We start from the raw sequence: 112980 nt of genomic DNA on the forward strand, positions 1-112980 counted from the left end.
GTGCTGGTGTTCCGCTCGCTGCTGGTGCCGCTGGTCGGGGTGCTGGGCTTCCTGCTCACCGTGGGCGCGTCGCTGGGCGCGACCGTCGCGGTGTTCCAGTGGGGCTGGCTCGCCGACGCGGTCAACCTGGACACGCCGGGGCCGCTGATCAGCCTGACGCCGATCCTGGTGATCGGCATCCTGTTCGGGCTGGCGATGGACTACCAGATCTTCCTGGTGTCGCGGATGCACGAGGCGCACCACCGCGGTGCCGCGCCGCGGGACTCGATCACCACCGGGTTCCGGCAGGCCGCCCCGGTGGTCGTCGCGGCGGCGCTGATCATGTTCTTCGTGTTCGCCGGCTTTGTGCCCGCTGGTGAACCGGCGATCAAGTCGATCGCGTTCGCGCTGGCCATCGGCATCCTGGCGGACGCCTTCGTGGTGCGGATGGTCCTGGTGCCCGCCGCGCTGGCGCTGCTCGGGGAACGCGCGTGGTGGCTGCCTTCGTGGCTGCGGTGGCTGCCGGAGCTCGACGTCGAAGGCACCGAGCTGACCGGCGAACACCCGAAGCGCACCGTCGAAACCCGCGAACCGGCGGACGCGACCCGCTGACGGAGCCTGCTCAGTGACACGAATGTGGCTTTGACACGAATGTGGCTTTGGGGGCCGAATACGCCCCCAAAGCCACATTCGTGTCCAGGGGTCTCGGCACCCCGGTGATGGGCTCGGCGACGACCTTGACAACACGGCGAAAAGCGGCTGAAAATACCCGACAATCGACAAGAGTCCACAAGAGGAAACAGAGGTAGGCCGTGCGGAAGAGCGTCCTTTTCCTGGTCGGCCTGCTGCTCCTCGCCGGTGCGGTACCCGCGGGTGCGACTTCGGCGCCCACGTACTTCAACAGCGCCACCACCCCCGGCGCCGATCCGTTCGTCCACTTCGACCGCGCGAGCGGCTACTACTACGCCTATTCGACCGAGGGCGCGGATCCCGGCTACCACTTCGGCATCTACCGCTCGCCGGACCTGGCCACCTGGGAACACCTGCCCGGCGGCGCGCTCGAAGCGGGTGAGGCTGGGACCTGGGCGCACGACTGGTTCTGGGCGCCGGAGCTGTACCACAACGAACGGACCGGGCTGTACTACCTGTTCTACTCGGGACGGATGAACCGGAACGTCGCCGAACACTTCAAGTACGCGGACTTCGAAGAGCCGTCGAAGGTCGGTGTCGCGGTGGCAGGCTCGCCCGCGGGCCCGTTCCGCGACGTGGGCCCGGGGCCGCTGGACTACCACCCGTTCGACCCGGACTACCACGACGTCAACCTGATCATGGACGCCGCGCAGAAGAAGCCGCCCGCCACGCTGGCCGAGGGCCAGACCGCGCCGCTGGGCACCTACATCCCGTTCATCGACCCCAACGTCTTCTTCGACGCGGACGGCCGGATCTACCTCTACTTCTCGCGCAACGCCTACCGGAACTGGGTGTGGGACACCGATTTCGGCAAGTACGTCGAGGAGTCCAACATCTACGCGGTCGAACTCACCAGCGACTGGTGGCACGACCCGTCCGGCACCACGAAACCGGCGATCGCCCCGTCCTACCGCGACACGAACCTCGATCCGGCGGACCCGCCGGGCACCCGCAAGGACGGCTGGACGCCGATCCTGAACTACGGCTCGGACAAGCAGTCGTGGGAGAACGCGCACGTCGACGACTACGCCAAGACCGGCGGGGAGAAGAAGGACCGGCGGTGGGCCGAAGGTTCGACCACCGTCCGAGCCATCGACGAGCGCGGCAAACCGGTCTACCGCCTGACCTATTCGGCGAACAACTACGAGAACGAGCACTACGGCGTCGGCTACGCGACGGCGGACAGTCCACTCGGGCCGTTCCGCAAGAGCCCGGCGAACCCGGTGCTGTCGCAGGATCCGGCCCAGGGCGTGTACTCGACCGGGCACGGCAGCATCGTCGGCTCGCCGGACGGTTCGGAGGACTTCTACGTCCACCACGGTCGTCCGTCCACTGCGGACACAAGGCGCATCTACAGCTCACGGATGCGGGTGGACGGTGCGCCGGCGATCGACCTGACCACGGCGGATCAGCCGCTGCCCTCGGGTGTCGGCCCGCTGAACCTCCGGCCGGGCGAGCGCTTGCTGCGCCTGCGGCCGGGGGTGCCCGGTGGCACCGACGTCACCGTCCGCAGTGCGCCGGGCGCCGCCTTCGATCTGGCCAACCCGCTGAACCGCTTGCACGCCAAGCTCATCCCGGCGAACGCGGGCGAGGTGACGATCACCGGCGGCCGGGTCGAGGTGACCATGCACCGGCGCGGGGCCGCAGTGCTGGAGATCGGCTACCAGCGCCTGCGCGCCGACCACACCTACGCCGACGTCCCTCGCACGCGGACCACCGTGCCGGTGCTCAGCCGCTGACGAAGTCCCATGAAAGCTCCGGGATCTCGCTAAACTGCCGCCATGGACTTCGAGGAGATCGTGGTCGAAACCGAGCGGCTGGACTTCCCGGCGCTGGCCGCGGGGGACGGGCCGGTGGTGGTGTGCTGGCACGGTTTCCCCGATCACCCGGCCACCTTCGAGCCGCTGGCCGAGCGGCTCGTCGCGGCGGGCAGGCGTGTGGTGCTGCCGTACCTGCGCGGGTTCCACCCCGACACCGCGGACGCGCTGGAGTACGGCGGCAGCCTCACCTTCGCCGCCGACGCGGCGGCCGTGGCCCGCGCGCTCGACCCGGACGGCGTCGACATGATCGGGCACGACGTCGGCGCGGGCATGGTGGGGCGGGTGGCCGCGGTCTGGCCGGAAACCCTGCGCCGGGGCGTGACGATGGCCGTGCCGCCGCCCGCGGCGCTGGAGACCGCGCTGGCCGATCCCGCGCAGCAGCAACGACTGTTCTACCTGTGGTTGTTCACCATCGAAGGCGTCGCCGAGATGGTCCTCCAGCTCGACCGCCGCCTGATCGACTACCTGTGGTCCACGTGGTCACCGGGGTTGACCCCGTCGCCGGAGCACCGGGAGCGCATCCACCGGATGTACGGCGACGAGCGCTACATCGCCAACTCGCTCAAGATCTACCGCGCCAACTTCGACCCCAGCAGGCACGACCCGGCGCTGGCCGAGTTCGGCGGCCGCAGTGAAGCCGCGGCGGGCAAGCCGTTGCTGGTGCTCGCCGGCGCGGACGACGGCTGCATCTCCGCCGAGCACTTCGAACAGGCATACCGCGGACTGGCGCCCGGATCCGACGTGGCGGTGCTCCGGAACGCGGGCCACTTCCTGCACCTGGAACAACCCGATGAGGTGGCGCGGCGGGTGCTGCGCTGGTTCGACTCGATCAGGTGACATCCGGCTGATCCGGCTTCCCCCTGGCGGCACGCGGGTACCTGCCGGTGGTGGAAAGGGGTGCGACATGGCCGACAACGACTATCTCGCCTTCCTGCTGATCGGTGCGCTGATGGTGCTCATCGACGGGCAGATCCTGTACCGCAACGGGCGTCGCTACGCGGCGAACTCCGATGGCGGCTCACCGGCGGACGCCACCATGGCGAGAATGACGGTGATGGTGTTCCACCTGGTGGGGCTGGGGGTGCTGGCCCTGCTGTCGATCGTGGACATCGGCGGACCCGGCGACACCACGGTGTTCATCGGCAAGCTCGGCTTCTTCTTGCTCCTGCTGGCGGCCGCGCACGCGATCACCATCGGCACGCTGTCGCGGCAGCGGCGGGAACGCGAGTTCCAGCAACGCCAGGACCTGCCGCGGCAGGACGTGGTGCGGCAGGAGGTGCTGCGCACCGACGGCGGCGTGGTGGTGCGCCCGGCGGAGGACCACATGCAGCGCCCGGACACCACCGTCACGCCGGTGCCGGGGCAGCCAGGAGCCGATCCGCAGGTGAGCCCGACGCTGGAGCAGCGCGGACCGTATTCGGCCTGACCGGCCGCGCGCTCAGGCCGGGGGCAGGTTGTGGTGCTCCGGCACCGGGGACACCCTCTTGGGCAGGACGCGGTCGAATCGGCGCCGGCCTGCTTCGACGTCGGCCAGTGCGTCGATGAGGGTGGGGTGGGTCGGCAGCACGGTGCTCACCCCGGTCGCCTCCACCACGCGGTTCACCACCGGGCCCCAGGTCACCATCGCCCATGAGACGTTCTCCTCGGCCGCCGCACCCGCTGCCTCCAACAGGGTGGCCAGGCCCGCCGCGCCCAGGAAACCCAGGCCGCGCAGGTCCAGGACGAAGTCTTCCCGTGCCGCGACGCGGTTGCTCAGGAACCGGGCGAGCACCGGCGCGCCGAGACGGTCCACTTCACCGGTCACGCAGCCGATGACCACTCCGCTGCGATGGACGCGGAGATCTACGGAAACACCGCCGGCCGCTGGCAAGGTCTACTCCTCGCGTCTGCCTGTGGGGGAAAATTCCCCGCGCCCGCTCATTATGCTCCAGGCCCCAGAACGTGGCAGGACGAGGGAAGGCTTAGCTTTCTAGTGCATGATCGGGGCCTCGGCCGAGCACGATCGGCAGTGACAACACGAAGGTGCTGCCATCGGGGCTGCTCTCGGCCAGTACCAGATCTCCCCGGTGCGCCCTGGCGATCTCCTTCGAGATGTACAGCCCCAGCCCGGTGCCGCGGTGCGTGCTGCCGAGCCGCTCGAACTTGCCGAAGAGCCGGTCGCGGTGTTCCGGCGCGATGCCGGGTCCTTCGTCGGTCACCGCGATCTCCGCGCGTTCCCCCGCGGTGCGCAGGCTCAGCCGGATCGGGGTGCCCGGCCGGCTGAACTTCGCCGCGTTCGCGAGCAGGTTCGCCAGCAGCCGGGTCGAGCCGCCCTTCTCCACGTACGCCGTGGCACCGAGGCGCAGCGCCTGCTCGGCGACCTGGTCACGGCCGTACCCGGAAACCACGATGACCTTGGTGCCGGGCGAAGCCGCCAGGATCAGCGGCAGGGCCTCGAGTCCGTCCATCCCGGGCATCGCCAGGTCGAGCAGCATCGCGTCCGGCCGCCGGTCACCGGCGATCCGCACCGCCTCGACGCCGTCGGCCACCTCACCGACGACGGTGATGCCCGGCAACGATTCCAGCAGCGCACGCAGGGCGAACCGGACTTCGCGACTGTCGTCGGCGATCACCGCGGTCACCGGCCCCGGTTCCGCCGGTGGCTCGGGCGCGGGCGGTGGTTCGGGCGTCCCGAGCGCGGCGGGTTGCTGCCGCACGAGGTCTCCCGGCGCGATGTCGAGGGTCTCGTGCAGGAGGTCCCGCATGATCTGGCGCGCGGTGTCGAGCGTGCGCTGCAGGATGCGGACGGCACGGGCGGACTCGCCGGAATCCAGTGCGTAGAGGGCGGCCGACAGCCCCTGCACGACGTTGTCGTTGATCTCCAAGGCTTGTTGCCGCCGCTGGTGCTCCTCCCGCAGCTGCCGGGTCGCTTCCTCCGCCTTCTTGCGCTGGGTGATGTCGCGGACCACGGCGACCGCGACCGTGCCGCCGAAGGCACCTTCTGCCGTGGACAGCGGTCGCACCGACACCTCCGCCGGGAACTTTCCACCGTCCTGGCGGTGTCCGGTCAGTTCGATGCCCTGGCACGCCTTGCCGGTGTCGAGATCCGGCAGCAGCAGGCCGATCCGCTCGCCGGTGAGCCTGCCGAACAGCTCGGCCGCGCGTTCGTTGACCAGGGTGACCGTGCCCGCGGCGTCGAAGCCGACGATGGCGTCGGTGACCGAATCGAGCAGGATCCGGGTTTCCGCCGCCGCCGTCCTGGCCGCGGTGATGTCCTGCGCGGTGCCGACCATCTTCCGCGCGGTGCCGGAGTCGTCGACCATCACACGGGCGCGGCGATTGAGCCAGCGCACCGTCCCGTCCGGCCACACCACGCGGTGCGCCAGTTCGGTGTCGAGGTGGTCCCGCAGGGCCTGCTCGTTCACCGCGGCGACCTCCGCGCGGTCGTCGGGGTGCACGTGCTCGAGGAAGGTGCCGTAGTCGAGCGCGCGTGAGCGCGGGGCCATGCCGTAGAGCCGGTACATCTGATCGCTCCAGACGACCTCGCCGGTGGCCAGATCGCGTTCCCAGCTGCCGACCTGGCCGACCCGTTCGGCTTCGGTGAACATCGCCGTGCGTTCGGTGACCTCGACTTCCAGTTCGGCGCCTACGAGCCGGCTGACCGCGGTCGCCGCGCGTTGTTCGGCCGCGGCCGCGGCGAGCAGGAGCCCGGTCAGCACGAGCGCGCCGTTGAACGACTGCAGCAGCACCATCCGGTTGAGCAGCGCCTGCCCGGCGAACGGTCCCGCGCCGAGCGTGGCGGCGACGGTGGTGCCGGTGGTGGCGATGACCAGGCAGGGGGAGACCACGGCGAGGCCGAGGCGCCAGGCGCTCCAGATCACCACCGGGAAGATGATGAACAGCCACGGCACCTGACCACTCGCGACCGCGATCGCCAGCGCCAGCGTGCCCCCGGTCAGCACGGCGGCCTTGAACCAGTGCGCGGTGGTGATCTCGCGCCAGCGAACGCGGTGCACGCGCAGGAGCAGCAGCAGCGCGGGCGCGAAGACCAGCACGCCGGTCGCGTCGCCCGCCCACCACACGGACCAGGCGGCGAGGAGTTGTTCGGGCTGGAGGGCGTCCGCGAGCACGAGAACCCCGGCGCCCACAGTCGCGCTGATCGCCATGCCGCCGAGCGCGCCGAACACGAGCGCGGTGACGTCGCGCAGGCGGGCCAGATCCGTCTGGAACCCGGCGCGGCGCAGGAGCACCACGGCCACCACCGGCGCCGCCGTGGCCCCGGCGCCGATGACGATCACCGCGAGCGGGGACGGCCCGAGCGGCAGGTTGGCAGCGACCGAGCCGAGGAGCACGCCGGGCCACAGCCGCAACCCGAAGCGCAGCAACGCGGCCAGCGCCAGCCCGGTCGACGGCCACAGCGGGGCCACCTGGCCGCGCACCAGCGCGAACTCCAGGCCGAGGCGGGCCCCGAGGTAGTAAGCCCCGGCCAGCGCGAACACGGCGGCGGCCCACCGGACAGATCGTTGCTGCATCACCAGCGACGCTAACCGCGCCACCGACCGCGAACCAGAGGCCAAAGACCCACCCCGTCCGTGGAGCCCCGTGGCGTCGGTGGCCTTCGTGGGCCCGGGGAAGTGCCGTGAATGTGGCTTTCACGGCGGATTCGGCCGTGAAAGCCACATTCACGGCACCAGCCATCCCTCCACGGTCCCGAGCCCTGACCACACCGGCCCCCCAACGAAGCCAGACCGCACCGCGAGGTCGCGCCGGTCAACGGGCAGGGGCACGCCGGGCCGCCCAACGGCCCGGCGTGCCCCTGCCCGTTGACCGGATCCCAGCGACCTCGCCCGCCGCGCCGAAGGCACGGCCAACACCATGGTCTAGACCACTCGAATGCCGGTACGCCCGGTGCCGGGCTGGTGGTTATCGTGGGCGGACGGCCGTGTTCTCGCTGTGGCAACGACGCTTAGAGGGAGCTGCGTATGTTCGGTCGTAGATCACGTGTGTTCGCGGTCGCCTTGGCGGCACTGCTGACCGCGCCGCTGGCGGTGCTGGGTCCCGCGGCGGGCGCCGCCGTGCAGGCGGAGGTCTGTGCGGTGAAGTCCAAGCCGGCGGGCAAGGTGCTGCAGGGGTACTGGGAGAACTGGGACGGGGCCTCGAACGGCGTGCACCCGCCGCTCGGCTGGATCCCGATCACCGACTCCCGCATCCGCGCGCACGGCTACAACGTGCTCAACGCGGCGTTCCCGGTCATCCTCTCCGACGGCACCGTGCTGTGGCAGGACGGGATGGATTCGACGGTGAAGGTGGCCACGCCCGCGGAGATGTGCGCGGCCAAGGAAGCCGGGGCCACCATCCTGATGTCGATCGGCGGCGCGACCGCGGGCATCGACCTGAACTCCAGCGCGGTGGCGGACCGGTTCGTCGCCACGATCGTGCCGATCCTGAAGAAGTACAACTTCGACGGCATCGACATCGACATCGAGACCGGGCTGGTGGGCAGCGGGAAGATCGGCACACCGTCGGCGTCGCAGGCGAACCTGATCCGGATCATCGACGGCGTGCTGGCGCAGATGCCCTCGAACTTCGGGCTCACCATGGCCCCGGAAACCGCCTACGTCACCGGCGGCAGCGTGGTCTACGGCTCGATCTGGGGCGCGTACCTGCCGATCGTGAAGAAGTACGCGGACAACGGCAGGCTGTGGTGGCTGAACATGCAGTACTACAACGGCAGCATGTACGGCTGCGCCGGTGACTCCTACCAGGCCGGGACCGTGCAGGGGTTCACCGCGCAGACGAACTGCCTGAACCAGGGACTGGTGGTGCAGGGCACCACGATCCGTGTGCCCTTCGACAAGCAAGTACCGGGGTTGCCCGCGCAGCCGGGCGCCGGGGGTGGGTACATGTCCACCGGACTGGTCGCGCAGGCGTGGAACGCTTACTCCGGCGGCCTGAAGGGGCTGATGACCTGGTCGGTCAACTGGGACGGTTCGAAGAACTGGACCTTCGGGAACAACGTCAAGGCGCTGCAGGGCCGCTGAGTCCACTGTGTCCACTCTGGAAGGGCCTCCGTCGCGCTCACGCTTGTGACCGCGACGGAGGCACCTCGCTACGGCGTGCGGGTGAACGCCGCGCCCCGGACGAGGTTTCGCCTACGGGGACGGTGGATCCGGCGCCGCACGTCCCTCACATAGCTGAATTCGCATACCACTCTGTGAGCGGTGTGCCGCACACCGTCACCTTCCTACCCTGGAAACCGCTCCGGGATCCGGACTAGGGAAGGTGGTTCGCCATGGGTGGATGCAACTGCTGCAGCTCCTGCACCGGCGCCAGCTGCGGCTGCTGCGGAAGCTGCGGCTGATCGGCCGGTCACCGCTATGAGTGGGGCCACGCCCCACTCGTAGCGTTCGTTCAGAGGCGTTCCTGGAGAGCTTCGGCGGCGGCCAGTAGATCCGCTGCCCACCGCGCCCCCGGTTTGCGCCCTATGCGCTCGATCGGCCCGGAGACCGACACCGCGGCGACCACCGTGCCCGCGGAATCCCGTACCGGCGCCGAGACGCTCGCCACACCCGGCTCCCGTTCGGCCACGCTTTGCGCCCAGCCGCGCCGCCGGACCTCCAGCAGCGTCCGTTCCCCGTAGACCGCGTCGGTCAGGATCGCGCGCTGGGTGTGCGGATCCGACCACGCCGCGAGGACTTTCGCGCCGGAGCCGGCCGTCATCGGCAACCGTGAGCCGATCGGCACGGTGTCGCGAAGGCCACTCGGCGGCTCCGCGGTCGACACGCAGATCCGCTGCACCCCGTCCCGGCGGTAGAGCTGCACGCTCTCGCCGGTGATGTCCCGCAGCTTCGGCAACACCGAGCTGGCCGCGTCGAGCAGTGGATCCGTTGTGCCACCGGCGAGTTCGGCCAGCGCCGTGCCCGGGCGCCAGCGCCCGTCCGGCCCGCGCCGGAGCAACCGGTGCACTTCCAGCCCGACCGCCAGCCGGTGCGCCGTCGCGCGCGGAAGGCCCGTCCGGCTGCAGAGTTCGGCGAGCCCGCAGGGATCTTCGGCGACCGCCTGCAGCACGGCCACCGCCTTGTCCAGGACTCCGATACCGCTATGCTGTCCCACAGCGCGATACTATCTTCCCGCAGTTTGGGAAGTCCAGATCCTGGGAAAATCCCGGTAACGTCTCATGGGAGGTGCCCTGATGGTGCAAACACGGGGCCGCACGCTGGCGGAAAAGGTGTGGGACGCACATGTGGTGCGCCGCGGCGAAGGAGCCGAGCCGGACCTGCTCTACATCGATCTCCACCTGGTGCACGAAGTCACCAGCCCGCAGGCCTTCGACGGCCTCCGGCTGGCGGGCCGCCCGGTGCGCAGGCCCGACCTGACCATCGCCACCGAGGACCACAACGTGCCAACGGTCGACATCGACCTGCCGATCGCCGATCCGGTGTCCCGGACCCAGGTCGACACGCTTCGCCGCAACTGCAAGGAGTTCGGCGTCCGGCTGCACCCGATGGGCGACGCGGAACAGGGCATCGTGCACGTCATCGGCCCGCAGCTCGGGCTGACCCAGCCGGGCATGACGGTGGTCTGCGGCGACAGCCACACCTCCACCCACGGCGCGTTCGGCGCGATGGCCTTCGGCATCGGCACCTCGGAGGTCGAGCACGTGCTGGCCACCCAGACGCTGCCGCTGCGTCCATTCAAGACGATGGCGATCAACGTCGACGGCGAACTGCGCCCCGGTGTGACCGCGAAGGACGTCATCCTCGCGGTGATCGCCAAGATCGGCACCGGCGGCGGGCAGGGCTACGTGCTCGAGTACCGCGGCAGCGCGATCGAGGCGCTGTCCATGGAAGCCCGGATGACGGTCTGCAACATGTCCATCGAAGCCGGGGCGCGGGCCGGGATGATCGCACCGGACGAGGTGACCTTCGCCTACCTCAAGGGCCGCCCGCACGCGCCGCAGGGTGCCGACTGGGACGCCGCGGTGGCCGAATGGCGCGAGCTGAAGACCGACGAGGGCGCCGAGTTCGACGCCGAGGTCCACCTCGACGCCGCCACGCTGACCCCGTTCGTGACCTGGGGAACCAACCCGGGACAGGGCCTGCCGCTGAGTGACGCGGTGCCCGACCCCGAGCTGATCGCCGACGAGAACGAGCGCTTCGCCGCCGAGAAGGCCCTGTCCTATATGGACCTCAAGCCGGGCACCCCGCTGCGGGAGATCCCGGTGGACACCGTCTTCCTCGGCTCGTGCACGAACGGCCGGATCGAGGACCTGCGGGCCGCCGCCGAGGTGCTGCGAGGGCACAAGGTGGCCGACGGCGTGCGGATGCTGGTGGTGCCCGGCTCGATGCGGGTGCGCCAGGCCGCCGAAGCCGAAGGGCTGAACGAGATCTTCACCGACGCCGGTGCCGAGTGGCGCCAGGCGGGCTGCTCGATGTGCCTGGGCATGAACCCGGACCAGCTCAAGCCGGGGGAGCGCAGCGCGTCGACCTCCAACCGGAACTTCGAGGGCAGGCAGGGCAAGGGCGGCCGGACGCACCTGGTCTCGCCGCTGGTGGCCGCCGCGACCGCCGTGCGGGGCACGCTCTCCTCTCCGGAGGACCTGGCTCCCGCCACCGCCGGTACCGCCCGGTAACCCTCCCCGACACCCCCGGATCAGGAGTCATCCCATCATGGACCCCTTCACCACCCACACCGGCGTCGGCGTGCCGCTGCGCCGGTCCAACGTGGACACTGACCAGATCATCCCGGCCGTCTACCTCAAGCGCGTGACCCGCACCGGCTTCGAGGACGGCCTGTTCGCCGCCTGGCGCTCGGACAGCGAGTTCGTGCTCAACCAGGAGCCCTTCCGGGCGGGCAGCGTGCTGGTCGCCGGGCCGGACTTCGGCACCGGCTCCTCCCGTGAGCACGCGGTCTGGGCGCTGATGAACTACGGCTTCCGCGTGGTCATCTCCGCCCGGTTCGCCGACATCTTCCGCGGCAACTCCGGCAAGCAGGGCCTGCTGGCCGCCCAGTGCGAGCAGGCGGACGTCGAACTGCTCTGGAAGCTGCTCGAGAACGACCCCGGCACGGAGGTCACCGTGGACCTCCAGGAGAAGACCGTGCGGGCCAAGGACTTCACCGCGCCCTTCACGATCGACGACTACACCCGCTGGCGGCTGCTCGAGGGGCTCGATGACATCGCTCTCACCCTGCGACACGCCGATGAGATCGATTCGTTCGAATCCGTCCGGCCCCCCTGGAAGCCGGTGACCACCCCGGTACCCGGCTGAGCTGCGGGAATTCCCTGCTCAACAAGGGAATCCAGGCCCTGCCGGACCCCCTTCCACCCGTGCCGAACGGCCCCGGACAGCCCCGATGAGGGTCCCTCCACCGGCGGAACCGCCGCCGATACAAGGGAAAAATTCCGCGTGCCGTTTGGAATTTGTGCTGCATTGGTAATACCGTGTGCGCAAGTCGGCCGAAGGAGGCCGTGTACGGATAGTTCTTCTTGGAGGACCGGAATGGCCAACAAGGCCCAGCTGATCGAGGCGCTGTCGGAGCGCCTGGGCGACAAAAAGGTTGCATCGGAAGCGGTCGACGGTCTCGTCGACATCATCATCCGGACGGTCAACAAGGGCGAGAAGGTGAACATCACCGGCTTCGGGGTGTTCGAGAAGCGCGCCCGCGCCGCCCGCACCGCGCGGAACCCGCGTACCGGTGAGACGGTCCGCGTCAAGAAGACCAACGTGCCCGCCTTCCGCGCCGGCACGACCTTCAAGGACGTGGTGAGCGGCGCGAAGAAGCTGCCGAAGGTCACCGCCGCCGCCAAGCGCGCCACCACGGGCACCCGGGCCGCCGCGGGCACCACCACCCGCGCGACCACGACCCGGGCGACGGCCAGCCGTCCCAGCACCACCCGCAGCACCACGACTCGCACGCGCGCCACCACCACGCGCAGCACCGCCGCGAGCCGTACCGCTGCCAAGGCGGCGCCGAAGACGGCTGCCAAGGCCACCACGGCCAAGGCGACCACGGCGAAGAAGACCACCGCCAAGGCCGCCGCGCCGAAGGCCGCCGCGAAGGCGACGACCGCCAAGGCCACCACCGCCGCCAAGGCAGCGCCGAAGGCCGCCGCCGCGAAGAAGACCACCGCGGCCAAGCGCACCACCGCCGCGAAGAAGAAGTAGTTCGCGACGAGGGTTCGTCCCAGCGGTACCCACGGCAGGGCCCCGTGCTCGACGGCACGGGGCCCTGCCGTGTCCGCGTCCGCGACGGTGGTGCGCCACCTCACCCCCGCTCGCTAGAGTCGGGAGTCGCGGTGCGCGACCGCGGACCCGGAGGAGGTAGCCGTCATCGAAATCGGGCTGCTGGGCTCGTTCGAAGCCACGATCGGCGGTGCGCCGGTCTCCCTCACCAGTGCCCGTCAGCGGGCACTGCTCGCCGGGCTCGCGCTGTCCGCGGGCCGCCCGGTCTCGATCGACTCGCTGGCCCGGTTCGTCTGGGGCGAAAGCCTGCCCGCGCGGGTGCGCGGCAGCCTGCACACCTACGTGATGCGCCTGCGCCGCCTGATCGGCGAAGACACCGTCGCCACCGCACCGGACGGCTACCGGCTCGTCATCGAACCCGACCGGGTGGACGCACTGCGGTTCCTCCGGTTGCTCGACACCGCGGTGGAACAACCCGATCCGGCCGCCGAACGGCACTCGCTCGGCGAAGCTCTGGCACTGTGGCGCGGCACCCCGTTGGAAGGTGTCGGCTCGCCCGCGCTCGCCGAGGATTGGGCGCCACTGCTCACCGAACGGTATCTGCTCGCGGTGGAACGGCGGATCGATCTCGACGCCGCCGCCGGTGACGATCCCGATCTCGCCGCGGAACTGACCGAATTGATCGCCCGTTATCCGTTGCGCGAGTCGTTGTGGGAACGGCTCGTGGTGGAACTGGCGCGCACCGGCCGCCGCGCCGAAGCGCTGGCCAGATACGCGAAACTGCGGGAACTGCTCGCCGAGGAGCTGGGGGTGGAGCCGGGAGCGCGGTTGCGCCGCCTGCACCTGGAACTGCTCTCCGCGGGCACCGAAGCACCGGCGGCACCGGCCGTGCGCGACGAAGTGCCGCGGCAGTTGCCGTTCGACGTCACCCGCTTCACCGGCCGCGATGCCGAACTGGCCGAACTGGACGAGTTCCTCGCCGGGCAGCACGAACGGTCCACCGCCATCGCGGTGATCGAAGGCGCGGCGGGCGTCGGCAAGACCTCGCTCGCCGTGCACTGGTCCCACCGCGTGCGCGAACGCTTCCCCGACGGGCAGCTGTTCCTCGACCTGCGCGGGCATTCGGCGGACACCCCGGCCACCCCGGACGCGGCACTCGGCCGGTTCCTGCGGGCGGTCGGCGTGGCGGCCGAGGCGATCCCTTCCACAGTGGAGGAACGCTCGGCGATGCTGCGCAGCAGGCTGGCGGGCGCCCGGATGCTGATGCTGCTGGACAACGCGCACGACGCGGACCAGGTCCGCCCGCTGCTGCCGGGGTCGGGGAACCTCGTGGTGGTCACCAGCCGCAGCCAGTTGCGGGGCCTGGTGGCTCGTGAGGGCGCGCACCGGCTCGCGCTGGGGTCACTGGACCGGCGGGGCGCCACGGCGCTGCTGGCGGGCAGTGTGGGGCACGCGCGGCTGGCCGCCGAACCCGACGCGGTGGCCGAACTGGCGGACCTGTGCGGCAGGCTGCCGCTCGCACTGGCGCTGGCGGGCGAACGGGTGTCGCGTTTCGGCGGCATGTCCATCGCCGGCGTCGTGGAGGAACTCCGTGACCAGCGGTCGCGTCTGGACACCCTGCGGGACCCGCACGACGCCGGCACCGATCTGCGTGCCGCGTTCTCGTGGTCCTACAAGGCGCTGCGCCCGGACGCGGCGCGGCTCTTCCGCTTGCTCAGCCTGCACCCGGGTGTGGACATCAGCCTGCCCGCCGCCGCGGTGCTCGGCGGCCGTCCGGTCCGCGAAACCCGGGATCTGCTCGACCAGCTCGCGTCGGCGCACCTGCTCAACCAGCCGCGCGCCGATCGCTACCAGTTCCACGACCTGCTGCGGGTCTACGCCACCGAACGGCTGGAGGAGACCGAAAGCCCCGCGGAACAGGCGGAGTGCTTCAGCAGGCTGCTCGACTGGTACCTCTGCACGGCCGCCGAAGCCAACAGCCAGGTGCGGCCGGACCTGCTCACCGAGGACGTGGTGCTGCCGGAACTCGTCGGCCCCGAGGTGCACTTCGCCGACCGCGCCGCCGCGACCGCCTGGTACATCGGCGAACGGTCCACGCTGACCGCACTGGTGATCGCGGCGACCCGGCGCGGGTGGTCGACGCGCACCTGGCAGCTCAGCTGGCTGCTGCGCGGGTTCAACGCGGAGCGGCATGACATCGATGACTGGATCGTGACCGCACGCCACGCGGTGGAGGTCGCCGAGGCCGCGCACGACCGGATCGGACTGCAGTACGCCGCGAACAACCTGGGTACGGCGCTGCTGCGGGCCTCCCGCACCGACGAGGCACTGGCCGCGCTGGAACAAGGGCTCGCGGCGGCACCGGAAGGCGGGAACGCGCTCAGCGTCGCCATCCTGAGCAACCTCGCCGGGGCCTACTACCTGCGTGAGGAGTACGAGGAGTCCTACCGCTACAGCTCCGAAGGCGTCGAGGCCGCGCGCCGGTCCGGGCAGCAGACCTACCTGGCGCACGCGGAACTGAACCTGAGCGCCAGTTGCATCGGGCTGGGCAAGTTCGACGACGCCGCCCAGCACGCGCTGAACGCGGAGCACGCCTTCCTCGCCATCGGCGACGAGTACCACTCCGCGCTGGCGAAGGGGAACTTCGCCGAGGCGCTGGGGCGGGTCGGCCGGTTCGACGAGGCGATGGAGCACGCCCTGCGCGCACTGGGCGCGCTGCGGGAGATGGACGCCGACTACGGCACCATCGACGTCCTCATCACCCTCGGGCAGATCCAGCGGGCGATGGGGGAGGACGACGGCGCTCGCGGCTACTGGTCGGCGGCGGTGGAAACCTGCCGCCGGTTGAACGACCCGCGCACCGCCGACGTGCAGGAACTGCTCGACGAACTCGGCGGCTGACCGGGACGGGATGCGCCGCACCCCTAGACCGTCGCATCCCGCCCGGCAACGGGCGCGGAAACGAGTAGACCAGGGTGGGCTTTCAGGTCGCTGTCACTCGCCTTTCGCGCTGTTCAACGGCGACGGTGAGGGCAACTGGCTGGCGAAGTAGGTCGCCGCGGCCAGGCGCGGGCCCTCGTTCCCGGACGGCGGCCGGAAGCTGAGCAGCCACAGTGAACCCTTCTTCGCCGGCGCGGGCCGCCGCCGCTGCTCCGATTCGGTGACGTGGCTGCGCAGTTCCAGTGCGACCCCGTCGCGTTCGGCCAGTTGGGTCACCAGATCCGGGATCACCCCGCCCTGGCTGCAGAGCAGCGGCGTGCCGCCGTCCCCGACGACGGCGAGGAACCGTGCCAGCCCGAGCACCGGATCGGCCCAGTAGCCCTCTTCGGAGAGCAGGTGCTCCTGCGACACCTCGATCCCGAGGTCCTCGGCCACCTTCGCGACCGTCTGCACGCACCGCAGGCGCGGCGCGGAAAGCACGCGCGTCGGGCCGAACAGGGTGGTCACCGCGCGGATGCCGTCGGACTGGCGCAGTCCCGCGTTGGACAGCGGGCGCAGGTCGTCGTCGCCGGTCCACTCGTCACGCTTGCCCGCCTTGGCGTGGCGGACCAGGAGCACGGTGGTCAGGTCGGCGGGCAGCGCGCAGAACTCGCGCAGCGTCTCCACATCGCCGCGGCGGTGGAAGATCGCCTCCGCTTCGGGCGGGCTCAGCCAGCGCAGTTCGTCCACCTCGTCGTTCGGGGTGAACTCCCCGCTCGCCACGCGCGCGCTGAAGTAGTCGACGGTCTTGCCGACCGTGCCGCCGTCCGGTCCGGGCACCCCGTAGGCCACCTGCTTGAGGAAGCGGCCGAGGACCACCCGGAAACCGGTCTCCTCGTGGACTTCGCGCACCGCCGCGGCCACCGTGGTCTCGCCGGGGTCGAGTTTGCCCTTGGGCAGCGACCAGTCGTCGTAGCGCGGCCGGTGCACCACCGCGATCTCCGGTGCGCCGTCCGGACCCGGCCGCCACAGCACCGCGCCCGCGGCGCGGACCTTCGTCTCTTCGTCGTTCAACCGTTCGCCTTGTGCTTGGAGATCAGCTCCACCTGGTGGTCCCGGACCTCGGAGTCGTCGGACGGGGACGGGGCCCACTCACCGGTCGCGGTGAGCACCCAGCAGCGCGTGCTGGGATCGAGGGCGGAGTTGAAGATCTCGTCGAGTTGCCGGGCCAGCTTGGGTTCCTTGACCCGCACCAGCGCTTCGATCCGGCGGTCGAGGTTGCGGTGCATCATGTCGGCGCTGCCGATCCAGTAGCTGTCGCCACCGCGGAAGTGCAGCATCCGCGAGTGCTCCAGGAACCGGCCGAGGATCGAGCGGACCCGGATGTTCTCGCTCAGCCCCTTCACCCCCGGCTTGAGCGAGCAGATCCCGCGCACCACCACGTCGACCTCGACCCCGGCCCGCGACGCCTGGTACAGCGCGTCGATGACCTGTTCGTCGACGAGCGAGTTGCACTTGATCCGCACCCCGGCAGGCCGTCCGGCGCGCGCGTGCTCGATCTCCGCGGTGATGTCGCGCAGGATGCCCCGCCGTATCCCGTTCGGCGCGGTGAGGATGTTGCGGAAGGTGTCCTGCCGCGAATACCCGGTGAGCACGTTGAACAGGTCGGTCAGGTCCGCGCCGATGCTCGGGTCGGCGGTGAGCAGCCCGAGGTCCTCGTACAGCCGCGCGGTCTTCGGGTTGTAGTTGCCGGTGCCGATGTGGCAGTAGCGGCGGATGGTCGAGCCCTCCTGCCGCACCACCAGCGCGGTCTTGCAGTGCGTCTTGAGGCCCATCAGCCCGTAGACCACGTGCACGCCGGCGCGTTCCAGCGTGCGGGCCCAGGTGATGTTGGCCTGCTCGTCGAAGCGCGCCTTGATCTCCACCAGCGCCACCACCTGCTTGCCGGCTTCGGCGGCGTCGACGAGCGCGTCCACGATCGGCGAGTCACCGGAGGTGCGGTACAGCGTCTGCTTGATCGCCAGCACCTTGGGATCGGCGGCGGCCTGCTCGACGAAGCGCTGCACGCTGGTGGAGAACGAGTCGTACGGGTGGTGCACCAGCACGTCGCCCTCGCGCAGGGTGGCGAACACGCTCTTCGGCGTCTCGCGCTCGCCGAAGGCCGGGTGCGTCGCGGGGACGAAGGTCGGGTACTTCAGCTCCTTGCGGTCCACGGTGGACAACTGGTGCAGGCAGGTCAGGTCGAGCAGACCCGGCACCTCGACCACGTCACGCGGGTCCACCTCCAGTTCGCGGAGCAGGAGTTCGAGCATGTGCTCGCTCATGTCCTGCGCCACCTCGAGGCGGACCGGCGGGCCGAACCGGCGCTGGGCCAGTTCGCGTTCGAGCGCTTGCAGGAGGTCCTCGTCGCGGTCCTCCTCGACCTCGAAGTCGGCGTTGCGGGTGATCCGGAACACGTGGTGCTCGGTGACCTCCATGCCGGTGAACAACTCGCCGAGGTGCGCCGAGATCAGTTCCTCCAGCGGCAGGAAGGTCGCCTCGCGGCGCTCCCGCTGGGGTTCCACCCGGATCAGCCGGGGCACGTTGCTCGGCACCTTGACCCGCGCGAAGCGCTCGGTGCCGCCCTCCGGATCGCGCACGGTCACCGCGAGGTTGAGCGAGAGGCCGGAGATGTAGGGGAACGGGTGCGCCGGGTCGACCGCCAGCGGGGTCAGCACCGGGAAGATCTGGTCGGTGAAGTAGTTGGACAGCCGCAGCTGGTCCGGTCCGTCCAAATCGGACCAGCTGACGATCCGGATGCCCGCGGCGGCCAGCTCCGGGCGCAGCTCGTCCTCGAAGGCGCCGGTGTGCCGTTCCACCAGGTCCTGGTTGCGCTTGGCGATGTAGGCCAGCTGCTCGCGCGGGGTGAGCCCGTCCGCGCTGCGCACCGAGAGGCCGGTCTCGTCGCGGCGCTTCAGCCCGGCCACCCGGACCATGTAGAACTCGTCCAGATTGGACGCGAAGATGGCGAGGAACTTGGTCCGCTCGAGCAGCGGCTGCGAGTCGTCCTCGGCCAGCGCCAGCACGCGGGCGTTGAAGTCCTGCCACGACAGCTCGCGGTTGAAGTAGCGGTCGTCGGGGAGCGCGTCGGCGGCCAGCCGCGCCACCGCGGTGACCGCGGGCGGCGCCGAGGGCACCCCGTGTTTCTCCTGCGCCGTCAGTGCGGCGTCGGGACGGGCCCGGCGCAGGTCCGGAGGGGCGGGCGGGGGGTTCAGCGGCTCACTCACACCCTGCATTCTTCCGTACTCGGCGGCGTCCTGCGCGTACCGCGATCTACGCCACGGTGAATTCCTTCAGCTCAGGCAGCACGCTTCGCCCAGCAGGGTCGAGGTGCGCCAGCCGAGCCCGAGCCTCCGGACGTGGGCGAGGTCGGCGGCGGTGTCCACGTCGCTGCGCAGCGAGGGCGCCGCGACGTCCAGCGGTACCGCCCCGGAGGCGGTGTGCGCCAGCGCCGAGCCGGTGCCGAAGTGCGGGTCCAGCGGTTCGCCGGGGGCCGCGACCAGCAGCGTTGTCCCGGTGCCCTGTCGATCGGCGACGAAGGCGCGCCGGTCGGCGGCGGCGCCGAGCGCCATGGCCAGCTCGTCCGGGCGCAACGCGGGGAGGTCGGCCTGCAACGCGGCCACCACCCCGCCCGGCTCGGCCCCGCGCAGGATCGCTTCACCCCGGCGCAGCGCGGTGTTGAGCCCGCGCACCCCGGCGTCGCCGACCACCTCGACGCCGAGCCGGTGCAGGCTGGTCAGCGCGAGCGGGTCGGCCGCGACCACCAGCACCCGGCGGACGCCGTTCGCCGCGGTCGCCGCGGCCAGGGTGTCGGCGGCCAGCGCGAGCACCAGCTCGGCGTGCGTGTCGTCGTCGTGGATGTCGTCCAGCGCGCCGCGGAGCCGGGACTTGCCCAGGCTGGGCTGTTTCAACGGGACGATCAGGTCCACCTCGCGTGCCACGCCCTCCTTTGTACTCCGGCTGCTCCCCACCCGCCCTAGGTCTGTGACATCGCGGGGGGCAGGATCAGCGTGGGCAACCGAGCGAGGAGGAGTTTTGGCCGATCGGGAAAAGGGCGGTTTCTGGGTGGGGACCGCCGCGGCGCTGTTCTACCCGATGACCCTGCTCGGCAGGCGGGACTACCGGCACGCGGAGCGCATCCCCCGCCGCGGGGGCGCCCTGCTGGTGCTCAACCACATCTCACACCTCGACCCGGTGGTCGACGCGGTGCTGGTGCACCGCAACAAGCGGGTGCCGCGGTTCATGGCGAAGGAGAGCCTGACCCGCACCCCGCTGCTCGGCAAGATCCTGGTCGAATCGGGCGGCATCCCGGTCTACCGCGGCTCGTCCAGCGCCGGTGACAGCCTGCGGGCCGCGCACCAGGCGCTGCGCGAGGGCAAGGTGGTGGTGATCTACCCCGAGGGCACGATCACCAGGGACCCGGCCGCCTGGCCGAAGCGCTCCTACACCGGCGCGGCCCGGTTGGCGCTGGAGAACGACGTGCCGGTGATCCCGATCGCGCGGTGGGGCACCCACGAGATCCTCAACGGCTACGACAAGAAGTTCCGGCCGTTCCCGCGCAAGCACGTGATCCACTCGGTCGGCGAGCCGATCGACCTGTCCGCCTACCGCGGCCGCCCGCTCGGCGCGAAGGTGCTGCGTGACGTGACCGACGTGATGATGGCCGAGGTCGTGGACCTGCTGTGCGAAGTACGAGGCGAGCGGCCGCCGGTGCGCCCGGCGACCGAGGACGGGGACTGAGATGGACCTGCAGCGGGTCACCGTGCTCGGCGCGGGTTCCTGGGGCACCACCTTCGCCAAGGTGCTCGGCGACGCCGGGCGTGACGTGACGATCTGGGCGCGGCGGCCCGAGGTCGCCGCGGAGATCTCCGACGCCGGGACGAACGGCGGGTACCTGCCGGGTGTGGCACTGCCGTCGCGTGTCACCGCCACCGCCGACCCGGCCGCGGCGCTGGACGGCGCCGAAGTCGTGGTCCTGGCCGTGCCCAGCCAGAGCCTGCGGGCGAACCTGACCGCGTGGCGCGGCCTGCTGCCGCCCGAGGCGATCCTGGTCAGCCTGGCCAAGGGCGTGGAACTGGGCACGCTGAAGCGGATGAGCGAGGTGATCACCGAGATCGCCGGGGTGCCGGACGGTCAGGTGGTGGTGGTCTCCGGGCCGAACCTGGCGAAGGAGATCGCGCAGGAGCAGCCGTCGGCGGCGGTGGTCGCCTGCGCCGACCACGAGCGCGCGGTGGCCGTGCAGCGGGCGTGCTTCACCGGCTACTTCCGGCCCTACACCAACACCGATGTGGTGGGCTGCGAGCTGGGCGGGGCGTGCAAGAACGTGATCGCGCTGAGCTGCGGCATGGCCGCGGGCCTCGGTTTCGGCACCAACACCATGGCGACGCTGATCACCCGCGGGCTGGCCGAAACCGCGCGGCTGGGCGTGAAACTGGGTGCCGATCCGCTGACCTTCGCCGGCCTGGCCGGGGTGGGCGACCTGGTCGCGACCTGCTCCTCACCGCTTTCGCGGAACCGGACCTTCGGGGAACGGCTGGGGCGGGGCGAGTCGGTCGCGCAGGCACAGGAGTCGGTCGGCGGACAGGTGGCCGAGGGCGTGAAGTCCTGCACCTCCATCCGGGACCTGGCGTCCGGCCTCGGCGTCGACATGCCGATCACCGACGCCATGCACCGCGTCTGCCACGAAGGCGGCGACCCCCGCCGCCTGGGTGCCGAACTGCTGGGCCGGGACCGCAAACACGAATGGTCGTGAACCGGTGCCCATGGGGTGAGACCGGTTGACCGCGGGGGCGGCGGCCTGCTTCGCTGCTGGGTGTGTTGATGCGTGAGACGAACGTGCGAGCCAGCCGCCAAGGCCAGCCCCGTGTCTTCTCGCTGTGTCCGTGTTGTTGCCGCTGAAGCCGAACCCAGCCGCCACAACACTCATAAAGGACAAAACACCATGTTCGCCGTTCCGGACAACACCGTCGCCCTGGTCGAGAACGTTGTTCAGCAGCGTCACCCCGTGCGGGTCGCGCTCGAGTACGCCCACGACCGCGACCGCTGGCGCCACCTCCTGCGCTACGACCCCGACCAGCGGTTCTCCGCCCTCATCGCCAGTGACGGCGAGCAGGAGATCTGGCTGATGAGCTGGCTCCCCGGCCAGGAGACCGACCTGCACGACCACGTCGAGTCGACCGGTGCCTTCACCGTCGTCTCCGGCTCGCTGACCGAGACCGTCAGCCGGACGGCCGCCGACGGGCGCGTGGTCACCGAGGTGCACCCGCTGGTCGCCGGCCAGTCGCGGGTGTTCGCCCCCGGCTACGTGCACCACGTCCACAACCCCGGCGGCGACCCCGCGATCAGCGTGCACGTCTACCGCTCCGGCGGCCGGGCCATGCGCAGCTACCGCCCCGGCTTCGTCGACGGGCCCACCCGCTCCGCCACGTGAGCGGGCACCGGGACCGAGCAGCGCGCGTCGGTCTCCGGAGCCCCGAACGACGTCCGGACCGGCAGCAGCCCGGCCCACGCGGCATCCGCCGCCACGTCGGCGGGCTGGTCGAGGGCGCCGACGTCGCGCACCTTCACCGACGCCTCCGCCAGATCGAGCGCGAGCACCGTGACGGCGGCCAGTTCCTTCGCGTTCACCTCGCGCGCGTGCTCCCACGAGCCGGGCGCGAGGTGATCGGTGAGCATGTGGAGGCCGTGCAGCTTTTCGTCCCCGTCCAGCAGCCGCGTCCGGCCGTGGACCACGGCGCTGCGGTAGTTCATCGAGTGGTCGTTGATCGAGCGCGCGTAGACGACGGAGTCCAGCAGGGTCACTGTCACGCAGACGTCCAGCCCGGCCGCGGCCGCGCGCATGCTCGGCGCACCGGTCGACCCGTGCAGGTAGAGCGTGTCCCCGTCGCGCCCGTAGCCGGTCGGCAGCACCACCGGCGAACCGTCGAGCACCAGGCCGAGGTGGCAGATCAGGCCCTCGTCCAGCACGGCGTGCAGTTCGGCGCGCTCGGTCCGGCCGCGGTCCTTCTTGCGGGTCAGCGTGCTGCGGGGAGTGGGTGACAATGGGGTCATACGAGTAGCCTGCCGTGGTCAAGTGGCATCATGAACGGCCAATCGCCAGCCAGTTCGAAGAGGCCACTTTGCCGCATTCCGACACCGCGCTCCCGGTGCGCCTGGACCGCCACAGCGGGACCCCGCTCGCCGTGCAACTCGCCGACGCCCTGCGTGAGTCGGCCGCCACCGGCCACCTGCGCGGCGGCGACCGGTTGCCCTCGACCCGCGCGCTGGCCCAGCGCCTCGGCGTCAGCCGGACAGTGACCTCCGCAGCATACGAGCAGCTCCACGCCGAGGGCTGGATCGCCGGGCGCCACGGCTCCGGCACCTACGTCACCACCTCGCCGCCGCGCGACCGCCCGGCGCGCGGGCTGGTGATCGGCGAGACCCCGGCCCGGCCGGACCTGCTCGACCTCAGCCCCGGCGTGCCGTGGGCCGATGGTCTGGACCGCGCCGCCTGGCGCCGGGCGTGGCGGGCCGCGGCCGACGCGCCGCCCTTGTCCAGGGCCCACCGCGCCGGTCTGTTCGACTACCGGGCCGTGATCGCCGAGCACCTGCTGCGCCACCGCGGCCTTTCCGCGGGCACGGATTCCGTGCTCGCCACCGCGGGCACCACGGCCGCGGTGATCGAGATCGCCGGCGCGATCTTCGAACCCGGTGACGTGGTCGGCGTCGAGGAGCCCGGTTACCAGCGTGCCGTGCAGGCTTTGACCAGCGCGGGGCTGCGGACCGTCCCGGTGCCGGTGGACGGTGAGGGCCTGCGCCCGGACGCCGTGCCCCGCGGAGTCCGGGCCGTCTACTGCTCGCCGGCGCACCAGTACCCGATGGGCAGCCGGATGAGCGCCGCCCGCCGCGTGCAGCTGGTCGAGCGGGCGCGCGCCGAGGACTTCCTGCTCATCGAGGACGACTACGACGGTGAACTGCGCTTCGACGTGGCACCGTTGCCGCTGCTCGCCGCGCTCGCCCCGGACGTGGTCGCGCACCTGGGCACCACCAGCAAGATCCTCACGCCCACGCTCGGCGCGGGCTGGATGGTCGCCCCGCCGAAGGTGGCCGCGGCCGTGCTGGAGTACCGCGACCGCACCGGCACCCGGCCGTCCCCGGCGGGGCAGCGGGTGCTGATCGAACTGGCCCGCCACGGCGATCTGGGGCGTCACCTGCGGAAGCTGCGGCGTGAGCTGTCCGAGCGGCGGACCATGTTGACCAGCGCGCTGCACGCGGGCGGCATCCCGGTGCTCGGCGACGACGCGGGCGCCCATTTGATGGTGCCGCTGAATTCGGCGGCGGAGGAACGCGGCAAGGTGCTCGCCGCCGAAGCCGCGGGAATCCGGCTCGACCACCTCGGCCGCCACTTCGCCGGCACCCCGACCGAGTACGGCATTCCGCTCGCCTATTCGGGTTGTTCCCGCGAGGCACTGGCCGACGCGCTGGACACGCTGGTCGACTTACTGCGCCCCGGAGTGATCCACAAGAGCCCGGTAGGGTGACGTCCCATGAGCCCAGCCAAGACGCGGGTCGCCGTGGTGTTCGGCGGCCGGAGCACCGAGCACACCATTTCCTGCGTATCGGCGGGCAGTGTGCTGGCGAACCTGGATCCCGAGCGGTTCGAAATCGTGCCCATCGGCATCACCCGCGAAGGCGGCTGGGTGCTCGGCCCCAGCGACCCGGACCGCCTGCGGATCGACGGCGACCAGCTCCCCGTCGTCCACGAAGGACGGAGCCTGGTGCTCACCGGTGACCGGGTCAACCGCGAACTGGTCTCGCTCGACGCCGGGGTGGACGCGATCGGTGCGGTGGACGTCATCTTCCCGGTGCTGCACGGCGCTTTCGGTGAGGACGGCACCATCCAGGGCCTGCTGGAACTGGCGGACGTGCCCTACGTCGGCGCCGGGGTGCTCGCCAGCGCCACCGCGATGGACAAGGAGTTCGCGAAGAAGCTGCTCGCCGCCGAGGGCCTGCCCAGCGGTGAGTACGCGGTGCTCCGGCGTGGACAGTCCACTTTGCCCGACGCCGAGCGCGAACGCCTCGGCCTGCCGGTGTTCGTCAAACCGGCCAGGGCCGGGTCCTCGATCGGGATCAGCAAGGTGACCGACTGGTCCCAGCTGGACGCCGCGATCGCGTTGGCCCGTGAGACCGACCCCAAGGTGCTCATCGAAGCCGCGGTGGTCGGCCGCGAACTCGAATGCGGCGTGCTGGAATTCCCCGACGGCCGCGTCGAAGCCTCGCTGCCCGCCGAGATCCGCGTGCTGGCCACCGACGAAAGCGCCTGGTACGACTTCGAAACCAAGTACCTCGGCGAGGCCGCGGAACTGGACATCCCGGCGAAGCTGGACGACCAGGTGACCGAACGGCTGCGCGAGATGGCCGTCGCCGCCTTCCACGCGCTGGACTGCCAGGGCCTGGCCAGGGTCGACTTCTTCGTCGGTGCGGACGGCGAGCTGACCATCAACGAGGTGAACACCATGCCCGGCTTCACCACCACGTCGGCCTACCCGAAGATGTGGGCGGTGACCGGCGTGGACTACCCGACGCTGTTGTCCACGTTGGTGGAGACGGCTATTGCTCGGGGTACTGGGTTGCGGTGAGTTGCTTTGGGGGGTTCCGCCCCGGTTTTTGATTGTGACTACGGCGAAGGCCCCGATGTCAAGGCGGGAAAGATGCCTTGACATCGGGGCCTTCGCCGTGTTTTTGGCTGTGGACCGGGGCGGGGTGGAGGGTTTGGGCGGGTCCCTGGTGGGGTGCCCGGGTGGCGGTTGGGGCGGCGGCTGAGTGCTATGAGTGGGGCATTACTTGCGTTCATTGCAAGTAATGCCCCACTCATAGCGTCAGCAGCCGTCGGTGGGTGGGGTGTTGCTGAAGCCTTTGCCCGCGTTGGTGACGGTGTTGCTCGCGCAGATCCGGTTGCCCAGGTCCTTCTTGTGCACGTAGAAGCCGTAGGCGCCGGGTGACTGCACATCGGCGGTGTTGTGCGAGAAGGTGTTGTCCTCGCCCCAGCCTTCCAGCTGGACGTGCACCTCGAAGCCGCCGTAGCTCTTGGTGGTGACGAAGACCTTGCTGCCCTTGTTGTTCGTCACGAGGTAGCCGTTGCCCTTCACGTCCACCCAGCTGTCACCGGAGTTCGCGCCGGTCTGGCCGGTGCCGTCGAAGGTGTTGCCGGACAGTTCGCCGTCGCTGGTGCCTTCCTTGACGTCGATCGCCTCGGCGGCCACGTTCGGGCCGATCTTGTTGTTCAGCGCCTTGTTGCGGTCACTGCGATCCGGCGTGCCACCCGGCCAGTTGCTCTTCGCCGAGCCGAAGTAGATGCCCTCGCCGTAGTCGGGTGTCTGCCTGCCGGTGTCGCTGATCTCCGAGTTCCGCACCACGTTGTCGCTGCTGCCGTGCTGGAAGTGGATGGCTTCGTGACCGACGCCGTGCACCCGCAGGCCGTCCACCACGGTTTCGCGCACACCCAGCGCCATCAGGCCCTTCTGACCGCCGGTGATGGTGAAGCCTTCGAGGTTCCAGTAGCTGCCGGTGAGTTCGAAACCCCGGCCGCCGGACGCCTTGAGCACCGCGTCACGCGGGCCCTTCAGGGTGATCCGGGCACTCGCCGTGCCGCTGACCGGGGCCTTGAAGTTGCCGGTGAACGTCTTCCCCGCGGCGAGCTGGATGGTGTCGCCCGGCTTCACCGCGGACAGTGCGCCGCTCAGCTCGGCGCCGGTCTGCACGGTGATCACCGCGGCCGAAGCGGTATCCGGCAGTGTCAGTGCCGCGAGCACGACAGTGGTGGCAAGAACGCCTGCACGCATCGAGTCCTCCGAGTCTCCTGCGTGGCGGCGGAGACACTCACGCTAATGAGCGTCCCCATTCCGGTCAACCGTCGGAGAAGCGCAGCGGCACCGAGGGCAGCGCACCCGCGATCGCGTCGGAGATCTCCTGCAGCGGGCCGGTTCCCGCGCTGTCCGGCACGGTCAGCGCCAGGTAGACGGCCCGGTCGGCGAGGAACCAGGTGGTGGTGCCTTCGACCGCGATCGGCAGCCACTGCACGGAGTTGATCACGCGCAGCTGGGCCGTCCTGGTCATTTCCTGTGGTTGGTCCAGACCGCAGCGCAACACGATCGGGTCACCGGTGCCCCACGCGGCCGTCGCCGGGGGAGCGGGCTCGGCCAGTTCGCGTTTGGCCAGCTTCTCGCCGTTGGAGGTCAGCTCACCGGGCAGCGCGCCCAGGAGGGTGGCGCATTCGGGCGCGCCGGCCTGCGGGGCGGGCACCGGCACGAGCGGCAGCGGCCCCTTGCCCGCTTCGCCGGGGTTTTCCCCGGAACCGGTGAGGAGGCCGAAAACCGCCACCCCGGCGGCGAGCGCGACCGCCAGGGTCGCGGCGATCACGATCAGCAGCCGGGGCGGGGCGCCGGTCTCGGTGTCGAAGTGGGGCACGACAGGAACTACAGCACGGGTCAGAGGTGCACCACGGGGCAGGTCAGCGTGCGCGTGATGCCCTCCACGTTCTGCACCTTGGCGACCACGAGCTGGCCGAGCTGGTCGACGTTGTCCGCGGCCGCCCGGACGATCACGTCGTACGGCCCGGTCACGTCCTCGGAGGTGGTGACCCCGGGGATGCCCGAGATCTCCGCCGCGACGGACGCGGCCTTGCCGACCTCGGTCTGGATGAGGATGTATGCGTGGACCACGGCGTGCCCCTTCGTCTGGATCTGGCTGCGCAAGGTAGGAACGTCTGAGGAACGTACCCCAGTAAGGGAACGATAGGGGATCCGACTATTTGAGGTCAGGAGGTAACGGCGTGCCGCGGGACACATCCGAGACGACGACCGTGGCGCAGACGGGTGAGTTCGGCCTGATCCGGGCGCTCACCCAGGACCGGGTGCAGCCGCCGTTCACGCTGCTCGGGCCGGGTGACGACGGTGCGGTGGTGGCCGCGCCCGACGGCCGGGTGGTGGTCAGCACCGACGTGCTGGTGCAGGGCGTGCACTTCCGGCTCGACTGGTCCGGGCCCGAGCACGTGGGCCGCAAGGCGGTGGCGGTGAACCTGGCCGACATCGCCGCGATGGGCGCGCTGCCCACCTCGGTGCTGGTGGGCTTCGCCTGCCCGGGAGACCTGCCGGCGTCGGTGCTGACCCGGCTCACCGACGGCATGTGGACCGAGGCCGAGCGCGCCGGGATCGGCGTGGTCGGCGGGGACGTGGTCCGCTCCGACACCCTGGTGGTGAGCATCACCGCGCTCGGCGACCTCAACGGCCTGCCGCCGGTGACCAGGTCGGGCGCCCGGCCCGGCGACGTGGTCGCGGTGTGCGGGCGGCTGGGCTGGGCGGCGGCGGGGCTGATGGTGCTCGGCCGCGGCTTCCGGTCACCGGTCGGCGTGGTCAACGCCCAGCGCTACCCCGAGCCGCCCTACGCGGCCGGACCGGCGGCGGCCGCGGCGGGCGCCACCGCGATGATCGACGTCTCCGACGGCCTGCTGGCCGATCTGGGGCACATCGCGGCGGCTTCCGAGGTCGGCATCGACGTGCGCACCGAAGCGCTCCAGCCGGACCAGCGGCTGCAGGAGGTGGCCGCCGCGCTCGGCGCCGACGCCCAGCGGTGGGTGCTCACCGGAGGCGAGGACCACGCGCTGGTCGCCGCCTTCCCGCCGGAGGTGGAACTGCCTGCCGGGTGGCGCCGCGTCGGCGTGGTCACCAGGCCGGAGTTCGGGGTGACGGTGGACGGGCAGCCGCACCGCGGTGGCGAGGCCGGTTGGGAGCACTGGAAGACCAGTTAAGGTGCCGGTCGTGGAAATTCGTGTGGCCGCCTACGACGATCCGGACGCGCAGAAGCTGATCACCGAGGTCCAGCAGGAGTACGTGGTGCGCTACGGCACCCCGGACGACACCCCGGTGCGGCCGGAGGAGTTCGCCCCGCCGAACGGGCTGTTCCTGGTCGGCTACCTCGACGGGGTCCCGGTGGCGACCGGGGCCTGGCGCGTGCGCGAGGAAGACGGCGGCGCCCTGCGCGACGGTGACGCGGAGATCAAGCGCATGTTCGTGGTCACAGCCGCGCGGGGCCGGGGGCTGGCGCGTGCGATGCTCGCCGAGATCGAGCGCACCGCGCTGGCCGCCGGGCGACGGCGGATGGTGCTGGAGACCGGGACCAAGCAGCCGGAGGCGATCGAGCTGTACCGCTCGAGCGGATACCGGGAGATGGCCGGCTTCGGCTACTACGCCGGTGAAGCGGAGAGCCGGTACTACGGCAAGTCGCTCACCGGCTGAAGGAGGACGACCGTGGCGATCTACGCACTCGGCGACCTGGTGCCCGACATCCACCCCGACGCCTACGTGCACCCGGACGCGACGCTGATCGGCGACGTCCGGATCCGCGCGTTCGCCTCGGTGTGGCCGCAGGCGGTGCTGCGCGGGGACAACGGCTACATCGAGATCGGTGAACGCTCCAACGTCCAGGACGGCTGTGTTCTCCACTGCACCGAGCAGCACCCGACCGTCCTCGGGCCGTCTTCGGCGATGGGCCACTCGGTGCACGTCGAGGGCGCGATCATCGGCACCGGCTGCCTGATCGCCTCCGGTTCGGTGGTGCTGAACGGAAGCGAGATCGAGGACGGCGGCATGGTCGGTGCCGGGGCCGTGCTGTCGTACGGCTCGAAGGTGGGGTCGGGCGAGATCGCGCTGGGCGTACCGGCGAAGACGCGGGAGAACAAGTCGTTCGGCCCGGAGATGATCGAAGCCGTGGTGGCCAGCTACGTCGGCCGTGCCGCCCGCTTCCGCACCGAACTCCGCCTGCTGTCCTAGGCGGGTCGCCGACTCGATGGTGTGACGCAGCCGATAGAGTCGCCCGCCGTGACCGCACGACCGCTGCACGAGATCGTCGAAGCCGGCTGGGCGAAAGCCCTCGCCCCGGTGGAATCCAACATCGCCGCGATGGGTGAGTTCCTCCGCGGGGAGATCGCCGCCGGGCGCACCTACCTCCCGGCGGGGGAGAACGTCCTGCGGGCGTTCAAGCAACCGTTCGACGAGGTGCGTGTGCTCGTCGTCGGCCAGGACCCGTACCCGACCCCCGGCCACGCGATCGGCTTGTCCTTCGCCGTCGCGCCGGAGGTCCGGCCGCTGCCGAAGAGCCTGGTGAACATCTACAAGGAGTACGCGGAGGACCTCGGCCACCCGCTGCCGTCCAACGGTGATCTGACGCCGTGGACCGAGCAGGGTGTGCTGCTGCTCAACCGGGCGCTGACGGTGATGCCCGGCAAGCCGAACTCGCACCAGGGCAAGGGCTGGGAAGTGGTCACCGAGCAGGCGATCAAGGCGCTGGCCGAACGCGGGGGCCCGCTGGTGGCGATCCTGTGGGGCAGCAACGCCCGCAAGCTCAAGCCGCTGCTGGGTGGCGTGCCGAGCGTGGAATCCGTGCACCCGAGCCCGCTTTCGGCGCACAACGGCTTCTTCGGCTCACGCCCGTTCAGCCGGGTGAACGAACTCCTGGTCCAGCAAGGCGCGCAACCAGTCGACTGGAAGCTCCCGTAAACGCGAAAACGGCGAGTGTCCCGCAAGGGGCACTCGCCGTTTCACTTTCCTACGCTCAACCCCGGACGACTTTGCCCGCCTTGATGCACGAGGTGCACACGTTCAGGCGCTTGCGCTGGGACAGACCGATCTTGGCGTGCACGGTCTGGATGTTCGGGTTCCACCGGCGACTGGTCCGCCGGTGGGAGTGTGAGACCGACTTACCGAAGCCGGGTCCCTTGCCACAGACGTCGCACACGGCAGCCACGTCGAACTCCTTTGGATCATTCGAAGACGAATCACGCCCGGCACGGCGGCCGGGCAACTCGACCATAGTAACCAGTATGTTCCGAGGCGGACCGGACGGGGTCGCTACCCTCGCCTGAACCAGGTCAGGAGGTTGCAGGGGTGCGCGAGTTGGACGCCGCCGCGGTCGGGCGCTGGGCCTCGGCCTGCGTGCACAGCCTGGACGCGCTGAGACCGGAGATCAACGGCATCAACGTGTACCCGGTGGCGGACTCCGACACCGGGTCGAACATGCACCACACCGTCTCCGGGGCCTGGCACGCGCTGAACGACGCGCCGCCGCCCGAAAGCGCGGGAGAGGCGCTGGCCGTGCTGGCCAAGGGCGCGGTCGTGGCGGCGAAGGGCAACTCCGGGGTGATCCTGTCGCAGGTGCTGCGCGGGCTCGCGGAGGCGCTGGCGGGCCGCACGGTCGACGGCCCCGCGCTGGCCGCCGCGCTCGGGCACGCCGACGAGGTGGCCACCGGCGCGGTCGCCCGCCCGGTCGCGGGCACCATGTTGAGCGTGCTGCACGCGGTGAACGCGGCCGTTTCCGGCACCACCGCTGATCTGGGCGAGGTCACGCGCACCGCCGCCGAAGCCGCCGCCGAGGCGCTCGAACACACCCCGCAGCAGCTGCCCGTGCTCGCGCGCGCTGGCGTGGTCGACGCGGGCGGGCGCGGGGTGGTGGCCGTGCTGGACGCGCTGCTCGAGGTGGTCACCGGCACCGAGCACGCCCACGACCACCCGCTCACCGCGCACAGCCACGGGCACGGTGAACCCGCGCTGTACGCGTGGGAGGTGATGTTCCTGCTCGAAGACGCGGACGAAGCGGCGCTGCCGGTGTTGCGCAAGGCGCTGAGCGGGCTCGGCGACAGCGTCACCGTGGCCGCCGACGGCGCCGGGTCCCACGCGGTCCACGTGCACTGCGCGGACATCGGCGCCGCCATCGAAGCCGCGCTGGACGCGGGCCGCCCGCGCCGGATCCGGGTGGAGCCGCTCCTCACCCCGGCGCCGCTGCAACCGGGCGGCGGGCTCGACCGCACGGTGGTCGTGGTGGTGCGCGGCGAGGGGCTCGCGGAAGTGATCAGGGCGGAGAACGTCGCGGTTTTGTCGGTGCCCGCTGGTTCAGTACCGAGCGTGGAGGAAATGCTCGGCCTGATCACCGAGACCACCGGCAACCACGTCACCGTGCTGGCCGGTGGTCCCGACCTGACCACGGTCGCCGACAACGCCGCCGGGCACGCGATGGCGGGCGACCGGGACGTGGTGGTCATCCCGTGTGCCTCGCCGGTGCAGGTGCTCGCCGCGCTGGCCGTGCACGACCCGGCCCGGCGCACCAACGACGACGTGGTGGCGATGGCGGAGGCCGCCGCCGCGACCCGCCGCGGTGAGGTGCTCTTCGCCAGTGGTGAGGCGCTTTCGGTGGTCGGGCGCGCGCAGGCGGGTGACGTGCTGGGCCTGGTCGACGGCGAGGTGGTGCGGATCGAACCGGCCGCCGAGGCGAACCTGCTGGAGGCGGCGATCACCGTGCTGGCCCGGCTGCTCGGGCCGGGCGGGGAGCTGGTCACCGTGGTCACCGGGGTGGACGCGCCGCCGGACGTCGAAGAGGTGCTGACGGGCTGGCTGCGGGGCGAGCACCCGGAGGTCGAACTGGTGTGCTATTCCGGACGGCAGACCGACGCCGTGCTGTTGATCGGGGTGGAGTAGGGAAGATGACCGTCCTTGACGACAAGCTGACGCCGTTGCTGGGCGCCAAGACGGCCAAGGCGCTGTCCGGCTCGCTGGGCATCGAGACCGTCGCCGACCTGCTGCGGCACTACCCGCGCCGGTACGACGAGCGGGGTTCGCTCACCGACATCGGCGGGCTGGAGCTCGGTGAGCACGTCACCGTGATGGCCAGGATCGAGAAGGTGATGCGGCGGACCATGCGGGCCCGCGCCGGCACCATCCTCGAGGTCACCATCACCGACGGCCGCCGCAAACTGCAGCTGGCCTTCTTCAACCAGGCGTTCCGCGAGCGGGAACTCAAGATCGACAAGACCGGCCTGTTCGCCGGCAAGGTGACCGCCTTCCGGAACAACCTGCAGCTGGCCAACCCCGAGTACGAACTGCTCGAAGGCGACGACCTGCACGAGTCGGTGATGGACGAGTTCCTCGGCATCATGCCGGTCTACCCGGCGGCGCAGGGCATCCAGTCGTGGGCGATCGCGCGGGCGGTCCGCCAGGTGCTGGACACCCTCGACGACGTCGACGAGGACCCGATGCCCGCCGAACTGCTCGCCGCCAAGAAGCTGGAGTCGCTGCACGACGCGCTGCGGCAGATCCACCGCCCGGAGAGCTGGCCGCGGCTGGAGTCGGCGAAGCGGCGGTTGAAGTGGGACGAGGCCATGTCCGTCCAGCTGATCTTCGCGCAGCGGCGGCATTCCGCGGTGACGCGGCCGGCGCCGATCTGCGCGCCGAAAGCCGGTGGTCTCCTGGAAGCCTTCGACCAGCGGCTGCCGTTCGAGCTGACGCCGGGGCAGCACGACGTCGGCGCGAAGATCGCCGAGTCGCTCTCGGTCGAGCACCCGATGAACCTGCTGCTGCAGGGCGAGGTCGGCAGCGGCAAGACGATCGTGGCGCTGCGGGCGATGCTGCAGGCGGTCGACTCCGGGCGTCAGGCCGCGATGCTCGCGCCCACCGAGGTGCTGGCCGCGCAGCACGCGCGCTCGTTGCGCGAAATGCTCGGTGACCTGGGGCAGGCCGGGGAACTGGGCGCGGCGGAGAACGCCACCAAGGTCACCCTGCTCACCGGTTCGCTGCCGGCCAAGGAACGCAAGCAGGCGTTGCTGGACGCCGCGAGTGGCGCGGCGGGCATCGTGGTCGGCACGCACGCGCTCATCCAGGACACGGTTTCCTTCGCGGACCTCGGTTTCGTGGTGGTCGACGAGCAGCACCGCTTCGGCGTGGAGCAACGGGACGCGCTGCGCTCACGCGGGGCCGACGGCACCAGCCCGCACGTGCTGGTGATGACCGCGACGCCGATCCCGCGCACGGTGGCGATGACCGTCTACGGCGACCTGGAAACGGCTTCCCTGCGCGACATGCCCGCCGGGCGGTCGCCGATCTCGACCACCGTGGTGCCGGTGGCGGAGAAGCCGAAGTGGCTGGACCGGGTGTGGGACAGGGTCGCGGAGGACGCGCGCAAGGGCAACCAGGCCTACGTGGTCTGCCCGCGCATCGGCGACGAACCCGCGTCGGACAAGAGCGACAAGCGGCCGCCGCTGGCCGTGCTCGACGTGGCCGGGGAACTGGCGGCCGGGCCGTTGCAGGGGCTGACCGTCGGCGTGCTGCACGGGCGGATGCCGCCGGACGAGAAGGACGCGGTGATGCGTGCCTTCGCCGCGGGGAAGGTCGACGTGCTGGTGGCGACCACGGTGATCGAGGTCGGCGTGAACGTGCCGAACTCGACGGTGATGGTGATCATGGACGCCGACCGCTTCGGCGTCAGCCAGCTGCACCAGCTGCGCGGCCGCGTCGGCCGCGGGTCGAAGCCGGGGCTGTGCCTGCTGGTCACCGAAGCGCTGGAGGGCACCAGCACGCGTGAGCGGCTCGATGCCGTCGAGTCCACAACGGACGGTTTCGAACTCTCCCAGCTGGACCTGGAGATCCGGCGGGAGGGCGACATCCTCGGCTCGGCGCAGTCGGGCAAGCGGTCCGGGCTGAAGCTGCTGTCCCTGCTGCGGGACGAGGAGATCATCGCCGAGGCGCGCACCTACGCGCAGGAGATCGTGACCGAGGACCCGGCGCTGGAAAAGCACAGCGGGCTGGCGCGCATGGTCGCCACGGTGGTCGATGCCGAAAGGGCGGAGTACTTGGAGAAGTCCTAGACGGCGAAAGCACCGGCCTTCGCGGCGATCACGGCCGCGCGGGCCGCCCGGTCGGCGATGGTGAAGTCGACCGGCTCCCGGCTGACGAACAACCGGTAGAAGACCGGCGCGGCGGCCTGCCGCATCACTTCGACCGGATCGGTGTCCGCCGGGACCTCGCCGCGGGCGATGGCGCGCACGGTCATCGCCGCACCCCGCTCGTGGCGGTCGGCGTAGTACTCGCGCAGCGAGTCGGCGGCCTTGGCCGACTGGAAGGACGACGCGACCGACGCCAGCGGCAGCGCCGACTTCGCCGGATCGGTGAAGTACGTGGTCAGCTCGCGGTTCATCGCGCTGAGGTCGCCTTCGAGCGAGCCCGTGTCCGGCACCTCCCAGCGGTGCTCGATGCCGAACAGCAGGGCCGCGGCGACCAGCCCCTCGGCCGAGCCCCAGCGGCGGTAGAGCGTGGTCTTGTGCACCCCGGAGCGTTCGGCCACGGCGTCCACGGTGAGCCCGGGATACCCCTTCTCGGCCAGTTCGTCGAGGGTGGCGGTCAGCACGGCGACCCGGTTGCGCTCGGTGCGCCCACCGGGCCGGCTGCCGGTCAATTCGGTCGACAAGTGCTACTCCTGTTGCGTTAGTGTGCCCAGTGTGCCACGACTCAGCCCTTTCGACCGCCTTCCCGAGCTGATCGGCGACGCCCGCATCGTCGCCGTCGGCGAGAACAACCACCACATCCAGGAGTTCAGCGCCTATCGCGACCGGGTGCTGCGGCTGCTCGTCACCGAACTCGGCTTCAGCGTGCTCGGCTTCGAATCCGGCTTCGCGGAGGGCAGGCTGACCGACGCCTGGCTGCACGGCGCGCCCGGGGACGTGGCCGACATCGGCCGCGACGGCTTCACCTTCTCACTCGGCGACTCCGCCGAGATGCACACCATGCTCACCTGGTTGCGGGAGCACAATACTTCTGCAGGAGGGGCAGCCGGGGGAGACGTGCGGTACTTCGGCCTCGACGTGCCCAGCAGCGCGGGTTCGCCGGAGCCCGCCCTGCGCGCGGTACGCGAGTACCTGCTCGCCGCCGACCCGGCCGCACTGTCCCTTGTGGACAATGCGCTGACCGCGACCCGGCCGTACTCCGCGGTCAGCAGCGCCATCGCGCCGGGGTTGTACCAGAAGTGCGAAAACCGGGACGCGGCCACCGCCGCGCTGACCGTGCTGGTCGCCCATCTGGAGTCCACCGGGCCGGTGCTGCGCCGGGGCGGGGACTCGCGGGCGCACGCCATCGCGCTGCACCAAGCCCGTGGCGCGCTGCGCGTGGACACGTATCTGCGTGAAGTGTTCGACGCGATGAACGGCTCGGCCACGCCCGTCCAGGCCGCGTCGCGCGACCGCTATATGGCGGAATCCGTGCGCTTGGCGCGCGAAATCTGGCCGGAGCGGAAAATGTTGCTGATGCTGCACAACGGACACCTGCAGCGCACCCCGAGCAGTCTGATCCCCGGCGTGACCAACGCGCCCGCGGGGGCTCACCTGGCCGACGAGTTCGGCGACGAATATTTCGCACTGGCGCTGACCGCGGGCACCGGCCACACCACCGGCCTGCGCCCCGATCCCGAAGGCCGCCTGGGTTTCCGCCTGTACGAGGAGGAACTCGGGGCTCCGGAAGCCGGGAGCATCGAAGAACACCTGACCGGCGCGGAGGCGGGCCTGCTCGACCTCCGGCCGTTGCGCGCCGCGGCCGACCGCCCGCACGGTATCCGGCACGCGCACCTGACCGTGCACGCCGATGTGCCCTTCGCTTTCGACGCGCTGGCCTATTTCCCCCACATGCACGTCTGCCGGTTCTGAATATTCCCAGTACACCCCGGATGCCGGAGAATTGGTGCCACCGAGCGGTTACCGTCCGCGACGGCACGCTATAACGTTGGGTAGATAAATATTCGGCCACTGTCCGGTGTTCGGCCTGGGTTGTGCAACGTTCAATGGGAATAACCCGACTGAGTGATCGGAGTGCGTGTGAAACGGAATTAGTGGAGGCGAAGGATGGAGCGATCGCCGGGGGAAGCGGCCACTGGGGGCCCCAGCCCGGACGCTCGGCCGGCCGGCGTGGTCACGCGGGAGTTCTTGCACGACCTCGGGCACAGCCTGGCGACCCTGTCGTTCCTGGTGGAGGCGGTGCGGGGGGAGGCGACGCTGCCGCCGGGGACGCGGCAGCGGGTGGACGCCATCGAGCAGGAGACGCACCGGCTGCTCGGCATGGTCCGCCACGCGATGGCCGCCGGGGACCGGCCGCGGGCGTCCTTGGTCGACGTCCCCGAAGTGCTGCAGCAGATCGTTTCGCTGGTTTCGCTGGCCGGTGAGACCTCGGTGGTGGTGCGGCCGGGGGCGGCGGTTTCGCTGCTGGTGGACGAATCGCTGCTGTGGCGGATGATCACGAACCTGGTCGACAACGCCGTGCGGGCGGCGGGGCCGGGTGGCCGGGTGGAGGTGTCCGCCCGGGAGGACGGCGGGCTGATCACCATCGAGGTCGCCGACGACGGGCCGGGGTTCGGCGCCGGTCCGTCCGGGTGGGCCTCGCTGGGGCTCGGCATCGTCGAGCGGCTCGCCGAGGCCTGCCGCTGCGGTTTCCAGGTGGTGTCCTCCGGTTCGGAGGGCACCCGTGTCCGGCTGCTGTTCGGGGCCGAGGGGGGAACGGAATGAACATCAGCTTGCTGCTCTGCGACGACCACGCGTTGTTTTCCGACGCGCTGGCGTCCGTGTTGAGCCACGAGTTCCAGGTGCTGGGGGTGATCGGCACCATGGCGGACATCCCGGCCGCGATCCGGCGGCACCAGCCGGACGTCTGCCTGCTGGACCGCCGCTTCGTCGACGGCGACGCCCTGGACCGCCTCACCGACATCCGCGCGGCGCGCCCGGCGACCAAGGTCGTCGTGCTCACCGCCGACCAGGACGACGACGGCCTGCACCGCGCCCTGGCCGGCGGCGCGGCGGGGTACGTGCAGAAGACGTGCGGGGTCGCGACGCTGACCGCCGCCCTGCGCAGCGTGGTCGCCGGGGAGGTGGTCGTGCACGTCGCTTCGGAGCGCTCGGCCCTGCGCTCACGGGGTTCCGCGGAAGCCATGCGCTTGGCCGCGCACCTGACCACCCGCGAACGCGAATGCCTGGCGATGCTCGTCGAAGGGTTGAGCACCAGCGAAATGGTGAGCCGCCTCGGCGTGGCGACGACGACGGTACGCACGCACATCCAGGCCCTGCTGAGCAAACTGGGTGTGCACTCGCGCCTGGAAGCCGCTTCGCTGGCCGTGCGGTACTCCCTGCTGGACGAGCACCACGCCCGACGCCGCCGCCGAGGCGCCGCCACCGGCTGACCCCTTCGACCTCCCCGGGACACGGGGTCGTCGTAGTACTCGCTGGAAGGGGACGCGAGAGCACCTGTGGCCCCGGCAACGGCTGCCGGGGCCACCGGGCGCTACAGGTACAAGGCTCGGCTCAGGCGGACGCCGTAGTCCGCGTCCGGGTTGGTGGTGCCGTCCCCGACCCTCTCCTGGATCGCGGCGACCGCCAGGTCGCGCCGTTTCGGCAGGCGCTCGGCCTCCGCCGCCGCCAGCGCGGCCGGCATCTCCTCACGCGTGAGGTCCGTGCAGTAGCACGGCGCACCGGGTTGCTGCCGCCAGGAATCCGCCAGCGTCCCGGCGTCGAAGGCGTCGAAGCCGGTGTCTTCCACGAGCGCCATGGCTACGCCGCGGTCCCGATCGCTGTCGGCGGCGACGGGGATGGCGACGCGGTCCGGGCTGCCGGCGGGCTTGTTCCTGGTCGCGAGCGAGTGCGAGCCGATCGCGTTCCACGCCTTGGCGACCGGCCGGCCCAGTTGCTCGGTGACCCACACGCTCTCGACCTGGCCGTCGTCGATGGCCTTGATCCGGTTGTCGCGTGCCGGGTAGTAGTTCGAGGTGTCGATGATGACCGTGTCGGCAGGCACGTCGGCGATCAGTGGCGCGACCTGCGGAAGGCGGTTCAACGGAATCGAGAGGATCACGGCGTCCACGTCCTCCACGGCTTCCGCCGCTGTGACCGCGCGTCCGCCAGAGGACAGTACGTCGGCATCGATCGTCTCCGGGCCGCGTGAGTTGGCCACCTTCACGGAGTGTCCTGCCGCGCTCAGCCGTTGGGCCACGGTCTTGCCGATGTGCCCGACGCCGAGAATGCCGATCTTCATGTGGTTCTCCTTGTGTCGATCGCTGTGATGAGGCGAAGCCGGCCGGTGGTACGGCGAAGCGGCTGCTTCCTGCATGCGTGAGCGCGCTGAGCAGGCCCCCGTCGAAGGGGCCGGTGCCGTAAAGGGCGACGCCAGCGTCCGCCCCGGCCTACGTTTCCGGGTTTCCGTCCGCCGGTCTCTCCCAGCCGGACCGCATGAGGGTGCTGAGCGCCTCGGGGGAGGACTCGTCGGCCAGGGCGGCGCTGCGTGCCCAGGCCGCCGCCAGCGTGCTGAGGAACAGGTCGCGTGCCCGCACCCACGGCTTGGCGACGCCGTCGCGCTGCGCCGCGCCGAGGAACTCCTCGGTCGTCGTGATGAAGCCCTGGCAGGTGATCGTCAGCGGGGATGTGCCTTCGGTCAGCGCGGCTCGCAAGGGTTCGGGCAGGCCGTCGAAAGCGGTCACCCACTCGCCCAGCGCGTCCAGCCACTGGGCGAGCGCTTCGCCGGAGTCGCGCTCCTCGCGCCGGATGGCGTCGCGACGGGCCTCCAGCTCCTCGTTGCGGGCCTGGAGCAGAGCGACGAGCAGCGCCTCCCGGTTGGGGAAGTGCCGGTAGAGGGTGCCGGGGCCGATGCCGGCCCGCTTGGCGATGGCGTCCATGGAGCCGGAGACGCCCTGCTCGGCGAAGAACTGCTCCGCGACCTCGAGGATGTGCACGCGGTTGCGTTGCTTGTCCGTCCGCACCCGGCGCTCGTCGGTACCGGTCTCGCCCATGCGTCCACACCTCCCACCAGCAAAACGGAGACCATCTCCGAATGGTTCGCCCGGCAAAACGGAGACTATCTCCTTATTTGCCGAAGATGCTGCTGGGAGTGGCGAGAGTTACTCGGTGGGGGTGCGGCTCGAGTAGGCCTTGACCAGTTGGTGTTCGGCGTCGTTCAGGTAGCGGGCCAGTGCTGCCTCCGCGCGGCGGTTCTCGCCCTCGCGCAGGAGTTGCAGGATTTCCTCGTTGCGCAGCAGGTATGGCTGGTGGAACTCCCGCGGGTCGGTCATCACGTGGAACACCAGCCGCAGCTCGGCGAAGATCCCTTGCATCAGTTCGTCGATGCGCGGGCTGGCGGAGAGCGCCGCGAGCGCCTGGTGGAAGTGGATGTTGGCGGTGCCGAGGTCGCGCCAGCCCTCCCGCCGTTCGGCGAGCAGGCCGTCGCCGACCGCGTTTTCCAGGCGTGACAGGTCCGGGTCCACCGCGTTCCGCACGGCGGCGCATTCGATCACCTTGCGCACGCGGTACAGGTCCACCACGTCGTCCACGCTCAGCATCCGGACGAAAACGCCCCGGTTCAGCTCGTGCGACAGCAGCCGTTCGTGCGTGAGCAGGCGAAAAGCCTCCCGCAGCGTGTTCCGCGAGACCCCCAGTGCGGCCCCGATGTCGTGTTCCGAGAGCCGGGCGCCTGGCAGGAAGTAGCCCTCCGAGATCCGGGTGCGCAGCACATCGGCCACGCGCTCGGCCGTGCTCGTCCGGCCGAGGAGGCCCCGGTCTGCGGCCAGCCCCGTGGAGCTGCCGCTGTTGTCTGCGATGACCACGAGGATCAGCCTACCGCAGGCCCAGTGAACGATACGCTCAAACTACCAGAGGATTATCCTCCGAACCTCTTGTGGGATTGTTCAACAATAGCCTACCTTGTGTCCCAGCTCACTGTGTTTCCCTGGACCGACCCCCGATCCGAGCGAGGTGCGTGATGGATGCGACCGCTCCAACCGCCGAGGACACCCGACCGTTCGCCTGGTACCGCACACTCGGCCCCCGCGGCAGGCGCGCCTTCGTCGGCGCGTTCGGCGGCTACGGGCTCGACTCGTACGACTACTGGGTCCTGCCGCTCAGCCTGAGCGCGATCATCGCCTACTTCGGCCTGACCCCCGGCACAGCCGGCCTGCTCAGCACCACCACGCTGGTGGTCTCGGCGATCGGCGGCGCCGGCGCGGGCATCCTGGCCGACCGCATCGGCCGGGTCCGCACGCTCCAGTTGACCGTGGCCACCTACACCGTGTTCACCGTCCTCTGCGGCTTCGCGCCGAACTTCGAGACGCTGCTGGTGTTCCGCGCCCTCCAGGGCCTCGGCTTCGGCGGTGAATGGGCCGCGGGCGCCATCCTCGTCGCCGAGTACGCGCGCTCGCGCTACCGCGGCCGCACGGTCGCGTTCGTGCAGAGCGCGTGGGCGGTGGGCTGGGGTCTTTCGGTGCTCGTCTACACCGTGGTCTTCACCTTCACCAGCGACGACATGGCCTGGCGCATCATGTTCTGGACCGGCGTCATCCCGGCGATCCTGATCATCTGGGTGCGCAAGAACGTCACCGACGCCGACGAAGCCACGCAGCGCCGGGAAAGCACCGAAAAACGCGGCTCGTTCGCCCAGATCTTCCGCGGCGACCTCCTGCGCACCACGCTGATCGCGTCGTTGTTCGCCACCGGCGTGCAGGGCGGCTACTACACGCTGGCCACCTGGCTGCCGTCGTACCTGCGCACCACCCGCGGGCTGACCGTGATCAACACCGGCGGCTACTACGTCTTCCTGATCTCCGGCGCGTTCATCGGGTACGTCTGCGGCGGTTACCTGACCGACCTGCTGGGGCGCAAGCGGACCTTCGTGCTCTTCGCCGGGTTGTCGGCGGTGCTGATCGTGGCCTACACGCAGATCCCGCACGGCGCCAACACCCTGGTGATGCTGCTCGGTTTCCCGCTCGGCTTCTCCATGTCGGCCATCTTCAGCGGGTTCGGCGCCTTCCTCGCCGAGCTGTACCCGACCGCGCAACGCGGCACCGGGCAGGGCTTCACCTACAACTTCGGCCGCGCGGTCGGCGCCGTTTTCCCCGGGGTGGTCGGCTTCCTCGGCGCCGGCGGGGCGATGGTGTTCGGCGCGGTCGGTTACGGCGTCGCGGTACTGGCCCTGCTGGGCCTGCCGGAAACCCGAGGGAGGGAGCTGGTATGACCATTGTGGACGAACCAGGGATGCTCGATCCGGCACGGGCGCGGGCGAGTTTCCGCGCCGGTGTGCAGGCGCCGACCACCGGCTGGGCCGCGGGTTACACGCAGGCGAACCTGATCGCGGTGCGCAAGAACTGGGCCTACGACGTGCTGTTGTTCTGCCAGCGCAACGAACAGCCGTGCCCGGTGCTCGACGTCAGCGATCCCGGCGACCCGTCGACCGTGCTGGCGCCCGGTGCGGACCTGCGCCGCGACCTGCCGCGGTACCGGATCTGGGAGAACGGCAGGCTGCGCGCGGAGGTCACCGACGCCACGCGGTACTGGCGCAGCGATCTCGTCGCCTTCTCGATCGGCTGCAGCTTCTCCTTCGAGACCGCGCTCGCCGCGGAGGGCATTCCGCTGCGGCACGTGGAACAGGGCCGCAACGTGGCGATGTACGTGACCAACCGGCAGTGCCGCCCGGCGGGCCGGTTGCACGGGCCGATGGTGGTCTCCATGCGCCAGATCCCGGAGCACCAGGTCGACGACGCCATCCGCATCACCGCGGAGATGCCCGCGGTGCACGGAGCGCCGGTGCACGTCGGCGACCCCGGCGCGCTCGGCATCGCCGACCTCGGCAAGCCCGACTTCGGCGACCCGGTCCGGGCCGAAGCCGGTGACGTGCCGGTGTTCTGGGCCTGCGGGGTCACCCCGCAGGCGGCGCTGATGGCGTCGAAGCCGCCGTTCGCCATCACGCACGCGCCGGGGCACATGCTGATCACCGATCGCCGCGACGACGAGTACCGGGTCGGCCGCCGGTGATCCGGGTCCACCGGTACGGCACCCGCGCGGCGCTGGTCGACCTCCCCGGCGCCGCCGAGGTGCTCGGGCTCAACGCGGCGCTGGCCGCCGATCCGCCCGAGGGGGTGGAGGAGGTGGTGCCGGCCGCGCGGACCGTGCTCGTGCGGTTCGATCCCGGCCGCACCACCTTCGAGCGGCTGGTCGAGCAGCTCAGCGGCCGTCCGCTGGAGCCGCCGCCGAGTCAGCACGGCGAAGAACTGGTGGTGCCGGTGCGCTACGACGGTGAGGACCTCGCCGAAGTGGCCTCGGCGACCGGGCTGACCGAAGCCGAGGTGGTCGAGCGGCACACCGGCGCCGAATACCGGGTCGCCTTCTGCGGTTTCGCGCCGGGTTTCGGCTACCTGACCGGGCTGGACCCGCTGCTGCACCTGCCGAGGCGCAGCAGTCCGCGGGTGCGCGTGCCGGCCGGCGCGGTCGCGGTGGCCGGTGAATACGCGGCGGTCTACCCGCACCCGTCACCCGGCGGGTGGCACCTGCTCGGGCGCACCCCGCTGGCCGTGTGGGACACCGATCGCGAACCGCCGAACCTGCTCGCGCCGGGCACCACCGTGCGCTTCACCGCGACATGACCGCGAAGCTCGAAGTGCTGACGCCGGGCCTGTTCGCCACCGTGCAGGACCTCGGCAGGCCGGGGTACACCGCGCTCGGCGTCGGCCGGTCCGGCGCGGCCGATCGCGACGCGCTGCGCCTGGCGAACCGGCTCGTCGGCAATCCCGAGGGAAACGCCGCGGTGGAAGCGACCTTCGGCGGGCTGGCCGTCCGATTCGACGGCCCGGCGCTGATCGCGCTCACCGGAGCGGTCGGCCCGGCCCGGCTCGGCGGACGCGCGATCGGCATGAACGCGCCGGTTTTCGTCGGTGCGGGGGAAGAACTGCGGCTCGGTGCGCCGGATCGCGGCCTGCGGACGTATCTGGCCGTGCGCGGGGGGATCGACGTGCCGCCGGTGCTCGGTGGTCGTGGGACGGACACGTTGTCGGGACTCGGACCGGCGCAGCTCGCGACGGGCACCACGCTACCGGTCGGCCATCGGGTGCTCGCCTGGCCCGTCGTGGACCAGGCGCCGTGCGCGGCCGTCCCGGACGAACCGGTGTTGCGGCTGATTCCGGGGCCACGATTGGACTTCTTCACCGAAGACGCGCTCGGCACGCTGCTGTCCGGGCGGTACGCGGTGTCGGCCCAGAGCAATCGGGTCGGGCTGCGGCTCGACGGACCGGCGTTGCGCCGGGCCAAGGCGGGGGAGGTGCCGTCGGAACCGGCGGCCCCCGGGGCGGTGCAGGTCCCGCCATCGGGCCAGCCGATCCTGTTCCTCGCCGACCACCCGGTGACCGGGGGCTACCCGGTGGTGGCGGTGGTCGCGGAAGAGGACCTCGGCGGCGCCGCGCAGGCGCGGCCGGGCACCCGGCTCAGGTTCGTCAGAAGTCGCCTTCCAGGGTGATCAGCTCGCGCAGCTTCTGCAGCGCGCGGTGCTGGGTCGTGCGCACGTTGCCTGCCTTGAGGCCGACCGCCTCCGCGGTCTCGGCGGCGGTCAGGCCGACGGCCACGCGCAGGATGACGATCTCCTGCTGCACCCGGGGCAGTGTGCGGATCAGGCGGTTGAGCCGTTCGCCGAGGTCGACGTCGAGCGCGTGCTTCTCCGGCTCGTTGTCGGTGTTGGAGCGCTCCGGCAGGTCGGACACCGGCTCGCAGCGGTCACGGGAGACCGCGCGGAAGGCGTCGGCGACCTTGTTCGCCGCGATCGCGTGCACCAGGTAGAGGAAGGAACCGCCGCGGTCCTGGTACTGCGGCAGCGCCTTGAGCACCGCGAGACACACCTCCTGGGAGATGTCGTCGGCGGAGAAGTACGACAGGTCCCGGCCGCCGAGCCGCGCCCGGCAGTAGCGCGTGACCACCGGTTTCAGCGCGGCGAGCAGGCCGTCCATCGCGTCGTGGTCGCCCTTGGCGGCCAGGCGGACCAAGGGGTCCAGGTCCTCCTTGGTCAGCCGCGGATAGTGGCTCGCGTTCTGCTGGACCGTCTTCGGCGCCGCGGGTCCCTCGGTGCCCCGCGTCGTCGAGTCCAAGCTCGTGGTCATTCGCCCGCCCATTTCTTCGACCGATCTGCTGTTGTCTAGCTCAGCCGATGGACCCGACAAACTCGATTAATCGCCGAGTCAACCGCCCCTGCTGAGAGTCATTGTCAGGCCGCTAACAAGGCGACTGTCCGTAGCGGAGTTACCCGAATGGCGCTCGCTCGTTCAGCAATCTGACGACTGTGCGTAATGCTAGACCGCAATAGGCGTGGGCTCCAGGGATCTCGCAGAGATGCCCCATTAGCACGAATCTAGGTCTCAATCGTCTTTCGGTCACCATGCACAAAAGTCGCTTACGCCCCGATTGCTCCGTACGGCGGTAGGGCCTTAGGGCCCTGTAAATCGCGTTTGCCAGTTAAGCGAGAAAGACGAGCGTGGCCGCCGCCATGATCGTCACCAGGGCCGCCGCCAGGCCGATGACCTGGGCATGTGCGGCATCTGGGGGAGTCCGCTGCGTCCGGAGGAGGTGTCGTTCCCGGTGCCGGGTGACCAGGGTGAGCGAAATCGTGACCACCACCCCGGTGAGTCCTGGGATAACGGTGAGGTCACCGCCGGAGTGTGCCGCTGAGTGGAAGAGAAGGACGGTGACGGCCGCCGCGGCGGCCGTGGTGCGGCGCCAGGCGAGCCAGGTGCGCTCCGGCTGGAGCCCGGGGTCGCGGTTCACCCGGTCACCACGAGGACCACCGCGAGGGCGGTGATCACCGCCAGTCCGACGGTCAGCACCAGCATCATCCGGTTGGGTGGCAGCGGTTCACCGCGGCGCATCGCGCGCTGGACCCGCCGCCAGCGCGGGTAGCTCGCCGCCGTCAGCAGCACGGCGAGCGCGGCGCACAGCAGGGCGAGGATGGTGCGGGCCCCCGGTACGCCGAACTCCGGCACCAGCTGCCGCACCGCGACCGCGCCGGCGAGCAGGCCGAGGGCGGTGCGCATCCACGCCAGGAAGGTGCGTTCGTTGGCCAGGCTGAAGCGGTAGTCGGGCTCCTGCTCCGTGTGCTCCTCGGGGGACTCGGTCATGCGGACAGCCTGTCCCCAGTGGATCAGCCGCGCGACCCCGGGTGCCGGTGCGCGAAGACCCACCAGCGGAGCAGGGCGAACCGGCAGACGCCGCCGAGCAGGCCGGCCGTGGCGAGCACGACGGTTTCGGTGACCGCCGAGGGCTCGGGGACCAGCGCGTGCAGTACGAGCAGCACGACCGAGCCGTACCCGGCGTAGAAGGCGATGGTCGCGACGATCTGGATGTGCCGCCGGCGCGGCGGGCTGTCGTGGCCTGCGAAGGTGATCCGCCGGTGGAACTCGGTGTTCCCGATCGTGGTGACGATGATCGCCACCAGGTTCGCGCCGTGCGCGCCGAGTGGGGCGCGGAGCAGGAAGTAGACGACGAACTGGGCGGCCGTGGTGACCACGCCCGCCGCCAGGTACCAGCCCGCGTGCACGGCGAGGCCGTCGTGCCGGGGCGGCGCTTCCGGCGCCGGGATGACCATGCCCGCGACGCTACATAGTCTTCACAACTCGGTGAAGGCAGACCCCTGTGATGTGCGTGACGACCGGGCGGTTTCGGTGGTGGCCCGCGCGGGTAGGCGAAGGCGGACAAGCAAGATCAGAGGAGGAATCCGATGTCCGCACCCCAGGAGCCGGTGGAAACCGATCCGGCCGCGCTGAACAGCGCCGAGGACCTCGACGAGGACCGTCTCAGGGTGGACCCGCTCGAGGAGGGCATCGAGCCGCCGGAGCGCTGGAGCGAGGCCAACCGCTTCGGGATGACGCCGGCCGAGCAGCGCGAGGGCGAGCCCATGGAGGCGCGGTTGCGGGAAGAGCAGCCGGACATCTCCGTCGACGACGTGCCGGAGCGCCCGGTCGCCGCGACGCCCGCCGACGAGCTGGACGAGTCGATCGACGACCTGCCCGCCGACATCGAAGAGGTGGCGCCGGAAGAAGCCGGTGGCGGGCGTCACACGGTCAGCGACAACCTGCCGCAGAACGCCGACCAGGCCGGTGGTTCGGTCGCGGACACCATCCGCACGCCCGAGTGAGGTGAGCGCGTGCCTGGCCCCGCCCCTACGGTGGGAGGGGCCAGAGCCATGCAATCGACGAAAGGGAGCCTGCCATGCTCGCCATGACAGACGCCGCGGCCGAGGCCATCACCGCGCTGACCGGGCAGGAGGGTCAAGCCGACGCCGGCCTGCGGTTCGCGGTGCAGGAGGTGGAGGAGGCCGGTGCCCAGCTCGGGTTGTCGGTGGCGCCCTCGCCCGAGGACGGTGACCAGGTGCTCGCCACCGAAGGCGGGGCCAAAATCTTCCTGGAACCGAAGGCCGCCGAGTTCCTCGACGACAAGGTGCTCGACATCCAGCAGGACGACGAAGGCCAGATGAGCTTCGCCGTACTGCAGCAGCCGGACGACACCCCCGACATCTGACCCCCACCACCCCTTCGGGCCCTGCTTGCCCCACGCAAGCAGGGCCCGCCCCACACCCAGACCCCCCGCCCCCACACTCGCGCCCCCGAATCCCACGTTCAGGAAGCCGAGTCCTGCGTTCGCGCCCCCGAACTCCACGTTGGGGCACCCGAACCTCACGTTCAGAGCCGAGTTCTACGCTCGCGCACCCGAACTCCACATTCGCGTACCCGAACCTCACGTTCAGGAAGCCTGAGTTCTACGCTCGCGTACCCGAACTCCACATTCGCGTACCGAACTCCACGTTGGGGCACCCGAGTTCCACGCTGACGCGCCCGAACCCCACGTTGAGGTTAGCCGAGTTCTACGCTCGCGCGCCCGAACCCACGTTGAGGCATCCGAGTTCTACGTTCGCGGGCCCGAACTCCACGTTCATCCACCCGAGTTCTACGTTCGTGTAGCCGAAATCCGCGCTGAGGTAGCCGAGTTCCACGTTGAGGCGGGCGAAAGCCGCGCCGTGAGCGCGGGTTCGACGTGGGGATGGCCGAAGTCAGAGCACCTGCGCCTTCGGTCCTCGCGCCATAGCTCCCATCCCACCGCTCACATCGAGGGCACGCGACTGTGGATTTCAGCTGCCTGAACGTGGGACTCGGCTGCCTGAGTGGGGGACTCGGCTTCCTGGACGTGGGACTCGTGGTTCTGAGCGTGGGACTTGGGGGCGTGGGCGGGGAGGGGTGTCACGAATGTGGCTTTCGGGACGGTGGACGTCTCGAAAGCCACATTCGTGACATCGGGGTTAGGCCGAGTAGGGGTCTCGGTGTTCCAGGGTGGGGCTGACCCGCGGGTCGGCGCCCTGCTGGCCCGGTACGGGCGCCACGGTGGGCTCGGACGTGCGCTGCTGCGGCGGGTGCTGCGGGTTCAGGGCCCGCTCCGCCACCTGGTTGTCCCGGATCCTGGCCAGCACGGTCAGCGTCACCCCGTGCGCGATGGCCAGCACGATCAGGGTGATCCCGAGCTTCCACACCACGGCCTCGGTGGCGTTGTCCCCGCCCGAGTCGATGGTCGACAGCAACAGGAGCACACCCAGCACCGCCAGGTGGAACAGCACGGTGACCAGGCGGGTCATCGACGCGCCGGCGGCCGGGTCACCGTAGGAGTTCTCCAGGTAGCGCCGCCCACTGCGGTAGATGATCTGGCCGTCGACCACGACCAGCAGCGTCGCCAGCACCAGGAACGTTATGTAGGCATTGGTTTCCACAGGTGGCTCCTCTCGGTGACACGGCTCCACCGCAGGGTTACCCGGGGCCTGGGACCACAAACGCTACGGAGCCCAGGCGCCTGCCAAGTCAGCCGTTTGCGCCCGAAGCAACTCGTAAGCGTGCTCCTGCGCGTACGCCAGGGACGGAGCGTGGTCGATCAGCGCGCGGTAGTCGGCCACACCCAGTTGGGCCAATTGCGCGGCGTCGAGGGCGACGCGACCGGCGACCGCCAGGACCGGCAGGTCGCGAGCCCGTGCGCGAGCGGCGATCCCGGCCGGGGCCTTGCCGTCGAGGCTTTGCGGGTCCAGCGAACCTTCGCCGGTGATCACCAGGTCCGCCCGGTCCAGCGCGGCCGGTACGCCGGTGAGTTCGCAGACCAGGTCGAAGCCCGATTCGAACACCGCGTCCAGCGCCGCCATCGCACCGCCCGCCACGCCGCCGCCCGCTCCGGCGCCCGGCGCGTCCGACACGTCACGACCGCCTGCCGCGTGCAGAGCCCGAGCCCAGCGGCCCAGAGCGACCTCGAGATCGGCGATCTCCGCGGCGCCCGCGCCCTTCTGCGGGCCGAAGACCGCCGCCGCGCCCTTCTCGCCGAGCAGTGGGTTGCTCACGTCGGTGGCGACCCGCACGTCGATCCCGGCGAACTTCGAGCGCACCAAGGAAAGGTCCACCGCCTCGACTGTCCTCAGAGGACCGCCGCCCAGCGCCAGCAAAGTCGAGGGCGTGACCGTGGCGCCGAGCGCCCGCAGCATCCCGGAGCCGCCGTCGGTGCTCGCCGTGCCGCCGACGGTGAGCACCACCTGCCGGACCCCGCGCTCCAAAGCGTGCGCGATCAGCGAGCCGACGCCCCACGTGTGCGCGGCCAGCGCGACCTCCGGCGACGGCTCCACGAACTCGATGCCGCACGCCCGCGCCGATTCGATGTACGCGGTCTCGCCCAGCACCGCGTACCGCGCCCGCACCGGGAAGTCCAGCGGCCCCCGGACCTCGACGTCCACCCGTTCCGCGCCCGCCGCGTACAGCACGTCGAGCGTGCCTTCGCCGCCGTCGGCGATCGGGCACAGCATCGTGTCGGCGTCCGGAAAAGCGTCGAGCACGCCGTCCCGGATCGCCTCGGCGGCCTCCATCGCGGTCAGGCTGCCCTTGAACTTGTCCGGCGCGATCAGCACCCTCACGCGGTCACCACCGTGATCGGCGGCTCACCGGCCAGCACTGCGGCCACGTTGCGCGCCGCCAGCAGCGCCATCTCGGTGCGGGTCTCCACCGTCGCCGAGCCCAGGTGCGGGGTGACCACGACGTTGTCCAGTTCGAGCAGGCGCGGTTCCACGTCCGGCTCCTTCTCGAACACGTCCAGCGCGGCCCCGGCGAGCACGCCGTTCGCGAGCGCCTCGGCCAGCGCGGGCTCGTCCACCACCGGCCCCCGCGTGGTGTTGACCAGGTACGCGCCCGGCTTCATCGTGCGCAGCGTGTCCGCGTTGATCAGGTGCCGCGTCTGCGGCGTGAGCGGGCAGTGCAGCGAGACGAAATCGGCCGTCCGCAGCAGCTCGTCGAGCGGCAGGTGCCGCGCGTCCAGTTCGGCTTCGACCTCGGCGGGTGCCCGATTGCGTCCACTGTAGACAATCGAGAGGCCGAACGCCCGGGCCCGGCGCGCCATCGCGCGGCCGATCTGCCCGAGTCCGACGATACCCAGCGTGCGGCCCTGCAGCCCGGTGCCGAGCATGAAGCCGAGGGAAAAGTTCCACGGCGTGCGCGAGCGCAGCAGCCGCTCACCCTCGCCGAGCCGCCGGGTGATCATCAGCAGCAGGCCGAAGGCCAGGTCCGCGGTCGCCTCGGTGAGCACGCCCGGGGTGTTGGTCACCGTCACGCCACGCGCGGAGAGCGCTTTCACGTCCAGGTTGTCGTAACCGACGGCGACGTTGGCGACCACCTCCAGGCCGGGGCCGGCGGCTTCGGCGACCGAGTCGTCCACCCGATCGCCGACCATGGTGACCAGCGCGGCCGCCCCGGCGACCCGTTCGCGCAGCTCATCGGGTCGCAGCGCTCGCTCGGCCACCCACACCTCGCCCGCCTCGCCGAGCACTTTCAACGCCGGTTCCGGTAGTTGCCCGGTGACCACGATCTTCGGCACGATCGGCTGCCCTCCTGCCCTCGGCGACCCGCCCAACATAGCCCGGCGGAAGGCCGTCGTGAACCGGCTGCCGCCACGCCACGTGTCTGTTGGTGACAGCACAGAAGTTTCGCGACGGGAGGGGTTGTTGATGACGATCTCGACAGCGGGGGTTGGCGTGGACGCACACCGGCACACCGGTCACCTGATCCGCCGGGCGCAGCAGATCCACACCTACCTGTGGTCGGCCGAAGTGTCCAGGGAGGTCACCTCGACCCAGTACGCGGTGCTGAGCGCGGTGGCGCTCAACCCGGAGACCGACCAGAACGCGCTTTCGCGCGAGGTCTCGCTGGACACCTCGACGGTGGGCGCGGTGGTGAACCGGCTGATCGACCGCGGGTTCGTGCGCCGAGACCGCGACCCAGGGGACCGGCGGCGGAACCTGCTGAGCCTGACCGACGCCGGACACGCCCAGTTCGGCGAGTTGTCGGTGCGCGCGGCGAGGATGACCGAGGGCATGGTCGCCTGCCTGCCGCCGGAGGACCGCGAGGAGCTGGTCCGCATCCTGACCAGGCTGGTCGACGCCGGCGAGGCCAAGCGGGAGGGGAGCGACCCGACCCGGTGACGCGAGTTCCGTGAGCGGTCCATCCGTGCTAAGTTCATATGTAGAACTTGTGTGCGGAATGCGAACATCACGGGAGGAGTGGCGATGGCGGAGATCGTCTCGCTCGCGGACGGCGTGGCCCGCCTGGTCCACGACGGCGACACGGTGGCGCTGGAGGGGTTCACGCACCTGATCCCGGTGGCCGCAGGCCAGGAGATCATCCGCCAGGGCCGCCGCGGGCTGACCCTGGTGCGGATGACCCCGGACATCGTCTACGACCAGCTGATCGGGGCCGGCTGCGCGAGCAAGCTGATCTTCTCCTGGGGCGGCAACCCCGGCGTCGGCTCGCTGCACCGGTTCCGCGACGCGGTCCAGCACGGCTGGCCGGTGCCGCTGGAGATCGAGGAGCACAGCCACGCCGGGATGGCCAACCGCTACGTGGCGGGCGCCTCCGGGCTGCCGTTCGCCGTGCTGCGCGGGTACTCCGGTACGGACCTGGCCAAGCACACCGCCACGATCAAGCCGATCACCTGCCCGTTCACCGGGGAGCAGCTGGCCGCGGTGCCCGCGCTCAACCCGGACGTGACCATCGTCCACGCGCAGCGCGCCGACCGCGACGGCAACGTGCAGCTGTGGGGGATCGCGGGCGTGCAGAAGGAGGCGGTGCTGGCGGCGAAGCGCTCGCTGGTCACCGTCGAAGAGGTCGTCGACGAGCTGGAGCCTCGGCCGGGCGCGCTGGTGCTGCCGTCCTGGGCGGTGACCGCGGTCGCCGAGGTGCCCTCGGGTGCGAAGCCCTCTTACGCCGCCGGGTACTACGACCGCGACAACGCGGCCTACCAGGCGTGGGACGCGGTGAGCCGCGATCGGGAAGAGTTCGGCAAGTGGCTGGCGGAGGTGGCGGCGTGAGCAACACCGAGTACACCACTGAGGAGTACACCGCTGAGGAGTACACCACTGACGAGATGATGAGCATCGCCGCGGCACGCGCGCTGGACGACGGCATGTCCTGCTTCGTCGGCATCGGCCTGCCCAGCACCGCGGCCAACCTCGCCCGCCGCTCGCACGCGCCGAACCTGAAGCTGATCTACGAATCGGGCTGCCTCGGCGCGAAGCCGAGCAGGCTGCCGCTGTCCATCGGCGACGGTGAGCTGGCCGAGACCGCGGACGCCGTGGTCAGCGTGCCCGAGGTGTTCAACTACTGGCTGCAGCCCGGCCGGATCGACGTCGGCTTCCTCGGCGCGGCCCAGCTGGACAAGTTCGGCAACATCAACACCACGGTGATCGGCAGCGACTACGCCGATCCGAAGGTGCGGCTGCCGGGCGCCGGTGGCGCGCCGGAGATCGCCGCCTCCTGCCGTGAGGTCTTCGTGGTGCTGCGGCAGAGCAAGCGCGCGTTCGTGGAGAAGGTCGACTTCGTCACCTCGTTCGGGCACGGTTCGGGCCGCGGTGACCGCGAACGCCTCGGCCTGCCCGGTGCCGGGCCGACGCTGGTGGTCACCGATCTGGGCCTGATGCGGCCGGATCCGGAGACCGCCGAGCTGACGCTGACCCACCTGCACCCCGGGGTCGAGGTCGAGCAGGTGCGCGAGGCCACCGGCTGGGCGCTGAAGGTCGCCGAGGACCTGCGGCGCACGCCGGAGCCGACCGAGGCGGAGTTGTCCGGGTTGCGAGAGCTGAAGAAGGCGGGCGAATGACCGAGGTTTACGTGCTGGACGCCGTGCGGACCCCGTTCGGCCGGTACGGCGGCGCGCTGGCGGGCACGCGGCCCGACGACCTCGCCGCGCACGTGCTGCGGGCGCTGGGCGAGCGGACCGGGCTCGATCCGTCCACTGTGGACGAGGTGGTGCTCGGCAACGCCAACGGCGCCGGTGAGGACAACCGGAACGTGGCCAGGATGGCCACCCTGCTGGCGGGCTGGCCGACCTCGATCCCCGGCGGCACGGTCAACCGCCTGTGCGGCTCGGGGCTCGATGCCGTCTCCCAGGCCAGCCGGATGATCGCCACCGGGGACGCGTCGCTGGTGGTGGCCGGTGGGGTCGAGTCGATGAGCCGGTCGCCGTGGGTGGTGCAGAAGCCGGACAAGGCCTTCCCGAACGGCAACCAGACCATGTACTCCACCGCGCTGGGCTGGCGCATGGTCAACCCCGCGATGCCCGAGCAGTGGACGGTCTCGCTGGGGGAGTCCACGGAACTGCTGGCCGAGCGGTACGGCATCGGGCGTGACGAGCAGGACGAGTTCGCCGCCCGCAGCCACGTCAACGCCGCGAAGGCGTGGGACGAAGGCTTCTACGACAACCAGGTGGCCGCGGTCCCCGGCGTGGACCTGACCAGGGACGAGGGCATCCGGCCGGACTCCTCGCCGGAGAAACTGGCCAAGCTCAAGCCGGTGTTCCGGGCGCAGGGCACGGTGACCGCGGGCAACGCCTCGCCGCTGAACGACGGCGCCTCCGCGGTGCTGCTCGGCGACCAGGCCGCCGCCGACCGGATCGGTGCCGCGCCGCTGGCGCGCATCGCCGGTCGTGGCGCGGCCGGGGTGGACCCCGACGTGTTCGGCATCGGGCCGGTGCGGGCCGCCGAAATCGCGCTGGAACGCGCGGGCATCGGCTGGGACGACCTCGCCGTGGTCGAACTGAACGAGGCCTTCGCCGCGCAGTCACTGGCCTGCCTGCGCGACTGGCCGAAACTGGATCCGGCCAAGGTGAACCCGCACGGCGGCGCGATCGCCATCGGGCACCCGCTGGGCGCCTCGGGCGGCCGGATCCTCGGCACGCTCGCGCACGACCTCCGCCGCCGCGGTGGCGGCTGGGGACTCGCCGCCATCTGCATCGGCGTCGGCCAGGGCCTGGCCGTGGTGCTGGAAGCGTGAGAAGGGAGCACTCGACGATGAGCCTGCCCGCGTATCGACCGGACCCCGAGGGCACCCACCCGCCGCTCGGTTCCCCCGGCTACCGCTCCACCGCGTTGCGGCACCCGAAGCAGCCTCTGGTGCTGCTGCCGCAGATGCTCACCGAGGTCACCGGCCCGCTGCTCGGGCCGGGCAGGCTCGGCGAGCACGACAACGACCTGACCCGCCAGCACGCCGGTGAACCGCAGGGCCAGCGGATCGTGGTGCACGGGCGGCTGCTCGACGGCGACGGCCGCCCGGTGCGCAACTCGCTCGTCGAGGTCTGGCAGGCCAACGCCGGCGGGCGCTACCGCCACATCGGCGACCGGTGGCCGTCCCCGCTGGACCCGAACTTCGACGGCGTCGGGCGCACGCTCACCGACGACGACGGGCACTACGAGTTCACCACCATCAAGCCCGGCGCCTACCCGTGGAAGAACCACGACAACGCCTGGCGGCCGGCGCACATCCACTTCTCGGTGTTCGGCACCTCGTTCACCCAGCGCCTGGTCACCCAGATGTACTTCCCGGAGGACCCGCTCTTCGCGCAGGACCCGATCTTCAACTCCATCCCGGACGAGAAGGCGCGCCGGCGCATGGTCTCCCGCTTCGACCTGGAGCGCACGCAGCCGGAATGGGCGCTGGCCTACGAGTTCGACATCGTGCTGCGCGGCCGTGACGCCTCGGTGTTCGAGGACGAGGAGGACGACGAATGAGCACGCCGTCGCAGACCGTCGGGCCGTACCTGTCGATCGGGCTGCCCTGGGACGACGGGCCCGAGGTGGTGCCCGAGGGCACGCCGGGCGCGATCGTGCTGCGGGGGGTGATCTACGACGGCAACGGCGCCCCCGTGCCGGACGCGATGGTCGAGACCTGGCAGGCCGACGCCGACGGCCGGTTCGACCACCCCGACGACCCGCGCGGGCGGGTGGCCGGGTTCCGCGGGTTCGGCCGCTGCCCGACCGACGAGCAGGGCCGCTGGTCCATCCGCACGGTCGTCCCCGGCGCGGTGCCGGGTACCGCTGGCAGGACGCAGGCACCGCACATCGACGTCTCCGTGCTCGGCCGCGGCCTGCTGCACCGGGTGGTGACGCGGATCTACTTCCCCGAGCACGCCGAAGCCAACGCTGCCGACGAGGTGCTCGCCTCGGTCCCGGAAGACCGCCGCGACACGCTGATCGCGGTGCGCGAAGCGGACGGCTACCGGTTCGACGTGCGGCTCCAGGGCGACGGTGAGACCGTGTTCTTCGAGGTTTAGGGGGTCGGTGTGGCAGTGCAGGTCCACCACGTGATCGACGGGCCCGCGGCCGGGGTACCGGTGGTGCTCAGCGGTTCGCTCGGCAGCACGCTGGCGATGTGGGAACCGCAGGTCGCCCCGCTCACCGAAGCGGGTTACCGGGTGATCCGGTACGACCACCGCGGCCACGGCCGTTCGCCCGTGCCCGAAGGCCCGTACGAGCTGGCGGATCTCGGCGGTGACGTGCTGGCGCTGCTGGACGAGCTGGGCGTGGAGAAAGCGCACTTCGCCGGGCTGTCGCTGGGCGGCATGACCGGGATGTGGCTGGGCGCGCACGCGCCGGAACGGCTCAGCTCGCTGGTGCTGTGCTGCACCTCGGCGAAGCTGGGTCCGCCTCAGATGTGGGCCGACCGGATCCGCGCGGTCCGCGAGAGCGGCACCGGGTCGCTGGCTCCGGCCGTGGTCGGCCGGTGGGTCACCCCGGCGTTCGACCCCGAGCGGCGGGCGGAACTGGAGCGGATGGTCGCGTCCACTTCGGACGAAGGATATGCGGGCTGCTGCGCGGCGATCGAGGTGATGGACCTGACCGGGGAACTGGCCGGGATCACCGTGCCCACACTGGTGATCAGCGCGACCGAGGACCCGTCCACCCCGTCGCCGCACGGCAAGGCGATCGCCGAAGCCATCCCGGGCGCGCGGTACGCCGAGGTCCAGGGCGCCGCGCACCTGGGCAACGTGGAACGACCGGACGAATTCAGCGAACTGATACTGGCGAGGCTGGCGGCCCGATGACCGACGACGAGCTGTACCGCGACGGTATCCAGGTGCGCCGCGAGGTGCTCGGGGACGCGCACGTGGACCGCGCGGTGGCGAACACCACCGAGTTCTCCCAGCCGTTCCAGGACTGGATCACGCGCTCGGCGTGGGGTTCGGTGTGGACCAGGCCGGGGCTGGACCGCCGCACGCGCAGTTGCGTCACACTCGCCGCGCTGACCGCGCTGCACTGCCACGAGGAACTCGCCATGCACGTCCGCGTCGCCGTCCACAATGGACTCACCGCGGCGGAGATCTCCGAGGTGCTGCTGCACACCGCGGTCTACGCCGGTGCGCCGGCCGGTAACGCCGCGTTCGCCGTGGCGCAGCGCGTACTCGCCGAGCTGGGTGAGGAGTCCGCTGTTCCCGATCCCCCGGGTTAAGGTTTCGGCATGGAAGAGACTCGGGGCGCGCACCACGTGCAGTCGCTGGACCGCGGCCTGGCGGTGATCCGGGCCTTCGGCGCGGACGCCCCCGAGCTGACCCTCAGCGACGTCGCCAGGGTCACCGGGCTGACCAGGGCGGCCGCGCGGCGGTTCCTGCTCACCCTGGCCGATTTGGGGTACGTGCGCACCGACGGCAAGTACTTCTCGCTGACCGCGCGCGTGCTGGAACTGGGGTACGCCTACCTGTCGAGCATGTCGCTGCCCGAGGTGGCCACCCCGCACCTGGAACGGCTTTCCGCCGAGGTGCACGAGTCCAGTTCGGTGTCGGTGCTCGAAGGCGGGGACATCGTCTACGTGGCGCGGATCGCGGTCTCGCGGATCATGACGGTCTCGATCAACGTGGGCACGCGCTTCCCGGCGTACGCGACCTCGATGGGGCACGTGCTGCTCGCCGATCTGCCCGAAGCCGAGCTCGACGCCTACCTGGAACAGGCCCGGCTGGATCGGCTGACCTCGCACACGCTGACCTCGGAAGCCGCGTTGCGCACGGAACTGGCCGAGGTGCGCTCGCGCGGCTGGGCACTGGTCGACCAGGAACTCGAGGAGGGGCTGCGCTCGGTTGCGGCGCCGATCCGGTCGCGTGAGGGGAAGGTCGTCGCCGCGGTGAACGTGTCGACGCACGCTTCGCGGACCACGCTGGAAGCCGTGCGGGACGAGATGGTGCCGCGCCTGATCGAAGCCGCCGAACGCATCGAAGCCGATCTCGCGGTCGCGCCTTCGTCACGGGCGACCCGTGGCTGACTGCGCCGGGCTGCTGCTCGCCGCGGGTGCCGGTCGTCGCTTCGGCGGTCCCAAGGCGCTGGTGGAGTTGGGCGGAGAACCGTTGGTGCGCCGGGCTTTGCGGGCGCTGGAGCCGTGTTCGCCGGTGTACGTGGTGACCGGGGCCGCCGCCGGTGAGGTCACCGCTTTGCTGCCCGCCACGGTTTTCCCGGTGCACGCGCCGGAGTGGGCGGCGGGGATGGGGGAGTCCCTGCGTGCCGGGCTTTCCGCTTTGTCCTCTGTGGAGGCTGACGCGGTGGTGGTGCACCTGGTGGACCTGCCGGATGTCACCGACGCCGTGGTGCGGCGGTTGACCGCGCCGGCCGCGCCGGACGTGGTGGCGCGCGCCGCCTACGCCGGGGTGCCGGGGCACCCGGTGCTGCTGGGCCGGGATCACTGGGCGGAGATCGCGGGTGCCGTCTCCGGGGACGCCGGTGCCCGCCACTGGCTGTCCACCCGGGACGACCTGCGCCTCGTCGAATGCGGCGATCTCGGTACCGGCCACGACGTCGACCGCCCAGCCGACCTCCCACCCCCTGAGCCCCCGCCAATGCTATGAGTGGGGGGTGGTCTCAATCGATGGTTGCAACTTAGGTTGGTTGGGATAGTAGTTCACGTAGGCATCGGGCTGGTGTGTGCCAGCCCAGTGTCTGGCGTGGGCGGTTGTTGAGTTCGGCGGCGACGTGGGCGAGGTCGTCGGCGGTGTGGGTCGTCAGGTTGGTGTGTTTGGGGAAGTACTGGCGCAGCAGGCCGTTGGTGTTCTCGTTGGAGCCGCGTTGCCAGGGGCTGGAGGGGTCGGCGAAGTAGATGGGCATCCGGGTGGCCAGGGTGATGTCGGGGTGGCGGGCCATTTCGTTGCCGCGGTCCCAGGTCAGCGAGCGGCGTAGATGCTGGGGCAGGGCGGTGATGGCGGGGATCATCGCGTCACGGACCTGTTCGGCGCTGTGACCATCCGGTAGGTGCAGCAGGATGACGAAACGGGTGGAGCGCTCGACCAGGGTCCCGATCGCTGAGGCGTTGTTTGTGCCGAGGATGAGGTCGCCTTCCCAGTGTCCGGGTACTGCGCGGTCAGCGGCTTCGGCGGGGCGCTGGGAGATCGGGATCGGGTGGCCCAGTTTCGAGGTTTGCGCGCGGGCGCGGGCCCGGTTACGCGGGACCCGCAGTGCCCGCCCGGTGCGCAAACAGGCGGCCAGTTCCCGCCGCAGCGCACCCCGGGCCTGGACGAACAGTGATTGGTAGATCGCTTCCGGGCTGATGCGCATGCCGGGGTCGTCGGGGAACTGCTCGGGCAGGGTGGCGCTGATCTGCGCGGGGGACCATTTCTGGTTCAGCCCGGCCTGGACCTGCTCACGCAGTTGCCGGTGCACGGCCAGTTTCGCCGGTTTCGGCCGTTTGCCGCGTTCGCGGGCCAGTTCGTGCGCGACCGAGGCCCGGTAGTGTTCTCGCACATCGGTGCCGGCGTGTTCGGTGCCCAGCACCCGGCCCACGGTGCGGTCGATCTCCCGGCCGATGGTGGACTTGTCCCGCCCCAGCCGGGCGGCGATCTGCGTGTTGGACTCACCCCGGGCGATCCCCACCGCGATCTCCTCCCGCTCGGCCAGGCTCAAAAACCGGCCCGACCCCGGCCGGGGAATCCTCGCGTTCGCGCTCACCCCACCAGCCTGAGCGAACCACCGCCGCCCTGTCTCGTGCGACACGCCCACCACCCGCGACGCCGCCCGCACCGACAACCCCGCACGCACCCCCTCCCAAAACCCCGCCACCACACCCACCGGCAACAACCGACGACCCATCACAACCCCTCCTCACTCAGGAGTTGCAACCACCGCTAGACACCGCGGGGCATTACTTGCATTGAATGCAAGTAATGCCCCACTCATAGCATTCGAAGGGGGTCCGGGTCAGACGCGTAGGACGCGGGGGCCGGTGGCGGCGATCTCCTCGGCGACCGCGCTGTCGATGCCGTCGTCGGTGATGAAGGTGTCGATGTCGCTCAGCTCGGCGAACCGGGAGAAGTGGTCGTTGCCCACCTTGGTGTGATCGGCGAGCAGGACGGTGCGCCGCGCGCAGTTCACCGCCGCGCGCTTGACCATCGACTCCGCCGGGTCCGGTGTGGTCAATCCGCGTTCCACGGAAAGCCCGTTGGTGGCCATGAAAGCCACTTCGACGAAGGTCTCGTCCAGCGCCCGCAGCGCCCACGCGTCCACCGAGGCCAGCGTCCGGCTGCGCAGCCGCCCGCCGACCAGCATCACCGTCAGGTTCGGCCGCGTCGCCAGTGCCAGCGCGATGTTCACCGAATGCGTGACCACGGTCAGTTCGCGATCCAGCGGCAACTGCTCGGCCACCCGCGCGGTGGTCGTGCCCGCGTCGAGCAGGATCGTGCCCTCCTCGGGCAGTTCGGCCAGCGCCGCCTTGGCGATCCGCTCCTTCTCACCGGTCATCACGATCTCGCGCGTGGCCACCGCGGGCTCGAAACCCAGTCGTTCCACCGGGATCGCCCCGCCGTGCACCCGCCGCAGCACGCCGTGCCGTTCCAGCACGGTCAGATCGCGACGGACCGTCTCCGTGGTGACGGTGAACTCCTCGGCGAGCGTCGCGACGTCGACCCGGCCGAGGCCGCGCGCCCGCTCCAGGATGATCTGCTGCCGCTCCTCCGCGTACATCCCCCACCGTCCAGTCTGTAGTGATTTTCCCGTCCAGGTAACCACATGATGTGAGTTCGTGTGGGGACTTGCGTGCTTGTTTGGTTACAACCCAATCAAGGGGTTGCAAACCCACGCGAACCCATGCAAAATCACTCAAAACCAAGTCAGGATCCAGAGGTGGTGTACGGGTGTTCCTCACCGTCACGGCGAACCCGAGCGTGGACCGCACCGTCGAGGTGCCGCGTCTGGCGCGTGGGGAACTGCACCGGGCGTCCGCGGTGCACGTCCACCCCGGCGGCAAGGGCATCAACGTGGCTCGTGCGCTGGTGCGCAACGGAATCGACGCGCGCGCGGTGCTGCCGGCAGGCGGTCCGGAGGGCGACCACCTCATTTCCCTGCTGAACAGCTACGAGATCGACGTGGTGCGCGTGCCCGCGTCCGGTCCGGTGCGGACGAACATCAGCGTGATCGAGCCGGACGCCACGGTGACCAAGCTGAACGAGGCGGGCGCACGGTTGTCCGCGGCGGAGATCGCGGCGTTGTCCGACGCGGTGCTCGGCAATCTCTCCGACGTCTCCTGGGTGGTACTGGCGGGAAGCCTGCCACCCGGGGTCGACGCGGGGTTCTACGCCGAACTGATCCGCTCGGTCGACGGCCACGCCGAAGTCGTGGTGGACACCAGCGGCCCGGCGCTGCTCGCCGCGGTGAAAGCGGGACCGGCACTGGTCAAGCCGAACCTCGAAGAGTTGGAAGAGGCCGTCGGCCGCTCGCTGTCGAACGTGCGCGAAGTGGTCGAGGCGGCGCGCGAACTACGCGGCCTCGGTGCCCGCGCGGTACTGGCGAGCCTCGGCAGCGAGGGCGCGGTGCTGGTCGACGCCGACGGCGCGTGGCACGCCGAAGCCGATGCCGTGGCACGGAGTTCCGTCGGCGCGGGAGACGCGCTGCTGGCCGGGTTCCTGGCCGGTGGCGGGTACGGGCCGAAGGCGCTGGAAAGCGGGGTCGCCTGGGGGGCGGCAGCGGTGTCGCTGCCGGGCAGCACGATGCCGGGCCCGATCGAGGTGGGCGCGGCGGAGGTGCGGCTGCACGCCGAGTTGGAGCTGGAACGCGGGGTCGGCGCGGGGGCGTGAAACCGGGTCGAACCGGGGGGCGGTAACCGAGAACTGTCCGAGCAGCAGGAAGAGTCAACGATGACGAAGACGGAAGAAGCGCCCTCCCGGGGACACCGGGTCCGGGCCACGGTGCAGCGGTTCGGCGGCTACCTGGCGGGCATGGTGATGCCCAACATCGGCGCCTTCATCGCCTGGGGTCTGATCACCGCGTTGTTCATCCCGTCCGGCTGGACGCCGAACGCGAAGATCGAGACGCTCGTCGACCCGATGATCAATTTCCTGCTGCCGGTGCTGATCGGCTACACCGGCGGGCGGCTGGTGCACGGCCAGCGCGGCGCGGTGGTCGGCGCGGTGGCCACGGTCGGCCTCGCGGTCGGTGCCGAGATCCCGATGTTCCTCGGCGCGATGGCGATCGGTCCGCTGGCCGGTTACCTGATGAAGCTGTTCGACGAGCACGTCGGCAGCCGCACCGCCCCCGGTTTCAAGATGCTGGTGGACAACTTCAGCGCCGGCATCATCGGCGGCATCATGGCTGTGCTGGGCATGCTCGCCATCGGCCCGGTGGTGCAGGGCGCGACCAAGGCGCTCGGCAGCGGGGTGCAGGCGCTGTTCGACACCGGGCTGCTGCCACTGGTCTCGATCATCGTGGAACCGGCCAAGGTGCTGTTCCTGAACAACGCGATCAACCACGGTGTGCTCTCGCCACTGGGGATCGCGGACGCGGCGGAAACCGGGAAGGCGATCGAGTTCCTGATCGAGCCGAACCCCGGCCCCGGCCTCGGCGTCCTGCTGGCGCTGACCTTCTTCGGCGCGAAGAGCGCGCGGGCCACCGCGCCCGGCGCCATCGTCATCCAGTTCCTCGGCGGCATCCACGAGATCTACTTCCCGTACATCCTGGCCGCCCCGCGGCTGATCCTGGCCGCGATCGCCGGTGGTGCGGCGGGCATCTTCGTCTTCAGCATCTTCGACGCCGGACTGACCGCCACGCCCGCGCCCGGCAGCATCATCGCCGTGCTCGCGGTGACCCCGAAGGGTGGTTACCTGGGGGTGATCGCCGGTGTGCTGATCGCCGCGGTGGTCAGCTTCCTCATCGCCGCGGTACTGCTGAAGTTCGGCCGGGACGCCCGGCGGGAAGAACGCGAGCAGCAGCTCGCCAACGGCGGCGCGGTCTAAGGCAATCCGGAAAGGGGAACCCGCGTGAGCAGCATCGAGGGCAAGGAGATCACCAAGGTGATCATCGCTTGCGACGCAGGCATGGGCAGCAGCGTGATGGTGGCCGCCCAGCTGGGCAAGCGCCTCAAGCCCTACAAGGTCAAGGTCGAGCACATCCCGGTCAACGAGATCCCGGGGGACGCCCAGCTGGTGCTCTGCCAGGAAACCCTGGTGGCACGGGCGAAGAAGAACTCGGACGCGGTGATCATCGGCTTCCAGAACTTCCTCGGCGACCCGGTGTTCGACCGGGTCGAGCAGGCGATCCGGGACGGGGGCACGCTGGATGGCTGAGCTGCTGGACGCCTCCGGGATCCGGCTGGGCGCGAGCGCGCGCAACCGGGACGACGCGATCCGCCAGGTCGGCGCGCTGCTGGTCGAGATCGGGGCGGTGGACCCCGCCTACGTCGACGGCATGCTCGAGCGGGAGGAGTCGGTCTCCACCTTCGTCGGTGAGGCCGTGGCCATTCCGCACGGCACCAACGCCGCCCGCGACCACGTCAAGCGGACCTCGCTGGCCGTGGTCCAGTTCCCCGGCGGCGTGGACTGGGACGGGCAGCGGGTCCAGCTGTGCGTCGGCATCGCGGCCCAGGGCAGCGAGCAGGTGCAGATCCTGTCCAAGCTGGCCCACACCCTGCTCGACGCCGACCAGGCGGCCGAGCTGCGGGAAGCGTCCGATCCGGACACGATCCTGCGCATCCTGACCGCGACCGAAGAGGAGGCAGTCCAGTGAAGGTGGCCCGTTTCTACGCGCCGGGCGACATCCGGATCGAGGAGGCGCCGGAGCCGTCGCCCGGTCCGGACGAGGTGAAGATCCGCGTGCACGCGTGCTCCACCTGCGGCACGGACCTGAAGATCTTCCGGCACGGCCACCACCACATCGACCCGCCGCGGGTGATCGGGCACGAGATCGCCGGTGAGGTCGTGGAGACCGGGGCCGAGATCTCCGGCTGGGAGGCCGGTGACCGCGTGCAGGTGATCGCCGCGATCCCGTGCGGGGAGTGCGCCGACTGCCGGCGCGGCTGGCGCACGATCTGCCCGAACCAGCTGTCGATGGGCTACCACTTCGACGGCGGGTTCGCCGAGTACATGATCGTGCCGCAGCGGGTGCTGCGGGTGGACGGGCTCAACCGCATCCCGGAGGGGCTCTCCTACGCCGAGGCCTCGGTCGCCGAGCCGCTCGCGTGTGTCCTCAATGGACAGGAGTTCGCGCAGGTCGGCGAAGGTGATGTCGTGGTGGTCACCGGTGCCGGGCCGATCGGCTGCCTGCACGTGCGCCTGGCCAGGGCCCGCGGGGCGGCCGCGGTGTACCTGGTCGAGCTGAACCGCGGCCGGCTGGACATGGCCGCGGCGCTGGTCAAGCCGGACGCGGCGATCTGCGGCTCGGAGACCGACCCGGTGCAGGCCGTGCTCGACCTGACCGACGGCCGCGGCGCCGACGTGATCATCACCGCCGCGGCGGCGGGCAAGGCGCAGGAGGACGGGCTGAAGATGGCCGCGAGGCGCGGCCGGATCAGCTTCTTCGGCGGGCTGCCGAAGGACAACCCGATCATCGCCTGCGACTCGAACCTGGTGCACTACCGCGAGCTGACCATCTACGGCGCCAACGGGTCCAGCCCGGAGCACAACAAGCGCGCGCTGGAGCTGATCGCCACCGGCGCGGTGCCGGTCGACGACCTGATCACCCACCGGCTGAAGCTGGACGGCGTGCTCGACGCGATCGACACCGTGGCCTCGGGTGAGGCGATCAAGGTGACCATCGAACCGGCAGCCGGCTGACCGAAGAAGGGGTGCGTGAAGGTGACCACCGAACTGCACGGGAATCCGGCGAGTCCGGGCACCGCTTCCGGCACGGTCGCCCGCATGCGCCCGGTGCCGGAACTGCCGGCGCAACGGCCCGCCTCGGCGGGCGCGGACCAGGAATTCGCCACGGCGAAGGCCGCGCTCGCCAAGGTCGCGGACGAACTGGAGCGGCGCGGCAAGGCGCTCTCCGGTGAAGCCGCGGAGATCCTGGACACCCAGGTGATGATGGTCCGCGACCCGAGTCTGGAGCAGGGCATCGGGAAGGCCACGGACAACGGCCTGCCCGCCGCGTGGGCGGTCCAGGAGGCGTTCGCCGCGCACATCGACGTGCTGCGCGGGCTCGGCGGGTACCTCGCCGAGCGCGTCACCGACCTGGCCGATCTGCGTGACCGGGCGATCGCCGTCGCGCTCGGCGAGGAACCGCCGGGCATCCCTGACTCGGACGGCCCGTTCGTGCTGGTCGCGGTGGACCTCGCACCGGCCGACACGGTCACCCTCGATCCGTCCGACGTGCTCGCCATCGTCACCGAGAAGGGCGGCGCGACCAGCCACACCGCGATCCTGGCGCGGTCGCTGGGCATCCCGGCGGTGGTCGGCTGCGCGGCGGCGGAGTCGCTGTCGGACGGTCAGCTGGTGGTGGTCGACGGGTCCGCTGGCAAGGTGGTCGTCGACCCGGAGTCCGGCTTGCTGGACCACATCGAGCGCGAGGCGGAGGCGCAGCGGCGGGAGCTGGCGCGCCACCGCGGTCCCGGGTCCACGAAGGACGGTCACCCGGTCAAGCTGCTGCTGAACATCGGCGGCGCGGGCGGCCTGGAAGAAGCCGCGGCGGCCGACGCCGAGGGCATCGGCCTGTTCCGCACCGAGTTCCTGTTCCTGGACCGGGCCGAGGCACCCTCGCTGGACGAACAGCGCGCCGCGTACGGCAAGGTCTTCGCGGCCTTCACCGGACGCCCGGTGGTGATCCGGACCCTGGACGCGGGCGCCGACAAACCGGTGCCCTTCGCGAACAACGACGTCGAACCGAACCCGGCGCTCGGTGTCCGTGGTTACCGGGTGGGCAGGCGGAACCCGGACCTGCTGGACGTGCAACTGGAAGCCATCAGCCTGGCGGCCCGCGAACACGACACCGACGTACGCGTGATGGCGCCGATGATCGCCACCGCCGCCGAAGCCCGCGCGTTCGCCGCGCGGGTGCGGCACTTCGGCATCGCGCAGGCGGGCGTCATGATCGAAATCCCGGCGGCGGCCCTGCGCGCGGAAGCGATCCTGGCCGAAGTGGACTTCGTCAGCATCGGGACGAACGACCTGGCGCAGTACACCTTCGCCGCGGACCGCCTGCTGGGCGAGTTGAACGACCTGCTGGACCCGTGGCAGCCCGCGCTGCTGGACCTGGTCTCGATGGTCGCGGAAGCAGGTCGTAAAACGGCGAAACCCGTCGGCATCTGCGGCGAGGCCGCCGGCGACCCGACACTGGCCCCGGTTTTCGCGGGCCTGGGCGTCACCAGCCTATCCATGTCGGCCCCCGCAGTCCCAGCCGTACGCGCCGCCCTACGCCGCCGCACCTTCGACGACTGCGCCTCACTGGCCGCCACCGCCCTGGCCGCCCCGGACGCCCACACCGCCCGCTCCACCGTCGCCTAACCCTCCCCAGGACACAAATGTGGCTTTCGGGGCGTATTCGGCCCCCAAAGCCACATTCGTGTCATCCGGCGGCCGGTCCCCCAACGGATGCCGTGAAAGCCACATTCACGGCCGAATACGCCGTGAAAGCCACATTCACGGCACCCCCGGGCCCCACCCACCCCAGCCGAGCCGCCGCGCCCCCCTCCCCAGGCACCCGAGGCCCAACCACGGGAGCCTCCGAGATCCCACCCCAGCCGAACCCGGGCATCCCAACTCCAAGACCACCCAGACCCCCTCCCTCACCCCGGTCCACAGCCCAAAACACGGCGAAGGCCTCCATGTCAAGGCATCATTCCCGCCTTGACATGGAGGCCTTCGCCGTAGTCACAATGAAATACCGGGGTGGCCATAACCGAACCAACTACCCTGACCCCAATGACGACCACCCCAGCCGCCCTCGCTTCAGCGCTTCAGCGGACCGGCTACCTGGCCGACACCGGCGTCGCGACCGCGGCGTTTCTCGCGTTGCGCATGGGGCGACCGCTCTTCTGCGAGGGCGAACCCGGCACCGGCAAGACCTCGCTCGCCGTCGCGCTGGGGAAGGCGCTCGACCTCCCGCTCATCCGCCTCCAGTGCCACGAGGGCATCGACGCCGCGCAGGCACTGTACGAATGGGACTTCCCCCGCCAGCTCCTGCACCTGCGGGCACTCGAGGCCGCGCACCAGGAGGTCGACGAGGCCTCCCTCTACACCGAGCGCTTCCTGCTCGCCCGGCCCCTGCTCCAGGCGCTGAAACAAGCGCCGTGCGTGCTGCTCATCGACGAGGTCGACCGCGCCGACGACGAGTTCGAGGCCTTCCTGCTGGAGCTGCTCGACGACAACGCCGTCAGCATCCCCGAGTTCGGCGAGGTCCGCGCCGAGGTACCGCCGCTGGTGGTGCTCACCTCGAACCGCACCCGCGAGGTGCACGACGCCCTCAAGCGCCGCTGCCTCTACCACTGGCTCGAGCACCCCAGCCTGGCCAGGGAAATCGAAATCCTCCGCCACCGGCTCCCCGGCGTCGACGAACGCCTCGCCGCGCAGGTCGCCGGGGCCGTGCACCGCATCCGCCGGCTGGAGTTGCTCAAGCCGCCCGGGGTCGCGGAGTCGCTGGACTGGGCCCGCGCGCTGGCCGCCCTCGACCGCGACGTGCTCGACGCCGAGGCCGCCGCGCTCACCCTCGGCGCCGTGCTCAAGTACAGCGAGGACATCGACCGCGTCCGGGCCAAACTGGACTCACTGCTCTCCTAGGAACCCTAGGACTGCTCCGGCACCCGCCAGCCGCGCTCGCCCGCCAGTTCACGGGCCTGCGCCGGACCCCACGAACCCTGCTCGTACGAGTGCACCTTCGGCGGCTGCTGCAGCACCGGGTCGCACAGCTCCCACAGCCGTTCGACCTCTTCGGCGCTGGTGAACAGGGTCTGGTCGTCGCGCAGCACGTCGAGCAGCAGGCGTTCGTATGCCTCCAGCGGCTCGGCGTCGGCGAAGGCCTCGGAGAACCGCATGTGCAGCTTCGCGTGGTCCAGCTTCAACGCCGGTCCCGGCCGCTTCGCCCGCAGGTCCAGGGTCACGGTCGAATCTTCGGTCAGCTCGAAGACCAGCTCGTTGGGCTGGCTGTCGAACCCGTTGGCCGAGTCGAACATCTTCAGCGGCGGCTCGACGAAGCCCAGCGTGATGGTGCGGCGGCTCTGCGCCATCGCCTTGCCGGTGCGCAGCAGGAACGGCACGCCCTTCCAGCGCCAGTTGTCCACCCACACCTCGGCCGCGACGAAGGTCTCCACTTCGGACTCGTTGTCCACGCCCGGCTCGTCGCGGTAGCCCTCGTACTGCCCGAAGACCACCCGATCCGGCTCCAGCGCGCGGACCGCCTGGAACAGCTTCCGCTTTTCCACCCGCAGCGATTCGGCGTCCACGTGCACCGGTGGTTCCAGCGCCAGGAAGCCGAGCAGCTGGAACAGGTGCGTGGAGATCATGTCGCGGAAGGTGCCGGTCGACTCCATGAAGCCGGCGCGGCCCTCGATGCCGATCGACTCGGGTACGTCGATCTGCACGTAGCTGATGTGGTGCCGGTTCCAGACCGGCTCGAAGAACCCGTTCGCGAAACGCAGCGCCAGGATGTTCTGCACCGCTTCCTTGCCGAGGAAGTGGTCGATCCGGAACAGCTGCTCCTCGGCGAAGACCTGGTGCAACGCGGTGTTGAGGCTGCGTGAGGACTCCAGGTCGCGGCCGAACGGCTTCTCCAGCACCACGCGCGCGTCCTCGGCGAGGCCGGTGGCGCCGAGCATCTTGACCATCGGTTCCATCGAGTCCGGCGGCACCGACAGGTAGAGCAGTTTGCGCGTGTCCGGGCCGAGTTCGGCCATCGCCGCGTCGACCGCTCCGGCCAGCGTCTCCCCGTCGTCCTTCGAGGACGTCTGGAAGGTGATGCGCTGCGCGAACTCCTCCCACACGTGGTCGTCGAAGCGCGCGGAGCCGGAGAACTTGAACACGGCTTTGGCGAGTTTGTAGCGGAACTCCTCGTCGGTGCCGGGCGAGTTGCGCCCGGAGCCGATGATGCGGAACTGCTCGGGCAGGAGCCCGGAACGCATCAGCCGGAAGAGGCCGGGGAAGAGCTTTCGGCGGGCGAGATCCCCGGTGGCGCCGAAGATCACGAAGACATGGGGCACCGTCTTGTCGCGCGAGGCGAACAGTGCCTGGGGATCGGCTGGCTCAGTCATCGGTGTCCATCTTCACCGCCGGAAGCGGTTTCGCCCAGTCTTTGCGCGAATTTGTGGCAAGTCCACGTCATGCCACGGGGGAACGCACTGGACACGCGGGATATTTCCCTGAACAACAGGTGACCTGCGGTCATCTTACCGGTAAGTAGCGTCATTCCGCCGACACACCGGTGCATGCGGGGAAGAGCGTATCCTGGACGTTCTGATGGCCACCCCCCTCCCCGGGTTCGCCGGGTTCGCCACCGCGTTGCGTGCGGCCGGGCTGCCCGCCGCGCCCCAGCGGCTGCACGCCTTCCTCGGGGCCGTCGAGCACGTCGAACTGGCCGATCGCGAGCAGCTGTACTGGGCCGGGCGGCTGACGTTGTGCGCCGATCCCGACGACCTGCCCCGCTACGACCGCGCGTTCGCCTCGTGGTTCGGCGAGGAGCCGCCGCCCGGTCCGCGCGGGGGGACCCCGGTGCCGCGGCGGAGCCGGATGGCCCTGCTCGCCGAGCCGGGAGCCGAGGGTGAGGGCGAGAGCGACAACGAGCCGTTGCGCGTCTCGGCCGGCACCGAAGAGGTCCTGCGCCACCGGGATCTCAGCAAACTGACCGCCGCCGAGCGCGAGCACCTGCGCGAGCTGTTCGCCAAGCTGAGCCCGGTGTTCCCGACGCGCCGCTCGGCTCGCCGCCGCCCGGCCCGCCGGGGTGAGCTGGACCCGGCCAGGACCCTGCGCGCGATGGTCGCCGGTGGCGGTGAACTGGTCCGCCTCGCCCGCCGTAGTCGCAAGGAGCAGCCGCGCCGGGTCGTGCTGCTCATCGACGTCTCCGGTTCGATGAGTCCGTACGCGGACGCACTGCTGCGGTTCGCGCACGTGCTGGTCCGGCGCGCGCCACGGGCGGTGGAGGTGTTCACCATGGGCACCCGGCTCACCCGGGTGTCCAGGCAGCTGCGGCAACGCGACCCCGAGCGGGCGATGCTCGCCGCCGGGCACGCGGTGCCGGACTTCGCCGGCGGGACCCGGCTCGGCGAGGGCCTGCGCGTGTTCCTCGACCGGTGGGGGCGGCGCGGGCTCGCCCGTCGCGCGGTGGTGGTCGTGTTCTCCGACGGCTGGGAACGCGGCGACACCACCCTGCTGGGTGACCAACTGGCGGCCCTGCGCCGCCTCGCGCATTTGGTGCTTTGGACGAATCCCCACGCCGGGCGCGCGGGTTACGCTCCGGTACAGGCCGGGATCGTCGCGGCGCTGCCGCACCTGGACGGCTTGCTCGCCGGGCACAGCCTCGACACGTTGGACCGACTGCTCGGACGGATGCGGGAGAAACGCGATGCGTGATGTGCTGGAGGAACTCCACCGCCGCTGGTCGGCGGGGGAGACGGTCGGACTGGGCACGGTGGTGGCCACCTTCTCCTCGGCGCCGCGGGCGCCGGGCGCGGCGATGCTGGTGGCGCCGGACGGCACGGTGACCGGCAGCGTCTCCGGCGGCTGCGTCGAAGGCGCGGTCTACGAACTCGCGCAGCAGGTGGTCGCCGATCGCACGCCCGTGTTGCGGCGCTACGGCGTCAGTGATGACGACGCCTTCTCCGTCGGGCTGACCTGCGGCGGCATCATCGACATCTACGTCGAGCCGGTGGACCGCGAGAGCCTGCCGGAGCTGGCGGAGCTGGCCGAGTCCGTCCACAAAGGACAGCCGGTGGCGATGGCCACCGTGGTCGAGCACCCGGACCCCGAACGCCTCGGCAAGCGGATCGTGGTGTGGCCGCAGCGCGCGGCGGGCACGCTCGGCTCGTCCCGGATGGACGACGCGGTGGCCGACGACGCGCGCGGCATGCTGGCCACCGGCCGCACCGGGATGCTGCACTACGGCCCGGACGGGCAGCGTCGCGGTGAAGGCACCTCGGTGTTCGTGAACTCGTTCGAACCGCCGCCGCGGCTGCTGGTCTTCGGCGCGATCGACTTCGCCGCCGCGATGGCCCGGCTCGGCGCCTACCTGGGCTACCAGGTCACGGTGTGCGACGCGCGCCCGGTCTTCGCCACCGCGAGCCGGTTCCCCGAGGCGCACGACGTGGTGGTCGACTGGCCGCACCGCTACCTCGGCGCCGAGGCCGAGGCGGGCCGGATCGACCGGCGCACCGTGGTCACCGTGCTGACCCACGACCCGAAGTTCGACGTGCCGCTGCTGGAAGTCGCGCTGCGGCTGGACGTCGGGTACGTCGGCGCGATGGGTTCGCGGCGCACGCACGACGACCGGATCACGCGGCTGCGCGAAGCCGGGGTCGCCGACGCGGAGATCGCGCGGCTGTCGTCGCCGATCGGCCTCGACCTCGGCGCCCGCACGCCGGAGGAGACCGCGGTGTCGATCGCCGCCGAGATCATCGCGCTGCGCTGGGGCGGCAAGGGCCAGCGCCTGGCCGAACTGGACGGCCGGATCCACAGCTAACCCGGAACCCGCGCCGTGAATGCTATGAGTGGGGCATTACTTGCGTTGAACGCTAGTAATGCCCCACTCATAGCATTCGCTGGCCGGCGGGCGCGGCGGGTGGTTCCGTGGATGCGGGTGGGATGGCGCTTGGAAGACGCATTTGCGGAAAGTGGTCCACGGGGTCACCCGGCCTGGGGTTGTTAGATCGAGATCGGAGTAGCACGCTCCCCAGTGAGCCCGATCACTTCCAGCCCCACCACTGGAGGCCTGATGCGAATCACCGTCAACGTCGACGGAACCAGCTACTCCGACGAGGTCGAGCCGCGGCAGTTGCTCGTCCACTACCTCCGGGAACGGCTGGGCAAGGTCGGCACCGTAGTCGGCTGCGACACGAGCAACTGCGGGTCCTGCACCGTGCACCTCGACGGCCACAGCGTGAAGTCCTGTTCCGTGCTGGCCGTGCAGGCGGACGGCTGCGAGATCACCACCATCGAAGGCATCGCCCGCGACGGCAAGCTGCACCCCGTGCAGCAGGCCTTCCACGACAACCACGCGCTCCAGTGCGGGTTCTGCACCCCCGGCATGATCATGCAGTCGCTCGACCTGCTGGCCGACAACCCCGACCCCGACGAGCAGGCCGTGCGGGAGGGCATCGAGGGCAACCTGTGCCGCTGCACCGGTTACCAGAACATCGTGGCGGCCGTGCGCGACGCCGCGCACCACATGCGCCCGGGTGCCGGGCCCGATGCCGAACGCGTCGGGGAAGGCAGCGGCTTCCGCGCGCCGAGCAGCATCGGCGGGGGTGAGTGATGACCTCCACCATCGAGCCGGAGATCGGGAAGTCCCGGCTGCGCAAGGAGGACGAGCGCCTGATCACCGGACGCACCCGCTGGACGGACAACCTGACGCTGCCCGGCATGCTGCACGCGGCCGTGCTGCGCAGCCCGTTCGCGCACGCCAGGATCACCTCGATCGACGTCACCGCGGCCAAGGGCCAGCCGGGCGTGGTCGAGGTGTTCACCGGGGCCGACTTCGCCGAGGAGCAGGGCAGCCTGCCGTGTGCCTGGCCGATCACCGAGGACATGAACTCGCCCGACGCGCCCTCGCTGGCGGTGGACACGGTCAACTTCGCCGGTGAGGCGGTGGCCGTGGTGATCGCGCGCAGCGACTACGAGGCGCACGACGCGCTGGAAGCCATCGAGGTCGACTACGAGGACCTGCCGGTGGTGCTGGACATGGAGGAGGCCGTCAAGGACGGCGCCGACCTGGTCCACTCCGCACTGTCCACGAACACCAACGCCACCTGGATCTTCGACTCCGCCGAAGCGGGCACCGGCGGTGAGGTCGAGCAGGCCATCGCCGAGGGCGAGGTGGTGATCACCCGCAAGTTCCGCCAGCAGCGGCTGATCCCGGCGTTCATGGAACCGCGATCGGTGGTGGTGGACCCGACTTCCGGGCAGTACACCATGTGGTCGGCCACGCAGATACCGCACATCCTGCGGCTGATGCTGGCGATGACGCTCGGCGTGCCCGAGCACAAGGTGCGGGTGATCGCGCCGGACGTCGGCGGTGGTTTCGGCGGCAAGCTGCAGGTCACGCCGGAAGAGGTGATCACCTTCCTGGCCGCGCGCCGGCTCGGCCGCCCGGTGAAGTTCACCGAGTCGCGCTCGGAGTCGCTGCTGAGCGGGCACCACGGGCGCGATCAGATCCAGCACCTGACGCTGTCCGCCCGCCGCGACGGCACGATCACCGGCCTGAAGGTGGAACTGCTCGCCGACATGGGCGCCTACCTGCGGCTGGTCAGCCCGGGTGTGCCGATCCTCGGCGCGTTCATGTTCAACTCGATCTACAAGATCCCGGCCTACCGGTTCGTCTGCACGAACGTGTTCACCAACAAGGTGCCCACGGACGCCTACCGCGGCGCCGGCCGTCCCGAGGCGACCTTCGCCATCGAGCGGATGATGGACGAACTGGCCGCGGAGCTGGGCGTCGACCCGTTGGAGCTACGCGAGAAGAACTGGATCAAGCACGACGAGTTCCCGTTCACCACGGTCGCCGGGCTGACCTACGACTCCGGTGACTACGAGGCCGCGACCGCGAAGGCCAAGGAGCTGTTCGACTACGACGGCCTGCGCCGCGAACAGGCCGAACGCCGGGAACGCCAGGACCCGGTGCAGCTGGGCATCGGCATCTCGACGTTCACCGAGATGTGCGGGCTGGCGCCGTCGCGGGTGCTCGGTTCGCTGTCCTACGGCGCGGGCGGCTGGGAACACGCCGCGGTGCGCATGCTGCCGACCGGCAAGGTCGAGGTGGTCACCGGGTCCTCGCCGCACGGCCAGGGCCACGAGACGGCGTGGAGCCAGATCATCGCCGACCAGCTCGGGGTGCCGTTCGAGGACATCGAGGTGCTGCACGGCGACACGCAGTCCTCGCACAAGGGCATGGACACCTACGGCTCGCGCTCGCTGACCGTCGGCGCGATCGCCGCGGTCAAGGCCGCGGAGAAGGTGGTGGCCAAGGCCCGGCCGATCGCCGCGCACATGCTCGAATGCGCGGAGGACGACCTCGAGTTCGCGAACGGCAGGTTCACCGTCCGCGGCACGGAATCCGCGACGAGCATCCAGGACGTCGCGCTCGCCGTGTTCGCCGCGCACGACCTGCCCGACGGGGTGGAGCCGTCGCTGGATTCGGAGGCCACCTTCGATCCGGAGAACTTCTCCTTCCCGCACGGCACACACCTGTGCGCGACCGAAGTGGACACCGAGACCGGCCGCGTGACGCTGCGGTCCTACGTCTGCGTGGACGACATCGGCAAGGTGATCAACCCGATGATCGTCGAAGGCCAGGTGCACGGCGGGCTGGCGCAGGGCATCGCGCAGGCGTTGTTCGAGGAGGCGGTGCACGACGAAGGCGGCACGCTGACCACCGGCACCTTCGCCGACTACCTGCTGCCGTCGGCGGTGGACCTGCCCTCGTTCACCACCGACCGCACCGAGACCCCGTCGACGACGAACCCGCTGGGCGTCAAGGGGGTCGGCGAGGCGGGCACGATCGCCTCCACCCCGGCGGTGGTCAACGCGGTGGTCGACGCGCTGCGGCAGTACGGCGTGCGGGACGTGGAGATGCCGATGACCCCGATGCGGGTCTGGCAGGCGATCCGCACCGGCCAGACCGACGCCGGTGGCGTCGGCTCCGAGTCCGGTGGCGGGCTCGGCTCGATCGACGCTGTGCCGTCCGCACGGGGGACGACCCCCGGACCCCCGAACCACTCTTCAGGAGGTGCCCGGTGATCCCGGCGGCATTCGACTACGCCGCTCCGTCCACTGTGGACGAAGCGGTGCGGGAACTGGCGGACGCGGGCGAGGACGCGAAGGTGCTCGGCGGCGGGCAGAGCCTGCTGCCGGTGCTCCGGATGCGGCTGGCCACGCCGACCAAGCTCATCGACCTCGGCCGGATCCCCGAGCTGCGGGGCATCCGCGAGGACGGGGACGCGCTGGTCATCGGCGCCATGACCACGCACTACGACCTCCAGCGCGATCCGCTGATCGACGCGCACGCGACCCTGCTGGGCAAGGCGACCGCCACGGTGGCCGACCCGCAGGTGCGCCACCGCGGCACCTTCGGCGGTTCGCTGGCGCACGCCGATCCGGCCGGTGACCTGCTCGCGCCGGTGCTGGCCATGGACGCCGAACTGGTGGTCGCCGGCATGGACGGCAGGCGGACGATCCCGGCGGCGGAGTTCTTCGTCGACCTGTTCACCACGGCGATGCGGCCCGGCGAAATCCTTCTCGAGGTGCGGGTGCCCAAGCACACCGGCTGGCACGCGCACTACGAGAAGTTCAACCGGGTGGCGCAGGCGTGGTCGATGGTGGCGGTGGCCGCCGCGGTCCGCACCGAGGGCGGCACCATCGCCGAGGCCAGGGTCGGGCTGACGAACATGGCCTCGGTGCCGGTCCGGGCGCGGGCGGTGGAGTCGGCGCTGGTCGGGCAGCCTGCCACGGCCGAGTCGGTGCGCGCGGCCGCCGAGCACGCCGCCGAAGGCACCGATCCGGCGGCGGACAGCAACGCCGATGTCGAATACCGTCAGCACCTGGCGAAGGTGCTGACCGGGCGCGCGCTCACCGCGGCGCTGGGTTCCTAGGTTCACGAAGGGAGATCGGTTCCTGTGCGACTCGACCACCGGTTCACCGTCCCTGCCCCGCTCGACCAGGTGTGGCAGGCGGTGGTCGATCCCGAACGGGTGGCACCCTGCATGCCCGGCGCCACCCTGACCGAGGTCGACGGCGACGCGTTCAGCGGTACGGTCAAGGTCAAACTGGGGCCGATCTCCCTGACGTACAAAGGAAAAGGCGAGTTCCTGGAGAAGGACGCCGACGCTCGTAAGGTGGTCATCAAGGCTTCCGGCAAGGACGCCAGGGGCTCGGGCACCGCGGCCGCCACGGTGACGGTCACCCTGCGCGAGGAGGACGGCGCCACGGTCGGCGAGGTGGCCACGGACCTCAAGGTCACCGGCCGCCCGGCGCAGTTCGGCCGGGGCATGATCGCCGAAGTGAGCGGCAAGATCCTGGACACCTTCGCCACCTGCCTGGCCGACAAACTGGGCGACGCCCCCGCTGAGCCTCGGCCAGCCGCAAAACTGAAAGCCGCGCCCGACGCACCAGCCGCGAATCGGGAGTCCGCGACCTCGAAGGCCGCGGATACCCCGGCTGGGGATCCCGGCGCCGCGAAGCCGAAAGCTGGAGAACCCGAGGCCGCGGATTCGGGTGCGGCGAAGCTGAAAGCCGCAGAATCTGAGGCTGCGGATTCGGGTGCCGCGCAGCTGAAAACTGGAGAATCCGGGGCCGCGAAGCGAAGGGCGGCGAAGCCCCAAGCCGAGGATTCCGGCGCCGCGAAGTTGAAGGCTGCGGAGCCGCAGGCCGGAGATGCCGGGGCTGCGAAGCTGAAGGCCGTGAAGTCCGAGGCCACGGGATCCCCGTCCGAGGGCTCCCGCGCCGGGAAACTGGAGCTTGCGGATTCCGAGGCCACAGGATCCCGGACGGTGAAGCCCCAGGCCGCCAAACCCGAGGCCGGGGAAGCGCAGGCCACAGAATCTCGGGCCGCGAAGCCCTCAGCCGCGAAGCCTCAGGCCGTGAAGCCGAGTGCTGCGAAGCCCGAGGCGACAGACCCCGGCGCCTCGAAACGGGAGGCGGCGAAATCAAAGCCCGGGGAAGCCCCGGCCACACAAACCGAGGCCACAACCCGCCAGGCCACAAAACGCCAGGCGGCGGCCTCGCGGGCCGAGGAGTCCCGGGGTGCGGAACCAGAGGCCGCGAAACTGAAATCCGTGAAACCGGAATCCGAGGAAGACCGGGCCACGGAGACCGAGGCCGCGCAGGCCGGGGCGGCTACGACGCCGCAGGCTGTGGTGGCTGGGGAGGTGGAGACCGAGCGGCCCAGGTTGCGGGCGGTCGATCCGCCGCCCGAGCCGGAGGCCGAGCCGATCAACCTGCTCGACTACGCGGGTGCGCCGGTGGCGAAGAGGGTGGCGCCGGTCGTGGTTCTCGCGGCGGTGGTGACCGGGGTGGTTTTTGTGATCCGCGCGCTCCGGCGCTAGCGGGGAAGTACCCGGCCCGCCCGCGGGTTGTACCGGGTATGAACGAGGCGGACCACACCACCGAAGTGGTGGTCATCGGCGCGGGGCAGGCTGGGCTGTCCGCCGCCTACCACCTGCGGCGCACCGGTTTCGCGAACCGCGACTTCGTGGTGCTCGACCACGCCAAACGCGCGGGCGGGGCCTGGCAGTACCGCTGGCCGTCGCTGGTGCTCAACAAGGTCCACGGCCTCTACGACCTCCCCGGCCTGCGGTTCGGCACGCCCGACGGCAGCCGCCCGGCGAGTGAGGTGGTGCCGGAGTACTTCGAGCGGTTCGAGCGCACCTTCGACCTGCCGGTGCGCCGCCCGGTCGACGTGCTGTCCGTCCGCGAAGGCGAAGACAACCGGCTCCTCGTCTCCAGCGCCGCCGAGACCTGGGCGGCCCGCGCGGTGATCAACGCGACCGGCACCTGGGACAAGCCGTTCTGGCCGCACTACCCCGGTCAGGAAGACTTCACCGGCCGCCAGCTGCACACCGCCGACTACACCGGGACCGCCGAATTCCGTGGTCAGCGCGTGGTGGTGGTCGGCGGCGGTACCTCGGCGATCCAGCAGCTGCTGGAGATCGCGCCCGTTGCCAAGGAGACCATCTGGGTGACGCGCCGTCCGCCGGTGTTCCGCGAAGGGCCGTTCAACGAGAACTGGGGTCGCGAGGCCGTCGCGAGGGTGGAACGCCGTGTGCGCGAAGGGTTGCCGCCCGAGAGCGTGGTCAGCGTGACCGGCCTGGCGCTGACGCCGGAGATCCGCGCCGCCCAGGACGCCGGGATCCTGAACCGCGAGCCGATGTTCGAGCGGATCACGCCGCGCGGGGTCGCCTGGGCCGACGGCACCGAGCGCGCCGCCGACGTGATCCTCTGGGGCACCGGGTTCCGCGCTTCGCTGGACCACCTCGCCCCGCTGCACCTGCGCGGTCCCGGCGGCGGGATCCGGATGGACGGCACCCGCGTGGTCGCCGAGCCGCGCTTGCACCTGGTGGGCTACGGCCCGTCGGCCAGTACTGTCGGGGCGAACCGGGCGGGCCGCGGCGCCGTCACCGAGGTGCGGCGGCTACTGGGCTGAGGAGGGACGCATGCGGTACCTGCTGATGATCGGCGGCGACGAGGCCGGCGCGAACGAAGGCTGTGGCGGCTGGACCGAGCGGATGGAGGAGCGCGGCGTGCTCCGCACCGCCATCGGGCTGCGGCCGAAGGAGGAGGCCGTCACCGTGCGCGTGCGCGGTGACGAGGTGCTGCGCACCGACGGCCCGTTCGCCGAGACCAAGGAACAGATCGGCGGGTTCGGCGTGATCGAGTGCGCCGATCTGGACGAGGCCGTGGAGATCGCCGCCGCCCACCCGGCGGCGCAGCGGGGCCTCATCGAGATCCGGCCGGTCGTCGAGACGGGCTGACATCGCATCCACGCCGTGAAAGCCACATTCACGGCACTCAGCGGCGTGTGTGGCGCAGCTGGCGTGACTTCCCTTCAGCGAGGGCCGGGTGGCCCGAGAGGGATGACGGGACGCCTACTTCCCACCAGGCGCCGGCGTCGGTCCAGGCGTCCGGGCGGGTTCGGATGACGACGACGGCCGGGCGGCGTTCGGAGGCCGCGGCTTCCCGTGCCTTCTGGTAGGCGCTGCGCAGGTGCACCACGCTCCCGGCCCGGAAGACCAAGCACCCCAACGCTTCCGCGTGCGCGGCGAAGTCCACGCGCGGTGGCTCGCCGTGCCCTGTCCGGCAGTCCGCGTACTGGTTGTTGAACGGTGTCCCGCCCTGGCCTTCCTGCAACCGCGCGATCACCGCGTACCCGTCGTTGTCGCAGACCACCGCGACGAACGGGTGCCCGGCGAAGGCCGCGGAGAACAGTTCCGAGTTCAGCATCAGGTACGAGCCGTCGCCGAGGAGCGTGGTCACCACCCGGTCCGGCAACGCCATCGCCGCGCCCCACGCCCCGGCGAGTTCGTAGCCCATGCACGAGAAGCCGTACTCCACGTCCATGGCCACCTCGCCGCCCCCGCGCCAGCCGCCGATGAGTTCGCCCGGCAGGCCGCCGGAAGCGGTCATCACGTAGTCGCCCGGCGCGGACAGGTCGTTGACCACCCCGACCACCTGCGCGTAGGTCGGCTCCCCGGAAGCCGACCGCAGCGAAGTGATGTGCGCGTCCCATCGCGCCCGTTCCGAAGCCGCGCGCGCGGACCAGGCCGCGTCGGCCCGCCAGTCCCCGAGGTCGAGCTCCGCCAGTGAAGCGCCGGCATCCCCAACAACGGCCAGCGCGCCGTGCTTCACCGCGTCGAACCGCGCGGCGTTCAGCGTCACCAGTTTCACCGACTCGTCGAAGACCGTCCACGAAGCGGTGGTGAAGTCCTGCAACCGCGTGCCGATGGCGAAGACCACGTCGGCGTCCCCGGCCAGCGCGTTCGCCGAAGTCGAGCCGGTGATCCCCAGCGGACCACCGTGCAGCGGGTGGTCGTGCGGCACCAGTGTCCGGCCCGCGGTGGTCTCCACCAGCGGGATGCCGTGCCGCTCGGCGAAGGCCAGCGCCCGCGCCCCGGCGCCCGAATACCGCACCCCGCCACCGAGCACGAGCAGCGGGCGCTCAGCGGAACGCAGCACGGCCGCCGCGTCGGCCAGTTCACGTGCGTCGGGTCGCGGCCGCGGCACCCGGTGCACCACGGTCTCGAACAGCGAATCCGGGAAGTCGAAGGTCTCGGCCTGCACGTCCTGCGGCAGCGCCAGCGTGACCGGACCGGCGTCGGCCGGATCGGTGAGCACCCGCGCGACCTGCGGCAACGTCGCCACCAGCTGCTCGGGCCGGGTGATGCGGTCGAAGTACCGGCTGACCGCGCGGAACGCGTCGTTCACCGTCGCCGTGGCATCCCCGAAGTGCTCCACCTGCTGCAGCACCGGGTCCGGCGCGCGGTTGACGAAGGTGTCGCCGGGCAGCAGGAGCAGTGGCAGCCGGTTCGCGTGCGCGACCCCGGCGGCGGTCACCATGTTCAGCGCGCCCGGTCCGATCGACGAGGTCACCACGCCGACCTGCCGCCGGTTCGCCGCCTTCGCGAACGCGGTCGCGGCCAGCGCCATGCCCTGCTCGGTGTGCCCGCGCCAGACCGGCAGCTCCTCGCGGAACCGGCTCAGCGCGGTGCCGATGCCGAGCACGTTGCCGTGCCCGAAGATGGCGAAGACGCCGGGGAACAACGGCACTTCGTCACCGGCGAGCGTCTCCGACCGCTGCGCGAGCAGCCAGCGGACGAGCGCTTCCGCGGTGGTCAGCTTCATCGCACCGGTCCTTCCGCCGAGGTGAGCGGGCAGCGCGGGTCGAGCGCCTGCCCGGCCCAGGTGTCGCGGATCCAGGTGTGCGCCGGGTCGTCGCAGAACGCCATCGAGCGCTCGTCCGCCGGACCGGCCAGCACGTTGAGGTAGTACATCGGGTAACCCGGCGGTGCCACGCACGGGCCGTGGTAGCCGCGCGGGATGAGGAACACGTCGCCGTCGCGCACGGCCGCGTTCTCGTCCAGCTCGCCGTCGGCGGTGTAGGTCCGGTGCAGGCCGAAGCCACCGTCCCCGCCGATCCGGAAGTAGTAGATCTCCTCGTTGACCACTTCGCACTCGCTCGCCTCGTCGTGCTTGTGCGGTGGGTAGGAGGACCAGTTGCCGTCGGGGGTGAGCAGTTCGCAGGCGTTCAGCTTGTCCGCGTGGTCCCACACCCCGGGCACACCGAAGTTGGTGACCTGCCGGGTGGCCTGCCCGGAGCCGCGCACCTCCACCGGCACGTCCTCGGCGGGGCCGTACTTCGGTGTGAGCCGCCGCGAGCACCGGGCCATCGGCAGGGCCAGCTCGCATCCGTCTATTGTGGACAGCGTTACTTCGGCGTCCCTTGGCACGTAGGCGAAGTCGGTGACCCTGGCGAACACCGAGTCCCGGCCGAGCAGGTCGAACCGGGAGCCGTCGGCCTCGACCACGCAGCCACCGGACAACGGCAGCACGAACGCCTCGAACTCGCCGGTGTGCACCACCCGTGAGGTGCCCGCGGTGAGCCGCAGGACGCGCAAGCCGGTGTAGGTCCAGCCCGCGGCCTCGGGCGTGAGCAGGATCGGGTCTTCGCCGTCGGCGAGGGTGCCGTGCGGGTGGTGCAGTGCGCTCATCGGCTCTTCTCCAAAACCTTGGCCGCCGCGTCGACCGCGCCGCCCACGTCACCATCCGGCGGGTAGAGCAGGGACCGCCCGACCACCAGCCCGCGCACCACGTCGTGCCGCAGGGCCGCGCCCCAGGAAGCCAGGTCCGCGGCGGGATCCCCGGACGGCACCCCGCCGAGCACGACCACCGGCAGCGTGGTCGCGTCGAGCATCGCCGAATCCTGCGGCGCGGGCAGCTTCAGCCAGGTGTGCGCCGAGGTCACGCCGAGCCCGGAAGCCACCGTCACCGCCCGCGCCAGCGAAGCCGAATCCCGTTGCAGCACCAGCTTCCCGGCGCCGTCGCGCTGGTAGGGGAGCGGTTCGACCATGGCCATCAGGCCGTAGCTCGCCAGTTCCGTGACGGCTTCGGCACTGGCCTGCAGCGTCGGCACGGTCCCCGGATCGGTGTCGACCAGCCGCAGCAGCAGTTTGCCGCCGTCCAGCCGGAAATCGGCGATGGACCGGGCGGTGTAGGCGGTGAACCGGTCGTCGATCTCCCAGTCCGCGCCCGCCAGCCCGCCGCGGTTCATCGAGCCGATGACGATCTTGTCGTGCAGCGCGTCCAGCAGGAGCAGTTCCTCGACCACGTCCGGGGTGCCGAGGATGCCGTCCACCGCCGGGTTCTCCAGCGCGATCAGCAGCCGTTCCAGCAGCGACCGGCGATCCGCCATGGCCATCGGGTCGTCGCCGACGCCGAGCGCGCCCCTGGCCGGGTGGTCGGCGGCGACCAGGAACAGCGTGCCGCTCGGTGAGAGCAGCCGCTCCCGGCGACGGCGTGCGGCGTACGCGCGGTTGACCGCCCCGGGTTCGGTCGCCCGCACGCGCAGCAGTTCGCGCCAGCGGTCGTCGGAAAGACTCACAGCACCTCCTCGATCTCCGCGGCCGTCGGCATGGCGTCCGCGCAGGCCAGCCGGGACGCGACCAGCGCACCCGCCGCGTTGGCGTAGGTGGCCAGGCGCACGGGATCCCAGCCGGACAACAGGCCGTGGATCAGCGCGCCGCCGAACCCGTCACCGGCGCCGAGGCCGCAGACCACCTCGACCCGTTGCGGGCGCACGGTCCACGAGCCCTCCGGCGTGGCGACCAGCACTCCGTCAGCGCCCTTCTTGATCACCGCCAGGCGCACGCCCCGGTCCAGCAGGCGTCGCGCGGCCTCGTCCGGGTCGCCGGTGCCGACGGCGACCTCCACCTCGGTCCGGTTGCCGACGGCGACGGTCACGTGGTCGAGCATCCAGCCGATCTCCGCGCGGGCCGTCGCCACGTCCGGCCAGAACATCGGCCGGTAGTCCAGGTCGAGCACGGTGTGCCCGCGCCGTGCCCGCCGTTCGAGGATGGCGCGCTGCGTGCCGCGCGCGGGCTCGGTGCACACCCCGGTCCCGGTGACCCACAGCAGCGGCACCTCGTCGACCACGTCCCACGGCACGTCCTGCTCGCCGAGGGTCAGGTCGGGGGCGATGGGGGAGCGGTAGAACAGCAGCGGCGGGTCCTCCGGCGGGTCGAGGGCGCAGAAGACCACCGGGGTCTGCAGGTCCGCGGCGGTGCCGACGTACTCCGGCGAGACCCCGAACCCGGTCAGCGCCTGGCGCACGTAGTCGCCGAAGCCGTCCGGGCCGACCTTGGTGAGGACCGCCGTCCGCCTGCCGAGCCGCGCGGCGGCGACCGCGACGTTGGTCGCGGTGCCGCCGAGCGACTTGGCGAAGCTGCGCACCCCGGCCAGCGGCACGCCGCTCTGCTCGGGGTAGAGGTCCACCCCGACCCGGCCGATGGTGAGCGCTTCCAGCATCAGGGTGCCTCCACCGACCGCAGTTCGTGCTCCAGCGCCTCCAGTTCGGCACCGCCGGCCATCTGCCGGGTCAGCTCCTCGATGCCGATCTCGGACTTCTCGTACGCCCCGAGCGCGACCCCGCGCTTGAGCAGCAGGAACCGGTCCGCCACCGGGTAGGCGTGGTGCGGGTTGTGGGTGATCAGCACGACGCCCAGCCCGCGGTCACGTGCCTGGGCGACGTACTTGAGCACCACCCCGGCCTGCTTCACCCCGAGCGCGGCGGTCGGTTCGTCCAGGATCAGCACCTTCGCGCCGAAGTGGATCGCGCGCGCGATCGCCACGCACTGCCGTTCACCGCCGGAAAGCGTGCCCACCGGCTGCTCCACGTCACGCAGGTCGATCCCGAGGTCGGCCAGCGCGGCCTTGGTGGTTTCCTTGCACTGCTTGCGATCCAGCCAGCGGATCGGGCCGAAACCCCGGGTGGGCTCGGAGCCGAGGAAGAAGTTGCGCCACACGCTCATCAGCGGCACCACGGCCAGGTCCTGGTAGACCGTGGCGATCCCGCGGTCGAGCGCTTCGCGCGGCGAGGCGAACCGCACCGGCTCACCGTCCACCTTGAACTCGCCGGTGTCGTGCTGGTGCACCCCGGCCAGGATCTTGATCAGCGTGGACTTCCCGGCGCCGTTGTCGCCGAGCACGCAGGTGACCTCACCGGCGTTGACCACGGTGGACACCTCACGCAGCGCGAGCACGCTGCCGTAGGTCTTGCCTATGCCGTTGACCTCGATCAACGCCCGCTGTGCCGTCATCGCCGTACCCTCTCCGCGCGCCGCCGGAAGGTGTTGTTCACCAGCACCGCCGCGAGCAGCATCACGCCGAGGAACAGCATGAACCAGTCGCTGTCCCAGCGGGCGAAGACGATGCCCTGGCGGGCCATGCCGAAGATCAGCGCGCCGATCGCGGCCCCGATCGCCGAGCCGAAACCGCCGGTGAGCAGGCAGCCGCCGACCACCGCGGCGATGATGAACTGCAGCTCCAGCCCGATGCCCTGGTTGGCCTGCACGCTGGCGAAGCGCAGGATGTTGATCGAGCCGACCAGCCAGCCCGCCACCGCGGTGGTCATGAACAGCAGGATCTTCGTGCGCTTGACCGGCACGCCGACCGCGCGCGAGCTGACCGGTGAGCCGCCCACGGCGAAGATCCAGTTGCCGAACCGGGTGCGCACCAGCAGCCACGCGGCCACCGCGGCGAACCCGATCCACCACAGGATGGAGATCTGGAACTTCGTGCCGCCGATCTCCACGGTGGAGGCGAACACGAAGCCCGAGGAGGCGTACCCGTCGGCGCTGCGCATGCCCGAAACCTGCACGGTGCCGGTGACCAGCCGCGTCACGCCGAGGTTCAGGCCCTGCAACGCGAGGAAGGTGCCCAGTGTGACGATGAAGCTGGGCAGGCCGGTGCGCATCACCAGCCAGCCGTTGAACGCGCCCACGGCGAGCGCGAACACCAGCGAGGCCAGCAGCGCCAGCCACACGTTCCAGCCCGCCTGGGTGGCCAGTATCGCGGTGACCAGTGCGGTGGACGCGGTCATCACGCCCGCCGAGAGGTCGAACTCGCCGCCGATCATCAGCAGCGAGACCGCCACCGCCATGATGCCGAGCGTGGAGGCGTCGTCGAGCCAGGTGGCCACGCCGTCGCCGGTGAGGAACTGGTCGGCGGTGATGCTGAAGAAGGCGAACACCACCACCGCGCCGAGCAGCGCGCCGATCTCCGGGCGCACCACCAGCCGGTCGCTCAGCCGGGTGGTGCCCACCCGTTCGTCCAGGGTCGTCGTGGTCATCGGGTACCCCGCTCCACGTAGGCGCCGATCTGGTCCACAGTGGACTTGTCGACGAGGTCGGGTCCGGTCAGCACCGGCCTGCCGCCGCCGACCACGTTCCGGTTGTCCCGGTACAACTTGAGGAAGACCACGGGCAGGTAGCCCTGCTCGTACTGCTGCTGGTCCACGGCGAAGAGCACGTCACCGGTCTTGATCGCGGCGACCACGTCGGCGTTCAGGTCGAAGGTGGCCACCTTCGCCTGCGACTGCACCTGCTCGATGGCGTTCACCGCGTTCGCGGCCACCTGCGAGTTCAGCGTGAGCACCGCGTCGATCGACGGGTCGGTCTGCACCGCGCCGCGGATGCGGGCCTGCACGTCGGTCGGGTTGCTGATGTCCACCTGCAGCCGCTCCGCCGCGCCGAAGCCGCGCGCGGCACCGTCGCAGCGCTGGTTCTGCCCGATGTTGCCCGCCTCGTGGATCACGCAGAGCAGCTTGGTCCCGCCCGCCTCCTTGAACTTGCGGCCGGCCTGCTCACCGGCGACGCCCTCGCTCTGGCCGATGTGGGTCAGCGCGCCGTAGGCCGCGCTCTGCTCCTCACCGGAGTTGATGGTGACCACCGGGATGCCCGCGCGGACCGCGCTTTCGATCGACGGCCGCACCGCCTCGGGGTTCTGCATGGAGACCACGAGCCCGCCGACGCGCTGCGCGACCGCGTTGTCGATCAGCTTGGCCTGGTTGCCCGGATCCCCGTCGGAGTTGTACTCCACCGGCACGCCGAGCGCGCGACCCGCGTCCTCGGCGCCGTTCTTGACCACGTTCCAGAAGGCGTCCCCGGCGGTGCCGTGGGAGATGACCGCGATCCGGAACGGGCCGGTTTCGGCAGGCACCTCCGGACCACTGCCCCCTGGTGGTTCTTCGGCGGCGGGCCCGGTGCACGCGGCGAGCAGCAACGCCGCCGCGGCCACCAGGCCGAGCCTTCCTGAGCGATTGGACGTCATTGTCGAATCCTCGCTGTTCGGCCTACGCAGCCGCCAATCGGCTGACGATCTTGTCGAGGTGCACCAGACTGCGCGCGGTGTCCCGCTTCGGACCTTCGTCACCGTCCTGCCCCAGCGCGGTGTCCTGTTCGAGGACGTACCAGCCGGTGTAGCCCGCTCCGTGGACCGAGCGCACCATCGCTTCGATGTCCACGTCGCCGTCCCCGAGCGGGACGAACAGGCCCTGGCCCACCGCGTCGGTGTAGGCCAGTTCTCCGCCGCGGACGCGGTCGGCGAGGTCCGCCCGGACGTCCTTGAGGTGCAGGTGGCCGATCCGGTCCGGGTGGCGCCTGGCCAGTTCGACCGGGTCGGTGCCGCCGAGCAGCAGGTGCCCGGTGTCCAGGCACAGGGGCAGGTCGGAGTCGGCGATGAACTCCTCGACCTCGGCCTCGGTCTCCACATGCGTCCCCACGTGCGGGTGCAGAACGGTGCGCAAGCCGTGCGCTGCGGCAGTGTCCCGGATCTTGGCCGCCGTGTCGAGGAGCGTGCGCCATTCGGCGGCGGTCAACGCGGGGCGGTCGTCGTAGCCGTCGAGCCCGGTGGCCGCGGCGAGCACGAGCACCTCGGCCCCGCAGGCGGCGAACAGGGCGGCCGACTCCTCGGCGGCGGCCACCGCGGCGGCCGGTCCGGAGTGCAGTGCGACGGCGAGGAAACCGCCGATCAGGCGAAGTTCGTGGCTGTCGAGCAGTTCCCGCAACCGTGCGGGATCCCTTGGCAGATAACCGGGTGGGCCGAGTTCGGTGGCGCGCACGCCCAATTCCGCCATTTGCCCGAGCACCACCGGCGCGTCGAGCACCCGGCCCCAGCCGGGGACTTCGCACACCCCCCAGGAGATCGGTGCCGCGGCGATCTTGAAATCCGGTGCGATTGTCATCGGTGACCAATCTGGAGGGGACGGTTTGACGCCCTGCACTATTGGTTAGAGCGCTCTAATCGTGTAACCTCACCGTACTGGTGTCAAGGGGGGCGGCGGGGAGGCTCGAGTTGATGCGACCGACGATGGAGGACGTGGCCGCGCGCGCGGGCGTCTCACGGGCGCTGGTTTCGCTGGTCATGCGCAATTCGCCCAAGGTCAGCGAACAACGCCGCACCGCGGTGCTCAAGGCCGCCGACGAGCTGGGTTATCAGCCGCACGTGATGGCCCGGTCGCTGGCCAGCCGCACTTCCACGGTGCTCGGCGTGATGGTTTCCGATCTGCGGAACGCCTTTTTCGCCGACGTGGTGGAAGGGCTGGATTCGGCCGCGCAAGCCGCCGGGTTCAACCTGATCCTGAACACCGGATCGCGCAGTCCCGCACGGGAGCAGGCGGCGTTGCGCAGTTTGCTTTCCTTCCGCCCAGCGGGAGTCGTGCTGCTTTCCCCGGTGCTTTCCGCCTCCGCCGTGGAAAAGGCGGCCGAACAGTGCCCGCTGGTGCTGGTTTCGCGCACTTCCCGGCTGTCCACTGTGGATACGGTCAACGACGACGGCACCGCCGGGGTGGCGCTGGCGGTGGACCACCTGGTCGAGCTCGGGCACCGGCGGATCGTCCACTTCGACGGCGGCTCCGCGGCCAGCGCCGCCGCCCGGCGCCGGGGTTACCGCGCCGCGATGGCGCGGCACGGGCTCGAGCCGCGGATCGTGCGCAGCGAGCACACCGACACCGCCGGGGAGAAGGCGGTGCGCGAGCTGCTCAGCTCGGTGGACTCCCGCGAACTGCCCACCGCGGTGATCTCCGGCAACGACTTCAACGCCGTCGGCGTCATCTCGGCCTTCGAAGAAGCCGGTTTCCGCGTGCCCGAGGACGTTTCCGTGGTCGGCTACGACAACACCTCGCTCGCCGCGCTGCGCCACGTCTGGCTGACCACGGTGGACCAGCCGCGGCTGGAACTGGGCAGGCTGGCCGTGGAGGCGTTGCTCGAGCGGGTGCGCGGGGAGCGGGACGAGCCGATGCGGCACCTGCTCCACCCGTCGCTGGTGGTGCGGGGCACCACCGCCGCCCCGCGGGACTAGTCCGTCGCGTTAGGAGAGTGCGAAAGATGAGGCTTGGACTCGCCGGCACCGGCCGGATCGGCTCGGCGCACGCCGACATCCTCAAGCAGCTGCCCGGGGTGAGCTCGGTGGTGGTCGCCGATGTGGACACCGAGCGCGCGCGGGCGACCGCGGCCAAGCTGGAGGTCGACGCGGCGGGCAGCATCGACGAGCTGTTCACCTCCGGGGTGGACGGTGTGGTGATCGCCGCGGCCACCCACGCGCACCCGGAGCTGATCATCCGCGCGGTGCACGCGGGCCTGCCGGTGTTCTGCGAGAAGCCGGTGGCCGGGGACGTGGCAGGCACGCAGGCGGTGGTCGACCAGGTGGCCGAGGCGGAGGTGCCGGTGCAGATCGGCTTCCAGCGCCGGTTCGACGCGGGCTACCTGGCCGCGCGCCGGGCGGTCACCGCGGGGGAGCTGGGCTGGCTGCACACGCTGCGGGCGACCACACTGGACCCGGCGCCGCCGCCCGCCGAGTACGTGCCGGGCTCGGGCGGGCTGTTCCGCGACTGCGGAGTGCACGACTTCGACATCATCCGCTGGGTGACCGGGCGCGAGGTGACGGAGGTCTACGCGACCGGCAGCAACCGCGGCGCCGAGTTCTTCGCCGCCGCCGGCGACGTGGACACTGCCGCCGTACTGCTCACCCTGGACGACGACAGCCTCGCCACCGTCTCGCTGACCAGGTACAACGCCGCGGGCTACGACGTACGCCTGGAGGTCCTGGGCTCGGCGGGCAGCATCGCCGTCGGCCTGGACGAACGGCTGCCGCTGACCTCGGTCGAAGAGGGCGTGACCTGGCCGACCGGCCCGGCGTACCCCGGCTTCATGGAACGCTTCCGCGCCTCCTACGTGCGCGAACTGGAAGCCTTCACCGAGGTGGTCGCCGGCCGCATCCCCAGCCCCTGCACCGTCGGCGACGCCCTCGCCGCCTTCCGCATCGCCGAAGCCTGCGCCCACTCCCTACGCACCCACCGCCCCACCCCCCTCCCCACCTAACCCACCCCCCTCACACACCCGACCCCCACCCTCACGCACCCGAACCCCACGTTCAGGCAGGCGAGTCCCACATTCGGGAAGCCGAGTTCCACGCTCGTGCAGTCGAACTCCGCGTTCGCGTAGGCGAGTTCCACACTCGGGTAGGCGAGTGCTGCGTTCGGGCAGCCGAGTGCGACGTTCAGGTGGGCGAGTTCGGTTGTCGCAGGGCCGAGTTCGGCACTCGGGTAGCCGAGTCTCCCGTCCAGGCAGCTGAGATCCACACTCGTGCACCCGAACCCCACCTTCAGGCAGACGAGTCCTGCGTTCGGGCACACGAGTTCCACACTCGGATAGCGAACTTCGCCTTCGGGCGGGCGAGTTCCACATTCGTGCAGCCGAACCCCACGTTCATGCACCCGAGTTCCACGCTCGGGTAGGCGAGTGCTGCGTTCGGGCAGCCGAGTGCGACGTTCGGGCACGCGAGTCCCACGTTCAGATAGACGAGTTCCACATTCGGGAAGCTGAACTCCGCGTTCAGGTAGGCGAGTTCCGGACGAATGCTGCGGGGTCGCACCGGACCCCGGACCCCGGACCATGATCGCGTAGGCGGGTACGCAGGGTGGCGTAGGGCCTGGTGCCGTCCTCAGGGGGACGCCGTGACCAGGCCGGGTCCGCGAACCTCGTCGAGTCATGGACGAAGGCCGACGACGGGAAACCGAAATGAACAGATCAACCGCGGTCAGGCAATTGCTGGCCGCACACAGTGTCACCATCCTGCGGGTCAGTCTGGGGCTGGTGTTCCTCGGTTTCGGGGCGCTCAAGTTCTTCCCCGGCGCGAGCCCGGCCCAGGAACTCGTGGTGCGCACGCTGGAGACGTTGTCGTTCGGGGTGTTGTCCGGGCAGGGCGCGCTCCTGGTCACAGCGATCGCCGAGTGCGTCATCGGGGTCACGCTGGTTACCGGGCGGTTCCTCAAGACCGGACTGGTGGTGCTGGGCGCCTCGCTGATCGGCATCCTGTCGCCGCTGGTCCTGTTCTTCGCCGACCTGTTCCCGGGTTCTCCGACGCTGGAAGCCCAGTACGTGGTCAAGGACATCGTGCTGGCAGCGGCCGGTCTGGTGATCGCGGCGAGTGCCCTGGGCGCGCGTTTCGTCACCGCGGAACGGGTGGCGCTGTGAACGCGGCGCGGAAAGCGGCGATGGCCGGGCTGGTGGTGGCCTCGGCCGGGCTGGTGGTGGCGAAGCTCGGCGGGCTTGCCATGCCCGCGGTGCCGCCGGCGCTGGTGATCATGCTGGTGGCCGCCGCCCTGCTGGTCGTGCGGTGGCGGTGGGTGCCGATCGTCGCGGTGCTGGCGGCGCTAGCGGAAGGAATCGGGTTCGCGGCCAGCGGGTCGTTCACACGACTGGCCGACGTCGGGGACTTCGGCATCTTCGCGGGTAGCTGGCTGCGACTGCTCGGGGTGGTCATCGCCGTGGTTTTCGGGGTCGTGGCGCTCAAAGCCGCAGATTGAAGATTCGCCGGGCGTTGCCGCCGAGGAACAGTTCCTGCGCCTCGGCACCCAGCTCGAGCTTGCCGAGCTGCTTGAGGCAGTCGGCCGGCGTGATCATCGGGTAGTTCGAGCCGAAGAGGACCCGCGTGCGCCCGCGACCCCTGGCGAAGTCGGCCAGTTCGGCGGGCAGGCGGTGCAGCGCGTACGCGGAGGTGTCGACGTGGAAGTTCGGGTACTTCATCACCAGCGAAAGCACCTCGTTGAGCCAGGGAAAACCGACGTGCCCGCCGACGACCACCAGCTCGGGGAAATCGAGCAGCACCTCGTCGAGGTAGGGGATCGGGCGGCCGGGTTCGGACGGGCACAGCGGCCCGGTGTGCCCGATCTGCGTGCACAACGGCACGCCGAGTTCGACGCAGGCGACGTAGACCGGGTAGTAGCGGCGGTCGTTCGGGGGCAGGTTCCAGAGCCACGGGACCACGCGGACGCCGACGAACCCGAGGTCGCGCACGCACCGGCGGATCTCGCGGATGGCGGCCATCGGATCCGTGAGATCCACCGAGGCGATGCCCGCGAACCGGGCGGGGTGCCGCTCGACCACGGCGGCGACCTCGTCGTTGGTGATCAGCGGCCCCCGCGGCGAGTACCACGCGGACAGCAGCCCCGCGTGCACCCCGGCGGCGTCCATCGCTTCCACCGTCGCCTGGAGCGGGGGCGCCATCCGCGTGGTGCCGGTCCAGCGGAGCACGGATTCGAGCCAGGGCTCGGCCATGAACCGGTCACCCGGCTGCTGCATCCAGGCGTCGATGATTTCCGGCAGGCCGATCGTGCCCAGCTCCATCAGCCCATGTTAAGCCCGCCCAGGCGCTGTCCTGTGAGTCTGGTCGATGGGCCGCCTGGGCGCGGAGAGCGCGACCTTGACTTACCGGACAGCGCCTAGCCCAATTCGGATTCGGCTTGCTGGATGGCGGCGAACTCCTCCTCCGGCGCGCTGGCGACCAGGTGGTGCCTGCTGTAGAACCAGAAGTACGCCAGCGCCAGCAGGAAGATCCCGCCGGTGATCGCCGCCGCCAGTACGTCCACCAGGAAGGTGGCCACCACCGCGGCCGCCGCCAGCACCAGGGCCACGCCGGTGGTCCAGGCCCCGCCCGGCGTGCGGTACGGGCGTTCGAGGTCCGGCTCGCGCTTGCGCAGCACGATGTGCGAAAGGTTCAGCAGCACATAGGAAACCGTCGCGCCGAAGACGGCGATGTTGATCAGCAGATCGCCCTCACCGATGGCGAACGCCAGGAGGAAACCGACGGTCCCCGGCACGATCAGCGCCAGGTACGGCGTCTTCCGCTTCCCCGTCTTCGAGAGCCACCGCGGCAGGTAACCCGCCCGTGAAAGCGCGAACAACTGCCGCGAGTAGGCGTAGATGATCGAGAAGAAGCTGGCGACCAATCCGGCGAGGCCGACGTAGTTGACGATCTGGCTCACCCAGTTGTCCCCGCCGTAAGCCACCTTCGCGGCGTCCACGAGCGGGTTGTTCGAGCCGGCCAGCGCCGCCGACCCCGAACCGCCCGGCGCCAGCACCAGGATCAACGCGGCGAACACCACCAGGGCGGCCATCGCGGCGATGATGCCCCGCGGCATGTCGCGCTTCGGGTCGCGTGCCTCCTCCGCGGCCAGCGGCACGCCTTCGACCGCGAGGAAGAACCAGATGCCGTAGACCAACGCCGCCAGCACACCGGTGATGCCGAACGGCAGGAACGACGATGCCCCGAACGCGTCCGTGGCCGGGATGTCGAAGAGCTTGGCGCCGTCGAACTTCGGCACCATGCCCACCGCGAACAACACCAGCGCGACCACGGCGACCGCGGTGATCACGAACATCACCCGCAGCGCCTCGCCCACCCCGCGCAGGTGGATCCCGATGAAGATCAGGTAGCAGACCAGGTACACCGGCCAGCTGTTGGTCAGCCCGAACAAGCCGAGCGTTTCCACGTAACCGCCGATGAAGATGGAGATCGCGGCGGGGGCGATCGAGTACTCGATGAGGATCGCCACGCCCGTGGCGAACCCGCCGAGCGGACCCAAGGCGCGCCGCGCGAACCCGTAACCCGCACCGGCCACCGGCAACGCCGAAGACATCTCCGCGAGCCCGAACACCATGCAGCCGTACATCACCGCCATCAGCACGGTGGCGATCAGCAGGCCGCCCCAGCCGCCCTTCTCCAGCCCGAAGTTCCACCCGGCGAAGTCCCCGGAAATGACGTAGGAGACCCCCAGCCCGGCCAGCAGCAGCCAGCCCGCGGCCCCGCGTTTGAGCTGTCTCTGCTTGAGGTAGTCGGCGCCGACCTGGTTGTACTCGACCTTGCCGCGTGCCATCTGGACTCCCTGCGGGTCACGCCCCGGCACCCCAATGGATCCCTGGACAGTCCTTTGAAGTTGTCCGAGGTTCGGCCATCACCCCCGGTTTGTCAAGGCGCCCGCGAGGCGGTTGACTGCGCCCCGCAGCACCGGTACGAAGGTCATCCAATGGGTCTGTACGGTTCCATTAACTGTGCGGGACGAAAGAGGTGTCGGTCGATGGGCAAACGCAAGGGCATGCTGACGCTCGACGAGCTGCGGGAACTCGTCGAGGACGGCACTGTGGACACCATCCTGGTGGCGATGACCGACATGCAGGGCCGCCTGCAGGGCAAGCGGTGCGCGGCCGAGTACTTCCTCAACGAGGTCGTGCCGCACGCCACCGAGGCCTGCAACTACCTGCTCGCCGTGGACGTGGACATGAACACCGTCGACGGCTACGCGATCTCCTCCTGGGAACGCGGGTACGGCGACTGCGTGCTGCGCCCCGACTTCGACACCCTGCGCCTGGTCCCGTGGCAGGAAGGCACCGCGATGGTGCTCGCCGACGTGGAATGGGTGGGGGGCGGCGAAGTCACCGTTTCCCCGCGCCAGGTGCTGAAGAAGCAACTGGACCGGCTGGCCGAACGCGGACTCGGCGCCTTCGTCGGCACCGAACTCGAGTTCATCGTCTTCGAGGACTCCTACGAGCGCGCGTGGAAATCCGGCTACCGCGAGCTGACCCCGGCCAATCAGTACAATGTGGACTATTCGATGCTCGGCACCGCGCGGCTGGAACCGCTGCTGCGCCGGATCCGCAACGCGATGACCGGTGCCGGGCTGTACGTGGAGTCGGCCAAGGGCGAGTGCAACCCCGGTCAGCAGGAGATCGCCTTCCGCTACACCGACGCTCTGTCCACTTGCGACAACCACGGGATCTACAAGAACGGTGCCAAGGAGATCGCCGCGCAGGAGGGCAAGAGCCTGACCTTCATGGCGAAGTACGACGAGCGCGAGGGCAACTCCTGCCACATCCACATCAGCCTGCGCTCGCTCGACGGCGAACCGGTGCTCGCCGGTGACGGTCCCGGCGGCTTCTCGAAGCTGATGGAGCACTTCCTCGCCGGGCAGCTGGCGTGCCTGCGTGAACTGACCTACTTCCTCGCGCCGAACATCAACTCCTATAAGCGTTTCGTGCCCGGCAGCTTCGCGCCGACGTCGGTCGCCTGGGGCACCGACAACCGCACCTGCGCGCTGCGCGTGGTCGGGCACGGCCAGTCGCTGCGGGTGGAGAACCGCGTGCCCGGCGGGGACGTCAACCCGTACCTGGCCGTCGCCGCGCTCATCGCCGCCGGGCTGCACGGCATCGAGAACGAACTGCCGCTGGAGCCGGAATTCCAGGGGAACGCCTACACCTCGGGCAAGCCGACCGTGCCGACCACCCTGCGCGAGGCGGCGGAACTGCTCAAGGGCAGCGAGGTCGCCCGCGCGGCCTTCGGCGAAGACGTGGTGGAGCACTACCTGAACGCGGCGAAGGTCGAGCTGACCGCCTTCGACGCCGCGGTCACCGATTGGGAGCGAGTACGTGGTTTCGAACGACTTTAGGCGCAGTCCGGTAAGCCAAGGCCGCGCTCTCCGCGCCCAGGCGGCCCCTGGCGGCACGGGCGAATCGGCCGAGTACGGCCAGTACGAGGCCGAATCGCCCGCACCGCCAGGAACCACCTGGATCACGAAGCCCATCGACCAGACTCACCGGACAGCGCCTAAGCCGCTCATCGGCCTCACCACCTACCTCGAACGGACCTCGTTCGGGGTGTGGGAGACCGAGGCCGCGGTCCTGCACGGCGGGTACGTCGAGGCGGTGACGCGGGCGGGCGGGGTGCCGCTGCTGCTGCCACCGGTCGGCTTCGGGCACGCCGAACTGGCGTCGGCGCTGGACGGGCTGGTGCTCGTCGGCGGCGCCGACATCGAGCCGTCGCGATACGGGCAGGAACCCCACCCGGCCACGGTGACCCGGCCCGCGCGCGACGAGTTCGAGTTCGCCCTGCTGGACCGCGCGCTCGCGGCGGGCCTGCCGGTGCTGGGTGTGTGCCGCGGCATGGAGGTGCTCAACGTGGCCTTCGGTGGCACGCTCACCCAGCACCTGCCCGACCGGCTCGGCTCCACCGAGCACCAGCCCGCCGTGGCCACCTTCGGCCTGACCGACGTGCGGCTCGCCGAGGGTAGCCGGGCGGCCGCGATCCTCGGCGAGCAGACGAAGTGCCGGTGTTACCACCACCAGGCGGTGGAAGAACTGGGCGAGGGACTTCAGGCCGTGGGCTGGGCGGCCGACGGGACCATCGAGGCGGTCGAGGTGCCGGGCGAGCGGTTCGTGCTCGGCGTGCAGTGGCACCCGGAACAGGACCTGGACGACTTCCGGCTGTTCGCCGCGCTGGTCGCGGAGGCGGGGAAAGGGAAGGCATGAGCACCACATTCGAGGTCATCAACCCGGCGACCGAGGAGACCGTGCGGTCGGTAGAGCTGACGTCGGCCGAAGAGACCGACGCGGCGATCCGGCGGGCGCACGCCGCGTTGCCCGCGTGGCAGGCGGTGGCGCCGGGTGACCGCGCGCGGCTCCTGCGCCGGTTCGCCGACGCGGTGGACGACGACCGCGAGCACCTGGCGCAGCTGGAAGTGGTCAACTCCGGCCACACCATCGGCAACGCGCGCTGGGAGGCTGGCAACGTCCGCGACGTGCTGCACTACTACTCGGCCGCGCCGGAACGCCTGATCGGCAAGCAGATCCCGGTGCCGGGTGGGCTGAACGTGACCTTCCAGGAGCCGCTCGGCGTGGTCGGCGTGATCGTGCCGTGGAACTTCCCGATGCCGATCGCGGGCTGGGGCTTCGCGCCCGCGCTGGCCGCGGGCAACACCGTGGTGCTCAAGCCGGCCGAGCTGACCCCGCTGACCGCGCTCCGGCTGGCCGAGCTGGCCCGCGCCGCGGGCATCCCCGAGGGCGTCTTCCAGGTGCTGCCGGGCAAGGGGCCGGTGGTGGGGCAGCGGTTCGTCGACCACCCGCTGGTGCGCAAGGTGGTCTTCACCGGGTCCACGGAGGTCGGCAAGCAGATCATGGCGGGCTGCGCGGCCCAGGTGAAGCGGGTGACGCTGGAGCTGGGCGGCAAGAACGCGAACCTGGTCTTCGCCGACGCCGACCTGGAGAAGGCCGCGGCGACCGCGCCCTACGGCGTGTTCGACAACGCCGGGCAGGACTGCTGCGCGCGTTCGCTGATCCTGGTGCAGTCGTCGGTGTACGAGAGGTTCATGGAGCTGCTGGAGCCCGCGGTGCGCGGCGTGGTGGTCGGCGACCCGGCCGCCGAGGCGACCGAGATGGGACCGCTGATCTCCGCGCGGCACCTGGCCAAGGTCTCGTCCTATGTGGACGGCGACGCGCCGGTGGCCTTCCGCGGCAGCGCGCCGGAGGGCGCGGGGTACTGGTTCCCGCCGACCGTGGTCACCCCGCCGGACCTGCGGCACCCGCTGGCCAGCGAGGAGATCTTCGGTCCGGTGGTGGCCGTGGTGCCGTTCGACGACGAAGCGGACGCGGTGAAACTGGCCAATCACACCGAGTACGGGCTCTCGGGCTCGATCTGGACCAGGGACGTCGGCCGCGCGCTGCGGGTGTCGCGCGGGGTGGAAGCCGGGAACCTCTCGGTCAACTCGCACTCCTCGGTGCGCTACTGGACGCCGTTCGGCGGCTTCAAGCAGTCCGGCCTCGGCCGGGAGCTGGGTCCCGACGCGGTGGACGCCTTCACCGAGACCAAGAACGTGTTCATTTCGACCGAGGAGGGCTAGATGCAGCGATTCGACGGACGCGTGGTGACGATCACCGGCGGCAGCAGCGGGATCGGGCTGGCCACGGCCCGGCGGCTCGCCGAAGAGGGCGCCAAGGTGATCATCGCCGACGTCGCCGAGGCCGCAGGGAAGGCCGTCGCGGACGAGGTCGGCGGGCTGTTCGTGCGGACCGACGTGACCGACGAGGAGCAGGTCAAGGCCCTGTTCCAGACCGCGGTCGACGAGTACGGCTCACTGGACGTGGCTTTCAACAACGCCGGCATCTCACCGCCGGAGGACGACTCGATCCTGACCACCGGCATCAAGGCGTGGGAGAGGGTGCAGCGGGTCAACCTGACCTCGGTGTACCTGTGCTGCAAGTACGCGATCCCGCACATGCAGGCGCAGGGCAAGGGCTCGATCGTGAACACCGCGTCGTTCGTGGCCGTGATGGGCGCGGCGACCTCGCAGATCTCCTACAGCGCGTCCAAGGGTGGCGTGCTGTCGATGACCCGGGAACTGGGCGTGCAGTTCGCCCGCGAAGGCATCCGGATCAACGCGCTGTGCCCGGGACCGGTGAACACCCCGCTGCTCAAGGAGCTGTTCGCCAAGGACCCGGAGCGCGCCGCGCGGCGGCTGGTGCACGTGCCGCTCGGCCGGTTCGCCGAACCGGAGGAACTGGCGGCGGCCGTCGCGTTCCTGGCCAGTGACGACGCGTCGTTCATCACGGCCTCTCAGTTCCTGGTGGACGGTGGCATCTCGGGCGCCTACGTCACCCCTCTGTAACCCTGCGCGCACTGACCGCAGCCGGTCGCCCAGGTGCCTCCGCGAACGCTATGAGTGGGGCATTACTAGCGTTGGATGCAAGTAATGCCCCACTCATAGCGTTCTCGCCTTGGCTGGCTGAGGCCCTGACTGTGGGACTCGGCTGCACGAACGTGGGGTTCGGCTGCCTGAACGTGGAACTCGGCTGCGGGAACGTGGGACTCGGCTGGGCGGTGACTGCGTGCGTCGCCCGGCTGTGAGCTACTGAACACAGGTGGACGGGGCGGTGCGCGACGCCGTACGGTACTCGCGAGGCGAAAACTTCATATCGGGCTGACACGAGCCGGAGCGGGAGAGTTCTCGCCGCGCGAGCAAGCGAACAAGCGAGCGCGGAACGAGGCACCGAAGGAGCAAACTCCCCAGCAATCTCTCAGGTAGCACACCGCTTCAGGCCAGGCCACTCTGGAAAGCAGGCGCATCCGCGCGCCTCACCCAAGGTGAAAGCCGCGCTCGAGCGCGCGGTGAAACTCTCAGGTGCCATGACAGAGGGGGAGTTCCCAGCAGTGGGTCCCCATGCCCATGCCCGACGCGAGGAGCTCCAGTGAGCAGCAGCCCGTTCGCCGCCCGCCACATCGGTCCAGGTGATCCCGAGCAGGCCAAGATGCTGGCCGAATGCGGCTACGGCAGCCTCGAGGCGCTGGTCGAAGCTGCGGTGCCGAGCGCCATCCGGCTCACCACCGGGCTGGACCTGCCGGAGCCGGCGTCGGAGACCGAGGCCACCGCGGAGCTGCGCCGCCTCGCCGCCCGCAACCGGCCGATGACGCAGATGATCGGCCTGGGCTTCCACGACACCATCACCCCGCCGGTGATCCGCCGCAACGTGCTGGAGAGCCCGGCCTGGTACACCGCCTACACCCCGTACCAGCCGGAGATCTCGCAGGGCCGCCTCGAAGCACTGCTCAACTTCCAGACCATGGTCGCCGACCTGACCGGCTTGACCACCGCCAACGCCTCGCTGCTGGACGAGTCGACCGCGGTGGCCGAGGCGGTCATGCTGATGCGCCGCCAGTCGAAGGCCAAGTCGCAGACCGTGGTCCTCGACGCGGAGACCATGCCGCAAACGATTGCGGTGGTCCGCACCCGAGCCGAGGCGCTCGGCATCGACCTCGACGTCCGTGACCTCTCGGCGGGGCTGCCCGAGGAGTTCTTCGGCGTGGTCGTGCAGTACCCGGGCGCTTCGGGCGTGCTCCGGGAAAAGGGCTTCTACCAGCGCATTTCCGAGGCCACGAAGGCCGCTGGTGCGCTGTACACCGTCGCCGCGGACCTGCTCGCGCTGACCCTGGTCGAGGCGCCGGGTGAGTTCGGCGCCGACATCGCCGCGGGCACCACGCAGCGCTTCGGCCTGCCGCTGGGCTTCGGCGGCCCGCACGCCGGCTACATGGCCGTGCGCGCCGGGCTGGAGCGCTCGCTGCCGGGTCGTCTGGTCGGCGTTTCGGTGGACGCCGACGGCGCGCCCGCCTACCGCCTCGCGCTGCAGACCCGTGAGCAGCACATCCGCCGCGAGAAGGCCACCTCGAACATCTGCACCGCGCAGGTGCTGCCCGCGGTCCTGGCCGCGATGTACGCGGTCTACCACGGCCCGGACGGGCTGAAGCGGATCGCCGAGCGGGTCCACTCGCTGGCCACCGGCCTCGCCACCGCCCTGCGCGACGGCGGCGTCGAGGTCGTGCACGAGAACTACTTCGACACCCTGCTGGTGCGCGTGCCGGGCAAGGCGGAGCAGATCATCAGCGACGCCCGCCGGTTCGGCGTGAACCTGGGCCGCGTGGACGCCGACCACGTCCGCATCGCCTGCGACGAGGTCACCGCGACCGACACGCTGCACCGCGTGCTGCTCGCCTTCGAGCTGGAGGCCAACGCGAAGCCGGGTGAGACCACCGTGCTGCCCGGTGACCTGGCGCGCTCGACCGACTACCTGTCGCACGAGGTGTTCCACACGCACCGCTCCGAAACGGCGATGCTGCGGTACCTGCGTTACCTGTCCGATCAGGACTACGCGCTCGACCGCGGCATGATCCCGCTCGGTTCCTGCACGATGAAGCTCAACGCCACGGCCGAGATGGAGCCGATCAGCTGGCCGGAGTTCGCCGGGCTGCACCCGTTCGCCCCGGTCGAGGACAGCGCGGGCTACCGCGCGCTGGTGGAGCAGCTGTCCGGCTGGCTCGCCGAGGTCACCGGCTACGACACCGTCTCGCTGCAGCCGAACGCGGGCAGCCAGGGCGAGTTCGCCGGCCTGCTGGCGATCACCGCTTACCACCGCGCGAACGGGCAGCCGGAGCGCGAGGTCTGCCTCATCCCGTCGTCGGCGCACGGCACCAACGCGGCTTCGGCGGTGATGGCCGGGATGCGCGTGGTGGTCGTCGCCTGCACCTCCGACGGTGACGTCGACCTGGCGGACCTGCGCAAGAAGGCCGAGGAGCACAAGGACACCCTCGCCGCGATCATGATCACCTACCCGTCCACGCACGGGGTCTACGAGCACGGCATCGAAGAGATCGCCTCGATCGTGCACGAGCACGGCGGCCAGGTCTACGTCGACGGCGCGAACCTCAACGCGCTGCTCGGGCTGGCCAAGCCGGGCAAGTTCGGCGGCGACGTCTCGCACCTGAACCTGCACAAGACGTTCTGCATCCCGCACGGTGGTGGTGGCCCCGGCGTCGGCCCGGTGGCGGTGCGCTCGCACCTGGCGCCGTACCTGCCGAACCACCCGCTCGACGGCGGCGCGGGCCCGGAGACCGGCGTCGGCCCGATCTCCGCGGCGCCCTACGGCTCGGCCTCGATCCTGCCGATCTCCTGGGCCTACGTGCGGATGATGGGCGCCGAAGGGCTGACGAACGCGACCAAGGTGGCCGTGCTGGCCGCCAACTACGTCGCCGCCCGCCTGCGCGCCCACTACCCGGTGCTCTACGCCGGTCAGTCCGGCCTGGTCGCGCACGAGTGCATCCTGGACCTGCGCGGGATCACCAAGGAGACCGGCGTGACCGTGGACGACGTGGCCAAGCGCCTGGTCGACTACGGGTTCCACGCGCCGACGATGTCGTTCCCGGTGGCGGGCACGCTGATGGTCGAGCCCACCGAGAGCGAGGACCTGGCCGAGCTGGACCGCTTCTGCGACGCGATGATCGCCATCCGCGCGGAGATCACCGCGGTCGCCGAAGGTCGCTGGGCCGTCGAGCAGAGCCCGCTGCGCAACGCCCCGCACACCGCCGAGGTGCTGACCGGGGACTGGGACCTGCCGTACGACCGCAAGCTCGCGGTCTACCCGGCCGGGGTGAAGGCGAAGGGCAAGTACTGGCCACCGGTGCGGCGCATCGACGGCGCCCGCGGCGACCGCAACCTCGTCTGCTCCTGCCCGCCCCTCTCTTCCTACGAAGGCTGAACCGTGACCACGAAATCCCCCCTGCACGAAGTCCACTCCGGACTCGGCGCCTCGTTCACCGACTTCGCCGGCTGGTCGATGCCGGTGCGCTACGCCAGCGAACTGGCCGAGCACAAGGCCGTGCGCGAGGCGGCGGGCCTGTTCGACCTCTCGCACATGGCGGAGATCGAGCTGACCGGGCCGGAGGCCGCCCGTGCGCTCGACCACGCGCTGGTCGGCAAGCTGTCCGCGGTTTCGGTCGGCCGGGCGCGCTACACCATGCTGTGCGCGGAATCCGGCGGGGTGCTGGACGATCTGGTCGTCTACCGCCTGGCCGAGGAGAAGTACCTGGTGGTGGCGAACGCGGGCAACGCCGCGGTGGTCGCCGAAGCGCTGCGCGAGCGGGCTCAGGGCTTCGACACGCAGGTGACCGACCGGTCGGCCGAGGTCGCGCTGATCGCCGTCCAGGGCCCGGCCTCGCCCGCCATCGTCGGTGCGGTGTGCGACGCGGACCTGTCCGCGCTGAAGTACTACGCCTCGGTGCCGACCACGGTCGGCGGCCACGACGTGCTCCTGGCCCGCACCGGCTACACCGGGGAAGACGGCTTCGAGCTGTACGTCGACGCGGCCGTCGCCCCGGAGATCTGGCAGACGCTGACCGAGGCCGGGCAGCCGCACGGCCTGGTACCCGCCGGGCTCGCCTGCCGGGACACGCTCCGCCTGGAAGCCGGGATGCCGTTGTACGGCAACGAACTCAGCGCCGAGCTGACCCCGTTCGAGGCAGGGTTGGGCCGCGTGGTCAAGTTCGACAAGGACGAGGACTTCGTCGGCAAGGCGGCGCTGGCGAAGCGCCGTGACACCGAGGCCGAGCGCGTGCTCGTCGGCCTGACCGGCTCGGGTCGCCGCGCGCCCCGGCACGGCTACCCGGTCCTGGACGGGGGAACGGTGGTCGGCGAGATCACCAGCGGCGCCCTGTCACCCACTCTGGGGTATCCCATCGCGATGGCGTATGTGCCGCCGGGACTGTCGGACCCGGGTGCCAAACTCTCCGTCGACATCCGAGGCCGCGTCGAACCCGTCGAGGTCGTCGCCCTGCCGTTCTACCAGCGCTGAGACACTGCTCGGGGGACAACCCCCGGCCCCCGAAACGCCAAAGGACTTCACACCCATGACCATCCCCCAGGAACTTCGCTACACCGCCGAACACGAATGGATCCGCGAGGAGGACGGGGTGTCCACTGTGGGCATCACTGCCTTCGCCGCCGAATCCCTCGGTGACGTCGTCTACGTGCAGCTGCCCGAGGTCGGCTCCACGCTGACCGCCGGTTCACCGTGCGGCGAGATCGAGTCCACGAAGTCGGTCAGCGAGCTGTTCGCCCCGGCGACCGGCGAGGTCGTCGAGATCAACGGCGCCGTGGCCGAGGAGCCCGAGCTGATCAACTCCGACCCGTACGGCAAGGGCTGGCTCTTCCGCGTGCGCGCCGCCGAGCTGCCCGAGCTGCTCGACGCCGACCGCTACCGCGAGCTGACCAGCGAGGAGGCGTGAGCATGGGCACCTTCGACGCTGACCTGTCCACTGTGGACCCGGAGGTGGCCGCCGCGGTCGCCGACGAGCTGCACCGCCAGCAGTCCACCCTGGAGATGATCGCCTCCGAGAACTTCGCGCCGCAGGGCGTGCTCGAAGCGCAGGGCTCGGTGCTGACCAACAAGTACGCCGAGGGCTACCCCGGCCGCCGCTACTACGGTGGCTGCGAGCACGTCGACGTGATCGAGCAGCTGGCGATCGACCGGGCGAAGGCGCTGTTCGGCGCCGAGTTCGCCAACGTGCAGCCGCATTCGGGCGCGCAGGCGAACGCCGCCGCGATGGCCGCGGTGCTCAGCCCCGGCGACACCATCCTCGGCCTGGACCTGGCGCACGGCGGGCACCTGACGCACGGCATGAAGCTGAACTTCTCCGGCAAGCTGTACAACGTGGTGGCCTACCACGTCGACCAGGAAACCGGCATCGTGGACATGGCCGAGGTCGAGCGCCTGGCCACCGAGAGCAAGCCGAAGCTGATCATCGCGGGCTGGTCGGCCTACCCGCGTCAGCTGGACTTCGCCGAGTTCCGCCGCATCGCGGACAAGGTGGACGCGAAGCTGATGGTGGACATGGCGCACTTCGCCGGCCTGGTCGCGGCGGGGCTGCACCCGAGCCCGGTGCCGCACGCCGACATCGTCACCACGACCACGCACAAGACCCTCGGCGGGCCGCGCGGCGGGCTGATCTTCGCCAAGCAGGAGCTGGCGAAGAAGATCAACTCCGCGGTGTTCCCCGGCCAGCAGGGCGGGCCCCTGGAGCACGTGATCGCCGCGAAGGCGGTGGCGCTGAAGATCGCCGCGAGCGAGGAGTTCGCCGAGCGGCAGCGCCGCGTGCTCGAAGGCGCGAAGATCCTGGCGGACCGGCTCTCGCAGGCCGACTGCGCCGAGGCGGGCGTGCGCGTGCTCACCGGCGGCACCGAGGTGCACCTGGTGCTGGTCGACCTGGTCAAGTCCACTTTGGACGGCAAGCAGGCGGAGGACCGGCTGCACTCGGTGGGCATCACGGTCAACCGCAACGCGGTGCCGTTCGACCCGCGGCCGCCGATGATCACCTCCGGGCTGCGCATCGGCACCCCGGCGCTGGCCACCCGCGGGTTCACCGCCGAAGACTTCGCCGAGGTCGCCGACGTGATCGCCACCGCGCTGCGGCCGGACTTCGACGCCGCGGCCGAGCAGTCGCTGCGGGCCAGGGTCGAACTGCTGGCCAAGAAGCACCCGTTGTACGCGGACCTGGGATGACCGCCCCGGATGGTCGGAAGCTGTTGCGGCTCGAGGTTCGCAACAGTCAGACGCCGATCGAGAAGAAGCCGTCGTGGATCAAGACGCGGGCGCGGATGGGTCCGGAGTTCACCGAGTTGAAGGGCTTGGTGCGCCGGGAGGGTCTGCACACCGTCTGTGAGGAGGCGGGTTGTCCCAATATCTATGAGTGTTGGGAGGACCGTGAGGCGACGTTTTTGATCGGTGGGGATCAGTGCACGCGGCGGTGTGATTTCTGTCAGATCGACACGGGTCGCCCGGCGGAGCTGGACCGTACCGAGCCGCGCAAGGTGGCCGAGTCGGTGCAGGCGATGGGGTTGCGTTACTCCACGGTGACCGGTGTCGCTCGTGATGATCTGCCTGATGGTGGTGCGTGGTTGTATGCCGAGACCGTGCGTCAGATCCATGCGTTGAATCCGGGTACTGGGGTGGAGTTGCTGATCCCGGATTTCAACGCCGACCCTGATCAGCTGGCCGAGGTGTTCGGTTCGCGCCCGGAGGTGCTGGCGCACAATGTGGAGACGGTGCCGCGGATTTTCAAGCGGATCCGTCCGGGTTTCCGGTATGCGCGGTCGCTGGAGGTCATCACCGCTGCCCGTGAGGCGGGTTTGGTGACGAAGTCGAATCTGATCCTGGGCATGGGTGAAACCTTCGAGGAGGTCGCCCCCGCCATGCAGGACCTGGTCGATGCGGGGTGCGAGATCTTGACGATCACCCAGTACCTGCGCCCCTCCCCGCGACACCACCCGGTGGACCGGTGGGTGAAGCTGGAGGAGTTCGTGGAGCACTCGCAGGCCGCGGAGGCGATGGGTTTCGCCGGGGTGATGGCGGGTCCGCTGGTGCGTTCGTCGTATCGGGCCGGGCGGTTGTATGCGCAGACCAAGGCTCATCGTGGTGAGGAGCTGCCGGAGAACCTGGCGCACCTGACCTCGCAGGGCCCCGCGGCGCAGGAGGCCACCAGCCTCCTGAGCCGGTAGAGAAGAGCGGATCAATGGCGATCAGCGTTTTCGACCTGTTTTCCATCGGCATCGGCCCGTCCAGTTCGCACACGGTCGGGCCGATGCGGGCAGCTCTGACCTTTGTGGACGGTCTGGCCGCGGACGGCGGACTCCGCGCGACTGCACGCATCAAGGCGGAGTTGTTCGGCTCGCTCGGTGCCACCGGACACGGGCACGGCAGCGACAAGGCGGTGCTGCTCGGCCTGGCCGGGGAGCGGCCGGAGTCGGTGGACACCGACCGGGTGCCGGAGCTGATCGCGGGCATGCGCGAGCGCGGGCGGATCAACCTGCGCGGCGAGCACGAGATCGCCTTCGACCCGGGCACCGACCTGACCCTGCACCGGCGCAAGTCGCTGCCCGCGCACCCGAACGGCATGACCTTCCAGGCCTTCGGCGCGGACGGCGCGGTGCTGCGGTCGCGGACGTTCTACTCGGTCGGCGGCGGGTTCGTGCGGGACGAGTCGTACGAAAGCGACCACGTGGTCGTCGAGGACAGCACCGAGCTGCCGTACCCGTTCCGCACCGGGGGCGACCTGCTCGCGCACTGCGCCGAAACCGGCCTGCCCGTCAGCGAGATCATGCTGCGCAACGAGCTGGTCTGGCGGACGCGCGAAGAGGTGCGGGCCGGGCTGCTGGAGATCTGGCAGGTGATGGTCGACTGCGTGCGGGCCGGTTGTGAGCACGACGGGGTGCTGCCGGGTGGGCTGAAAGTGCCGCGGCGGGCGCATTCGCTGTCGCAGAAGCTGGCCGCCGAAGACGGCGTCGGCGACGCGTTGTACGCGATGGACTGGGTGAGCCTGTACGCGCTGGCGGTCAACGAGGAGAACGCCTCGGGCGGCCGCGTGGTGACCGCGCCGACGAACGGCGCGGCCGGGATCATCCCCGCGGTGCTGCACTACTACCAGCGGTTCATCAAGGGCGCCGACGACGACGGCATCGTGACGTTCCTGCTGACCGCGGGCGCGCTCGGCTCCATCCTCAAGCAGACCGGTTCGATCTCAGGTGCCGAGGTCGGCTGCCAGGGCGAGGTCGGTTCCGCCTGCGCGATGGCCGCGGCCGGGCTCACCGAAGTGCTCGGCGGCACGCCGGCGCAGGTGGAGAACGCGGCGGAGATCGGCGTGGAGCACCACCTGGGCCTGACCTGCGATCCGGTGGGCGGCCTGGTGCAGATCCCGTGCATCGAACGGAACGCGGTGGGCGCCTCGAAAGCCATCCACGCCGCCAGAATGGCCATGCGCGGCGACGGCAGCCACGTGGTCACCCTGGACAAGGCGATCAAGACCATGCGCGAAACCGGCGCCGACATGAAGATCAAGTACAAGGAAACCGCCCGCGGCGGCCTGGCCGTCAACGTCATCGAATGCTGATGCGCGTGCTTCCCCGCTGAACCCGGTGCTCTTGCGCGGCTATCTACACTCGCGGTGAAAGTCCTGCCCCGGGTGAAGGAGGGTTCGTGAGCGCGCAGCCCGATCGGCCGGTGGTGGTGGCGAGCGCCGGCGACGCGTTGTTCCGGCCGGTCCGGGCGGGCAACGCGTTCGAGGAGACCGTGGAGCGGTTGCTCCAGGCGGTGCGCCTCGGCGTGGTCGGGGCGGGGGAGCGGCTGCCGTCCGAGCGGGAGCTGGCCGAGCGCCTCGGCGTGAGCCGGGTGACTTTGCGGGAGGCGATCCGCGCGCTGGCCGACGCGGGGTACGTGGAATCGCGGCGCGGGCGTTACGGCGGCACCTTCGTCAACGCCAGTTTGCCGACCCCGCGCGGCAAGGGGCGCAAGATCGATCCCGAGCGCATCGACGACACGCTCTGCCTGCGGCACGTGCTCGAAACCGGCGCCGCCGAGATGGCGGCGGCGCGGTCGCTGACCCCCGGCGAGCGACAGCACCTGACCAGCACGCTCGCCGAGACCTCGGCCAGCGACCTGGACGACTACCGCCGCCGCGACTCGCGGTTCCACCTGGCCATCGCCGAGGTGACCGCGGCCAAATCGCTGACCACCGCCGTCGCCGACGTGCGGATGCGGGTCAACCAGCTGCTCGACGAAATCCCGCTGCTCGAACCCAACCTGGAGCATTCCAACGCCCAGCACGAAGCCGTGGTGGAAGCCATTCTCGCCGGTGACCCGGCCATGGCGCGCCGCGCCATGGCCGAGCACATCGAAGGCACCGCGTCATTGTTGCGCGGTTTCCTCAACTGAAGAAAACTACGGCGCGACCTGGATGTAGAGGTCGACCCAGCCGTTGCCCGCGCGGCACTGCGAGTCGTACCATTCGCCGTTGCTGATGCCCTGGTAACCCCGCTGCAGGCAGGAGTACCAGGCGTTTTCGCCGTAGAAGGTGTCGTAGTAGCGCAGCGGAGTGGCCGCCGCGGTGCCCGCCGTAACGGTGCCCGCGGTCAGTGCCAGCGCCAGGATCGCCAGCCCTTTGCCCACCTTTTCACGCATATCTGAAATCACCCCAGAGAATCCCGCGAGCTGCCCTTTCCGGCGTTTTCACCGCAATTCGGCCCGCTCGTCAAAGGATGTCCGTGCACGGTTAATGGGCGGTCCGGGCAAAGCGAACGGGGGCTGAACAACGCCGGACGCAACTCCGGAGCTATTCAAGCGTCCCTTAAACGTGGAAGACGACGAGGTGGAAACCCCGGAACGGCCCACCACGTGGCGGCGGGTCCGGCGCGTGGCCTACGTGGTGTTGTCGCTGGTCATCCTGGTGCCGCTGGCCGCCTTCGTGGTCGCCTACCTGGTGCTGGACGTGCGCAGCCCGCAGGAGGTGCTCGCCGGTCTGGACAAGACCGCCGGGCTGGCCTACACGGACGGCTCCGAGATGATGAAGGTGGTGCCGGAGGACGGCGACCGCCTCTACGTGCGCTACGCCGACGTGCCGCCGAAGCTGCGCGACGCGATCATCGCGGTGGAGGACCCGACCTTCTGGCAGAACGAGGGCTTCGACCCGCTGGGCATCCTGCGTGCCGCGGTCACCGGGGTCGGCGGCGGCTCCGGCATCACCCAGCAGTACATCAAGAACGCCACCGGCGCCGACCAGGCCAGCTACTTCCGCAAGTTCAGCGAACTGGTGCTGTCCACGAAGCTCACCCAGCAGCGCAGCAAGGAGGAAATCTTCGAGAGCTACATCAACATCATTTCCTTCGGCCGCGGCACCTTCGGCCCGGCGTCGGCGGCGAACGCCTACTTCGGCAAGCCGCTCGCGGACCTGGACTGGAGCGAAGCGGCTTTCCTCGCCGGGATGATCCAGTCGCCGTCGGTGCACGACCCGGCGGCGTCGAGCCACGAGCACGCCGCCAAACGCTGGGACTACGTGGCCGAGAAACTGGTCACGCGCGGCTACGTGAGCGAGGCCGAGCGAGCGGAGATGCGGTACCCGGGCGATGCCGTGGTCCCGCCGGCCGAGACCCGCGCGGGCCGCCTGACCTACTCCGAATACCACGTGAAGCGCCGAGTGCTGGCCGAGCTGGAAAGCCACGGTTTCGGCCTCGATCGGCTGCGCCAGGGCGGCCTGCGCATCGAGACCACCTTGGACCGCCAGGCGCAGGCCGACGGCGAGAAGGCCGTCGCGGAGCGACTGGCCGGGCAGCCCAATCACCTGCGTGCCGCGCTGGTCGCCGTCGAACCGGGCAGCGGCGCGATCCGCGCCTACCAGGGCGGGAACTGGGGGGTGCGTGACTACGCCGGGGTGCCGCAGCCGCCCGGCTCGGCGTTCCACCCGTTCGTCGTCGCGGCCGGGTTGCGGCAGGGGGAGAACCTGGACCGGAAGTACCCGGCGCCGGACCGGCTCGACTACGGCGGCCGCGTGGTGAAGAACGAGGCCGGGTGCGGTGCGCCGGAGTGCTCGGTGCGCGACGCCGTCCGCGGCTCGGTGGACACGCCGTTCGTCGAGATGACCAGGCGGTTCGGCGCGATCGCGGTCAGCCAGGCCGCCAGGGACGCCGGCATCCCCGCCGACCTCGACGGCACCCCGACACTGCGGGAACCGGACGGCGTGACGATCGGCCCCGGCATCGCCGTCGGCGCCTACCCCGTGCGCGCGCTCGACCTCGCGTCCGCCTACGGCACCTTCGCCGCGGACGGCCTGCGGACCCAGCCGTACTTCGTGCAGCGGGTCCTCGACGACGAGGGCACGGTGCTCTTCGAACACGAAAACACCGCCACCCCCGCCATCGAACCGCAGGTCGCCGCCGGGGTCACCGAGGCGATGCGCCGCGAGGACGGGGTCGCGAAGGCCGGTTCGCACCGGTTCGGCGAGACCGGCGACAACGCGGGAGCCTGGCTGGCCGGTTACACCGACCGGCTGTCCACAGTGGTCTGGGTGGGCGCCGACGAGGAACGCCGCCTGCGCGACGCCGCCAACAACCGGATCACCGGTGAGACCCTGCCCGCGGACATCTGGCGGGCGTTCAGGAGGTGACCAGCGCGATGGTGAGGCCGTCGTAACCCTTGTCGCCGACGGTCTGCAGGGCCGTGGCGTCCACCCGCGGTTCGTTCGCGATCAGCTCGTGCAGCTTCCGCACGCCCTGCACCGACGGGTCCGTGCTGTCCGCCTGCACGACCGCGCCGCCACGCACCACGTTGTCCACCACGATCACGCTGCCCGGGCGCGAGTATTCGAGCGCCCAGCGGAAGTACTCCGGGTTGTTCACCTTGTCCGCGTCGATGAACGACAGGTCGAACGGGCCCTCCAGATCGGGCAGCGTGTCGAGCGCGGCGCCCACCCGGACCTCCACCCGGTCGGCGAGCCCGGCCGCTTCGATGTTCGCCCGCGCCACCGCGGCGTGCTTCGGCTCGTACTCCAGGGTGATCAGCCTGCCGTCCGCGGGCAGTGCCCTGGCCAGCCAGATCGTGCTGTACCCGCCGAGCGTGCCGACCTCCAGGATCGACTTCGCCCCGGTCAGCTTCGCGAGCAGGTGCAGCAGTTTTCCCTGCAGCGGCGCCACGGCGATCGGCGGCAGCCCGCCGCGCGTGCTGCTCTCCAGGGTCGCGGTCAGCGCCGGGTCCGGCGGGAGCAGGGCGCTGGTGAAGTACTCATCGACGGCGGTCCAAGTCTGCTGGTCCATGCCGCCCAACCTACTCAGCCCCGGCGGGTGGCCTTCGGGATCACCAGCGGCGTGCCGGTCTCCGGGCACGGCATCACCGAGCACGGCAGCGCGAAGATCTCCTCCACGTTCGTGGCGGTGACCACCTCGTCCGGCGTGCCGGAGGCGACGACGCGGCCGTCGCGCAGGGCGATCATGTGCGTGGCGTAGCGGGCCGCGTGGTTCAGGTCGTGCAGCACCGCGACCAGCGTGCGGCCCTGCTTGGCGTGCAGGTCCGCGCACAGGTCGAGGATGTCCATCTGGTGCGCGATGTCCAGGAAGGTGGTCGGCTCGTCCAGCAGCAGCAGATCGGTCTGCTGCGCCAGCGCCATCGCCAGCCACACGCGCTGGCGCTGCCCGCCGGACAGTTCGTCGACCAGGCGCTCGGCCAGCCCGTCGACCCCGGTGGCGGCCATCGCCTCGGCGACCACCGTGGCGTCGTCCTTCGACCACTGCCGCAGCAGCTTCTGGTGCGGGTACCGGCCGCGCGCGACCAGGTCGGCCACGGTAATGCCGTCCGGTGCGATCGAACTCTGCGGCAGCAGCCCGAGCGTGCGCGCGACGGACTTGGCGGGCAGCGAGGTGATCGCCTGCCCGTCCAGGTACACCGAACCCTTGCGCGGCTTCATCATCCGGGACAGCGCGCGCAGCAGCGTGGTCTTGCCGCAGGCGTTCGGCCCGACGATCACGGTGAACGAGTTGTCCGGGATCTCGACCGCGAGGTCCTCGGCCACGGTCCGGCCGTCGTAGGCCAGGGTCAGCGCGTCGGAACGCAGCCGGTTCGATGCGGCGATCGTCGAGGTCACTAGGTTAGGCTAGCCTACCGGCCGGAACTCCGGCGCCAAGCCAAGCGGGTGAGTGCCCCGGCCACGGCGGCCAGTGGCGGGCGCTGCCCGGCACCCCGGGCTTCCGGCGCCGATTCGGGCACCACGCGGTAGACCAGGTGCGCGGCGAAACGGGCCAGCCGGGGAACCGTGCGCGTGGCCAGTTCCGCCGCCGTGCCTTCCGGCCGGTTCAGGATCACCGGCCGCCGCTCCAGCGCCTCGACCACCAGTTTCGCCGCGCTTTCCGGACTGGCCGCGGGCAGCGTGCGGTACAGGCCGGTCGGCGCGATCATGTCCGTGCGGACCAGCGGCATGCGCACCGAGGTGAAGGTGATGCCGTCCGACAGCGTCTCGCGCCCGGCCGCCAGGCCGAACTCCTCCAGCGCCGCCTTCGACGCCAGGTACGCGGAGAACCGCGGGGTGTCGGTCTGCAGGCCCTGCGTGGTCACGTTCACCACGTGCCCGAACCCGCGGGCCGCCATCGACGGCAGCAGCCCGAGGATCAACCGCACCGGGCCGAAGTAGTTGATCGCCATGGTGCGTTCGAAGTCGTGGAAGCGCTCGGTGGACAGCAGCACCGACCGCCGGATCGACCGGCCGGCGTTGTTCACCAGCAGGTCGACCCCGCCGTGGTCGGCGAGCACCTCCTTGACCAGCGCGTCGACCGCGTCGCCGTCGGTCAGGTCGCAGGGGTGGCAGGCGGCTTCGCCACCGGCGGCCACGATCTCGTCGCGCACGCGTGCGAGTTCGTCACCGCGGCGGGCGACCAGCAGCACCTTGGCGCCGCGCTCGGCGATGGCCAGCGCGGACGCCTTCCCGATGCCGGAGGAGGCGCCGGTGATCAGCACCGTCCGGCCGCGCAGCCGCTCGCCGCGCCGCGCGCGATCCGGGTCGAGGTTGGCCAGCCAGTAGTCGTAGAGCGGCTTCGCGTATTCGTGCAACGTGGGCAGTTCGATGCCGCTGCCCGCCAGCGCGGCGGTGGTCGCCGTGGTGTCGAACCGGACCGCCATGCTCAGGTGCGGCAGCACCTCCATCGGGATGCCGAGTTCTTCGAGCACCGCCCGGCGCGCGGACCGGCCGCCGGGCAGCCGGTCGATCCCGGTCGCGGCGAGGTGACCGGCGGAGCGCAGCAGGCCGGCGCCCGGCACGTGCAGCGCGACGCGCGGCCCGCCGGCCGCCCGCGCGAAGGCGTTGTACACCTCGGTCAGCGACTGCGGCCGCGGTGAGGCCAGGTGGAAGGTGCTGCCCGAGGGCAGTTCGAGGTGCATCAGGTGGTCCATCGCGGCGACCACGTAGTCGACCGGCACCAGGTTGGTGACGCCCAGGTGCGGCCCGGCCAGCGGCAGCCGCCGGGGGAGCGCGGCCAGCCGGGAGATGGCCGGGAGGAAGTAGTACGGCCCGTCGATCTTGTCCATCTCGCCGGTGCGCGAGTCGCCGACGACCGCGGACGGCCGGTAGACGGTGTGCGAAAGCCCGCTTTCGCGGACCAGCTTCTCCGCCTCGAACTTCGTCGCGTGATAGGGCGATTCGAAGCCCTGACCGAGGTCGAAATCGGCCTCGGTGAACAGGCCCGCGTGGTTGCCGGCGACGGCGATCGAGGAGACGTGGTGCATCCGCGCGCCGGTGGCGCGGGCGAAGTCCAGCGTGTGCCGCGTGCCGTCGACGTTGGCGTCGCGGTTCGCTTGCTCTGTCGCGGTGAAGTCGTAGATCGCGCCGAGGTGCACCACGTGGTCGATGCGGCCGAGCGCCTCGGGATCGACGCCGAGGCCGGGCTCGGTCAGGTCACCGGTGACCGGCACGAGCCGGTCGGCGTGGGGCCAGCGCCGCGCCAGCGCGGCGAATCGGGCCCGCGAGGTCTCCCGCACGAGCGCGTACACGGTTTCCGTGCCGGGCCTCGCCAGCAAGCGCCCGACCAGGCGCTTACCCAGGAATCCGGTGGCCCCGGTGACGAAGTAGCTGGTCATTCCCGGGACTCTACCTACTCGTGAGTAAGTTCAGCTACCCCGCCCGCCTGCCCGCCACCACCCTCAACGGAGCTTCGCGCTGCTCTAATCGTAGTCGCCACCCGTCTGCGCGACGGTCACCACAGCGTCCCGCAGGGCCGCCCGCAACCGCCCGACGTCCAGCGGGCCGAGCACCGCCGCCTCGCCCGGCGGCGCCACCAGCACTACCTTGTCGCTGCTCACGAACACCGTCAGATCGCGCTTCCGGCCCGCCAGGTCGCGGCAGCTCACCGACCATTCATCGCGCATGGCCACGGCCGGTCCTCCTTTTCCCCGATTTCGCATCGCACTCGCCTCCTGGGGCTGGGACGGGAGCCATTCGGAGCCGTGACGCGGATAACCCGAAAGAACTACCGTCGGGTAGCGAGCACGAGCCGAGCCGCAAAGGAGCGCGCGATGGCCGAACCCCAGCGAATCGTGATCATCGGCGGCGGACTGGCCGGGGCGGGTGCCGCCGCGGCGCTGCGCGAGCGCGGCTACCGCGGTGAGGTGCTGCTGTTCGGCGCGGACGCGCACCGGCCGTACGAACTGCCCGCGTTGTCGAAGGGCCTGCTGATCGGGGACGCGGAGGAGCCGGACTGGGTCCGCGACCAGAACTTCTACACCGAGCACGACATCACCCTGCGGCTCGGCACCCGGGTCACCCGCGTCGAACTGGGCGGGCGGCTGGTGCTGGACGCCAGTGGTGGCGAGCATCCCTACGACCGGTTGCTGTTGGCCACCGGCTCGAAACCGCGCTCGCTGCCGGTCCGGGGCGCGGACCTGGCAGGCATCCACACCCTGCGCACCCTCGACGACGCCCTCGCGCTGCGGGCCGCGTTCGCCAAGGCCGGCCGGGTGGTGATCGTCGGCTCGGGCTGGATCGGCTCGGAGGCAGCCGCGGCCGCACGCAAGCACGGCGCCGAAGTGACCGTGGTCGGCATGGAGTCGACGCCGCTGGAAAGCGTGCTCGGTGCCGAGGTGGGCGCGGTGTTCCGCGACCTGCACGCCGAACAGGGGGTGCACTGGCGGCTGGGCACGTCGGTCGCGGACTTCGTCGGCGAGGACGGCGCGGTCACCGGCGTGCGGTTGACCGACGGCTCCATGCTGGAGGCGGACGTGGTGCTGATCGCGGTCGGCGCCGCCCCGGAAGCCGGCCTCGCCCAGGCGGCGGGCCTGGAACTGGCCGAAGACGGCGGCGTCTGCGTGGACGCCCTGCTGCGCACGGCCTCGCCGGACGTCTACGCCGCCGGGGACATCGCCTCCCAATTCCACCCGAAATACGAGCGGCGCCTCCGAATCGAACACTGGGCGAACGCGAAGAACCAGGGCGAACACGCCGCCGGCAACATGCTGGGCGACCACGAGTCGTACCGACGAGCCCCGTACTTCTTCAGCGACCAGTACGACCTGGGCTGCGAGTACCGGGGTCTCACCGATCTCGGGACCGATCGGCTCGTCGTGTCCGGCAGCCTTGCCGAGCGTGAGTTCGTGGCGTGTTGGATGCGGGAGAACAGCGTCACCGCGGCGTTGAACGTCAACGTCTGGGAACACGGCGACGCGCTCAAACACCTCGTGGACACCGGCGCCACGGTCACCGACGAACAGGTGCGCCGCGGCGAGTTCGGTTAGAGGCCGAGCGAAGCGAGCAGGTCGAGCATTTCGGCGCGGAACAG

111 protein-coding genes, 1 pseudogene and 1 riboswitch (2 of these 113 only partly in view) are annotated in these 112980 nt (G+C 70.6%); of the genes and pseudogenes, 71 read left to right on the forward strand and 41 right to left on the reverse strand.

All coding sequences use genetic code 11. The features are described from left to right. The 4 genes from L3Q67_RS19480 to L3Q67_RS19495 all read left to right on the forward strand — a co-directional run. Window positions 1-591 carry the end of an MMPL family transporter gene (locus L3Q67_RS19480; RefSeq protein ID WP_499190835.1) on the forward strand. Its footprint begins 1575 nt before the window's first position, so only the last 591 of its 2166 coding nucleotides appear in the window; its start codon lies beyond the left edge, outside the window; the stop codon is at window positions 589-591. 200 nt (window positions 592-791) lie between these two features. Next, entirely contained in the window at window positions 792-2408 is a 1617-nt protein-coding gene (locus L3Q67_RS19485) for a glycoside hydrolase family 43 protein (protein ID WP_499190836.1), read from the forward strand. Between the two features lie 42 nt (window positions 2409-2450). Continuing rightward, on the forward strand, window positions 2451-3326 hold the full coding sequence (locus L3Q67_RS19490) for an alpha/beta fold hydrolase (RefSeq protein ID WP_499190837.1): 876 nt from the start codon (window positions 2451-2453) through the stop codon (window positions 3324-3326). A gap of 67 nt (window positions 3327-3393) precedes the next feature. Then, complete coding sequence (locus tag L3Q67_RS19495; RefSeq protein ID WP_499190838.1) at window positions 3394-3915, forward strand: hypothetical protein; 522 nt, start codon at window positions 3394-3396, stop codon at window positions 3913-3915. A gap of 12 nt (window positions 3916-3927) precedes the next feature. Here L3Q67_RS19495 and L3Q67_RS19500 read toward each other — a convergent pair whose 3' ends face one another. Continuing rightward, the gene (locus L3Q67_RS19500; RefSeq protein WP_499190839.1) at window positions 3928-4293 is read right to left on the reverse strand and encodes an STAS domain-containing protein; all 366 of its coding nucleotides are present in this window, start codon (window positions 4291-4293) and stop codon (window positions 3928-3930) included. A gap of 157 nt (window positions 4294-4450) precedes the next feature. Further along, window positions 4451-7000: an MASE1 domain-containing protein gene (locus tag L3Q67_RS19505; protein WP_499190840.1), complete on the reverse strand. Its 2550-nt coding sequence runs from the start codon at window positions 6998-7000 to the stop codon at window positions 4451-4453. Between the two features lie 450 nt (window positions 7001-7450). On the opposite strand from L3Q67_RS19505, the gene L3Q67_RS19510 reads away from it, so the two are divergent. Beyond that, complete coding sequence (locus L3Q67_RS19510) at window positions 7451-8509, forward strand: chitinase (RefSeq protein WP_499190841.1); 1059 nt, start codon at window positions 7451-7453, stop codon at window positions 8507-8509. A gap of 370 nt (window positions 8510-8879) precedes the next feature. Here L3Q67_RS19510 and L3Q67_RS19515 read toward each other — a convergent pair whose 3' ends face one another. Further along, a complete protein-coding gene (locus L3Q67_RS19515; protein WP_499190842.1) occupies window positions 8880-9581 on the reverse strand; it encodes an IclR family transcriptional regulator in 702 nt (233 codons plus the stop codon). Window positions 9582-9660: 79 nt separating this feature from the next. Between L3Q67_RS19515 and leuC the strand changes: the two genes are divergently transcribed. The 4 genes from leuC (at window position 9661) to L3Q67_RS19535 (ending at window position 15553) form a co-directional block, all read left to right on the forward strand. Further along, on the forward strand, window positions 9661-11100 hold the full coding sequence (gene leuC / locus L3Q67_RS19520; RefSeq protein ID WP_499190843.1) for a 3-isopropylmalate dehydratase large subunit: 1440 nt from the start codon (window positions 9661-9663) through the stop codon (window positions 11098-11100). A 37-nt stretch (window positions 11101-11137) separates the two neighbouring features. Further along, entirely contained in the window at window positions 11138-11737 is a 600-nt protein-coding gene (gene leuD, locus L3Q67_RS19525) for a 3-isopropylmalate dehydratase small subunit (protein ID WP_499190844.1), read from the forward strand. Window positions 11738-11968: 231 nt separating this feature from the next. Then, window positions 11969-12634, forward strand: a complete 666-nt coding sequence (locus tag L3Q67_RS19530) for an HU family DNA-binding protein (protein WP_499190845.1) — start codon at window positions 11969-11971, stop codon at window positions 12632-12634. 180 nt (window positions 12635-12814) lie between these two features. After that, window positions 12815-15553 carry an AfsR/SARP family transcriptional regulator gene (locus L3Q67_RS19535; RefSeq protein ID WP_499191582.1) on the forward strand — a complete coding sequence of 913 codons (2739 nt, stop codon included), beginning with the start codon at window positions 12815-12817 and terminating at the stop codon, window positions 15551-15553. Between the two features lie 93 nt (window positions 15554-15646). Here L3Q67_RS19535 and L3Q67_RS19540 read toward each other — a convergent pair whose 3' ends face one another. The 3 genes from L3Q67_RS19540 to cofC are packed head-to-tail and all read right to left on the reverse strand — an operon-like array spanning window position 15647 to window position 19551. After that, entirely contained in the window at window positions 15647-16645 is a 999-nt protein-coding gene (locus tag L3Q67_RS19540) for an NUDIX hydrolase (protein ID WP_499190846.1), read from the reverse strand. Beyond that, a complete protein-coding gene (locus L3Q67_RS19545; protein WP_499190847.1) occupies window positions 16642-18846 on the reverse strand; it encodes an RNA degradosome polyphosphate kinase in 2205 nt (734 codons plus the stop codon). The genes L3Q67_RS19540 and L3Q67_RS19545 overlap by 4 nt, the downstream gene beginning before the upstream one ends. Window positions 18847-18903: 57 nt before the next feature. Further along, on the reverse strand, window positions 18904-19551 hold the full coding sequence (gene cofC, locus L3Q67_RS19550; protein ID WP_499190848.1) for a CofC family guanylyltransferase: 648 nt from the start codon (window positions 19549-19551) through the stop codon (window positions 18904-18906). A 94-nt stretch (window positions 19552-19645) separates the two neighbouring features. On the opposite strand from cofC, the gene L3Q67_RS19555 reads away from it, so the two are divergent. The 3 genes from L3Q67_RS19555 (at window position 19646) to L3Q67_RS19565 (ending at window position 22040) form a co-directional block, all read left to right on the forward strand. Next, the gene (locus tag L3Q67_RS19555; RefSeq protein WP_499190849.1) at window positions 19646-20350 is read left to right on the forward strand and encodes a lysophospholipid acyltransferase family protein; all 705 of its coding nucleotides are present in this window, start codon (window positions 19646-19648) and stop codon (window positions 20348-20350) included. Between the two features lies 1 nt (window position 20351). Further along, complete coding sequence (locus L3Q67_RS19560) at window positions 20352-21362, forward strand: NAD(P)H-dependent glycerol-3-phosphate dehydrogenase (RefSeq protein WP_499190850.1); 1011 nt, start codon at window positions 20352-20354, stop codon at window positions 21360-21362. Window positions 21363-21551: 189 nt separating this feature from the next. Beyond that, on the forward strand, window positions 21552-22040 hold the full coding sequence (locus tag L3Q67_RS19565) for a cysteine dioxygenase (protein WP_499190851.1): 489 nt from the start codon (window positions 21552-21554) through the stop codon (window positions 22038-22040). Here the strand turns inward: L3Q67_RS19565 and L3Q67_RS19570 are convergent. Then, window positions 21995-22660: a pyridoxamine 5'-phosphate oxidase family protein gene (locus L3Q67_RS19570; RefSeq protein ID WP_499190852.1), complete on the reverse strand. Its 666-nt coding sequence runs from the start codon at window positions 22658-22660 to the stop codon at window positions 21995-21997. The two genes, L3Q67_RS19565 and L3Q67_RS19570, sit on opposite strands and share 46 nt — an antisense overlap. A gap of 68 nt (window positions 22661-22728) precedes the next feature. Between L3Q67_RS19570 and pdxR the strand changes: the two genes are divergently transcribed. Continuing rightward, window positions 22729-24129, forward strand: a complete 1401-nt coding sequence (gene pdxR, locus L3Q67_RS19575) for an aminotransferase-like domain-containing protein (protein ID WP_499190853.1) — start codon at window positions 22729-22731, stop codon at window positions 24127-24129. A 6-nt stretch (window positions 24130-24135) separates the two neighbouring features. Continuing rightward, on the forward strand, window positions 24136-25227 hold the full coding sequence (locus L3Q67_RS19580; protein ID WP_499190854.1) for a D-alanine--D-alanine ligase family protein: 1092 nt from the start codon (window positions 24136-24138) through the stop codon (window positions 25225-25227). 240 nt (window positions 25228-25467) lie between these two features. On the opposite strand, the gene L3Q67_RS19585 is transcribed toward L3Q67_RS19580, so the two are convergent. From L3Q67_RS19585 to L3Q67_RS19595, 3 genes are all read right to left on the reverse strand, one after another. Further along, window positions 25468-26430, reverse strand: a complete 963-nt coding sequence (locus L3Q67_RS19585) for a right-handed parallel beta-helix repeat-containing protein (RefSeq protein ID WP_499190855.1) — start codon at window positions 26428-26430, stop codon at window positions 25468-25470. 64 nt (window positions 26431-26494) lie between these two features. Then, complete coding sequence (locus tag L3Q67_RS19590; RefSeq protein WP_499190856.1) at window positions 26495-27055, reverse strand: DUF3515 domain-containing protein; 561 nt, start codon at window positions 27053-27055, stop codon at window positions 26495-26497. A gap of 20 nt (window positions 27056-27075) precedes the next feature. Then, window positions 27076-27309, reverse strand: coding sequence for an Lrp/AsnC family transcriptional regulator (locus L3Q67_RS19595; RefSeq protein WP_153036892.1), 234 nt, complete (start codon window positions 27307-27309; stop codon window positions 27076-27078). 110 nt (window positions 27310-27419) lie between these two features. On the opposite strand from L3Q67_RS19595, the gene L3Q67_RS19600 reads away from it, so the two are divergent. From L3Q67_RS19600 to L3Q67_RS19615, 4 genes are read left to right on the forward strand one after another with little or no spacing between them, the layout of a single operon-like run. Continuing rightward, the gene (locus tag L3Q67_RS19600) at window positions 27420-28394 is read left to right on the forward strand and encodes a thiamine-monophosphate kinase (RefSeq protein WP_499190857.1); all 975 of its coding nucleotides are present in this window, start codon (window positions 27420-27422) and stop codon (window positions 28392-28394) included. Between the two features lie 10 nt (window positions 28395-28404). Next, window positions 28405-28881: a GNAT family N-acetyltransferase gene (locus L3Q67_RS19605; RefSeq protein WP_499190858.1), complete on the forward strand. Its 477-nt coding sequence runs from the start codon at window positions 28405-28407 to the stop codon at window positions 28879-28881. Between the two features lie 12 nt (window positions 28882-28893). After that, window positions 28894-29415 (forward strand): gamma carbonic anhydrase family protein, encoded by a 522-nt coding sequence (locus L3Q67_RS19610; protein WP_499190859.1) that lies wholly within the window; start codon window positions 28894-28896, stop codon window positions 29413-29415. 48 nt (window positions 29416-29463) lie between these two features. Next, complete coding sequence (locus L3Q67_RS19615; protein WP_499190860.1) at window positions 29464-30141, forward strand: uracil-DNA glycosylase; 678 nt, start codon at window positions 29464-29466, stop codon at window positions 30139-30141. A 55-nt stretch (window positions 30142-30196) separates the two neighbouring features. Here L3Q67_RS19615 and rpmB read toward each other — a convergent pair whose 3' ends face one another. After that, window positions 30197-30388: a 50S ribosomal protein L28 gene (gene rpmB / locus L3Q67_RS19620; RefSeq protein WP_153030126.1), complete on the reverse strand. Its 192-nt coding sequence runs from the start codon at window positions 30386-30388 to the stop codon at window positions 30197-30199. A 140-nt stretch (window positions 30389-30528) separates the two neighbouring features. Between rpmB and L3Q67_RS19625 the strand changes: the two genes are divergently transcribed. After that, a complete protein-coding gene (locus tag L3Q67_RS19625; protein WP_499190861.1) occupies window positions 30529-32112 on the forward strand; it encodes a DAK2 domain-containing protein in 1584 nt (527 codons plus the stop codon). Between the two features lie 5 nt (window positions 32113-32117). Then, entirely contained in the window at window positions 32118-34274 is a 2157-nt protein-coding gene (gene recG, locus L3Q67_RS19630; protein WP_499190862.1) for an ATP-dependent DNA helicase RecG, read from the forward strand. Here the strand turns inward: recG and L3Q67_RS19635 are convergent. Then, a complete protein-coding gene (locus tag L3Q67_RS19635) occupies window positions 34271-34873 on the reverse strand; it encodes a TetR/AcrR family transcriptional regulator (protein WP_499190863.1) in 603 nt (200 codons plus the stop codon). The genes recG and L3Q67_RS19635 overlap by 4 nt on opposite strands. A 31-nt stretch (window positions 34874-34904) precedes the next feature. Between L3Q67_RS19635 and L3Q67_RS19640 the strand changes: the two genes are divergently transcribed. The 3 genes from L3Q67_RS19640 to L3Q67_RS19650 all read left to right on the forward strand — a co-directional run bounded on the left by L3Q67_RS19640 (window position 34905) and on the right by L3Q67_RS19650 (window position 37621). Continuing rightward, on the forward strand, window positions 34905-36101 hold the full coding sequence (locus L3Q67_RS19640) for an erythromycin esterase family protein (protein ID WP_499190864.1): 1197 nt from the start codon (window positions 34905-34907) through the stop codon (window positions 36099-36101). 195 nt (window positions 36102-36296) lie between these two features. After that, window positions 36297-36953, forward strand: coding sequence for a sensor histidine kinase (locus L3Q67_RS19645; protein ID WP_499190865.1), 657 nt, complete (start codon window positions 36297-36299; stop codon window positions 36951-36953). Continuing rightward, complete coding sequence (locus L3Q67_RS19650; RefSeq protein WP_499190866.1) at window positions 36950-37621, forward strand: response regulator transcription factor; 672 nt, start codon at window positions 36950-36952, stop codon at window positions 37619-37621. The genes L3Q67_RS19645 and L3Q67_RS19650 overlap by 4 nt, the downstream gene beginning before the upstream one ends. Window positions 37622-37722: 101 nt before the next feature. On the opposite strand, the gene L3Q67_RS19655 is transcribed toward L3Q67_RS19650, so the two are convergent. From L3Q67_RS19655 to L3Q67_RS19665, 3 genes are all read right to left on the reverse strand, one after another. Further along, entirely contained in the window at window positions 37723-38469 is a 747-nt protein-coding gene (locus L3Q67_RS19655) for an NADPH-dependent F420 reductase (RefSeq protein WP_499190867.1), read from the reverse strand. A gap of 148 nt (window positions 38470-38617) precedes the next feature. Next, entirely contained in the window at window positions 38618-39220 is a 603-nt protein-coding gene (locus L3Q67_RS19660; protein WP_499190868.1) for a TetR/AcrR family transcriptional regulator, read from the reverse strand. Between the two features lie 108 nt (window positions 39221-39328). Continuing rightward, window positions 39329-40030 (reverse strand): GntR family transcriptional regulator, encoded by a 702-nt coding sequence (locus L3Q67_RS19665; RefSeq protein WP_499190869.1) that lies wholly within the window; start codon window positions 40028-40030, stop codon window positions 39329-39331. Between the two features lie 155 nt (window positions 40031-40185). On the opposite strand from L3Q67_RS19665, the gene L3Q67_RS19670 reads away from it, so the two are divergent. Genes L3Q67_RS19670 through L3Q67_RS19685 form a run of 4 tightly spaced genes read left to right on the forward strand, consistent with a single transcriptional unit; the run spans window position 40186 to window position 43704 of the window. Continuing rightward, complete coding sequence (locus tag L3Q67_RS19670; RefSeq protein WP_499190870.1) at window positions 40186-41433, forward strand: MFS transporter; 1248 nt, start codon at window positions 40186-40188, stop codon at window positions 41431-41433. Beyond that, complete coding sequence (locus tag L3Q67_RS19675; protein ID WP_499190871.1) at window positions 41430-42230, forward strand: putative hydro-lyase; 801 nt, start codon at window positions 41430-41432, stop codon at window positions 42228-42230. The genes L3Q67_RS19670 and L3Q67_RS19675 overlap by 4 nt, the downstream gene beginning before the upstream one ends. Continuing rightward, window positions 42230-42838, forward strand: coding sequence for a 5-oxoprolinase subunit B family protein (locus L3Q67_RS19680; RefSeq protein ID WP_499191583.1), 609 nt, complete (start codon window positions 42230-42232; stop codon window positions 42836-42838). The genes L3Q67_RS19675 and L3Q67_RS19680 overlap by 1 nt, the downstream gene beginning before the upstream one ends. Then, window positions 42835-43704 carry a 5-oxoprolinase subunit C family protein gene (locus L3Q67_RS19685; protein ID WP_499190872.1) on the forward strand — a complete coding sequence of 290 codons (870 nt, stop codon included), beginning with the start codon at window positions 42835-42837 and terminating at the stop codon, window positions 43702-43704. The genes L3Q67_RS19680 and L3Q67_RS19685 overlap by 4 nt, the downstream gene beginning before the upstream one ends. Here the strand turns inward: L3Q67_RS19685 and shbA are convergent. From shbA to L3Q67_RS19705, 4 genes are all read right to left on the reverse strand, one after another. Beyond that, on the reverse strand, window positions 43682-44338 hold the full coding sequence (shbA, locus tag L3Q67_RS19690; RefSeq protein WP_499190873.1) for an RNA polymerase sigma factor ShbA: 657 nt from the start codon (window positions 44336-44338) through the stop codon (window positions 43682-43684). The genes L3Q67_RS19685 and shbA overlap by 23 nt on opposite strands. A gap of 352 nt (window positions 44339-44690) precedes the next feature. Further along, window positions 44691-44999: a DUF202 domain-containing protein gene (locus tag L3Q67_RS19695; RefSeq protein WP_499190874.1), complete on the reverse strand. Its 309-nt coding sequence runs from the start codon at window positions 44997-44999 to the stop codon at window positions 44691-44693. Further along, window positions 44996-45349 carry a YidH family protein gene (locus L3Q67_RS19700; RefSeq protein WP_499190875.1) on the reverse strand — a complete coding sequence of 118 codons (354 nt, stop codon included), beginning with the start codon at window positions 45347-45349 and terminating at the stop codon, window positions 44996-44998. Before L3Q67_RS19700 ends, L3Q67_RS19695 begins: the two co-directional genes overlap by 4 nt. Before the next feature lie 23 nt (window positions 45350-45372). Further along, complete coding sequence (locus tag L3Q67_RS19705) at window positions 45373-45816, reverse strand: GtrA family protein (protein ID WP_499190876.1); 444 nt, start codon at window positions 45814-45816, stop codon at window positions 45373-45375. Between the two features lie 132 nt (window positions 45817-45948). Here L3Q67_RS19705 and L3Q67_RS19710 point away from each other — a divergent pair, with 132 nt between their 5' ends. Together L3Q67_RS19710 and L3Q67_RS19715 are read left to right on the forward strand one after the other, a co-directional pair. Next, the gene (locus L3Q67_RS19710; RefSeq protein ID WP_499190877.1) at window positions 45949-46365 is read left to right on the forward strand and encodes a hypothetical protein; all 417 of its coding nucleotides are present in this window, start codon (window positions 45949-45951) and stop codon (window positions 46363-46365) included. A 74-nt stretch (window positions 46366-46439) separates the two neighbouring features. After that, the gene (locus L3Q67_RS19715; RefSeq protein WP_499190878.1) at window positions 46440-46748 is read left to right on the forward strand and encodes a HesB/IscA family protein; all 309 of its coding nucleotides are present in this window, start codon (window positions 46440-46442) and stop codon (window positions 46746-46748) included. 775 nt (window positions 46749-47523) lie between these two features. Here L3Q67_RS19715 and L3Q67_RS19720 read toward each other — a convergent pair. The 3 genes from L3Q67_RS19720 to L3Q67_RS19730 all read right to left on the reverse strand — a co-directional run bounded on the left by L3Q67_RS19720 (window position 47524) and on the right by L3Q67_RS19730 (window position 50117). After that, on the reverse strand, window positions 47524-47985 hold the full coding sequence (locus tag L3Q67_RS19720; protein WP_499190879.1) for a hypothetical protein: 462 nt from the start codon (window positions 47983-47985) through the stop codon (window positions 47524-47526). A 63-nt stretch (window positions 47986-48048) separates the two neighbouring features. Continuing rightward, window positions 48049-49113: a glycerate kinase gene (locus L3Q67_RS19725; protein ID WP_499191584.1), complete on the reverse strand. Its 1065-nt coding sequence runs from the start codon at window positions 49111-49113 to the stop codon at window positions 48049-48051. Between the two features lie 44 nt (window positions 49114-49157). After that, entirely contained in the window at window positions 49158-50117 is a 960-nt protein-coding gene (locus L3Q67_RS19730; protein ID WP_499191585.1) for a 2-hydroxyacid dehydrogenase, read from the reverse strand. A gap of 127 nt (window positions 50118-50244) precedes the next feature. On the opposite strand from L3Q67_RS19730, the gene L3Q67_RS19735 reads away from it, so the two are divergent. The 10 genes from L3Q67_RS19735 (at window position 50245) to L3Q67_RS19780 (ending at window position 57395) form a co-directional block, all read left to right on the forward strand. After that, window positions 50245-50718, forward strand: a complete 474-nt coding sequence (locus L3Q67_RS19735) for a MarR family winged helix-turn-helix transcriptional regulator (protein ID WP_499190880.1) — start codon at window positions 50245-50247, stop codon at window positions 50716-50718. Between the two features lie 84 nt (window positions 50719-50802). Continuing rightward, entirely contained in the window at window positions 50803-51603 is an 801-nt protein-coding gene (locus L3Q67_RS19740; RefSeq protein ID WP_499190881.1) for a CoA transferase subunit A, read from the forward strand. 56 nt (window positions 51604-51659) lie between these two features. Then, complete coding sequence (locus L3Q67_RS19745; RefSeq protein ID WP_499191586.1) at window positions 51660-52391, forward strand: CoA-transferase subunit beta; 732 nt, start codon at window positions 51660-51662, stop codon at window positions 52389-52391. Next, window positions 52388-53563, forward strand: a complete 1176-nt coding sequence (locus L3Q67_RS19750; RefSeq protein ID WP_499190882.1) for a thiolase family protein — start codon at window positions 52388-52390, stop codon at window positions 53561-53563. Before L3Q67_RS19745 ends, L3Q67_RS19750 begins: the two co-directional genes overlap by 4 nt. Before the next feature lie 17 nt (window positions 53564-53580). Further along, entirely contained in the window at window positions 53581-54297 is a 717-nt protein-coding gene (gene pcaH / locus L3Q67_RS19755) for a protocatechuate 3,4-dioxygenase subunit beta (RefSeq protein ID WP_499191587.1), read from the forward strand. Continuing rightward, window positions 54294-54839 (forward strand): protocatechuate 3,4-dioxygenase subunit alpha, encoded by a 546-nt coding sequence (pcaG, locus tag L3Q67_RS19760; RefSeq protein ID WP_499190883.1) that lies wholly within the window; start codon window positions 54294-54296, stop codon window positions 54837-54839. The genes pcaH and pcaG overlap by 4 nt, the downstream gene beginning before the upstream one ends. Window positions 54840-54854: 15 nt before the next feature. Next, window positions 54855-55610, forward strand: coding sequence for a 3-oxoadipate enol-lactonase (pcaD, locus tag L3Q67_RS19765; RefSeq protein WP_499191588.1), 756 nt, complete (start codon window positions 54855-54857; stop codon window positions 55608-55610). After that, window positions 55607-56014, forward strand: coding sequence for a carboxymuconolactone decarboxylase family protein (gene pcaC / locus L3Q67_RS19770; RefSeq protein WP_499190884.1), 408 nt, complete (start codon window positions 55607-55609; stop codon window positions 56012-56014). The genes pcaD and pcaC overlap by 4 nt, the downstream gene beginning before the upstream one ends. A gap of 9 nt (window positions 56015-56023) precedes the next feature. Further along, the gene (locus tag L3Q67_RS19775; RefSeq protein ID WP_499190885.1) at window positions 56024-56818 is read left to right on the forward strand and encodes an IclR family transcriptional regulator; all 795 of its coding nucleotides are present in this window, start codon (window positions 56024-56026) and stop codon (window positions 56816-56818) included. Next, the gene (locus tag L3Q67_RS19780) at window positions 56811-57395 is read left to right on the forward strand and encodes a nucleotidyltransferase family protein (RefSeq protein WP_499190886.1); all 585 of its coding nucleotides are present in this window, start codon (window positions 56811-56813) and stop codon (window positions 57393-57395) included. Before L3Q67_RS19775 ends, L3Q67_RS19780 begins: the two co-directional genes overlap by 8 nt. A 31-nt stretch (window positions 57396-57426) precedes the next feature. Here L3Q67_RS19780 and L3Q67_RS19785 read toward each other — a convergent pair whose 3' ends face one another. After that, a complete protein-coding gene (locus tag L3Q67_RS19785; protein WP_499183822.1) occupies window positions 57427-58629 on the reverse strand; it encodes an IS30 family transposase in 1203 nt (400 codons plus the stop codon). A gap of 108 nt (window positions 58630-58737) precedes the next feature. After that, window positions 58738-59499, reverse strand: coding sequence for a DeoR/GlpR family DNA-binding transcription regulator (locus tag L3Q67_RS19790; protein ID WP_423583324.1), 762 nt, complete (start codon window positions 59497-59499; stop codon window positions 58738-58740). Window positions 59500-59669: 170 nt separating this feature from the next. Here L3Q67_RS19790 and pfkB point away from each other — a divergent pair, with 170 nt between their 5' ends. From pfkB to L3Q67_RS19825, 7 genes are all read left to right on the forward strand, one after another. Then, window positions 59670-60608, forward strand: a complete 939-nt coding sequence (gene pfkB / locus L3Q67_RS19795) for a 1-phosphofructokinase family hexose kinase (RefSeq protein ID WP_499190887.1) — start codon at window positions 59670-59672, stop codon at window positions 60606-60608. A 60-nt stretch (window positions 60609-60668) separates the two neighbouring features. After that, window positions 60669-61763, forward strand: coding sequence for a PTS sugar transporter subunit IIBC family protein (gene mtlA, locus L3Q67_RS19800; RefSeq protein WP_499190888.1), 1095 nt, complete (start codon window positions 60669-60671; stop codon window positions 61761-61763). 24 nt (window positions 61764-61787) lie between these two features. Continuing rightward, the gene (locus L3Q67_RS19805; protein WP_153030157.1) at window positions 61788-62093 is read left to right on the forward strand and encodes a PTS lactose transporter subunit IIB; all 306 of its coding nucleotides are present in this window, start codon (window positions 61788-61790) and stop codon (window positions 62091-62093) included. Next, entirely contained in the window at window positions 62086-62532 is a 447-nt protein-coding gene (locus L3Q67_RS19810; RefSeq protein ID WP_499190889.1) for a PTS mannitol transporter subunit IIA, read from the forward strand. The genes L3Q67_RS19805 and L3Q67_RS19810 overlap by 8 nt, the downstream gene beginning before the upstream one ends. Next, entirely contained in the window at window positions 62529-63578 is a 1050-nt protein-coding gene (locus tag L3Q67_RS19815; protein WP_499190890.1) for a zinc-dependent dehydrogenase, read from the forward strand. Before L3Q67_RS19810 ends, L3Q67_RS19815 begins: the two co-directional genes overlap by 4 nt. 21 nt (window positions 63579-63599) lie before the next feature. Beyond that, on the forward strand, window positions 63600-65243 hold the full coding sequence (gene ptsP, locus L3Q67_RS19820; protein WP_499191589.1) for a phosphoenolpyruvate--protein phosphotransferase: 1644 nt from the start codon (window positions 63600-63602) through the stop codon (window positions 65241-65243). A gap of 417 nt (window positions 65244-65660) precedes the next feature. Continuing rightward, on the forward strand, window positions 65661-66515 hold the full coding sequence (locus L3Q67_RS19825; RefSeq protein WP_499190891.1) for an AAA family ATPase: 855 nt from the start codon (window positions 65661-65663) through the stop codon (window positions 66513-66515). Window positions 66516-66520: 5 nt separating this feature from the next. Here the strand turns inward: L3Q67_RS19825 and zwf are convergent, their stop codons facing one another. Next, the gene (gene zwf, locus L3Q67_RS19830) at window positions 66521-67981 is read right to left on the reverse strand and encodes a glucose-6-phosphate dehydrogenase (RefSeq protein WP_499190892.1); all 1461 of its coding nucleotides are present in this window, start codon (window positions 67979-67981) and stop codon (window positions 66521-66523) included. Between the two features lie 205 nt (window positions 67982-68186). Here zwf and L3Q67_RS19835 point away from each other — a divergent pair, with 205 nt between their 5' ends. The 8 genes and pseudogenes from L3Q67_RS19835 (at window position 68187) to L3Q67_RS19870 (ending at window position 77401) form a co-directional block, all read left to right on the forward strand. After that, window positions 68187-69296 (forward strand): vWA domain-containing protein, encoded by a 1110-nt coding sequence (locus L3Q67_RS19835; RefSeq protein ID WP_499190893.1) that lies wholly within the window; start codon window positions 68187-68189, stop codon window positions 69294-69296. Beyond that, complete coding sequence (locus L3Q67_RS19840; RefSeq protein WP_499190894.1) at window positions 69289-70401, forward strand: XdhC family protein; 1113 nt, start codon at window positions 69289-69291, stop codon at window positions 70399-70401. The genes L3Q67_RS19835 and L3Q67_RS19840 overlap by 8 nt, the downstream gene beginning before the upstream one ends. Before the next feature lie 252 nt (window positions 70402-70653). Then, on the forward strand, window positions 70654-71193 hold the full coding sequence (locus L3Q67_RS19845; protein WP_499190895.1) for a (2Fe-2S)-binding protein: 540 nt from the start codon (window positions 70654-70656) through the stop codon (window positions 71191-71193). Next, entirely contained in the window at window positions 71193-73673 is a 2481-nt protein-coding gene (locus L3Q67_RS19850) for a xanthine dehydrogenase family protein molybdopterin-binding subunit (protein WP_499190896.1), read from the forward strand. Before L3Q67_RS19845 ends, L3Q67_RS19850 begins: the two co-directional genes overlap by 1 nt. After that, window positions 73670-74524, forward strand: a complete 855-nt coding sequence (locus tag L3Q67_RS19855; protein ID WP_499190897.1) for an FAD binding domain-containing protein — start codon at window positions 73670-73672, stop codon at window positions 74522-74524. The genes L3Q67_RS19850 and L3Q67_RS19855 overlap by 4 nt, the downstream gene beginning before the upstream one ends. A gap of 24 nt (window positions 74525-74548) precedes the next feature. Then, window positions 74549-75010, forward strand: a pseudogene (locus L3Q67_RS19860) (SRPBCC family protein); the annotation flags it as partial. 1004 nt (window positions 75011-76014) lie between these two features. Next, complete coding sequence (locus L3Q67_RS19865) at window positions 76015-77073, forward strand: NAD(P)-binding domain-containing protein (protein ID WP_499190898.1); 1059 nt, start codon at window positions 76015-76017, stop codon at window positions 77071-77073. A gap of 10 nt (window positions 77074-77083) precedes the next feature. Then, the gene (locus L3Q67_RS19870; protein WP_499190899.1) at window positions 77084-77401 is read left to right on the forward strand and encodes a YciI family protein; all 318 of its coding nucleotides are present in this window, start codon (window positions 77084-77086) and stop codon (window positions 77399-77401) included. Between the two features lie 37 nt (window positions 77402-77438). Here the strand turns inward: L3Q67_RS19870 and iolD are convergent, their stop codons facing one another. From iolD to L3Q67_RS19910, 8 genes are read right to left on the reverse strand one after another with little or no spacing between them, the layout of a single operon-like run. After that, window positions 77439-79268, reverse strand: coding sequence for a 3D-(3,5/4)-trihydroxycyclohexane-1,2-dione acylhydrolase (decyclizing) (iolD, locus tag L3Q67_RS19875; RefSeq protein WP_499190900.1), 1830 nt, complete (start codon window positions 79266-79268; stop codon window positions 77439-77441). Further along, window positions 79265-80134 (reverse strand): 5-deoxy-glucuronate isomerase, encoded by an 870-nt coding sequence (iolB, locus tag L3Q67_RS19880; RefSeq protein WP_499190901.1) that lies wholly within the window; start codon window positions 80132-80134, stop codon window positions 79265-79267. Before iolB ends, iolD begins: the two co-directional genes overlap by 4 nt. Then, complete coding sequence (locus tag L3Q67_RS19885) at window positions 80131-81024, reverse strand: Cgl0159 family (beta/alpha)8-fold protein (RefSeq protein ID WP_499190902.1); 894 nt, start codon at window positions 81022-81024, stop codon at window positions 80131-80133. The genes iolB and L3Q67_RS19885 overlap by 4 nt, the downstream gene beginning before the upstream one ends. Continuing rightward, window positions 81021-81947 carry a carbohydrate kinase family protein gene (gene iolC, locus L3Q67_RS19890; protein WP_499190903.1) on the reverse strand — a complete coding sequence of 309 codons (927 nt, stop codon included), beginning with the start codon at window positions 81945-81947 and terminating at the stop codon, window positions 81021-81023. Before iolC ends, L3Q67_RS19885 begins: the two co-directional genes overlap by 4 nt. After that, window positions 81947-82738: a sugar ABC transporter ATP-binding protein gene (locus tag L3Q67_RS19895; RefSeq protein ID WP_499190904.1), complete on the reverse strand. Its 792-nt coding sequence runs from the start codon at window positions 82736-82738 to the stop codon at window positions 81947-81949. The genes iolC and L3Q67_RS19895 overlap by 1 nt, the downstream gene beginning before the upstream one ends. Further along, a complete protein-coding gene (locus L3Q67_RS19900; RefSeq protein WP_209669765.1) occupies window positions 82735-83769 on the reverse strand; it encodes an ABC transporter permease in 1035 nt (344 codons plus the stop codon). The genes L3Q67_RS19895 and L3Q67_RS19900 overlap by 4 nt, the downstream gene beginning before the upstream one ends. Further along, the gene (locus L3Q67_RS19905; protein WP_499190905.1) at window positions 83766-84749 is read right to left on the reverse strand and encodes a sugar ABC transporter substrate-binding protein; all 984 of its coding nucleotides are present in this window, start codon (window positions 84747-84749) and stop codon (window positions 83766-83768) included. The genes L3Q67_RS19900 and L3Q67_RS19905 overlap by 4 nt, the downstream gene beginning before the upstream one ends. Before the next feature lie 22 nt (window positions 84750-84771). After that, window positions 84772-85662, reverse strand: a complete 891-nt coding sequence (locus L3Q67_RS19910) for a sugar phosphate isomerase/epimerase family protein (RefSeq protein ID WP_499190906.1) — start codon at window positions 85660-85662, stop codon at window positions 84772-84774. A gap of 110 nt (window positions 85663-85772) precedes the next feature. Here L3Q67_RS19910 and L3Q67_RS19915 point away from each other — a divergent pair, with 110 nt between their 5' ends. The 4 genes from L3Q67_RS19915 to L3Q67_RS19930 all read left to right on the forward strand — a co-directional run bounded on the left by L3Q67_RS19915 (window position 85773) and on the right by L3Q67_RS19930 (window position 89283). Beyond that, window positions 85773-86777: a LacI family DNA-binding transcriptional regulator gene (locus tag L3Q67_RS19915; protein ID WP_499190907.1), complete on the forward strand. Its 1005-nt coding sequence runs from the start codon at window positions 85773-85775 to the stop codon at window positions 86775-86777. Window positions 86778-86803: 26 nt separating this feature from the next. Then, on the forward strand, window positions 86804-87796 hold the full coding sequence (locus L3Q67_RS19920; protein WP_499190908.1) for a Gfo/Idh/MocA family oxidoreductase: 993 nt from the start codon (window positions 86804-86806) through the stop codon (window positions 87794-87796). A gap of 699 nt (window positions 87797-88495) precedes the next feature. Beyond that, the gene (locus tag L3Q67_RS19925; RefSeq protein ID WP_499190909.1) at window positions 88496-88951 is read left to right on the forward strand and encodes a hypothetical protein; all 456 of its coding nucleotides are present in this window, start codon (window positions 88496-88498) and stop codon (window positions 88949-88951) included. Beyond that, window positions 88948-89283 carry a hypothetical protein gene (locus L3Q67_RS19930; RefSeq protein ID WP_499190910.1) on the forward strand — a complete coding sequence of 112 codons (336 nt, stop codon included), beginning with the start codon at window positions 88948-88950 and terminating at the stop codon, window positions 89281-89283. The genes L3Q67_RS19925 and L3Q67_RS19930 overlap by 4 nt, the downstream gene beginning before the upstream one ends. On the opposite strand, the gene L3Q67_RS19935 is transcribed toward L3Q67_RS19930, so the two are convergent. Next, on the reverse strand, window positions 89267-90103 hold the full coding sequence (locus L3Q67_RS19935) for an amidohydrolase family protein (protein WP_499190911.1): 837 nt from the start codon (window positions 90101-90103) through the stop codon (window positions 89267-89269). The genes L3Q67_RS19930 and L3Q67_RS19935 overlap by 17 nt on opposite strands. A 95-nt stretch (window positions 90104-90198) precedes the next feature. Further along, window positions 90199-91632 carry a permease gene (eat, locus tag L3Q67_RS19940; RefSeq protein WP_499190912.1) on the reverse strand — a complete coding sequence of 478 codons (1434 nt, stop codon included), beginning with the start codon at window positions 91630-91632 and terminating at the stop codon, window positions 90199-90201. Between the two features lie 201 nt (window positions 91633-91833). Between eat and L3Q67_RS19945 the strand changes: the two genes are divergently transcribed. The 11 genes from L3Q67_RS19945 (at window position 91834) to L3Q67_RS19995 (ending at window position 105610) form a co-directional block, all read left to right on the forward strand. Then, complete coding sequence (locus tag L3Q67_RS19945) at window positions 91834-93198, forward strand: glutamine synthetase family protein (RefSeq protein ID WP_499190913.1); 1365 nt, start codon at window positions 91834-91836, stop codon at window positions 93196-93198. Window positions 93199-93406: 208 nt separating this feature from the next. Then, a complete protein-coding gene (locus L3Q67_RS19950; protein WP_499190914.1) occupies window positions 93407-94057 on the forward strand; it encodes a gamma-glutamyl-gamma-aminobutyrate hydrolase family protein in 651 nt (216 codons plus the stop codon). Next, complete coding sequence (locus L3Q67_RS19955) at window positions 94054-95424, forward strand: aldehyde dehydrogenase family protein (protein WP_499190915.1); 1371 nt, start codon at window positions 94054-94056, stop codon at window positions 95422-95424. Before L3Q67_RS19950 ends, L3Q67_RS19955 begins: the two co-directional genes overlap by 4 nt. Then, window positions 95425-96189 carry an SDR family oxidoreductase gene (locus L3Q67_RS19960; RefSeq protein ID WP_499190916.1) on the forward strand — a complete coding sequence of 255 codons (765 nt, stop codon included), beginning with the start codon at window positions 95425-95427 and terminating at the stop codon, window positions 96187-96189. It abuts the gene before it with no gap. Between the two features lie 431 nt (window positions 96190-96620). Beyond that, window positions 96621-96724, forward strand: a riboswitch (glycine riboswitch). A 105-nt stretch (window positions 96725-96829) separates the two neighbouring features. Next, window positions 96830-99607: an aminomethyl-transferring glycine dehydrogenase gene (gcvP, locus tag L3Q67_RS19965; RefSeq protein WP_499191590.1), complete on the forward strand. Its 2778-nt coding sequence runs from the start codon at window positions 96830-96832 to the stop codon at window positions 99605-99607. Window positions 99608-99610: 3 nt separating this feature from the next. Then, entirely contained in the window at window positions 99611-100699 is a 1089-nt protein-coding gene (gcvT, locus tag L3Q67_RS19970) for a glycine cleavage system aminomethyltransferase GcvT (protein WP_499190917.1), read from the forward strand. A 55-nt stretch (window positions 100700-100754) separates the two neighbouring features. Beyond that, window positions 100755-101132, forward strand: coding sequence for a glycine cleavage system protein H (gene gcvH / locus L3Q67_RS19975; RefSeq protein ID WP_499190918.1), 378 nt, complete (start codon window positions 100755-100757; stop codon window positions 101130-101132). 2 nt (window positions 101133-101134) lie between these two features. Next, complete coding sequence (gene glyA, locus L3Q67_RS19980; protein ID WP_423583351.1) at window positions 101135-102406, forward strand: serine hydroxymethyltransferase; 1272 nt, start codon at window positions 101135-101137, stop codon at window positions 102404-102406. Beyond that, window positions 102403-103401 (forward strand): lipoyl synthase, encoded by a 999-nt coding sequence (lipA, locus tag L3Q67_RS19985; protein WP_499190919.1) that lies wholly within the window; start codon window positions 102403-102405, stop codon window positions 103399-103401. Before glyA ends, lipA begins: the two co-directional genes overlap by 4 nt. A 14-nt stretch (window positions 103402-103415) precedes the next feature. Continuing rightward, window positions 103416-104789, forward strand: coding sequence for a serine dehydratase alpha family protein (locus L3Q67_RS19990; RefSeq protein WP_499190920.1), 1374 nt, complete (start codon window positions 103416-103418; stop codon window positions 104787-104789). A gap of 86 nt (window positions 104790-104875) precedes the next feature. After that, entirely contained in the window at window positions 104876-105610 is a 735-nt protein-coding gene (locus tag L3Q67_RS19995) for a FadR/GntR family transcriptional regulator (RefSeq protein ID WP_499190921.1), read from the forward strand. A gap of 6 nt (window positions 105611-105616) precedes the next feature. Here L3Q67_RS19995 and L3Q67_RS20000 read toward each other — a convergent pair whose 3' ends face one another. Next, window positions 105617-105856: a hypothetical protein gene (locus tag L3Q67_RS20000; RefSeq protein ID WP_209669729.1), complete on the reverse strand. Its 240-nt coding sequence runs from the start codon at window positions 105854-105856 to the stop codon at window positions 105617-105619. A 172-nt stretch (window positions 105857-106028) separates the two neighbouring features. Here L3Q67_RS20000 and L3Q67_RS20005 point away from each other — a divergent pair, with 172 nt between their 5' ends. Continuing rightward, on the forward strand, window positions 106029-107834 hold the full coding sequence (locus tag L3Q67_RS20005) for a transglycosylase domain-containing protein (RefSeq protein ID WP_499190922.1): 1806 nt from the start codon (window positions 106029-106031) through the stop codon (window positions 107832-107834). Here L3Q67_RS20005 and L3Q67_RS20010 read toward each other — a convergent pair. From L3Q67_RS20010 to L3Q67_RS20025, 4 genes are all read right to left on the reverse strand, one after another. Next, window positions 107824-108480: an O-methyltransferase gene (locus L3Q67_RS20010; RefSeq protein ID WP_499190923.1), complete on the reverse strand. Its 657-nt coding sequence runs from the start codon at window positions 108478-108480 to the stop codon at window positions 107824-107826. The genes L3Q67_RS20005 and L3Q67_RS20010 overlap by 11 nt on opposite strands. A 14-nt stretch (window positions 108481-108494) precedes the next feature. Continuing rightward, window positions 108495-109304 carry an ABC transporter ATP-binding protein gene (locus L3Q67_RS20015; protein ID WP_499190924.1) on the reverse strand — a complete coding sequence of 270 codons (810 nt, stop codon included), beginning with the start codon at window positions 109302-109304 and terminating at the stop codon, window positions 108495-108497. A 14-nt stretch (window positions 109305-109318) separates the two neighbouring features. Continuing rightward, the gene (locus L3Q67_RS20020) at window positions 109319-111286 is read right to left on the reverse strand and encodes an SDR family oxidoreductase (RefSeq protein WP_499190925.1); all 1968 of its coding nucleotides are present in this window, start codon (window positions 111284-111286) and stop codon (window positions 109319-109321) included. Window positions 111287-111370: 84 nt separating this feature from the next. Next, window positions 111371-111574, reverse strand: a complete 204-nt coding sequence (locus tag L3Q67_RS20025; protein ID WP_499191591.1) for a hypothetical protein — start codon at window positions 111572-111574, stop codon at window positions 111371-111373. A 147-nt stretch (window positions 111575-111721) separates the two neighbouring features. On the opposite strand from L3Q67_RS20025, the gene L3Q67_RS20030 reads away from it, so the two are divergent. Further along, on the forward strand, window positions 111722-112936 hold the full coding sequence (locus L3Q67_RS20030; protein WP_499190926.1) for an NAD(P)/FAD-dependent oxidoreductase: 1215 nt from the start codon (window positions 111722-111724) through the stop codon (window positions 112934-112936). On the opposite strand, the gene L3Q67_RS20035 is transcribed toward L3Q67_RS20030, so the two are convergent. After that, window positions 112933-112980 carry the 3' portion of a TetR/AcrR family transcriptional regulator gene (locus L3Q67_RS20035; protein WP_499190927.1) on the reverse strand. It continues 648 nt past the right edge of the window, so only the last 48 of its 696 coding nucleotides appear in the window; its start codon lies off the right edge, out of view; its stop codon occupies window positions 112933-112935. The genes L3Q67_RS20030 and L3Q67_RS20035 overlap by 4 nt on opposite strands.

This window comes from Saccharothrix sp. AJ9571 (assembly GCF_021725495.1).
Lineage (GTDB): Bacteria > Actinomycetota > Actinomycetes > Mycobacteriales > Pseudonocardiaceae > Amycolatopsis > Amycolatopsis magusensis.

Coding starts and splice junctions, on each gene's coding strand:
- L3Q67_RS19490 (WP_499190837.1), top strand. CDS start 2,451: ATGGACTTCGAGGAGATCGTGGTCGAAACCGAGCGGCTGGACTTCCCG.
- L3Q67_RS19495 (WP_499190838.1), top strand. CDS start 3,394: ATGGCCGACAACGACTATCTCGCCTTCCTGCTGATCGGTGCGCTGATG.
- L3Q67_RS19505 (WP_499190840.1), bottom strand. CDS start 7,000: ATGCAGCAACGATCTGTCCGGTGGGCCGCCGCCGTGTTCGCGCTGGCC.
- L3Q67_RS19510 (WP_499190841.1), top strand. CDS start 7,451: ATGTTCGGTCGTAGATCACGTGTGTTCGCGGTCGCCTTGGCGGCACTG.
- leuC (WP_499190843.1), top strand. CDS start 9,661: ATGGTGCAAACACGGGGCCGCACGCTGGCGGAAAAGGTGTGGGACGCA.
- leuD (WP_499190844.1), top strand. CDS start 11,138: ATGGACCCCTTCACCACCCACACCGGCGTCGGCGTGCCGCTGCGCCGG.
- L3Q67_RS19530 (WP_499190845.1), top strand. CDS start 11,969: ATGGCCAACAAGGCCCAGCTGATCGAGGCGCTGTCGGAGCGCCTGGGC.
- L3Q67_RS19545 (WP_499190847.1), bottom strand. CDS start 18,846: ATGCAGGGTGTGAGTGAGCCGCTGAACCCCCCGCCCGCCCCTCCGGAC.
- L3Q67_RS19560 (WP_499190850.1), top strand. CDS start 20,352: ATGGACCTGCAGCGGGTCACCGTGCTCGGCGCGGGTTCCTGGGGCACC.
- L3Q67_RS19565 (WP_499190851.1), top strand. CDS start 21,552: ATGTTCGCCGTTCCGGACAACACCGTCGCCCTGGTCGAGAACGTTGTT.
- L3Q67_RS19570 (WP_499190852.1), bottom strand. CDS start 22,660: ATGACCCCATTGTCACCCACTCCCCGCAGCACGCTGACCCGCAAGAAG.
- L3Q67_RS19580 (WP_499190854.1), top strand. CDS start 24,136: ATGAGCCCAGCCAAGACGCGGGTCGCCGTGGTGTTCGGCGGCCGGAGC.
- L3Q67_RS19585 (WP_499190855.1), bottom strand. CDS start 26,430: ATGCGTGCAGGCGTTCTTGCCACCACTGTCGTGCTCGCGGCACTGACA.
- recG (WP_499190862.1), top strand. CDS start 32,118: ATGACCGTCCTTGACGACAAGCTGACGCCGTTGCTGGGCGCCAAGACG.
- L3Q67_RS19645 (WP_499190865.1), top strand. CDS start 36,297: ATGGAGCGATCGCCGGGGGAAGCGGCCACTGGGGGCCCCAGCCCGGAC.
- L3Q67_RS19650 (WP_499190866.1), top strand. CDS start 36,950: ATGAACATCAGCTTGCTGCTCTGCGACGACCACGCGTTGTTTTCCGAC.
- L3Q67_RS19655 (WP_499190867.1), bottom strand. CDS start 38,469: ATGAAGATCGGCATTCTCGGCGTCGGGCACATCGGCAAGACCGTGGCC.
- L3Q67_RS19660 (WP_499190868.1), bottom strand. CDS start 39,220: ATGGGCGAGACCGGTACCGACGAGCGCCGGGTGCGGACGGACAAGCAA.
- L3Q67_RS19670 (WP_499190870.1), top strand. CDS start 40,186: ATGGATGCGACCGCTCCAACCGCCGAGGACACCCGACCGTTCGCCTGG.
- L3Q67_RS19675 (WP_499190871.1), top strand. CDS start 41,430: ATGACCATTGTGGACGAACCAGGGATGCTCGATCCGGCACGGGCGCGG.
- L3Q67_RS19685 (WP_499190872.1), top strand. CDS start 42,835: ATGACCGCGAAGCTCGAAGTGCTGACGCCGGGCCTGTTCGCCACCGTG.
- shbA (WP_499190873.1), bottom strand. CDS start 44,338: ATGACCACGAGCTTGGACTCGACGACGCGGGGCACCGAGGGACCCGCG.
- L3Q67_RS19700 (WP_499190875.1), bottom strand. CDS start 45,349: ATGACCGAGTCCCCCGAGGAGCACACGGAGCAGGAGCCCGACTACCGC.
- L3Q67_RS19705 (WP_499190876.1), bottom strand. CDS start 45,816: ATGGTCATCCCGGCGCCGGAAGCGCCGCCCCGGCACGACGGCCTCGCC.
- L3Q67_RS19710 (WP_499190877.1), top strand. CDS start 45,949: ATGTCCGCACCCCAGGAGCCGGTGGAAACCGATCCGGCCGCGCTGAAC.
- L3Q67_RS19715 (WP_499190878.1), top strand. CDS start 46,440: ATGCTCGCCATGACAGACGCCGCGGCCGAGGCCATCACCGCGCTGACC.
- L3Q67_RS19725 (WP_499191584.1), bottom strand. CDS start 49,113: ATGGAGGCCGCCGAGGCGATCCGGGACGGCGTGCTCGACGCTTTTCCG.
- L3Q67_RS19735 (WP_499190880.1), top strand. CDS start 50,245: ATGACGATCTCGACAGCGGGGGTTGGCGTGGACGCACACCGGCACACC.
- L3Q67_RS19740 (WP_499190881.1), top strand. CDS start 50,803: ATGGCGGAGATCGTCTCGCTCGCGGACGGCGTGGCCCGCCTGGTCCAC.
- L3Q67_RS19745 (WP_499191586.1), top strand. CDS start 51,660: ATGATGAGCATCGCCGCGGCACGCGCGCTGGACGACGGCATGTCCTGC.
- L3Q67_RS19750 (WP_499190882.1), top strand. CDS start 52,388: ATGACCGAGGTTTACGTGCTGGACGCCGTGCGGACCCCGTTCGGCCGG.
- pcaH (WP_499191587.1), top strand. CDS start 53,581: ATGAGCCTGCCCGCGTATCGACCGGACCCCGAGGGCACCCACCCGCCG.
- pcaG (WP_499190883.1), top strand. CDS start 54,294: ATGAGCACGCCGTCGCAGACCGTCGGGCCGTACCTGTCGATCGGGCTG.
- pcaC (WP_499190884.1), top strand. CDS start 55,607: ATGACCGACGACGAGCTGTACCGCGACGGTATCCAGGTGCGCCGCGAG.
- L3Q67_RS19775 (WP_499190885.1), top strand. CDS start 56,024: ATGGAAGAGACTCGGGGCGCGCACCACGTGCAGTCGCTGGACCGCGGC.
- L3Q67_RS19785 (WP_499183822.1), bottom strand. CDS start 58,629: ATGGGTCGTCGGTTGTTGCCGGTGGGTGTGGTGGCGGGGTTTTGGGAG.
- L3Q67_RS19790 (WP_423583324.1), bottom strand. CDS start 59,499: ATGTACGCGGAGGAGCGGCAGCAGATCATCCTGGAGCGGGCGCGCGGC.
- mtlA (WP_499190888.1), top strand. CDS start 60,669: ATGACGAAGACGGAAGAAGCGCCCTCCCGGGGACACCGGGTCCGGGCC.
- L3Q67_RS19810 (WP_499190889.1), top strand. CDS start 62,086: ATGGCTGAGCTGCTGGACGCCTCCGGGATCCGGCTGGGCGCGAGCGCG.
- L3Q67_RS19825 (WP_499190891.1), top strand. CDS start 65,661: ATGACGACCACCCCAGCCGCCCTCGCTTCAGCGCTTCAGCGGACCGGC.
- zwf (WP_499190892.1), bottom strand. CDS start 67,981: ATGACTGAGCCAGCCGATCCCCAGGCACTGTTCGCCTCGCGCGACAAG.
- L3Q67_RS19835 (WP_499190893.1), top strand. CDS start 68,187: ATGGCCACCCCCCTCCCCGGGTTCGCCGGGTTCGCCACCGCGTTGCGT.
- L3Q67_RS19840 (WP_499190894.1), top strand. CDS start 69,289: ATGCGTGATGTGCTGGAGGAACTCCACCGCCGCTGGTCGGCGGGGGAG.
- L3Q67_RS19845 (WP_499190895.1), top strand. CDS start 70,654: ATGCGAATCACCGTCAACGTCGACGGAACCAGCTACTCCGACGAGGTC.
- L3Q67_RS19850 (WP_499190896.1), top strand. CDS start 71,193: ATGACCTCCACCATCGAGCCGGAGATCGGGAAGTCCCGGCTGCGCAAG.
- L3Q67_RS19865 (WP_499190898.1), top strand. CDS start 76,015: ATGAACGAGGCGGACCACACCACCGAAGTGGTGGTCATCGGCGCGGGG.
- L3Q67_RS19870 (WP_499190899.1), top strand. CDS start 77,084: ATGCGGTACCTGCTGATGATCGGCGGCGACGAGGCCGGCGCGAACGAA.
- iolD (WP_499190900.1), bottom strand. CDS start 79,268: ATGAAGCTGACCACCGCGGAAGCGCTCGTCCGCTGGCTGCTCGCGCAG.
- iolB (WP_499190901.1), bottom strand. CDS start 80,134: ATGAGCGCACTGCACCACCCGCACGGCACCCTCGCCGACGGCGAAGAC.
- iolC (WP_499190903.1), bottom strand. CDS start 81,947: ATGCTGGAAGCGCTCACCATCGGCCGGGTCGGGGTGGACCTCTACCCC.
- L3Q67_RS19895 (WP_499190904.1), bottom strand. CDS start 82,738: ATGACGGCACAGCGGGCGTTGATCGAGGTCAACGGCATAGGCAAGACC.
- L3Q67_RS19900 (WP_209669765.1), bottom strand. CDS start 83,769: ATGACCACGACGACCCTGGACGAACGGGTGGGCACCACCCGGCTGAGC.
- L3Q67_RS19905 (WP_499190905.1), bottom strand. CDS start 84,749: ATGACGTCCAATCGCTCAGGAAGGCTCGGCCTGGTGGCCGCGGCGGCG.
- L3Q67_RS19910 (WP_499190906.1), bottom strand. CDS start 85,662: ATGACAATCGCACCGGATTTCAAGATCGCCGCGGCACCGATCTCCTGG.
- L3Q67_RS19920 (WP_499190908.1), top strand. CDS start 86,804: ATGAGGCTTGGACTCGCCGGCACCGGCCGGATCGGCTCGGCGCACGCC.
- L3Q67_RS19925 (WP_499190909.1), top strand. CDS start 88,496: ATGAACAGATCAACCGCGGTCAGGCAATTGCTGGCCGCACACAGTGTC.
- L3Q67_RS19935 (WP_499190911.1), bottom strand. CDS start 90,103: ATGGAGCTGGGCACGATCGGCCTGCCGGAAATCATCGACGCCTGGATG.
- eat (WP_499190912.1), bottom strand. CDS start 91,632: ATGGCACGCGGCAAGGTCGAGTACAACCAGGTCGGCGCCGACTACCTC.
- L3Q67_RS19945 (WP_499190913.1), top strand. CDS start 91,834: ATGGGCAAACGCAAGGGCATGCTGACGCTCGACGAGCTGCGGGAACTC.
- L3Q67_RS19955 (WP_499190915.1), top strand. CDS start 94,054: ATGAGCACCACATTCGAGGTCATCAACCCGGCGACCGAGGAGACCGTG.
- L3Q67_RS19960 (WP_499190916.1), top strand. CDS start 95,425: ATGCAGCGATTCGACGGACGCGTGGTGACGATCACCGGCGGCAGCAGC.
- gcvP (WP_499191590.1), top strand. CDS start 96,830: ATGCTGGCCGAATGCGGCTACGGCAGCCTCGAGGCGCTGGTCGAAGCT.
- gcvH (WP_499190918.1), top strand. CDS start 100,755: ATGACCATCCCCCAGGAACTTCGCTACACCGCCGAACACGAATGGATC.
- glyA (WP_423583351.1), top strand. CDS start 101,135: ATGGGCACCTTCGACGCTGACCTGTCCACTGTGGACCCGGAGGTGGCC.
- lipA (WP_499190919.1), top strand. CDS start 102,403: ATGACCGCCCCGGATGGTCGGAAGCTGTTGCGGCTCGAGGTTCGCAAC.
- L3Q67_RS19990 (WP_499190920.1), top strand. CDS start 103,416: ATGGCGATCAGCGTTTTCGACCTGTTTTCCATCGGCATCGGCCCGTCC.
- L3Q67_RS20000 (WP_209669729.1), bottom strand. CDS start 105,856: ATGCGTGAAAAGGTGGGCAAAGGGCTGGCGATCCTGGCGCTGGCACTG.
- L3Q67_RS20010 (WP_499190923.1), bottom strand. CDS start 108,480: ATGGACCAGCAGACTTGGACCGCCGTCGATGAGTACTTCACCAGCGCC.
- L3Q67_RS20020 (WP_499190925.1), bottom strand. CDS start 111,286: ATGACCAGCTACTTCGTCACCGGGGCCACCGGATTCCTGGGTAAGCGC.
- L3Q67_RS20025 (WP_499191591.1), bottom strand. CDS start 111,574: ATGCGCGATGAATGGTCGGTGAGCTGCCGCGACCTGGCGGGCCGGAAG.
- L3Q67_RS20030 (WP_499190926.1), top strand. CDS start 111,722: ATGGCCGAACCCCAGCGAATCGTGATCATCGGCGGCGGACTGGCCGGG.